The following is a 113,264-nucleotide window of genomic DNA, read 5'->3' as shown; positions in this document are numbered from 1 at the left end:
GCCGCCTCGAGGACCACCATCGAGCGCACCTGCGAGGCCGTCAGTCCGAGCGCCCGGAGCAGCCCCAGCTCTCGCCGGCGCTGCAGCACGCTCAGCGACAGCGTGTTCACCATGCCGACCGCCGCGAGCACGACCGAGAAGCCGAGCAGCACGCTCATCACCGCGGTGCTGGCCGAGATGAACTGCTCGAGCGCCGCGATCACCTCCGGATTCGTCTCGCCCGAGGCCCGCACGACCGTGCCGAAGGTCTCGGCGGCGACGGCGAACATCGTGACCAGCGTCACTCCGATCACGAGTCCGATGACGGCGCGAGCACTGCGTGCCGGGTTCCGGATCGCGTTGGCCGAGGCGAGACGCGCGACCGGCCCTCGGCCGAACGCCCTCCCCACGAGCGAGGTCAGCGGAGGCAGCAGCACCGGCGCCCCGAGGATCACTCCCGAGAACGAGACCATGCCGCCCACCAGGCCGATCAGGACACCCGCGGGCGAGACGAGGCCCACCACGACTCCGCCCGCGAGGAGCACGAACCCGACGACGACGAGCACGATCGCGACGGCGTTGCGCCCGCGTCGACCGCGCAGCTCGTCGTAGCGCGGCTCGGCGGAGGAGCCCGCGGCCTGGGCCGGAGCGACCTCGAGGACGCGCCGGGAGCCCGACCAGGAGGCGATGACCGTGGAGGCGATGACGGCGAGCACGGGGAGGATCAGTCCCGGCGAGGCGAGAGGGACGTCGAAGCGATCGAGCGCGCCGGTCTGGAACGCGATCTCGGCGCCGCCGGCGACCAGCACGACCGCGACGACCGTGCCGATCAGGGCCCCGAGGGCGCCCTGGCGGAATCCGCCGCGCACGATCTCGCCGCGGAGGGAGCGACCTGAGGCGCCCAGCAGGCGCAGCAGCGCGATCTCCCGCGTGCGGCCCGCGATGACGGTCGAGACCGCGTTGGCCGTGACGATGCCTCCGACGAACACCGCGATGCCGAAGAAGACGGCGCCCACGACGGCGAGCAGGAGGCCGATCGGGCCGATGTCCTCGAGGCCGGCGGCCGCGAAGGCGGCGGTGAGGTCGGTGATGAGCTGCACGAGGATCCCGCCGAACGCCGCCGAGAGCGCTGCGACGGTGACGACCGCGCCTCCGCCCTGCCGCGAACCCGTTCTGACGCCGCTCACGCCGCGCGCTCCATCTCGAGCATGGCGCGCGAGACCTCCTCGGCGCTCATCCCCCGGCGGTCGTCGACGACGACCCCGTCGCGGAGGAACACGATCCGGTCGGCGTAGGCCGCCGCGATCGGGTCGTGGGTCACCATCGCGATCGACTGGCCGTACTCGCGCGTCGAGGCGCGCAGCAGGGTCAGCACCTCCCTGCCGGTGCGGGAGTCGAGGTTGCCGGTGGGCTCGTCGGCGAAGATCAGCTGCGGTCTCGTGGCGAGCGCCCGGGCGATGGCGACACGCTGCTGCTGACCGCCCGACAGCTCGTAGGGCCGGTGGGTGAGCCGGTCGCGGAGCCCGAGCGAGACGATGAGGCGTCCGATCCACTCCTCCTCCTCGGCCGTGACGGAGCGTCCGTCGAGCTCGAACGGGAGGCGGATGTTGCCGCGCACGTCGAGGGTCGGGACGAGGTTGAACGCCTGGAAGACGAAGCCGACGCTGCGGCGGCGGAGCAGGGTGAGCTCGGCGTCGCCCATCCCGGTGATCTCGACGTCGCCGAGGAACACGCGGCCCTCGGAGGCGGAGTCGAGCCCCGCGAGCACGTGCATGAGGGTCGACTTGCCCGAGCCGCTCGGCCCCATGACGGCGGTGAACTCGCCGCGCTCGATCGAGAGGGTGACGCCGTCGAGGGCGACGACGGGAGGCGTGGAGCCGTAGAGCTTGCGCACGTTCTCGACGCGCGCCACAACGGTGGAGGTCTGGTTCTGCATGCCTCCGACGCTACGGAGGCGGGTCCGTCGCGGTCGTCGCCCGGTGGGCCCGCACCGTCATCCGCGTGGGCTCCGGTCGGTCATCCCTCCGGGGGACGGGGGCGGGTCAGCGGGGGCGGTCGGATGGCCCGGTCAGCGGGCGCGGAGGCCGGCGCGGCGGAGGGCGAGGGCGGCCAGGGCGGAGGTGGCGGCGGGGTCGCCCGCGCGCCAGGACGGGACGGCGTCCGGGTGCGCGGCGAGGATGTCGCGCGGCGACGCCTCCGTGAGTGCGCGCAGCGCCAGCAGCTCGGAGCCGGTCGACGTCGCACCGAGCGCCCGCAGCTCGGCCGTGCGCCGCGCGAAGCGCAGGCGCGGCCGCAGCCAGAGCACGGCGAGCAGGAGGAGCGGCAGCCCTCCCACGGCGAGCCCCGCGACGATCGCGAGCGTCGTCGCGAGCTGCTGCTGGTCGCGTCCGGCTGCGGCGAGGACGGCGCCGGCGCCGCTCGCCTCGTCGAACGGCGCCCTGACGGCATCGCCGAGCAGCGGGATCCCGCCGAGCGTCGACCCGGCGTCGCTCATCGTGGTGCCGAAGCCGCTCCCGGCGCTCTCGAGCCGGCGGCCGATCTCGGCGAGCCCGGCGATGAGCGTGCCGACCGCGATTCCGGCCGCCACGGCGATCACCGCGACGGCGATCGCGAGCGCGTCGGCCGTGATCTGCCGCGCGCGCACGGCGGGGAGGTCGGCGTAGATCTGCATGCGCCGATTATCCGGCCACAGGTTGCGCTCGCGTTCATAACGTAGGACCAGTGCGCCGCAGTGATCCGCGATCCGCGAGAACTCGCCGCCACGGAGGTATCGGTCCTACGTTATGAACGGAGAGGGGCCGTCCGCCTGGCACAAGCTCCCTCCACAGGACGCAGGAAGGCCGCTGCCGTCCCGTTCCGGCACTCTCCAGCACCGCCGCATCGTCCATTCCGCGATCGTCGCCGGATGGATCTGTGTGCCGAGCTGGCCCGTCGCGGCGGGATCGCCTCCCGACGCGCGCTCGTCGATGCAGGCGCATCCCCTCGAGAGCTGACGGCGGCTGTTGCAGCGGGCGAGATCGTACGGGGGAAACGGGGATCGTATGCCTCACCTGGCCTGCCCCGCCCCGTGCTGACGGCTTTTCGTCTCGGCGGCAAGCTGGCCGCGACCGATGCCGCTCGTGCTCACGGGCTCTGGGTCCTTCGTTCGAGCGAGCTGCATGTGTGGGTACCGCCGAACACGCCGCGGCACGCGGCCCGGGCAGGAGTGCGCCTGCACTGGGATCCGGCGTGGCCGGACGACGAGCCGCTGCGGGTCTCGATCGGGCACGCCCTCCTGCAGCTCGGCCGCACTGTCGGCGTGGAGGACATGCTCGTCGCACTCGAGTCCGCGCTGGAGAAGCGGCTCCTCGACCGCGACGACGTGGATCTGATCCGTTCCGCCTGTCCAGCGAGACTGCATGCCGTGATCGACTTCGCCGCGATGACGCAGGCAGCGGGCTCGAGACACTCGCGCGCTGGCGCCTGCACCTCAGCGGCATCGATGCCCGGGCCCAGGTCTGGATCGCCGGGGTCGGCCGAGTCGACCTCCTGATCGGCTCGAGCCTGATCATCGAGCTCGACGGCCGCTCCACGCACGACTTCGAGAACGACCGTCGCCGGGACCTGTTCGCCGCCAAGAACGGCTGCGTCACCCTCCGGTTCTCAGCGACGCAGGTTCTGACCGCGTGGCCCGAGGTGGAGGCGGCGATCCGCACCGCGATCGAGCGCGGCCTGCACCGGCTCTGACGTCAGAGCAGGTCGTGCAGCACGACGACCTGCTCGCGCTCCGGGCCGACGCCGATCGCCGAGAAGCGGGCGCCGCTCATCGCCTCGAGGGCGCGGACGTAGTCCTGGGCGGTCTGCGGCAGGTCCGAGAACTCGCGGCAGCCCGAGATGTCCTCCTGCCAGCCGGGGAACTCCTCGTAGATCGGCTTCGCGTGGTGGAAGTCGCTCTGCGACACGGGCACCTCGTCGTGGCGGACTCCGTCGACGTCGTAGGCGACGCACACGGGGATCGTCTCGAGGCCCGAGAGCACGTCGAGCTTGGTGAGCACGAAGTCGGTGACGCCGTTGATGCGCGCCGAGTAGCGGGCGATCGGGGCGTCGTACCAGCCGCAGCGGCGCGGACGCCCGGTGGTGGTGCCGAACTCGAAGCCCTGCCTGCGGAGGTACTCGCCCCACTCGTCGAAGAGCTCGGTCGGGAACGGGCCGGCGCCGACGCGGGTCGTGTACGCCTTGATCACGGCGATGACGCGCTCGATCCGGTTGGGGGCGACTCCGGAGCCGGTGGCCGCGCCTCCGCTCGTCGCGTTCGAGGAGGTGACGAACGGGTAGGTGCCGTGGTCGACGTCGAGCATCGTGGCCTGGCCGGCCTCGAAGAGCACCGTCTTGCCGGCGTCGAGCGCCTGCGCGAGCACGAGGGAGGTGTCGGCGACCATCGGGCGGAGGCGCTCGGTGTACTGCAGCAGATCCTCGAGCACCTGCTCGACCAGGATCGCGCGACGGTTGTAGACCTTCACCAGCAGGTGGTTCTTCTGGTCGAGGGCGCCCTCGACCTTCTGGCGGAGGATGTTCTCGTCGAAGAGATCCTGGATGCGGATCCCGACGCGGTTGATCTTGTCGGCGTAGGCCGGTCCGATGCCGCGGCCGGTGGTGCCGATCTGGCGCTTGCCGAGGAAGCGCTCCGTCACCTTGTCGAGCGTGCGGTGGTAGCTCGTGATGACGTGGGCGTTCGCGCTGACGAGCAGCTTCGAGACGTCGACCCCACGGGCGCTGAGCGCCTCGAGCTCGTGGAAGAGCACCTCGATGTCGACGACCACGCCGTTCGCGATGACGGGCACGACTCCGGGGGTCAGGATGCCGGAGGGCAGCAGGTGCAGGGCGTACTTCTCGTCGCCCACCACGACCGTGTGCCCGGCGTTGTTGCCGCCGTTGAACTTCACGACGTAGTCGACGCGGCTGCCGAGGAGATCGGTCGCGCGTCCCTTGCCCTCGTCGCCCCACTGGGCGCCGATGATGACGATTGCTGGCATGGCGTGTCCTTCGCTGTGGGCGGAGTCGGGGTTCGCCGAGCCTCGGCGGGCCGGCCGGGCATCGGATGCCGCATCCGCGCGGCCAGCCGATCGATTCTAGCGGAGAGCCTCCGGGAGGGCGGGGGCGGATCCATCGTCGAGCAATGCTCTCGAACCCGAAACGACTCGTTCACACGGAGCGCCTAGGTTCGAGAGCGTTCACACTCCACCCATCACGCGAACAGGAAAATGATGCGCTCACTCCGCGCCGCAAGCCTCCTCGCCGTTCTCGCTGTGGGGGCCGCCACCGTCGCCCCCGGCGCGACCGCGGCCACCCTCGACGACGGCGTCGAGCTGACTCTGGTGTCGACGACCGACGTCCACGGTCACGTCTACAACTGGGACTACTTCGCGAACGCCCCGTACGAGGGCGAGGACACCCTCGGACTCACGCGCGTCGCGACCGAGGTCGACCGCCTCCGCGCCGAGAAGGGCGACGACTCCGTCCTCGTGTTCGACAACGGCGACGCCATCCAGGGCACGCCGCTCACCTACTACTACGGTCTCGGCGACGGAGCCGCGGGCGTCCTCGCCGACGAGACGACGCATCCGATGGCCACCGCCTTCAACACCATCGGCTACGACGCCCAGGTCGTCGGCAACCACGAGTACAACTACGGGCTCGACATGCTCAGCGCCTACGAGGGCGACCTGGACGCCCCGCTGCTCGGCGCGAACGTCGTCGACGAGGCGACCGGCGAGCCGTTCCACGACCCCTACACCCTGATCGAGCGCGAGATCGACGGCGAGACCGTCACGGTCGGCGTCCTCGGACTCGTCACCCCCGGTGTCCGCGTCTGGGACAAGCAGTACGTCGACGGCGTGCTCCGCTTCGACGACATGGTCGAGACCGCGAAGAAGTGGGTCCCGATCGTCGAGGAGCAGGCCGATGTGGTCGTCGTGCTCGCGCACACCGGTCAGGGCACGGTCGCCGACGCCGACTACGACCCGGCGGATCTCAACGAGGACGTGGTCAACAACATCGCGACGCAGGTGCCCGGCATCGACGTGGTCGTCGCGGGCCACAGCCACCAGGACGTGCCGCAGACGCTCTACACGAACGTCGCCGGCGAGCAGGTGCTCGTGACGCAGCCCTACTACTGGGCGCAGGGGCTCACCGAGGTGACCCTGAACCTGGTGCCGGATGCGACCGGTGACCTGCAGGTCGACTGGTCGGAGGGTGCGGCTCCGGTCGCGAAGCCTGTGTACGCGCGCGACATCCCCGAGGAGTCGACCGCCGTGCTCGACGCGCTCGCCGAGCAGCACGCCACGACGATCGACTACGTCAACACCCCCGTCGCGGAGTCGGTGGAGGAGCTCTCGGCCGAGACCTCGCGCTACGAGGACACCCCGATCATCGACTTCATCAACTCCGTCCAGGCCGAGACCGTCGACACCGCGCTCGAGGGCACGGAGTGGGCCGATGTCCCGGTCATCTCGCAGGCGTCGCCGTTCTCGCGCACCGCGGTGTTCCCGAAGGGGCAGGTCACCATCCGCGACATCGCCGGTCTCTACATCTACGAGAACACCCTGCGTGGAGTCGAGATGACCGGTGCCGAGGTGCGCGAGTACCTCGAGTTCTCGGCGCGCTACTTCACCCAGGTCGCTCCGGGCGCACCGTTCGACCCGGCGACGGGGACGAACGCGGTCACGCCCGACCGCCCGACCGGGATCCCCGACTACAACTACGACGCGCTCTCGGGCGTGGACTACCTGATCGACATCTCGCAGCCGGCCGGCTCGCGGATCCGCGACCTCGCGCACACCGACGGCACGCCGGTCGCCGATGACGACGTCTTCGTGATGGCGGTCAACAACTACCGCCAGAGCGGCGGAGGCGCCTACCCGGCCGTGGCCCAGGCGCCGATCGTCTACGACGAGCGGCAGGAGATCCGCCAGCTGCTCATCGACTGGGCGAGCGAGCGCGGCGTCATCGACCAGGCCGACTTCTTCGAAGCCAACTGGTCGCTGACGTCGGTCGCGGCGGAGGTGCCGGCCGAGCCGGTGACGCCCGTCACGCCGGTGACGCCCGTCACGCCGACGGGCCAGCCGACGGCCACCGCCGTCCCCGTCGCCGGAGGCTCGCACTCGGGCCCGCTCGCGAACACCGGAGTCGAGTCCGGCGCGTTCCTCGGCGGGGCGCTGCTGCTGCTCCTGTCGGGTGCCGCGCTGCTGATCGTGCGCCGCCGCCACACCGCGTAGCGGAGGCACCGCCGGAGCACCTTCGGCTCGTCAGAACACGTTCGGCTCGCAGGATCCTCGGGATTCCGCGAGCCGAACGTGGTTTCACGAGCCGGAGGCGCGTCACGAGCGGCGCGCGGCCCGCTCCGTGCCGGTCCGCGTGGGGAGGGGACCGTAGCCGTCGCGCACGACGACGACGACGGCCGCGGCGACCGCCCAGACGATCAGGGCGGCGACGACGATGAGGAAGACCATGGCGAACTCCTTGGGACCCGGGCGCTGTCTGCGCCGAGTACGACGATCCGCGTAAGACCCCCTGAGCCGCATCGGGCGATCGCCCTATCGCGCGCGATCCGCGTGGTTCCGCGGATCCACGGCCCTGATCGGCCCGCAGCGCCGCCCGCGGACCGGCGAGCCGGCAGGAGGCGCCGGAAGACTCATGCCCGGCCGCCGCCGCCGCTCCGGAGATAGGGCGACCACCCGATGCCCCCGACCCTGCTGCCGCGCGAGCCTCTCCTCATCGCATCGACGAGAGGACCGACATGATGCTCAGCGAGTACTCCTTCCCCGCCCTCCTGGAGGACAGGGAGCGCCGCCTCGACCGTGCCGCCGAGGTCGAGCGCCTGCGCCGCGAGCGCGAGCCGCGGCGCACCGCGCCCAGGTTCCTGGCACGGCTCCGCTCCCTCCGCCGCCCCGCCCACGCGCGCGCCTGAAGCGCCGCGGGCCGATCCGGTCGCCGACCCGCGGGAAACCGACACCACCCCCGCCGCACGACTCCCGGTGACGGAGGTCGGTGGCACCATGATGCCCATGCCCCTCCTGCTCGCGCCGACCGCCCTCGTGGGGCGCGACGACGACCTGGCGGCGCTGCAGCATGCCTACGAGCGGGTGCTCGTCGACGGCACCCGCACGGTCGTGGTCGGCGGCGAGGCCGGGATCGGCAAGAGCCGGCTCGTCGCCGAGTTCGTGCAGCGGCTGCCGCCCGACGCGCTCCTGCTGCGCGGCCAGTGCGTCGATCTCGATCGCGACGCGCCTCCGTACGCCCCGATCACGGCGCCGCTGCGCGAGCTGGCGCGCGTCCTCGGCTCCGACGAGCTCGCCGCGCTGGCGGGTCCGTCGGCCGAGGGGCTGCGCATCCTCCTTCCCGAGCTGCCGGCGAGCGGTGAGCCCGCCGCCGCCGCTCCTCCCGTGCTCGAGGCGGTCACGGTCGCGCTCGAGGCCGCGTCGAGACTCCGGCCGATCGTGCTGGTCGTCGAGGACCTGCACTGGGTCGACCCGGCGACGATCGGCGTCCTCCGCTTCCTGGTGCGCGTCGCGACCGCCGGGCGGATCCTCGTGGTGCTCACCTTCCGGAGCGATCAGCTGCGCCGGGGCGATCCGCTGCGCGCCTGGCTCCCCGAGCTCGAGCGGAGCGACCGGGTGCAGCGGCGCGAGCTCGCGCGCCTCGATCGCCGCGGGGTCGAGGCGATGGTCGCCTCGGTCCGTGGCGCAGCTGTCGCCGCGCGCGACCTCGCCCTCGTGGTCGAGCGCACGGAGGGGGTGCCGTTCTTCGTCGAGGAGTTCGCGCGTGCCGAGGCCGCGTCGGTTCCCGAGTGCTATCCGGAGTCGCTGCACGACGTCCTCCTCGCCCGCTACGACCGGCTCAGCGAGCCGACGCAGAGGATCCTCCGCACGCTGTCGGCCGGCGGAACGTGCGTCGAGCACGACCTGATCACCGTGGTGCACGGCGACGCCGAGAGCGTCGAGACCGCCGCGCGCGAGGCCATCGCCGGCGGGGTGCTCGTCGTCGAGGGCAGCAGCTACACCTTCCGGCACGCCCTCGTCCGGGACGCGATCCACGACGAGCTCCTGCCGGGCGAGCGGGTCCGCGCGCACACCTGCTACGCCGAGGCGCTCGAGTCGCGGGGGCCGTCCGCCGCCTCCGAGATCTCGTACCACTGGATGGCCGCCCACGACTCCGAGCGGGCGTTCACCGCGTCTCTGACCGCCATGGCCCACGCCCGCGCGTCCTTCGCCCACGCCCTCGCCGCGCGCATGGGCGAGCGGGCCCTCGAGCTGTGGGAGCAGGTGCCCGCCGAGGTCCGCGGTCGCGACCGGGCCGACCTCCTGGGCTCGACCGCCCACCACTTCCGCGACGCGGGCGAGAGCGAGCGGGCGATCGCGCTCGTCGACGAGGCGCTCGCCACCGAGGGTCTCGACGCGCCGCGCCGGGCGACGCTCCTGCGCGACAAGGCGTCCTACCTCGCCAACCTCGGGCAGGTCGGCTCCGTCGTACTGCTGCGCGAGGCGCTCGCGCTCCTCGAGGGCGAGGAGCCGAGCGTGCTGCGCGCGCGGCTCCTCGGCGAGCTCGCCGCTCGGCTGATGCTCGAGGCCGACCTCGACGAGGCCGTCGCCGTCGCCGAGGCGGCGGCCGCCGAGGCCGAGTCGGTCGGGTCGCAGGGCCGGCGGAGTGTCGCCGTGAACATCCGCGGCATGGCGCTGGTCGAGCTGGGCCGGGTCGACGAGGGGCTCGCGGGGCTCGAACTCGCCGGGGTGCTGGCGGGCGGCGACGACTCGGCGCGGCTGCGCTACTGGCTCAACCTCTCCGACGCGCTCTCGCTCCTCGGCCGGTTCCGCGAGGCCGTGGCCGCGGCCGAGGAGGGCGCCGAGCACGCCCGTCGGCACGGGGTCGCGCGCACTCTCGGCGCGATGCTGATGGCCAACACGGCCGACGCCCTCGCCTCGGTCGGGGAGTGGCGCCGCGCCGAGGAGCTGCTCGACCGGGCGCTCGAGCTCGACGCTCCGCTGGGCTTCGCCGCGCACCTGCAGCGCCGGAAGCTGTGGACGATGCTCTGGCGCGGCGACCCGCGGGAGGCGGCCGCCCTGCTGGCGCGATGGCGGCAGCCCCTCAGCAGGCAGCTGCGCACCGAGCGGCACTCGCTCGTCGGTCTCGCGAAGGTCGCCGGCGCGATCGCGCTCGAGAACGGCGATGTCGGAGGCGCGTGGGCCGAGGTCCGAGACGCGATCGGTCCAGAGCATCGTCCGCTCCCCTCCGCCGATCTGCTCCTGCTCGTCGTCGTGGCGCGCATCGTCGCGGCGGCCCGGCGCGAGGGCGTCCCGCTCGTCGATCGTGGGGGCCGACCGGTCGAGGCGGAGGCGCGCCTGCGCGCCATCCTCGCCACGGCGTCCGACTGGCCGACGGCACCCGCGTTCGTCGCGGTGATCGAGGCCGAGCTCGGCGGCGCCTCCGGAGCAGGCGATGATCCCGCCCTCTGGGCGGCGGCCGCCACGGCGAACGAGGCGCCCACCGCGCTCGTGCACCTGCTCCCCTACTCGCGGCTCCGCCTCGCCGAGGCGCTGGCCGCGGCGGGCCGGCGCGAGGAGGCGGAGCGGGAGGCGCGCGCGGCGTGCGCCGTCGCCGAGCGAGCCGGACTCGGGCTGATCGTCGACGCCGTCGACCGCTTCGAGCGCCGCCTCGGGCACGGAGACCCCGCTCCCGGCGGCGAGCTGCTGACCGAGCGCGAGCGCCAGGTCCTCGCGCTGGTCGAGCAGGGTCTCGGCAACCGCGCCATCGCCGAGGAGCTCTTCATCAGCATCAAGACCGCGAGCGTGCACGTCTCGCACATCCTGCGCAAGCTCGGAGCGACGACGCGCACCGAGGCCGCCTACCTCGCGCGGAGGACCACGGCGGGCTGAGGAGCGTGCTCAGCCGCGAGTCCGGCGCGCCCGCCAGACCGAGAGCGCGCCGGTCGACCAGAGCGCCCAGACCACGAGCAGCGGCTGGAAGACGAGCCGGATCGCGCGCGCCGCATCCGTCTCGAGGCCGAAGGCCGAGGTGCGCGTCACGAGCTGCGACACGTTGCCCGGGAACACCGCCACGAAGAAAGCGGCGACCACGACTCCGACGATCACGCGCCACCGCACCGGCACCACGACGAGTGAGAGCCCGAGCGCGATCTCGACCACCCCCGACGCGACGACCACCAGATCGGGATCGAACGGGAGCCACGGCGGCACCTGCGCCTGGAAGGACTGCCGAGCGAAGGTCAGGTGCCCGACGCCCGCCATGACGAGCACGAGACCCAGCAGGACCCGGGCGATCGTGCGCGGGACGGAGCGGCGCCCGCCGGTGGGAGGCGTGGGTGCGGTCATGCCTCCAGTCTGCGCTCCGACCGCACCGCCGCCCGGCCGCGCGCGTCCTGGCGACGCCGCCCCGTATCCTCGATACCGCCGTACCGTCCGCAGACCGTGAAACGAGATCCATGAGCACCCTGCCCCGCCTGATGGCCTTCGACCTCGACGACACCCTCGCCGCCTCGAAGTCCCCGATCGACCCCGAGATGGCCGACCTCTTCGTGCGGCTGCTCAAGGCCACCGAGGTCTGCATCATCTCCGGCGGGCAGATCGCGCAGTTCCGGATGCAGGTCCTCGACCGCCTCGAGGGCGCCGACCCCGCGGTGCTCGCCCAGCTGCACCTGATGCCCACCTGCGGCACGCAGTACTACCGCTTCGACGACGGCGACTGGAAGCAGATCTACGCCGAGAACCTCACCGACGACGAGAAGCAGCGCGCGCTCGCCGCCGTCGAGGAGAAGGCGAAGGAGCTCGGCTACTGGGAGTCCGAGACCTGGGGCCCGATCCTCGAGGACCGCGACTCGCAGATCACCTTCTCGGCGCTCGGCCAGGCCGCGCCGGTCGCGATCAAGCAGCAGTGGGACCCGACGGGCGAGAAGAAGAACACCCTCCGCGAGGCCGTCCAGGCCGTGCTGCCCGACCTCGAGGTGCGCTCCGGCGGCTCCACCTCGGTCGACATCACCCGTAAGGGCATCGACAAGGCCTACGGGATGAACAAGCTCACCGAGCTGACCGGCATCCCGCTCGACGAGATGATCTTCGTCGGCGACCGCCTCGACCCCGACGGCAACGACTACCCGGTGAAGGCCATGGGCGTCGAGTGCTTCGCGGTCGAGGGCTGGCACGACACCGCCGCGTACCTCCGCTCCTTCGGTATCTGAGCGTCGAGACGGCCCGCTCCGGCAGGCCGTCTCGACGGTTCCGCCGTCGCGCGCGTGACCTCGGGCGGGCACCGGCCTACCATCGGACGCATCCACCCGCGGATGCCCACGCGACGTCCGCTCCACCTCGAGCCCGACGGAGAAGCGACATCGGCACGATGGACGACATGATGAAGGCGATGCCGATGACCGGCGGCGCCACGATGGACATGACGGCGATGCAGGCCTGCATCGACGCGTGCTCCGCCTGCATGCAGGCCTGCACGATGTGCTCCGACGCGATGTCCGGCAGGGAGGGCATGGGCCGCTGCGCCTCGATGTGCGCGAGCTGCGCCGACATGTGCACGACCATGATGCGCATGCTGATGCGCCCGATGGGCATGGACCCGATGACGATGCGCCCGATGCTCGAGGCCTGCATCGCGATGTGCCGCGCCTGCATGGAGGAGTGCGCGGGTCACGCCGAGATGAGCGAGACCTGCCGCCTCAGCGCGATGGCCTGCGAGGACTGCATGAAGGCGTGCGAGGCGATGCTCGCCTCGATGGCCACGGCGTGATCGAGTTCGGCGTCAGCGCGCGACGCTGATCACCCGGTCTCCTGCCGCGAGCACGCCGTAGCGCTCGTGCAGCGAGACCGGCGCGCCCACGGCGAGCGCCGACTCCGCGTGGTGCCAGACACGCACCGTCGCGCCCGACTCCCAGGTCACGAGGCCGATCCAGCCGCCCTCATCGACGGAGGCGACCAGCGCATCCACCCAGCCGGTCGGGGTCGCGCGCGCCAGCCGCAGCTGCAGCGCGCCGAGTCCGTGGCCGGCGCGGTCGTGCACGCACATGCCGCCGCGCTCGCAGGCGGTCTCGACCGTGATCTGCAGGCGGGTGCGGGTGGACATCGCGGGACCTCTCGTCGGGGGTGTTCGTCCGAGCCACGCTAGGCGGGCGCCTCCGACGACGCACTCGTGCCCGTCACACGCCGCAACACGCCTCAGCGGTCGTCGTTCAGCGAGCCGCTCGCCGTGCCGTCGAGGGTCAGGCGGAGGCGCTTGGACAGCTTCGAGACGATGATCGCGTGCGACTCGGTCACCAGCTCGAGCAGCAGCCCCTCGTCGACCCGCCCACCGGAGTCGACGGTCACCCAGTGCCGCTTGTTCAGGTGGTACCCGGGCTCGATCCCGTCGACTCCCGCGACCAGGTGCACGACGTTCTCGGGCAGGGCCTTCACGCTCACGACCGGGCGGCCGAACCGCTCCGACTCGAGCGCGAACACCTTGCCGCCGACCTTCCACACCAGGGTCTCGGGGCCGAAGGGACGGCTCGCCTCGGCACCGGGCAGCTCGTTCAGGAGGGTCGCGAGGGAGTCCATCGCCCCATTCTGCTCGCCACGGCCGTCTCCGGAGCGATCGGTAGACTCGTCCGGTCGTCCGAGCAGCCAGTGGAGGGTCCTCCGCTTTCGGCCGGCCAGGAATCGGACCCGACGATGTCAGACCCCCAGGCTCCCCCGCGCTCGGCTCTGCGGCGGGCGACCGGCCGCTATGCGCAGGCCTTCGCGATCCCCGGCTCGCTCGCCTTCTCCTCCTCCGGCTGGATCGGCCGGTTCCCCAAGGGCAGCCTCGCGATCGGCGTCCTGGTCATGGTGTCGAGCGTCTCGGGCAGCTACGCGCTGGGCGGCGCCGTCTCGGGGACGCTGACCCTCTCGCTCGCGGCGGCCGGCCCGCTCTGGTCGCGGGTCATGGACCGCTGGGGCCAGCGCCGCGCGCTCGCCCTGTCGCTCCCGCTGCTGGTCGCCGCCTCCCTCGGCCTCGTCGCCGCCGTGCTGCTCGGTGCGCCGGTCTGGAGCTGGTTCGCGCTCGCCGTCGTCGCCGGGGTCTCGGTGATCGACATCGGGTCCGCCGTCCGGTCGCGCTGGAGCGCCGCCACCTCCGACCCCGCCCTGCGGCACACCGCCTACTCGGTCGAGTCGGTCGCGGACGAGGCCGCCTTCGTCGTCGCCCCTCCGGTCGTGACCCTGCTGGCCACGCTGGTGCATCCGGCCGCGGGCGTCGTCGTGGGCCTGGGCATCGGGGTCGTCGGAAGCGTCGCACTGCTCCTGCAGGTCGGCACACAGCCGCCGCTCGCGCCCGCGGTCACCGACCGCTCGCCGGCGCGGGTGCGCCTCCCGCTCGGACTCGTCGGCATCGTCGCGGTCTTCGCCGCCATCGGCGGGGTGTTCGGCTCGTTCAACGTCGCCGCGATCGCGACGGCCGAGGCGACGGGCGCCGAGGCCGCGTCGGGGCTGCTCCTGTCGGCCTACAGCATCGGCAGCGTGCTCACCGGCGTCGTCGTCGGCGCCGCCCGCCTGCCCGGCACCCCGCGCTCGCGCTTCGTCGTCGCGGGCCTCGTCTTCGGGGTCGTGGTGCCCGTCCTCCTGCTGGCCGGTTCACTGCCCGTGCTCGCCGTCCTCGCCTTCATCGCGGGCCTCGCGACGTCGCCCCTCCTGATCACCGGTTCGAGCCTCGTCGAGACCATCTCGCCGCGCCGCCGCCTGACGGAGGCGCTCGCCTGGCCGCCCACGGGCCTCGCCCTGGGCGTCACCGCCGGCTCCGCCCTCAGCGGCCTCGCCGTCGAGTCGGCCGGCCCCCAGTCCGGCTTCACCGTCACCGCCTCCGCCGCCGCCCTCGGCGCCCTCCTGGCCCTCGCGACCGCCCTCCTTCTGCGCGCCCGCCCCGGTCGCGCCGTTCAGGGCCCGCTCCGGGACGGACCGGCCCCTCGCTGAATCCCGGATCGCTGCCACCCCGCCGCTGCCCGGAGCTGCCCTGAGCCGACTCGCCCCTCCGGGCATCACTCACCCCGCGAGCGTGCCGTCGACGAGCTCCTCGAACTCGCGGGAGTTCCCCGGTCCGTACCGGTACACCGAGACCGAGGCTTCGGTGGTGTCTCCCTGATCCGAGAAGGTGATCGGGCCCGAGAGGCCGTCGTAGTCGATGTCGGTGCCCGCCTCGAGGAGCGCGGCGCAGTCGGCGAACGACGTGCAGACCGTCCCCTCGCGCGAGACCGACTGCAGCTCGTCGCGGATGTCGGCGCTCTCGACCGAGCCCGCTTGCAGGGCGGCGAGAGCGAGGACGATCGTCGCGTCGTAGGACTCGTTCGCGTAGTTGAAGACGGTCAGCGGATCTCCTCCCTGCTGCGCCACCAGGTCCTGCAGCCGCGACTCGACATCGGCATCGGCCTGGCCGCCGGGGTTGGTGAACTGCGCCCCCGCGATGTCGACATTCGTGTCGGCCTCGGTGATGACGCCGTAGTTGCCGTCGGGTCCGTAGAGCTTGTCGAAGTCGAAGCCCTTGGCGGCCAGCTGCTCGGCGATGACCGAGATCTCATCGAACGAGGCGACGACCAGGGCGTCGGGGTCAGTCGCGAGGACCGTGCCGAGCGCCGAGTTGAAGTCGGCGGATCCGGGCTCGAACACGACATCGGCGCCGACGACGGCGCCTCCCGTCTCGAGAGTCGCGATGACGTTGTCGCGGATTCCGCTGCCGTAGGCATCGTTCATCGACAGGACCGAGACGTTCGTCTTCCCGTCGGCGAGGATCTTGTTGCCCAGGATCTGCCCCTGCAGGACGTCCGACGGAGCCGTCCTCCAGAGGAGTCCGTCGTCGTCGTAGTCGGTGAAGTCGGGCGACGTGCTCGCAGGAGAGATCTCGACGACGCCTGCCGCGACGATCTGGTCGATCACCGTCTTCATGACTCCCGAGGAGACCGGCCCGACGATGGCCGCCACCCCGTCGTCGAGCAACGATGTGACGGACTGCGTCGCGATGTCGGTGGTGGTGTCACCCGAGTCCTTGTGCTCGACATCGACGGTCACCCCCGCATCGGCGGCCTCGATGTCGGCGATCGCGAGATCGACCCCCGCCAGCGACGGGGCGCCGATGTAGGCGATCGAGCCGGTCTGCGGGAGCACTGTGCCCAGGCGCAGGTTCAGCCCCTCAGACTCGGCCGGCTCGGCGGCGCTCGTGGTGCTGCACCCGGCGAGCGCCGCAGTGAGGAGGATCGCGGCGCCGAGCGCGGCGGGCCGGGTCCGTCGAGCGGTGGGGGGAAGCGGGTTCATGGTGTCCTCCGGAGAAGGGATGGGGGTCAGAGGGAGGGACGATCGGACACGATCGGCGCGTGGGAGCCGAAGACCGCGAAATGGTAGAGGAGGTAGGCAGCCAGAGTCGTGGTGGCCCCGGCCAGGTCGACGAGCGGGTTCACCTCGGTGAGAGCGAGACCGTCGCAGTGCGGGGCGAGCAGCCGGACGACCTCGAGAGCGTCGGTCGAAGTCAGACCGCCGGGCTCGTGTGCTCCGGACCCGGGGGCGAAGGCGGGATCGATCGAGTCGATGTCGAAGGAGAGGAAGAGGTGGTCCGTGTCTCCCACCCGCTCCAGGATCGCCTCGGCCGCAGCGGCCGGACCGAGAGCCTGGAACTCGCGCGAGCTGATGTGGCGGAGGCCGTGCTCTCGCTTGAAGCCTCCCGAACTGGGGAAGTTGAAGTGGCGCGACCCGACCTGGATGCAGGTCGCGGGTGCGACGCGGTCGAGCTCGAGCGAGCGGCGCATGCCGCTCGACTGACTGAGACTGCCCTGATGGGGGTTCCGATCCAGCAGGTCGAGGTGCGCGTCGAAGTGCACCACCCCGACCGATCCCTCCGTCGCATCGTGGAGGCCGCGCACGACGGGGAAGAAGAGGGAGTCGTCTCCTCCGAGGACGATCGGGACCCTCCCCGCACGCACCGACTCCGACACTGCGGCCGAGCAGGCGTCGATCGTCGTCTCGAGATCGAAAGGGGTCACCTCGACATCGCCGCGGTCGATGATCAGGTCGTCGCCGATGTGATGCAGCGCGTCGGTCTCGAGCGAGTAGACGACGCCGTCCTGGACGCGCTGGGTGATCCACCCGAGCGACTCCCGGATCCGGGCCGGTGCGTATCGGGAGCCGGGACGTCCGAGCGTCGAGCCGCCGTCGAACGGGACGCCCCACAGGTCGAATCGGCGCGGGGACTCGGCGGGCGTGGTCATGGGTCTCCTCCCGTCAACCGAGGAGCGGTCCTCGTGCTGTGAGGAGAGTCTGGAGGCGGCAGTCGCCGCGCGCACTGGACATCCGGTCGACTCCGAACACCTCGTCCGGCCCTGGCGTCCCGTCGGCCTCAGGAGTCGAGGCCGATGGAGTCCTCGATGAGCAGCGCCAACCACAGTTCCATCCGGGCGTAGGCGGCGTCGGGGTCGCGACCGGTGGCCTCGGCCACGCGATCCATGCGTGCCCGCAGCGTGTGGCGGTGCACGCCGAGCTCCTGCGCGGCCTCACCCCAGCGGCCGTTCGCGGCGAGGAACACCTCGAGCGTGCGCCGCAGGTCGTGCTCGCGCCCGCCGCCGCGGGTGAGCGGTCCGAGCGTCTTCGACACGAAGCCCCGCAGTGCCGAGGGCGCCGTGGACCGGAGCAGCATCTGCAGGGCGGCGAACTCAGCGAACTCCGTCACGGCCCTGCCGTCCGCGCGCCCGAGGAGGGCGGCGTGCCTCGCCGCCCGGTGATTGCGCAGCAGGTCGCCCAGCTGCAGCGCGTCGCCGATCCCGAGCGCGGTACCGGCGCTGGTGGCCGCCATCCCCCGCAGTGCCGTGAGAATGTCGGCGTCCTCAGTGAAGGCGACCACGATCGCGGGTCCTTCCGCGTACCGGGTGAGTGCGGCCGCCGCGGTCGCCTCCGAGCTCGCCAGGAGCAGGATCACCTCCTCCAACCGCGCGTCGGCATCCTCCTCCGCGACGAGGATCACGCAGACCCGCACTGCAGCGTCGGCGAGACCCCACGCGGCGAACTGCGCGAGCGCATCACTCGAGAGCTCGTCCGACGCCAGAACGCGCTCGAGCACGCGAGCACGCTGCCGGTAGAGCCGATCGGCCAGGCGACCCGCCCTCTCGAGCTCGAGCGTCAGGAGGCTGATCGCCGCGGTGAGGACGCTGCGCTCGTACGCCCCCAGAGCGCGATCCAGCCCGGCCAGGAGGAAGCCCCGCAGCGTGCCTCCGAGTGCGAGCGGCTGCACGACGGTCGAGGTGCCCGGCGTGAGGATCGAGGCCGCCGAGGGGCCGCCGTGCTCGCGCGCTCGCGCCAGGTCGGCGAGCAGCTCGGGCACTCGCTCCGCGGCCTGAGGGGGCCACGCGTGCACGACCTCCCCAGCGACCGTCGTCTGCGCCACCCAGCCGCCGAGGTGGCGGGAGAGCTCCTTCACGAAGTCGCTGCCCGCTCCCAGCGCTGCGCGGGTCAGGTCCTGCTGGGCGGCGAGGGCTCGGCCGATCGCCTCGTAGCGGTCGGCGGAGACGACCGAGGACACCGCCTCCGAGATGGCCATGTAGGGGGTGTCGACGGGAACGCGCAGGAGAGGGATCCCCGTCCGGTCCGCCTCGGCGACCATCTCGCCCGGAACATCGTCGAAACCGAATCCGACCCCGAAGCCGATACCGGCGAGCCCGGCGTCGGACAGCCGGCGGACGTAGTCGCGCAGGTCGACGCCGGGCTCGAGGCGCAGGCCCGTGACCAGGAGGAGTTCCCCGCCCTGCAGCCATGGAGTCGGATCGACGACCTCGGAGACATGCACCCAGCGGATCTCCCGGCCCACCCCGCCGCGGCCCGCGACGAGGTCGAGCGCGAGGTCGGGAAGAGCGCAGATGTCGGCGATCGTGACGGGCATTCTTCTCCTCGCGTCGCGCTGAGCCTAGGACGCTCGAGGCGTCCCCCCTGGGTACCGCTCGCGCTGAAGCGCGGCCCCCCGGGTACTGCTCGCGCTGAAAGCGCGGCCCCCTGGCCACTGCTCGCGCTGAAAGCGCGGCCCCCTGAGGGCTCGTGCCGCAGGCACGGCCACCCCTGCAACCGTGTGCGGATCAGCGCTCAGTTGCGGTGATCGCAAGGCGGAGGAGGAAGTCGTAGCGGAGCTACGGCGCCCGACGACAACGCCGCGAGCGCCGTGACTGAGCGCTAATCCGCCCCGAGGATGACGATGGCGGCGGTGGGGGGAAGTGCATCCTCGTGGTACCGCTCGATCTCGGGGATGGCGGCCGGGTCGGCCTGCTGGAGGAAGCCGGTGAGGCGGTCGACCTCGTCGGTCTCGCCGATGGATTCGGCGGCGCGGCGGAGGGCGTAGAGCGCGAGGAGGAAGCCGCGGTTGGGTCCGTGACGCCAGGGGATCGGGCCTTGGCCGCGCCAGCCAGCGGTGCGGAGCAGGTCGAGGCCGCGGTGGTAGCCGACGCGCGCGTAGGCGTAGGACGGCAGCGCGGCGTCGATGCCCCAGACACTGTCGGCCAGGAGGGCCCACGCGAGCGGGGAGCGCGGGTGCGCCGCTGCGAGCGCGGCGAACTCGACGGCTCCGGGGTTCGCGTGCTTGGCGAGCGCCGCGGTCACCGCGGGCTCGTCGGGGAGGAGGGTCGGTTCGGGGCCCAGCAGGTTCTCGCCACTCATGCCCCCAGGCTAGCCCGCTCCCCCTGTGCCGGTCCGGGGAGCCGGTTGCGATCCGCGTTCCGGGCGCCGTGTCCGGCCCGGGTTCTCCGCTCCGCCGATGTGCGTCTTCTGTCCGCTGCTCCCGCTGCGGCTTCTCCGGGTGTCGTGCCGCAGCGGGAGGAGACGGTGGCCTACTGGGCCGATCCGCACTTCGAACAGCGGGCTTTGCCGCCGTTGTCGCGCTCGATGGCTTCTCCACAGCAATTCGACTTGGCCATTGTGATCCTCCTGTGATGTTCCGGGACGAGAGAGACCCTCCTGGTCTCACTCCGGGGCTGTCGGCCACCCTGCGGGCGGTCGCGCAGCGGGGTCGCGATCGGGCTCGAGCCCGCGCGTTCTCAGTGCGGCTTCACCAGTGGGTTGGGCTGGTGGGGGCCGGGGGTCGAGGGTGGTTTCGGTGGCGGCTGCTGCTGCTTCCCCACGATGGCGTCTCCCTTCTGTTCGTCCGGATCGGCGGAGAGATGCGTCAGGAGCAGTTGCCCCATTGACAGTTGTGCCGGCTCACGGGCATCCGATTGACGACCGCCTCATTGCACCAGGCGCATCGGGGCTTGCCTGCCGAAGTGCACGCACACGCCATGATCTTCTCCTCACGAGGATGCTCTCCGACGTCCGTATCGGAGATTGATACATCACGTCTATTAGGCCACTCCCTTGAACAAGTCGCCTACCCCCCGAAGTGGAGTGGCGCGGGACGCTGGGAACGGCGCTCTGACCTCATCGACATCGGTTCCAGGGTCCACTCCTCGGCGCAGCGGGGGCCAGGGTCCGACCAGGATTCGGAGTAGCGGTGATCCAGGCTTCGAGGACATCATGTCCATGTAACGAAGGACCGACTGCAGGTGTCGACTGCGGACGAGGCGCGCATCCGGCGCATCGAGATGAGAGGTGCACCATGGGCTTGTTCCGCCGCAGAGAGGCGCGCAGCGCGAGCGCCCCGTCGGCGATGCCGCCGCAGGACGTCCGCGAGACAGTCGCACTGAGCGACCCCGGACTCTCGGAGGACGACCCGAGACAGCTCCTGTACGCCCTCGCGGAATCGATGGGACTGTCGGTCGCCCTGTGGGCGGACGTCCCCGTCGAGACTCTCCTCGCCACGGCGTCGCGCGTCGCACCCGAGCTGACCCGATCGACACACCGGAGGCTGGGTTTCCAGCAGCTCGACTCCGATGAGGCGGTGTTCTGGGTCGCCGTGGAGGGCCTGGGCGGTTCGGCGGTCATCGTCTTCTGCGGGCCGGAGACGAACAGCTCGAACGTCACCGCATCCGTTCTGACTCCGTTCGAATCGGCCGGCCCTCCGTATCGGAGGGAGTTGATCGTCAGGGGCAGCACGGACCCGGCGCTCCGGGACCTCATCGAATCGGCCGATGTGATCCCGGTCTGGACCGAGCCTGCCTTCCACGCCGTCGGCACCGCGGAGGCGGGTCTTCCGACACTGACCGCCCCGTTGCGCCGGTCGCTGTCCTCGTGGGAGCGACTGCAGCCGGAACTGTACAAGCGCTCCTTCACGGACCAGGAGGGCGACTCGGTGGACGTCTTCGCCGGCCTGTGGAACGAGGTCCCTCTCCTCTTCACCACCGTCGGCGAGAGCGCGGACGGGATGCTCGAGCCGTTCGACTGGGTGAGCGTCGGTGCCGGTCACGACCTCCTCTGGCTGGACCCGGCAGTGACGGCGACCACCCGCCTGGCGCCGTCGAGCACTCCGGACGACGTACTCGACGCCGGGCAGCGCTTCGTCGACTCCCTCACCCACGCCTACCGCGACCGAGTCACCGGCCTCCAGGACGATCGGGATGCCGCGTCGACGGACAGCTCGCTCTGGGACGTCCTCGAGACGCGGCCGAGCGCCGATGCCGCCCCGTCGCGGTCGGTGGACCGAGCCGATGCCGGCCGCTTCCACCACACCGAGCGGATCCGCGAGAACCTGCCCGACGGCGGCTCCGTCTTCGACGTCCTCGACCGGCTCGCGCATCAGCTGCGCGAGCAGCGCGGCAACGGATTCGAGCACTCGTGGCGCTCCGCATCAGACGCGCCGATGCTCCCGAGCACGACGACGGCGTCCTCGGCGGTACTCCACGAGGAGTCCGGCCGCTTCCTCGCGATCGGTCACCCCACGCACGAGAACTGGGGATCGCCGCCCGCCCACGATCTCGGCGCCATCGACGGTCGGAACGCCTTCTCCTTCGCCGAGGCCGGACACCCCGGCGGACTGTTCCACCCCGTGCCGCGCCTCTACGCGGGGTCGTTCCGGACGGGCGCGATGACGGTCGTCGACGCGACCATCGACGCCGGCTCCGTCGACTACCACGCTGCCAGCGAGACGGCAGCGGTCCTCGCCTTCCTGGGCTCCAGCACCGGCGCGGTGTACCTGTACGACAGGACGGGCTCACGCCGCCTGCTCACCGTGGTGCACGAGTACTCGGGCGCCGATCCTCTCCGCTTCAGCGGTGACGGGCGCTGGCTGCTGGTCACGAGCACCCGCCAGACGCGACTCATCGAGGTCGCGACGGGACGACTGCTGACGGTGGACGTCGGGAACGCCGGCTGGTGGCCCGGCACGACGTCGACCCTGCTCACCGTGGAGCACACGGACGGCCTCGCCGTGCCGCGCCTGTACGACGTGAACACCGGAGAGCACGTCCGCGACTTCCCAGCGCTGACTCCGGACACGATCGTGAACCCCGAATTCCCGTTCTTCTGGCACCCCGCCGCCTCCCCGGACGGCTCCGAGATGCTCACGCTCAGTCCGGCGGGCGTCGACTCCGCGCATCAGCACGCGCACGGCAGCGGCGATCGCCTGTTCGTGACAGAGCTGGCCACCGGAGTGACGCGGCTGGTCCACGGAGTGTTCGCCGACGACGACCGCCTGCTCGAGCGCGACGTCCGAGAGGCGCGCTGGTCGGAGCAACCGTGGTCGGCCCTGGAGCCGACGGCCGAGGTGTCCTCGAGGATGCAGGAGCCGGTGACCGAGCACGAGTACCTCGCTCCCGGACGGTGGGGTGCCGAGAACGAGCAGTTCGTCGTCGCGCTGCTGAACCAGGCGATCGCCGTCACACAGTCGGGGGGCGACCCATCGCCGCTGGTGCCCGACATCCTGGCCTCTCTCCGGGCCGCGGGGGAGGACGACACCGTCTGGGCGAATCAGGCCGAATGGCTGACCGGACTCAGCGCCGCGACCGCAGCCGCGATCGTCGCCGGGTCGATCCGCGGCCGGGCGGCACTGGCGTGGCGACGGATCGGGAGCGCTGTCGGCTTCTGCGTCGACCGTCGACCTGACCGCATCGACTCCGTATCGGCGGTGTGGACCGGGTGATCCGCGAGTTCGACGATCACCCTGCGGGAGCTCGGCGCACACGGCCGTGAGTGCGCCGCCACTGCGCACGACGCGCGTCGGGTGGTCCGCGGATAGCATCGGGGGATGGCGACTAACCGCAATGATGTCGAGTGCTGGCTGACCGACATGGACGGCGTGCTGGTGCACGAGAACAAGGCGCTCCCCGGGGCGCCCGAGCTGATCCAGGAGTGGACGGACGCCGGAGTCCCGTTCCTGGTGCTCACCAACAACTCCATCTTCACTCCGCGCGATCTCGCGGCGCGGCTGCGGGCCTCGGGCCTGCACGTGCCCGAGGAGCGCATCTGGACGAGTGCGCTCGCGACGGCCGACTTCTGCGCGTCGCAGATCCCCGGAGGCAGCGCCTTCGTCATCGGCGAGGCCGGTATCACGACGGCCCTCCACGAGGCGGGCTTCATCATGACCGAGACGGCGCCCGACTACGTCGTCGTCGGCGAGACCCGCAACTACAGCTTCGAGGCGATCACGAAGGCGATCCGCCTGATCATCGACGGCGCCCGGTTCATCGTCACCAACCCGGATGCGACCGGCCCGAGTGCCGAGGGCGTGATGCCCGCGACCGGCGCGATCGCGGCGCTGATCACCAAGGCGACCGGCAAGGATCCGTACGTCGTCGGCAAGCCGAACCCGATGATGTTCCGCTCGGCGATGAACAAGATCGGCGCGCACAGTGAGAACACCGGCATGATCGGCGACCGGATGGACACCGACATCATCGCGGGCATCGAGGCCGGGCTGCACACGGTCCTCGTGATGACCGGCATCAGCGACAACGCCGAGATGGAGCGCTACCCGTTCCGCCCCGACGAGGTGCTGAGCGGCGTGCACGAGCTCCTGTCCGCGGAGCCGCTCGAGTCCGAGTTCCCGCCCGACGCCGTCGTCTGAACCGGCCCTGTCTCCGTCGCCCGCACCCGCAGCGCGGACGGCGGTCCGGAGGACGCTGTGTGCGCCCGATACGCCCCTGCGGGGCAACTCGACCAGCGGGCGGGCGGGTCCGCTGTTCGCTCGACGTGGAGGCTGGTGAGGCTGCGGGCTCAGAAGCGGACGTGCTGCAGGATCCAGGCGTGCATGGTGACGGCGGCGGCGGCCGAGGCGTTGATCGAGCGGGTCGAGCCGAACTGCGAGATCTCGAGGATCGCGGCGGACGCGGCGAGCGCCTCCGGAGACAGCCCCGGCCCCTCCTGCCCGAACAGCAGCACGCAGCGCTCCGGCAGGGCGTAGGTCTCGAGGGGCGCGCACCCGGGGACGTTGTCGATCGCGATCACCGGGACCGCCGCCGCCGCCGCCCACTGCGCGAGATCGGCGACCGTCTCGTGGTGCTGCACGTGCTGGTACCGGTCGGTGACCATCGCTCCGCGCTTGTTCCAGCGGCGGCGGCCGACGATGTGCACGCTCTCGGCCCCGAACGCGTTCGCGCTGCGGACGATCGAGCCGATGTTCATGTCGTGCTGCCAGTTCTCGATGGCCACGTGGAACGGGTGCCGCGTGCGGTCGAGCTCGGCGACGATGGCGTCCATCCGCCAGTAGCGGAAGCGGTCGACGACGTTGCGGGAGTCGCCGTTCGCGAGCAGCTCGGGGTCGAGCCGGTCGTCGTCGGGCGGCTCGCCCCGCCAGGGTCCTACTCCGTGGGTGGTGGCCTCGACCGAGGCGGTGGGGCCGGGAGCGTCGGTCGTCGCGTTGTCCTCGTCCACGATCGGCAACCCTACAAGCCGCGTCAGGCGGAGGGGGTCCCGTCGAGGGTGCCGATCAGCTCGCCGCCGCCTGCACGGTCGACGAAGCAGTAGTAGCTGCGCTCACCCGCGTCCCACTGCTCCTGCGTGACCGGGAACGCGCCCGACACCTGGACGTCGCCGTAGGCCTCGGCACCCGTCACGTCGACGACTCCCTCGGCCTGGCAGATCGAGGCGACCGCGACGGCGAGCGCCTCCTGACCGGGGAACGTCGCATCGGTCAGCCGGCCGGTGTCGACCATCTCGGCGGTGTGCGCGGTGGCGCAGTCGACGACGGTGAACTCCTCGGCCCAGACCGAGTCGAAGGGCTGCAGGCACTCGCCGCCGAGGAGGGTGCTCCAGGCCCAGACGCCCGCCGGGAGCGGGCCCACGGTCGGGATCTCGGCGGTCGGAGCGACGGACGGGGCGGCCGATGCGGAGGCGGGATCGGTCGCGGCGGGCGCGGGGGCCGCGGCACCGTCGGTGCGCGCTCCGGCCGAGCCGATCGCGATGCCGAGCGCGACGAGGGCGGCGAGCACGATGACGACGCCCAGAGCGATCAGACCGATCAGCAGCCGGCGACGGCTCTCCGGGCGCTCGAGGAGCCGCCGCGAGGCGCTCGTCGCGGTGGCGACACGTGCGGGGCGAGGCTCTCTCGGTGCGCGCGGCTCCTTCGCAGCGCGCGGCTCTCTCGGGGTCCGCGGCTCCTTCGGGGCCTTCGGCTCCTTCGGGGCGAGCGGCTCGCGCGGGGTGCGCGCCTTCTCGGTGCGCGGCTGCCGGGATCGCGGCTCCTGCGCCCCGGTCGGCGTCGCATTGACGTGCGCCGCCGCGGCCGCTGTGCGGAAGGGTGTGGCGGCGCCCGTCGGAGCGTCGTCGCCCACCGGCTCCGCGCGATCGGGCTCACCCGAGTCGGTGGCGGTCTCGTCGGCGGTCGGCTCGAGATTCCAGGCGTAGACGCCGGCGGTCTCGCGCCACAGCTCCTCGTCGCCCCCGTCGTCGTCGGGCTCCTCGCGCGGAGCGACGACCTCCTCCCAGACCGGAGGCGCGTCCCAGCCGCCCCGGGGATCGGGCCAGTGGTACACGGTGTCGGAGGCTACGGCCTCCACCTCGGCCGGATCGCGCGGCGCAGGCGGCGTGGCTCCCTCGGGGCGGTCGTCGCGGCGGTGCGCCTCGGCGCGGAGCCTCGGGGGCGCCGTCGGCAGATCGACCGGCGGTTCGGCGGTCGGCAGCGGAGCGGGCGTCGTGGCCGGAGAGGCGTCGACAGGAGGGGTGGCTGCAGGAGCCTGCGGCGTACGGCGCGACTCGTCGGGAGCGGACGGCGGTGCTGCGGGCGCCGGCTCGTCAGGAGCGACGGCAGGGGTCTCCTCGGCGCGCGGGGTCGGCGACTGCACGGTCGGCTCCGGTGCGGATGGTGCCGCCGAAACCGGCTCGGGAGCGGACGACTCCGGTGCGGACTGCTCGGCGGGAGCCGCGGCGCCGGCCGGGCCCGCCTGCGACTCGGTGGCGTCCTCGGCCGAAGTCGACGCCGGCTCCTGCGACTCGGTCGCCTGCGCCACCGACTCGCCCTCAGCGGCGCTCGACGGCGCCTCCTCCGCAGCAGTGTCCGCGTCCGGTCCGGTCTGCGCGGAATCGACGCGCAACGGCTCGGCCGGCCAGACGGCGGAGGCGACGGGCCTGGATCCGGACGGGGCGGGCGGCTCGTCGTCGGTCGCGGCGTCGCGCTCGCCGGACTCGACGTCGCTGCGCACGGGTGCGTCGGTCTCCGGTGCCGCGTCGACGGCAGTCGGCTCCTCGCCGGCAGGCGCGACAGGCTGGGCCGGACGCCTCCGCGGGGCGTCGAAGATGCTCTTGAGCCGGCCGTCGCTGAGCTGCTGCAGGAGCCAGTCGCTCCCGGCGCCCGGGCGCGCCGGGTCCTGCGGGCGATCCGCTCCCCCGGGCTCGTCGCCGTCGCGACCGCGCTCGTCGACCATCAGCTCAGGCCGAGGTCGGCCAGCCCGATCGCGGCGAAGTAGGGGTACCCGGCGGCCTCGATGATCTCTCGGGCCCCGGTGGCGCGGTCGACGACGACCGCGACTCCGGCGATCTCAGCACCGACCTTCACCAGCGCCTCGATGGCGGCGAGCGGCGAGCCGCCGGTGGTGGAGGTGTCCTCGACGACGACGACGCGCTTGCCCGCGAGGTCGGGGCCCTCGACCTGGCGACCGCGGCCGTGGTCCTTCGGCTGCTTGCGCACGACGAACGCGTCGTAGGAGAGGCCGCGTGCGACGCCCTGGTGCAGGATCGCGGAGGCGATCGGATCGGCTCCCATGGTGAGACCGCCGACGGCGTCGACCCGCTCGATCGGCGCGATGAGGTCGAGCATGACCTGGCCGATCAGCGGTGCGACCCGGTGGTCGAGGCTCACGCGTCGCAGGTCGACGTAGTAGCTCGCCTTCTTGCCGCTCGTCAGGGTGAAGTCCCCGTGGAAGACGGCGTCGGAGCCGATGTACTCGATGAGCTTCTGGCGTGCGTCGTTCACGCCCCTACTCTAGGGCGCGTTCCCTCCGCCGCCCGGGAGCGCAGCCGTTGCGGCCTCTGCGCCGCCCGGAAGGCCCGCTGGTGCGGCCGCACTGCCCGCCTCCTCGCCTCCGCCGCGGAACTGCGTCATGTAGAGGTCGTAGTAGGCGCCTCGGCGTTCGAGGAGGGCCTCGTGTGCACCCTGCTCGACGATGCGGCCCGACTCCATCACGAGGATCGTGTCGGCATCGCGGATCGTCGAGAGACGGTGCGCGATGACGAACGACGTCCGGTCGGTGCGCAGCGCGTTCATCGCGTGCTGCACGAGCAGCTCGGTGCGGGTGTCGACCGAGGAGGTCGCCTCGTCGAGGATCAGCAGCGAGGGGTTGGCGAGGAACGCGCGCGCGATCGTGATGAGCTGGCGCTCTCCGGCCGAGACGCTGCCGCCCTCGGCGTCGAGCACCGTGTCGTAGCCCTCGGGCAGCTGCTGCACGAAGCGGTCGACCATCGTGGCGCGCGCGGCGTCGGCGATCTCGTCGTCGGTCGCATCGAGGCGGCCGTAGCGGATGTTCTCGCGGATCGTGCCCTGGAAGAGCCAGGCGTCCTGCAGCACCATGCCCACGCGGGAGCGCAGATCGCCGCGGGCGAGCTCGGTGATGTCGACGCCGTCGAGGAGGATGCGTCCGCCGGTGAGCTCGTAGAAGCGCATCACCAGATTCACCAGCGTGGTCTTGCCGGCGCCGGTCGGGCCGACGATCGCCACGGTCTGGCCGGGCTGCGCCGAGAACGAGAGGCCCTCGATGAGGGGCTGCTCGGGGTCGTACGAGAACGAGACGTCCTGGAACTCGACGTGGCCGTCGGTGCGCTCGGGGAGCGACGCGGTGGCGGTCTCGGGGTCCTGCTCGTCGGCGTCGAGCAGCTCGAAGGTGCGCTCGGCCGAGGCCACGCCCGACTGCAGCATGTTGGCCATGCTCGCGAGCTGGGTGACGGGCTGCGTGAACTCGCGCGAGTACTGGATGAAGGCGGTCGCGTCGCCGAGGGTCAGCTGACCGGAGGCGACCCGCAGCCCGCCGACGACGGCGATCAGCACGTAGGACAGGTAGGAGACGAAGGTCATCGCGGGCATGATCATGCCCGAGACGAACTGGGCGCCGAAGGAGGCGCTGTAGAGGCTGTCGTTGCGGCGGTCGAACTCCTCGAGCATCTCGCGGTCGCGCCCGAAGGCGCGGACGATCTCGAGACCCGAGAACGTCTCCTCGATGTGGCCGTTGAGCGCCCCGGTGTTCTTCCACTGCGCCGCGAAGAGCTTCTGCGAGCGGGCGCCGATGACGCCGGCGATGATCCCCGACAGCGGGATGGAGATCAGTGCGATCAGCGCGAGCTGCCACGAGACGATGAACATCATCGCCGCGATGCCGATGATCGTCAGCACCGACTGCACGAGCTGCGAGAACGCCTGCTGGAGCGCGGTCTGGATGTTGTCGACGTCGTTGGTGACGCGCGACATCACGTCGCCGCGCTGACGGGTGTCGAAGTAGCGCAGCGGGAGCCGGTTCAGCTTGGCCTCGATGTCCTGGCGCAGGCCGTAGACGACGCGCATGACCAGCCCGTTGAGGAGGAAGCCCTGCGCCCACATCAGCACCGACGCGACGACGTACATCAGCAGCACGATGATGATGAGGCGCCCCAGCACGACGAAGTCGACGCCCTGCCCGGGGACGATGTCCGTCTTGGAGAGCATGTCCGCGAACGTGCCGTTGCCCGACGCCCGCTGCTGCTCGATGATCTGCTCGAGCGGGACCCCGGCGGGGAGCTGCGCGCCGATCACGCCGTTGAAGATGGTGTCCATCGCCTGCCCGAGGATCTTCGGGGCGATCACGGTGAGCACCACGGAGGCGGACACCAGGGCGACCACCAGGATCATCCGGGCGCGCTCGGGGCCGAGCAGGCTGAACAGCCGCTTGGCGGACGGCCAGAAGTGCTGCGCCTTGCGGGCGGGCGGGCCGTCGCCGAACATCCCGCCGTCGCCCTCGCCGGGCTCGAACTCGGGGTCGACCGGAGCCTGCTCGGCGGGCTTCTCGTCGACGGTGTCGCGTACGCGTGCCATCTCAGGCCACCCCTTCCACGCTCAGCTGGGATTCGACGATCTCGCGGTAGGTCGCGTTCGACTCGAGGAGCTCGTCGTGCGTGCCGCGGCCGACGATGCGGCCCGCGTCGAGCACGACGATGCTGTCGGCGTGCCGGATGGTCGACACCCGCTGGGCGACGATGATCACGGTCGCGTCGGTGGTGGCGTCGGCGAGGGACTCGCGCAGGCGCGCATCCGTCGCCACGTCGAGCGCCGAGAACGAGTCGTCGAAGAGGAAGACCCTGGGCCGGGCGACGAGTGCCCGCGCGATGCAGAGACGCTGCCGCTGCCCGCCCGAGACGTTGGTGCCGCCCTGCGACACCGGCTCGTCGAGTCCGCGCTCCTTGGCCCTGACGAAGTCCTCGCCCTGCGCGATGCGCAGCGCCTCCCACAGCTCGGCGTCGGTCGCGTCCGGGCGGCCGAAGCGGAGGTTGGAGGCGATGGTGCCCGAGAAGAGGTAGGGCCGCTGCGGCACGAGCCCGATCACCCGGGCGAGCTGCGCTCGGTCGAGGGAGGAGACGGGGACGCCGTCGATGGTGACCGCGCCCTGCTGCGGGTCGAACAGGCGGGGCACGAGGCCGAGGAGGGTGGTCTTGCCGGCTCCCGTCGAGCCGACGATGGCGGTCGTGCGGCCGGGCTCGGCGACCAGGTCGACGCTCGAGAGCACGGGCCGCTCGGCACCCGGGTAGCCGAAGGTCACTCCCGAGAACTCGACGCGGCCGGTGGTCGGCGCGCTCACGCCTCCGGCCGGGGTCGTCAGGCTGGTGCGGGCGTCGAGCACCTCCTTGATCCGCTCGGCGCAGACGACCGCGCGCGGGATCATCATCACCATGAAGACGCCCATCATCACCGCGGTGAGGATCTGCAGGAGGTACTGCAGGAACGCGGTCAGCGAGCCGATCTGCATCTGACCCGCGTCGACGCGCTGCCCGCCGAACCAGAGCACGGCCGCGGTGGCGAGGTGCAGGATCATCATGATCGCCGGGAACATCAGCACGAAGATGTTGCCGACCTTGATCGAGACCTCGGTGATGGCGGCGTTCGAGCGGCGGTACCGCTCGGACTCGAACGGCTCGCGGACGAACGCCCGCACGACGCGGATTCCCGTGATCTGCTCGCGCAGCACGCTGTTGATGCCGTCGATGCGGTCCTGCATGAGGCGGAACAGCGGCAGGAGCAGGAAGACCAGGACCCCGACGACGACGAAGAGCAGCGGGACCGAGACCCAGACCAGCCACGAGAGGCCCGCATCCTCGCGCAGCGCGAAGATGATGCCTCCGACGCACATGATCGGCGCGGACACCATGAAGTTGAGGGTCATCAGCACGAGCATCTGCACCTGCTGCACGTCGTTCGTGCCGCGGGTGATGAGGGTGGCCGTGCCGAAGCCGCCCACCTCGAGCCCGCTCAGCGAGTCGACGCGGCGGTAGACGTCGCGGCGCAGGTCGCGGCCGACGGCCATCGCGGTGCGGGCGCCGAAGTAGACGCCTCCGATCGCCGTGACGACCTGGACCAGGCAGACGCCGAGCATGGTGACGCCCGTCGCCCAGATGAAGTCGGTGTCGCCCCGGCCGATGCCCTGGTCGATGATCTCGGCGTTGAGGCTCGGCAGGTAGAGCGCGGCGAGCGTCGAGACGAGCTGGAGCACGACGACCGCGACCACCCAGCGGGTGTAGGGCTTCGCGTACGACGCCGCGAGACGGAGCAGGATCATGGGGTCCTCCGGACGGGAGCGGAGCAAGGGGAGAGGCAGTGGAGGTGTGGGCAGCCGGAGGCCGGCTCGCACGGGACGATCGGACCGGGGTATGGATCGAGCACGGTTTGGACCGAGCACGGTGCGGATCGAGCGGCGCGGGATGGCGGGCCGTTCGGGGACGGCGCAAGACAACCATCGACCACCGACACGGGAAGTGCAATCCGCCGTTCGGCTGATCGTGGCCTCGGCGAACCTGTCGGTGGCGGCTCCTACACTCGCAGGATGCGCATCGCCACCTGGAACGTGAACTCCATCCGCGCCCGGACGGGGCGCGTCGTCGACTGGCTGGTGCGCGAGGACATCGACGTCCTCGCGATGCAGGAGCTCAAGTGCAAGCCCGAGCAGTTCCCGCACGAGGCCTTCGCCGCCGCCGGCTACCACGTCGAGATGGTCGGCCTCAGCCAGTGGAACGGCGTGGGCATCGCCTCCCGCCTGCCGATGGAGGACGTCGCGATCGGGTTCCCCGGCATGCCCGGCTTCGCCAAGGAGCCGCTGGAGGACGGGACGTTCCCGCTCGAGGCGCGGGCGATCGGCGCGACCGTCGACGGCGTCCGCATCTGGAGCCTCTACGTCCCGAACGGCCGCGCGGTCGGCGACCCGCACTGGTTCTACAAGCTCGAGTGGTTCGCCGCGCTCGAGGCGAGCACCCGCGAGTGGCTCGCCGCCGAGCCCGACCTGCCGCTGGCGCTCGTGGGCGACTGGAACGTCGCTCCGCTCGACAGCGACGTCGGCGACCCGACGCTCGGCCCCGGATCCACGCACGTCTCGCCCGAGGAGCGCGCGGCCTTCGCCGCCTTCGAGGGCGCCGGCCTGCACGACGTGGTGCGCCCGCTGGTGCCGGGCGGCTACACCTACTGGGACTACAAGCAGCTGCGCTTCCCGCGCAACGAGGGCCTGCGGATCGACTTCGTGCTCGGCTCGCGCGCGTTCGGCGACCTCGTGACCGGCGCCTCGATCCACCGCGAGGAGCGCAAGGGCGACGCCCCGAGCGACCACGTCCCCGTCGTCGTCGATCTCGACCTCGAGACGACGCTCGACGACGACCGGCCGATGATCTTCTGAGCATGGCGTCGTCGAAGAAGAAGCGGGCGAACGCCTCCGCGACCCCGCGCCCGGCGAGCCGGCCGGTCGTGTCGCGCGAGCACGACGAGCTCCGCACCGAGGCGTACCGCTCGGTCCGCGAGACGTTCGAGGCCGGGCGACCCCACCGCCGCCGCTGGGATCTCGTGCTCTCGATCCTCGGCTGCCTCGCGCTCGGTCTGCTCTGCGTGGTGCTCGGCTACCTCGCGGCGGTCCTCGCCGTGTTCCCGGCGCAGTGCGAGGGGCAGAACATCGCCTGCGACTTCGACCGGATCGACTGGGGCGTCTCGATCGCGCTGATCGGCCCGCCGGTCCTGACGCTGATCGCCGTGGGGGTGACGGTCGTCCGCTACCTCGTCGGCCGCCGCGTGTTCTGGATCCCGATCGTCGCGTTCGCGCTCTGCGTCGGCACGGCTTTCCTGGCGTCCTGGCTCGTCACCAGCTCGATCCCCGGCTCCGCGCTGGTCTGACGCGTCGCGCGGGGATCAGCGGGGTCAGCAGCTCGGGTCGTCGATCAGGGTCTGGTCGGTCTTGTTGATCATCGGAGTGACGCGGAGCGCCTGCTCTCCGAAGCCCGTCGACTCGCCCGCGGCGAAGTTCACCGTGACGGTGTCGGACTGCCCGGGAGCGAGCTGCACGGCGACCTTGGCCACGGGACGCCCCAGGTCGTCGGTGTTCGCGACCGGGAAGCCGATCCCGGCCGACCAGGAGCTGTCGACGACGGTCGTCCCGGGAGGCCCGTAGACGTACACGTTCGTGACGAAGTCGCCCAGCGGGATGCGTCCGCGGCCGCCGTTGGCAGCGACGTACGGCGGCAGGGTCGCCGCCACCTTCTCGGAGATGGTGTTGGTCAGCGTGACCTGCGTCGAGAAGGTCGCTCCGGAGGCGGCGCAGCGGTTCGCGCTCGACTGCGTCACCGCGGTGTCGAGGTAGTAGTCCATCTTCGAGCCGATCGACGCGTCCTGGAAGAACACCCCGGTCGTCGTCGTGTCGGAGTTGTCGGCGGGGAGGACGCCCGCGATCGGGGTCGGCGCCAGCAGGGCCTGCTCCTCGGGGTCCGTGCTGTAGGCGAGGATCCGGCTCTCGCCGACGGCCTTCACGACGGCGGGGAGCATCCTCGTGGGCTCCATGTCGCCACCGAGGATCTTGCCGAGGATCGTCGCGCTCGCCTCCGAGAAGAAGGCGTCGGTCTCAGCACCGACGGTCTCCGGCGAGTACCGGAAGTAGACCTTGTTCAGCAGGGTCGACACCGCGTTGTCGCTGGTCAGCTCGGTGCCGTCGGTCAGGGTGACCGGGCCGGTCGCGGCGAGGAGGTACGACAGGGCGACCGGGTCGATCGCCATCACTCCATCGATCTTCTGCTCGGGGAACTTCTGCGCCCAGAACTGCGTCGCGATCGAGGACGCCGTCGGGAAGTCGGGTCGGCTGGTCGAGACGTTGAAGGTCGTCGCGAGGTTGCCGCCGAAGGTGTCGAGCGCGCTCTGGTCGACCGTGACCGACTGCAGGTCGCGGAAGTCCTGGCTCGAGAGCTGCTCGCCGATCGAGATCGCGCCCCCGTCGATGTTCAGCTGCATGACCGAGGAGGCGCCGCCTCCGAGGGCCTGCGACTCGGCGAGGTTCTGGAAGAGCACGAGGTAGCTGCGCGGCCCGCCGGCGCCGAGGGCGTCGGGGAGGATCGTCGTGAGCGGCTCGACCTGGTCCATCGCCTTCGTGGCGGTCGCGAGCTGCGGGGTGAACGCGTCGAGCGCGTCGGCGACCTGCGGCACGAGGGCACCGCGGTCGATGCCGTCGATCCGGGCCTCCGCCTCGTCGACGACGCCCTTGGCGACGGTGATCTTCTCGGAGAGATCGGTGATCGCCGCGAGGTCGACCCGGCCGTCGACCGGCTTGAGCACGTCGAGCGAGGTCGAGGAGAGCGGAGTGACGATCTTGCCGGACACGTCGTCGGCGATCTCGGTCGCCGCCCGCACGGCCGAGAGGTTCGGCCCGAGCACGGGCACGATCTCCATGACCCGCCACACCGGGTCGTCGGTCTGGTCGCGCGCCTCGCCGGTGAGGGTCGCGATCTGGCCCGCTGTCGACTCGGCGCCCGCGGTGTCGAAGCCGGTCAGCTGGTCGGCGACCTGAGAGACGAGCGGGATCGCGGAGGTGAGCTTGGCGCGCACCGTCATCGCCTTGTCGTAGGTCTGGATCGCGAGGAACACCGCGACGATCGCGCCGATCACGAGGACCAGCAGGATCGTCAGCGTGATCCAGAGGCCTCGGCGTCGGCGGCGGGGGGCTCCGGAGGCGCGGCGAGAGGAGGTCGTCGTGGTGCTCATTCGAGAGAGCCTAAGCGACCCGGGCCGCGGTGGCGCGGCGCGGGCGCCGCCGCCGTCACCCCAGGAGGAGCGACACCGCGATCAGCACCGGCACGGCCGCGACGGTGGTCACCAGGGCCGTGTCGCGCGCGACGGCGATGCCCCGGTCGTACCGGGAGGCGAAGTTGAAGATGTTCTGCGCGGTCGGCAGAGCCGCCGTCACGGTGACCGCGAAGAGGTGCTCGGCGTCGAGCTGGAAGGCGAATCGGCCCAGCAGGTAGGCGGCCGCCGGCATGACCAGCGCCTTCAGCGTCGAGGCGACCACGACCTCGATCCTGGCCGGACCCGCCTCGAGCGGGCGCTGACCGCGCAGCGACATCCCGAACGCCATCAGCACCAGCGGGATGGACGCGTTGCCGATGATCGAGAACGGCTCGAGCACCGGAGCCGGCAGCTGCACCCCGGTCACCGCGACCAGCAGGCCCAGCGCGGAGGCGATGATCATCGGGTTCCGGAGCGGCTGGGTCAGGATCGAGCGCACCGACGTCCTCCCGCTGGTCGAGATGTCGAGCACGGTGAGGACCGTCGGGGCCAGCACGAGCAGCTGCAGGAGCAGGGTCGGCGCGACCCACTGCGGATCGCCGAGCACGTAGATCGCGACCGGGAGGCCGATGTTGTTGGCGTTGACGTAGGACGCGGAGGCGGTGCCGATCACCGTCTCCGGGACCGGCCTGCGGAAGAACAGCCTCGAGGCGAGCACGTAGAGCGCGGCGACGAGGGCGACCGAGCACAGCGAGACGAGGAGGAAGGAGGAGAAGAGCACCGACACGTCGGCCTTCGCGAGAACCGTGAAGAGCAGGGCCGGTGTGGTGACGAAGAAGGCGATGCGCGAGAGCACGGCGCGCCCCTCCGGAGGCACGAGGCCGAACCGCGCGATCAGGTAGCCGACCGCGATGACCACCCCGATGATCGCGAAACCGGTGAGCACTCCCTCCACGGCGTCCTCCCGATGTCCGATGCGGCCTCGACCAGCCTAGGAGCCGTTGCTCCCGCCCTCGAGCGGGCCTACCGTGGCCGCATGCCGCATCTCGATGTCCCGGGCGCCGTCCTCCACTGGGAGTCGGACGGCCACGCCTCCGCGCCCGCGCTGCTGCTCGTGCACGCGGGCATCGCCGATCTGCGGATGTGGGATCCTCTCGTCGCCGCCCTCTCCCAGGACCACCTCGTCATCCGCTACGACTCGCGGGGCTTCGGCGGGACGACGACCGAGAGCGTGGAGTTCGACGAGCGGGCCGACGCCCTCTCGGTGCTCGATCACCTGGGCGTCGAGCGCGCCACCGTGATCGGCTGCTCGCGCGGCGGCTCCCTGGTGCTCGACCTGACGATCGCGCACCCCGATCGCGTCGCGGGCCTCGTCGCGATCACGCCGGGCGTCGACGGCTTCCCCTACCCCGATCTCACGGAGGAGGAGGACCGCCGCTTCGACGAGATCGACCAGGTGCTGAAGACGGGCGACCACGACCGCGTGGCACGGATGGAGGCGGAGCTCTGGGCCTTCGGACCCGACCGGACCGCCGAGACTCTGGATCCCGCGTTCGTCGAGACGGTGCGCGAGCTCGCCGCGGGCAGCACGGGGCACGAGCACGAGAAGCCGACGCGGATCGCCCTCGATCCACCGGCCTACGACCGCGTCGTCGACATCGCGGTGCCGACCCTCGTGATGGTCGGAGCGCACGACCTGTCGGAGTCGTTCCCCGTCTACGAGTACCTCGCCACGGCGATCCCGGGGGCGGACGGCACGATCTTCCGCACGGCGGCGCACCTGCCGAGCGTCGAGCTCCCGGAGGCGTTCCTCCGTGTGCTGCGGCCGTGGCTGGCCGAGCACGGGCTCTGAGCCCGGGCCCTACGCCACGTCGGCCAGGTCGAACGCCCAGTCGGCGCAGAGCTGCAGGGGCTCGCCCTTCTCGACCACGTCGACGCGATCGAAGCCGACCTCGACGCAGAGTGCGCTGTCGGCCGCGTCGTCCGTGGGGACGAACGCGTGCACGAAGCGCGGCACGGGGAACTCCGCCGCCTCGGCGAGCAGCAGCCGCACGGAGCGGGCGGCGATGCCCCGCTCCCTCGCCTCGGGGGCGAGAGTCCAGGTGGTCTCGTAGGCCAGCACGCCACGGGAGTGGCCGTACCAGTAGCCGATGGAGCCGACGCAGAGTCCGTCGAGCACGATCGCGTAGAAGAACTCGGTCCCCTCGGCCCAACCGCGCAGGTAGCGGTCGTGCCGGAGGTCGTCTCCTGCGTCGAGACCCGGCTCCGCTGACGTGCCGCGGAGCGCGGACGCGTCCACCTGCGGCCAGGGCAGGAGGCGGAGGGTCTCGGGCTGCTGATCGATGCTGACTGTTCTGTGGTCGCTTCCGGGTTCGGGTCCCGTCACGCGCTCCGATCCTCTCTCTCAGGATGGCTCGTCGCCCGAGCCGCTCCGCCAGGTGTTCGGAGAGACCGGTCGATCGGATGGCTGCACTCGGGATGCAGCCGCGATGTCGCCCCATCCTCGTCCTGCAGTCGCGGGCCGACGAGGGCTGTCCTCGAATCTAGCCCCGGAAGGGGGGTGCGGAACTGCGAAACCCCTGGCCGCGCGATGTCGTGCGCGTTCTCGCCCGCCCGCGCGGCATCGCTCCGGTCGAACGCAAGAAAGACGCGCGCCGACGGCCATACGCTCGGAGTCGGGCCGCATCCGGTCCGTTCAACTGGGCAATACGAGCGTGAGGAGGATCACCATGTCGCAATTCGTGCAGAGCACCGTCGTCGGAGAACCCGAGGTCGTGGAGGACTCCTCCGCCTGGCTCGCCCTCACGACGGCGGCCACCGCGCTCCAGTCGCTGCAGGCGCAGGACGGCTCGCTGGCCGATCCCGAGCGGCTCCCGGAGGCGCGCGCCGAGATCGAGCGCCTCGTCGCGGCCGTCGAGGCGCTCGCTCCCGCCTTCCCCCACGACTCCGCCTACCTCGCCGCCCTCGTCGTCGACCTCGAGCGCTGGAGCCGCGACGGCCTCGGCGTCCCCGACTTCCTCGACTCGCTGCAGGCCTTCCAGCCCCAGCTCGACCGGGTCGACGGTCGACGGCACCTCGTCGTCTTCCCGATGTACACGCAGAACGGCAGCCGCGACCGGCACGTCGAGGCCGTCCTCGTCGAGGTCGTCTGGCCGCGGTTCGTCGCCGAGCTCGAGGCCGGTGACTACTCGAACGCGATGTTCGTGCCGGTGCGCTTCGTCGACTTCACCGCGGGCTACGACACCGACAGCGCCGTGCTCTTCCCCGAGACGGTCGCGATGCGCGCGATCCCCTCGTTCACCTGGGGCGCGATCTTCGCCGACCGCGAGGCCGCGAGGTTCCGCCGCGTCGTCACGGCGGCCGCGGGCATCACGCGGCTCGAGCTGCCGGAGGACGCCCAGCGCCTCCTCGCCGACCAGCGCCTCGCCGAGGAGTCGTTCGTGATGTGGGACCTGATCCACGACCGCACCCACATGCGCGGCGACCTGCCGTTCGATCCGTTCATGATCAAGCAGCGGATGCCGTTCTTCCTCTACTCGCTCGAGGAGCTGCGCTGCGACCTGACGGCGTTCCGCGAGGCCGTGGCGATCGAGCGGAGGCTCGCGCTGGTCGAGGGGCGGACCGATGAGGAGGAGGCGCTCGCCGAGCGCTCGCGCTTCGTGCAGTACGCGATCCTGTTCGACCGCCTCTTCCGGTTCCCGATGACCGGCTCGCGGGTCCGCAACTACGACGGTCTCGGCGGGCAGCTGCTCTTCGCGTGGCTGCACCAGCACCGGGTGCTGCACTGGACCGACACCCGGCTCGCCTTCGAGTGGGACGGGGTGGCCGACGTGGTCGTGGCCCTCTCGGACGCGATCGACGAGCTGTACTGGCGCTCGATCGACCGCCCGAAGACGGCGCACTGGCTGGCGGCCCACGCGCTGATCGCCTCGGTCCTGACCCCGCACCCCGCCTCGGCGTGGGCGCGCGGTCTGCCCGAGGAGGTGCTGCTCGGTCCGCCGCGCGGGCTGACCGACGCGGTGCTCGACGACGAGTTCCCCCTCTCGATGTTCTACGAGGCGCTCGGCAGGAAGATGACCGATGTGATCGCGTCGACGGCAGGGATCACGGGCCGCGGCTGAGGCGGGCGGCGACCGGTTTCGAACCGCGTCCCGCCGGCCTGCTGGTCGAGCAGGCCGGCTGGGGCGGACGCGGAGCGCGGACGGTCCGGGCGCCACTCGCTCGCCGAAGGGCGTCGGATAGCGTGGACGGCATGTCCCGTGAAGCCGTCGTCGACCCGTTCGCCGCAGGCTGGGCGCGGAGACCGCCGGTGCGCGCGAACCACGTGCGCGACACGATAGGCGCGGTCGTCCTGCTCGTGGCGACCCTCGCCTCCGTCGCCCTGTACACCTCGGCCGGCTTCCCGGACGCCGCCCACCCCCTGGTCAGCGGGGTGTGGGCCGTCGCCATGACGCTGCCGCTCGCACTGCGGAGGCGGTTCCCGGCGACGGTCGCGATCCTCCTGGCGGTCGTCTACACGCTGGGCCTCGTGCTGCAGGTGCCGGAGTCGCTGTTCAACCAGATCTGCCTGTTCCTCGCGATCTACACCGTGGGCGCCTGGGGGCGCGATCGCCGCGTGGCGCTCGCCGTGCGGATCCTCATCGCCGTGGCGATGCTCGGCTGGCTCGTCACCTCGCTCGTCACCGGCGACTGGATGGGGCGCGCGGTCCCGTCCACCGACTCGACGGGCGTGCTCTCGCCCTACGTCGCCGAGTCGGCGCTGGTGCTGCTGGTCAACCTGCTCTACTTCGGCAGCGCCTCCGTGTTCGGCGAGGCGTCGTGGCAGTCGGCGCGCCGTCTCGAGGCGCTGGAGGCGCGCACCGCCGAGCTCGACGACGAGCGCGAGCGCTCCTCGCGGCAGGCGGTCACCTCGGAGCGGCTGCGGATCGCCCGCGAGCTGCACGACGTCGTCGCCCACCACGTCAGTGTGATGGGCGTGCAGGCCGGCGCGGCCCGCCGCGTGCTGGCGCGCGACCCCGAGAAGGCGGCCCGCGCCCTCAGCGCGATCGAGAACGACGCGCGCTCGGCCATCGAGGAGCTGCACCGCATCCTCGTCGCCCTGCGCGGCGAGGAGGTCACCGCCCACTCGCCGACCGACTCCGCCTCGACGAGGGGAGTCGCGCAGCTCGGGGAGCTCGTCGCCGCCTCGACCGGATCGGGACTGCCGACCGTGTTCAGGGAGACGGGCGAGGCCCGGGAGATCCCCGCGACGGTGGCTCTCAGCCTCTACCGCATCGCGCAGGAGTCGCTGACGAACGTGCGCAAGCACGCGGGGTCGGGAGCGCACGCCGAGGTCCGCCTCCGCTACCTCGCCGACGCGGTCGAGCTCGAGATCGCCGATGACGGAGGCACGGGACCGCATCCGACCGCCCCCGCCTCGTGCGGACTCGGGCAGACCGGGATGCGCGAGCGGGCCGCGGCCGTGGGCGGCTGGGTCGAGACCGGCCCGCACCCCGGCGGCTACCTCGTCCACGCGCACGTTCCGCTGACCCCCGTCCGCGGCAGCGGCGAGCACGACGGGACCGAGGCGGTAGCGTCGTCCGGGGTGTCGAGGGGACGCCCGGATCGAGCGAGCGGGGGCCGCGCATGACCGACGACATCCGTGTCCTGCTCGTGGACGACCAGGAGCTCGTCCGCGCCGGCTTCCGGATCATCCTCGAGTCGGAGCCGGGCATCGTCATCGTCGGCGAGGCGCGCACCGGCCGCGAGGCGGTCGAGCGGGCCGCGGAGCTGTGCCCCGACGTCATCTGCATGGACGTCCAGATGCCGGGGATGGACGGGCTCGCCGCGACCCGCGAGATCGTGCAGGATCCGCGACTGTGCTCGAGCGTGCTGATCCTGACCACCTTCGATCGCGACGACTACCTCTTCGACGCGCTCTCGGCCGGAGCGAGCGGGTTCCTGCTCAAGAACGCGTCGCCGGAGGATCTGGTCGAGGCCGTCCAGGTCGTCGCACGCGGCGACGCGATGCTGGCGCCCGACGTGACGCGCCGCGTCCTCGAGCGCTTCGCCACCGATCCGGCGCGGCAGATCCCCGATCACCCTGGCATCTCCGAGCTCACCGACCGCGAGCGCGAAGTGCTGGCGCATCTGGCGCGCGGCTGGTCGAACGCCGAGATCGCCTCGCAGCTGTACGTCGGCGAGGCGACCGTGAAGACGCACGTGTCGAAGATCCTGATGAAGCTGCGGGTCCGCGACCGCATCCAGGCGGTCGTCTTCGCCTACGAGCACGGGATCGCGGTGCCGGGGCGCTCGTAGGGCCCCCATGGACCGATCCTGCAGCGTGCGCGGATCCTGCAGCAGGAGAACGGCCGAGGCTCAGCGCCGGGGCGCCTGGGCGCGCGGCGGGACGCGGCGGACGAACTCCATCCGGATCTCGGGGACGATCTTCCGGTCGAGCACGACGGTCATGTAGCGGCCGTCGACCCGGGCGCCGATGGCCACCACGTCGGGATCGGTGTCGACGCGGTAGCCGCGCAGCGCCTCCCCGTCGACGACGACCGGGACGCCACGCACGACGTCCTCGTCGCGCAGGGCGGCGGCCACCACGGGCATGCCGCCGCGGCGGGTGCGCACGCGGCCCGGGAAGGTGTTGCGGAGCACATCGCCCATGTGCGCCGCGAGACGCGACTCGAGCGGGCGGCTGCGCTCGGCGGGGATCGGCACGGAGGTGCGCACCGCCTCCCACAGCACCGGGTACCGCATCCGGGTCACCTGGTCGACCATCCATGGCGGGAGGCTGTCGTTCTCGGCGCGCTCGATCGCGCGCTTCTGCTCGGGCGTCAGCGGCACCTGGTTGACGGGGTCGGCGCGATTGCGCGGATTCTTGAAGAACGAGTACGACAGGGAGATCTCGACGAACCGCCCCAGCGCCATGGTCTGAGCCGCCGCGAACTCCTCGAGTCGCGGCTGCGGGGCGAACGCGAGGACGGGGTCGCCGAAGCGAGCCGCGATCTCGTCCACCCCGGGAGGAGCGGGCACGTCGCGTACGGCCCCCGAAGTGTCCATGCGCATAGGACAAGAGTGGCCTGCCGCCCAGCCGATACCAACTTCTTGACGGGATCCGGCTTTCGAGTCGTGCGACGTTCACGCAGTGGAAACACGACAGCGACCGTGCGGCACGCGCCAGGAGAGCGCTCGGCGACGGGCTGCGAAGATGGGGGGATGAGCACTCTGCACGATCCGGACCTCCGCGGTTTCGCCTCCGACAACTACTCCGGCGTGCACGAGGAGGTGCTCGCCGCGATCGCGGCCGCGAACGGCGCGCACCAGATCGCCTACGGCGAGGACGTCTACACCGAGCGCCTGCAGGAGGCGTTCCGCCGCGAGTTCGGCGAGCAGGCGCAGGCGTTCCCCGTCTTCAACGGCACCGGCGCCAACGTGATCGGGCTGCAGTCGATGCTGCCCCGCTGGGGCGCCGTGGTGGCGGCCTCGACCGCTCACATCAACTCCGACGAGGGAGGCGCCCCCGAGAAGGTCGGCGGGATCAAGATCCTCACCGTCGACACGACCGACGGGAAGCTCACTCCGGCGCTCGTCGACGAGCAGGCCTGGGGCTTCGGTGACGAGCACCGCGCGCAGCCGCTCGTCGTGTCGATCACGCAGTCGACCGAGCTGGGCACCGTCTACTCGCCCGAGGAGGTGCGGGCACTCGCCGACCATGCGCACGCCCACGGCATGCGGCTGCACATGGACGGCGCGCGCATCGCGAACGCGGCTGCGGCGCTCGGCGGCTCCCTCCGCGCGTTCACGACCGACGCCGGCGTCGACGTGCTCTCGTTCGGCGGGACGAAGAACGGCATGCTCCTCGGCGAGGCGATCGTGGTGCTCGACCCCGACGCCTCCAGCGGGCTGACGTTCGTCCGCAAGACCAACATGCAGCTCTCGTCCAAGATGCGCTTCATCTCAGCGCAGTTCCTCGCGATGCTCGGCGATGGCGCAGGCGAGCCGCTGTGGCTGCGCTCGGCGCGGCACGCGAACGCGATGGCGGCGCGCCTCCGCTCCCAGCTCGACGAGGCCGTGGCGGCCGGGCGGATCCGCGGGCTGACCTTCACGCAGCCGACCCACGCCAACGCGGTGTTCGCGACGCTGCCCGCGGGCGTGGCCGACCGCCTCCGCGAGGGCTACCGCTTCTACGACTGGAACCCGGCGACCGGCGAAGTGCGCTGGGTCTGCTCGTTCGACACCACCGAGGACGACATCGACGCATTCACGGCGGCGATCGAGCGCGAGCTGGCCGCATGAGGGCGCGAACCACCGCCGCCGCAGGCCTGGCCGTGCTGATCGCGCTCGCGGGCTGCACGGCGGCGGAACCGGTCGCGACCGGCACCGCGACGGCGACCTCCACCCCGACGCCGACCGCGTCGCCGTCCGAGCTCGACTGCGACGACCTCCTGCCCGTCGGCCGGGCCTCGGCGGCACTCGGGGTGCCCTCCCGCGCACTGGAGGGGACCCGCGACGTCGCCGTCCGGGGCTCGGCCGAGCTGATCCGCGAGGCCGCGCAGGAGAACGGCGGCCTGCTGACGTGCTCCTGGTACGAGGAGGACGGCGTGGCGTCGATCACCGCCTCGGCCGCCGAGGACGCGGCGGAGGCCTTCGCCGCGGCAGCCCATGCGGGGACCCGTCTCGCGGTCGACACGGAGGCCTTCAGCTCCTGCTCCGCCGACCTCTGCGACGTCGACCTGCTCGCCGGGTCGACCTGGATCACGATCGAACTGACGAACCCGCCGGCCGACGCCGATCTGACGACCCTCGCCTCCGAGACGGCCGCGGCGAGCGTCGGGGCGGCGCTGGACGAGCCGATCACCGCCCCGGCTCCGGTCTGCGACTCGCTGCTGAGCACCGAGCAGCTGACGACGACCGCGGGTCTCGTCCAGGCGACACCCGGCTCGGGCACCGAGGGTGCGGCGCCGGCGACCGCGTCGGCCGCGGCGGCCGCCCGCGCGGGGTACGCCTCGTGCACGTGGACGGACCCGACGAGCAGCGCCTACTCGGGGCTCAGCGTCGACGTGCTGCCGAACGGCGAGGAGGGCTGGCGGAACCTGTCCCTGACCTCGGGACTCGCGATCCCGCTGGCGCCGCTCGACGGGCTCGGCGACCGGGCGCTCTCGGGCTGCGGTGGAGGCTCGTGCGAGATCGACGTGCTCGCCGACTCCGTCTGGTGGCGCGTGCAGGTCACGGGCGACGCCGCCCGGGCCGACGCGGTGGCGCGGGCGCTGATCGCGGGCTGACCCGCAGGGGTCAGGCCGCGATCAGCGCCAGTACTCGTACCACGACGTCTCGCGGCAGCCGAGGGACGCGTAGAGGCGACGGGCTCCGGCGTTGCCCTCGAGCACCTGCAGCCAGAACCGGTCGCCGCGCGCGTGCGCGAGCAGGGCGCGGATGATCGCGGAGGCGTACCCGCGGCGACGCGCATCGGGGCGGGTCGCGAGCGCGAAGAGTCCGCTCCACTGCTCGCCGTCCGGGGCTCCGACGTGGGCGAGCCGCCCGCAGGCCGCGACGCCGTGCTCGTCGCGCAGCAGGGCGTACGAGGAGTCGCAGCCCTCGAGGATCCGCCGCGCGACCTCCCGCTCGGGGTCGCCTCCGCGGCCGTCGACCGACCACCAGAGCGCGAGCCAGTCGTCGTCGGGGGCGGCGGACGTCTCGACCGGTGCCTCGGGGAGCGCGGCGAGCGCCTCCGTCACCGAGCCGGTGAGGACGAGGGTGCGGTCGTGGGGCTCGTAGCCGCGTGCGGCGAGCAGACCGGGCAGGTCGGCGGGATCGCTCGCGGGGCCGATCTGGAAGAGCGGGGGGATCCCGCGATCGGCCGCGAACGCCTCCGCGATGCCGACGGCCTCGGAGACGTCGGGGACGAAGCCGGAGGTGAGCACCGAGTTGGCGCGCTTGGTGACTCCGGAGGCGGCGCGCAGCTGCCAGCCGCTGAGGTCGCGGCGTTCGAGCGGCGGCCAGGCGGCGGAGGCGAGGTGGTCGAGGAGGCGCGCGGTCATCCGACCACGCTAGACCGCGGGCACGTTCGGCTCGTGGAAACGCGTTCGGCTCGCCGGATCCGGCGGATCGGACGAGCCGAACCGGATCCTGCGAGCCGCACGTGCCTCGAGGCGGGGCCTACAGGTTGATCATGTGCCCCTTGAGGCCGTGGAAGCCCTCCTGGAGCGCCTCCGACAGCGTCGGGTGGGTGTGCACGTTGCGCGCCAGCTCGGTGGCCGTGAGGTCCCACTTCTGCGCGAGCGTGAGCTCGGGGAGCAGCTCGGAGACGTCCGGTCCGATCATGTGGCCGCCGAGGAGCTCGCCGTACTGCTTGCTCGCGATGAGCTTCACGAATCCGGTGGGCTCGCCGAGGCCGTGCGCCTTGCCGTTGGCCATGAACGGGAAGGTCGAGACGGTGATCTCGTGGCCCTCGTCGATCGCCTGCTTCTCGGTGAGGCCGAAGGAGGCGATCTGCGGCTGGCAGAAGGTCGCGCGCGGCATCATGCGGTAGTCGCCCAGCGTCTGCGTCTCGGCACCGGCGAGGGTCTCGGCGGCGACGACACCCTGCGCCTCAGCGACGTGCGCGAGCTGGAGCTTCGCGGTGACGTCGCCGATGGCGTAGATGCCGGGGACGTTGGTGCGCATGTGGTCGTCGATCGCGATCGCGCCGCGCTCGGTGAGCTCGACGCCGGTCTTCTCGAGACCGAAGCCCTCGACGCGCGGGACCCAGCCGATCGACATCAGGACCTTGTCGACCTCGAGGGTCGACTGCGTGCCGTCCTTCGCGGTGTACGTGACGGTGACGTAGCCGTCCTTGTCGACGACCGACTCGACCTTGGTCGAGGTGAGGATCTCGACGCCGAGCTTCTTGTACTGCTTCTGGATCTCCTTGGAGACGTCCGGGTCCTCGTTGGGGAGGGCGCGGTCCATGAACTCGATGATCGTCACGTCGACGCCGTAGTTCTTCAGGACGTAGGCGAACTCCATGCCGATCGCTCCGGCTCCGACGATCGCCATCGTGTCGGGCAGCTCGCGCGTCATGATCTGCGTCTCGTAGGTGACGACGTTCTCGCTCAGCTCGACGCCGGGGAGGAGGCGGACGCTCGCGCCGGTCGCGATGATCGCGTCGTCGAAGGTCAGCGACTCCGAGCCGCCCTTGGTGAGCTGGACGTCGATGCCCTTGGGGCCGGTGAAGGCCCCGGTGCCGTCGAACTCGGTGATCTTGTTCTTCTTCATCAGGAAGTGGACGCCCTTGGTGCGGCCGTCGGCGACGCTGCGGCTGCGGTCGAACGCCACCCCGAAGTCGAAGGAGACATCACCCGAGATGCCGAACTGCTTGGCCTGCGAGTGGAAGATGTGGGCGAGCTCGGCGTTGCGCAGCAGCGCCTTCGACGGGATGCAGCCGACGTTGAGGCAGACACCGCCCCAGTACTGCTTCTCGACGATGGCGACCGACTTGCCGAGCTGCGCTGCGCGGATCGCGGCCACGTAGCCGCCGGGGCCCGCCCCCAGGACGACGAGGTCGAAGTGCTGGGCCATGGATGATCCTCCATCAGATTCGTGATCGTGGGAGCGCGGGGAACCACGCCGTCTACCACCGTACCGTTCCGGGGCTCCGCGACCCCCCGGTCCTCCGAGGGCGAACGGGGCGCCCGGGAATGCCGCCGACGGCCCGTGGGTTGACCTGATCGGGCAACGAGGCCCCGACCTTTCTCCGCCACCCAGGAAAGAAGCTCCTCATGACCCTCACCGCCCCGCGCACCGCCTCGACCAGTGCTCCGATCCTCGAGGTCCTCGCCGAGCGCTGGAGCCCCCGCTCGTACGACTCCTCGGCCGAGATCCCGGCCGAGACGCTGACCTCTCTGCTCGAGGCCGCCCGCTGGTCGCCCTCGGCCAGCAACACCCAGCCGTGGCGCTTCATCGTCGCCCGCCGCGGCACCCCCGAGTTCGACAGGATCGTCGAGAACCTGATGGGCTTCAACGCCGCCTGGGCCGGCTCCGCGGCCGCGCTGATCGTGGCGCTCACCGAGACCGTCGACGCCGAGGGCAAGGCGCGCCCGTGGGCCGTCTACGACCTCGGCCAGGCGGTCGCGCACCTCAGCGTCCAGGCGCACCACGAGGGCCTGCACGTGCACCAGATGGCCGGCTTCGAGAAGGACGGCATCCGTGCGGCGTTCGGCGTCGACGAGCGCTTCGACCCGGTGACCGTCGCGGCCGTCGGCGTGCTCGCCGCGCCCGAGGCGCTCGAGAACGACACGCTGCGCGAGCGCGAGGTCGCCCCGCGCACGCGCCTCGCACTCGACGAGATCGTGCTCGTCCAGGCGTGATCACCGCCTCCCCCGACCGGCCCGGTCCGCGCGTCCACGCGGGCCGGGCCGTTCTGTTACTCCGCGTGTCATCACGGAATCGAATGAGTCGGGGCGCGTCCGTACGATCGTGACGGTCCGCCCGCTCGCCCGCCGACCCGGAGCCCCATGACCGACACGCCCTCCCGCACGAGCCTGGCCTTCGACGCCGAGCTCGGCCAGTCGGCGTTCCCGGTGCGCTTCGACGGGGTGGGCCGCACCTTCGCCCCCGGCGCTCCCGTGCTGGCCGACGTCACCCTCGACGTGGCAGCGGGCGAGGTCATCGCGATCCTGGGGCCGAGCGGATGCGGCAAGTCGACGCTGCTCCGGATCGCCGCGGGCCTGGACACCGCGTCCGCCGGATCCGTGCTGATCGACGACCGACCGGTGTCCGGGATCGACCCGCGCTGCGCGGTGGCGTTCCAGGAACCGCGACTGCTGCCCTGGCGCACGATCGAGGCGAACGTGGCGCTGGGGCTTCCCCGCGGCACACCGCGTGCGGCCGCGCGCGCCGCCGTCGACGAGCTGCTCTCGCTGGTCGGGTTGACGGCGCACGCCCGCTCCCGGCCCCGGGAGGTCTCGGGAGGCATGGCCCAGCGCGCCTCGCTCGCCCGCGCCCTCGCGCGCAATCCCGGCGTGCTGCTGCTCGACGAGCCGTTCGGCGCGCTCGATGCGCTGACGCGCCTCCGGATGCAGGATCTGCTGCTCGACGTGCACGCTGCGGCGCCCGCGACGATCCTGCTGGTGACCCACGACGTCGACGAGGCGCTGCAGCTGGCCGACCGCATCGTGCTGCTCGGCCGCGACGAGCCCGGAGGGGTGTCGAGGATCGCGCGGATCACGACCGTCCCCGGCGCGCGCCCCCGCGATCGCGGATCGGCCGAGCTCGCCGAGCGGCGCGCCGACCTGCTGGCCGGCCTCGGCATCGAGCGGCACTGACTCCTCCCCAGGCGGCGATCCACGGAGTCGTCCACCGATCCGGTGCCGCTCCCGCCCGCTCCTCCTCCCGCTCCCCCACACTCGTCCCCATCAGCTCCCGTACCGAAGTCGAGGCACTCATGTCGTTCACCGCTACTCCGCTCACGCGCCGCACGGCGCTCGCCGGCCTGCTCACCGCGGCGGCCGTGCCGCTCCTCGCCGGCTGCGTGCAGGGCGAGGGCTCGGGCGGAGCGGCCGCGGCCCCGGCCGCCTCCGGCGCGCTCACCCAGGGCGGCACGCTGACGCTCGACTTCGCGACCTACAACCCGCTGAGCCTCGTCATCAAGGAGAAGGGCTGGCTCGAGGCGGCGCTGGCCGAGCAGGACGTCACCGTCACCTGGGTGCAGTCCGCCGGCTCGAACAAGGCCAACGAGGCCCTGCGCGCCGGAGCCATCGACGTCGGCTCGACCGCCGGCTCCGCGGCGCTGCTCGCTCGCTCGAACGGCTCGCTCATCAAGACGATCGACATCTTCTCGCAGCCGGAGTGGGCGGCCCTCGTCGTCCCCGCGGGCTCCGGCATCACCGGTGTCGAGCAGCTCGCCGGCAAGCAGATCGCCGCGACCAAGGGCACCGACCCCTACTTCTTCCTCGTGCAGGCGCTCGAGGCGGCGGGGCTCGGGATCGACGACGTCACCGTGCAGAACCTCCAGCACGCCGACGGCTGGGCCGCGCTGCAGAACGGCTCGGTCGACGCGTGGGCCGGGCTCGACCCGATCATGGCCGGCGCCGAGGCGGCGGGCGCGACGCTGCTCTACCGCAACGTCGACTTCAACTCCTACGGACTGCTCAACGCCACCGAGAGCTTCCTCGCCGAGAAGCCCGATCTCGCGCAGACCGTCGTGAACGCCTACGAGCACGCCCGTGCGTGGGCGCTCGAGAACCAGGAGGAGACCGCGTCGATCCTCGCGTCCGTGGCGGGCATCGATCCGGCCGTCGCCTCGACCGTCATCACCCAGCGCAGCAACCTCGACGTCGACAACGTGCCCGGATCGGCGCAGACCGACGTGCTCGCGGTGATCGGCCCGATCTTCGTCGAGAACGGCGACGTCGCCGCGCAGAGCCAGGTCGACGACGCGCTCGACTCGCTGCTCGACGACACGTACGCGAAGGCGGCCGACCCCGACGCCATCGGCGCCTGAGGCCCGCTGCTCCCGATCCCGAGTTCCAGTCAGAGGAGACCACCATGGCGATCCGAGACGACCAGTCCGTGACCGACGCCGATCTCGTGCGCCGGGGCGGCGGGCTGGTGCAGGCACCGGGAGCGGTCGGGGCGGCGGTCGTCGGTCCGAGCGTCGAGGCGTCGCAGAAGCGGCTCCGCGACGACGAGACCACCCGGGCGCGACCGCTGTCGTCGCGACGCTGGTTCGTGCTGATCGGCGGGGCGATCCTCCCGGTCGCGCTGCTCGCCGTCTGGCAGTTCGCGACGACCACGGGGCTCGTCTCGCTGTCGGTCTTCCCGTCTCCAGCGATGGTCTGGACGGCCGGGGTCGACCTCGCGCAGCGCGGTGACCTCGGCCAGGACGTCGCGATCTCGACCCAGCGGGTGCTGATCGGCTTCGGCATCGGCTCCGTGCTCGGGCTCGTCGTCGGCGCCCTGTTCGGGCTGTCGCGGGTGTGGGAGGTCGTGCTCGGCCCGACACTCGGTGCGATCCGCGCGGTTCCGTCGCTGGCCTGGGTGCCGCTGCTGCTGCTCTGGCTGGGCATCGGCGAGGAGTCGAAGATCACCCTGATCACGATCGGCGCGTTCTTCCCCGTCTTCACGACCGTCGCGACGGCGCTCGGACACGTCGACCGGCAGCTCGTCGAGGCCGGGCGCGCGTTCGGGCTCTCGGGGGTGCGGCTGTTCACCACGGTCCAGCTGCCGGCGGTGGTACCGGCGGTGATCGCGGGGCTGCGGCTGGCGCTCGCGCAGTCGTGGCTGTTCCTCGTCGCCTCCGAGCTGATCGCCTCGTCGATGGGCCTCGGCTTCCGCCTCATCGACAGCCAGAACAACGGGCGCATCGACCGGGTGTTCCTCGCGATCATCCTGCTCGCCGTGCTCGGCAAGCTCACCGACGCGGTGGTCGGTGTCTTCCAGCGCTACGCCGTGAAGAAGTGGGCGTGAGCATGACCGCCTCCCGACTCCTCGAAGGATCAGCACCGTGCCCGATGTGACAGCGACCGACGCGACGGCGACCGAGACGATCGAGAACCTGCTCGACGAGACGCGCCGGTTCCCCGCGCCCAGGGACTTCGCCGCGTCGGCCAACGTCGGCGCCGAGGCGTACGCGCGGGCGGCCGCCGACCCGGTCTCGTTCTGGGAGGAGGCGGCACGCCGGCTCGACTGGGCGGAGCCGTGGCACACCGCGCACCGGTGGGAGCCCGCGGTGCCCCAAGAGGACGGCGCCCTCTCGGTCCCGCGCGCGACCTGGTTCGAGGGCGGTCGCCTCAACCTCGCCGTCAACTGCGTCGACCGGCACGTCGACGCAGGGCGGGGCGACAAGGTCGCGCTGCACTTCGAGGGCGAGCGCGGCGACCGGCGCTCGATCTCGTACGCCGAGCTGCAGCGCGACGTGGCCCGGGCGGCGCACGCGCTGACCGCGCTCGGCATCGAGAAGGGCGACCGCGTGGTCGTCTACCTGCCCGTGATCCCCGAGACCGTCGTCATCACGCTCGCGATCGCCCGCATCGGCGCGATCCACTCGCTGGTCTTCGGCGGCTTCTCCGCGGAGGCGGTGCGGTTCCGCGTCGAGGACACCGGAGCGAAGCTGCTGGTCACCACCGACGGGCAGTTCCGCCGAGGCAAGGCAGTGCCGGTGAAGGAGAACGCCGATCACGCCGTCTCGGGCGAGAACTCGATCGAGCACGTGCTGGTGGTCCGCCGGACCGGCGACGAGACCCCCGGCATCCCGTGGACCGCTGGCCGCGACGTGTGGTGGCACGACGTCGTCGACACGCAGAGCGACGTGCACGAGGCCGAGGCGTTCGACGCCGAGACGCCGCTGTTCATCATCTACACGTCGGGCACCACGGGGAAGCCGAAGGGCCTCGTCCACACCAGCGGCGGCTACCTGACACAGGCCTCGTGGACCCACTGGGCCGTCTTCGACGCGAAGCCCGACGACGTGCACTGGTGCACGGCCGACCTCGCCTGGGTCACCGCGCACACCTACGAGATCTACGGTCCGCTCTCGAACGGCCTCACCCAGGTGATCTACGAGGGCACGCCCAGCACCCCGCACACCGCACGGCACTTCGAGATCATCGAGCGCTACGGAGTGACGGTCTACTACACGGCGCCGACCCTGATCCGCACGCTGATGACGTGGTTCCCCGACGGCGTCCCCTCCGAGTACGACCTCTCGAGCCTGCGCCTGCTCGGCACGGTCGGCGAGTCGATCAACCCTGAGGCGTGGGTGTGGTTCCACGAGAACATCGGCGCCGGGCGCTGCCCGATCGTCGACACCTGGTGGCAGTCCGAGACGGGCGCGGCGGTGATGTGCCCCCTGCCGGGCGTCTCGACGCTCAAGCCCGGCTCGTCGCTCCGGGCTCTCCCCGGCCTCAGCACCCTCGTGGTCGACGACGAGGGCCGCCGGGTGCCGAACGGCTCCGGAGGCTACCTGGTCGTCGACGGCACGGGCCCCGCTCTCGCCCGCACTGTCTGGGGCGACGCGGAGCGGTACCGCGACTCCTACTGGGCCCGCTTCGCCGAGCAGGGCTACTTCTTCTCGGGCGACGGCGCCAAGTACGACGACGACGGAGACATCTGGGTGCTCGGACGCGTGGACGACGTGATCAACGTCTCGGGACACCGCCTGTCGACGATCGAGATCGAGTCGGCGCTCGTCGCGCACCCGTCCGTCGGCGAGGCGGGAGTCGTCGGAGTCGCCGACGCGGTGACCGGGCAGGCCATCGCGGCGTTCGTCATCCCCTCCGACGAGGCGATCGACCGCGGGCGCGACGATCCCGCCTACTGGAACGACCTCGCCGACGCGCTGTCGGCCGGGCTCCGCGAGCACGTCGCGACGGCGATCGGGCCGATCGCGAAGCCCCGCGACGTCGTCCTCGTGCCCGACCTGCCCAAGACCCGCTCGGGCAAGATCATGCGGCGCCTGCTCGGCGACATCCGCGACGGCCGCCCCCTGGGCGATGTGACGAGCCTCCAGGACGACACCGTGCCGGAGCGGATCGCCCGGATCGTCGCGGGCCGCAGCTGACGCCTCGCGCGTTCGCCGAGACACCGCGATCGCCGGCGAGACGGCCCGCTCACCGAGGTGTCTCGGCCGCGGAGGCGGCGTCTCGGACCACCGCCACCCCGACGGGCGCGACGGTGCCTGCAGGTACGCCGCACGGCGCTCCCGCGCGGAGGCATCGGGAGTACCGTGGGAGGATGCGCGACGTCCAGCAGCGAATCATCTCCGAGCTCCACGTCTCCCCCACCGTCGATCCGGCCGCCGAGGTCGAACGACGCAGCGGCTTCCTCGCCGACTACCTCCGCCACACCGGGGCCGAGGGCCTCGTCCTCGGCATCAGCGGCGGGCAGGACTCGAGCCTCGCCGGCCGGCTCTGCCAGCTCGCGGTCGAGCAGGTCCGCGCGGCCGGAGGCGACGCCTCCTTCATCGCGGTGCGCCTGCCCTACCGCGTCCAGGCCGACGAGGCCGACGCACAGCTCGCGCTGACGTTCATCCGTCCCGACCGGCAGGTGACCTTCGACATCCACCAGGGCGTCGACGGGATGGCGGCGGCTTTCTCGGATGCGGTCGGCGAGCCGATCTCGGACTTCGTCAAGGGCAACGTCAAGGCGCGCGCCCGCATGGTCGCTCAGTACGCGATCGCCGGGCAGGAGGGGATGCTCGTCGTCGGCACCGATCACGCGGCCGAGGCGGTGACCGGATTCTTCACGAAGTTCGGCGACGGTGGCGCCGATGTGCTGCCGCTGACCGGGCTGACCAAGCGCCAGGGCCGCTCGCTGCTCGAGCACCTCGACGCTCCGGCCCGCCTCTACGAGAAGGCGCCGACGGCCGACCTGCTCGACGACAACCCCGGCCAGACCGACGAATCGAACCTCGGGCTCGTCTACGCCGACCTCGACACCTACCTCGAGGGCGGTGACGTCGCTCCGGAGGTCGCCGACGCGATCGAGGCGCGCTACGCCGCGACCGAGCACAAGCGCCAGGTCCCGCTGTCGATGTTCGACGGCTGGTGGCGCTGACCGCTCGCGCTCGGCTGCACAACGTCAGCTGAGGGCGGGTCTCACGGCTGATCGTGGCTGAGACCTCGTCTCAGCCGACGTTGCGCTCGGCGACGTGCAGGTCGGGCACCGTCCTGGTCAGCCGCCCTGTCAGGCGGTCGCGACGCGGTCGAGCCAGGCGCCGCTGACGCGGGCGCTGTCGGCGGGCGGCATGCTCGCGCGGTCGACCTCGACGATGATCCAGCCGCCGAAGTCCGCGGGCAGCGCGGCGAGCACGCCGTCGAGGTCGATGCCACCGAGCCCCGGCTCGAGGAACAGGCCGCTGTCGGTGGCCCGGTCGTAGGGCGTCGGGACCGCGCGGCTCGCCTCCGCGATGCCGAGGTGCAGATCCTTCACGTGCAGATCGATCAGGCGGTCGGAGTAGCGCTCGATCATCGCGACCGGGTCGATCCCCGCCCAGACCAGGTGGCCGATGTCGAAGGAGGCGCCCAGCAGCGCCGGGTCGATCGCGGCGAGCACGCGGTCGATCTCGTGCTCGGTCTCGACCCAGGTGCCGACGTGGTTGTGCAGTCCGGCCTGGACTCCCTCCGCGCGCAGCACCTCCGCCGCCTCGGCGAGGATCTCGATGACGCGGTCGAGCCGGCCCTCGTCGAACCCCGCTCCGACCGCGACCGACTGCTGGGTGCGGACGACGCCCGGCTCGAAACTGACCTCGGGCGCGAGGAAGACCGTGTCGAGTCCGACGTAGTTGGTCTCCTCGGCCTTGCGGCGGATGCCGTCGAACCAGTGCACCCACTCGGCGCTGCCGCGCTCGAGGGTGCGGCCCGTGTCCTCGGGCAGGGCGACGGAGGCGTAGCCCGGGGCGAGCTCGAGCCCCGACTCCTCGATCATGCGCGCGTAGTCCTGGAGGGTCTGCGTGGCGAGGACCTCGAGCATCGTGGCGCCGAAGCCGGCGTCGCGGATCTCGCGCAGCACCTCCGGGTACTCGGCGCGGAAGGCGGGGTCGGCGAAGCGCCACAGCGACTCGCTGGTCGGGTCGGCGGGATCGGCCTTCACGTTGATCCACTGGATGGCGTTGAGCGCGAACTGCGAGCGACGGAGCATGCGGGGCTGCTTTCTCGAGGGGGTGGGGTCGGCGGGATGCGGAGATCCCGCAGGAACGGGTCGGGTGGGTCAGTCGGAGGCGGCGCGGGCGTTGTAGACGAGGACGCTGCCGGCGTCGACGTGGGCGCGGTAGGCGCGGAACACGGCCAGCGCCTCGTCGCGCAGGACGCCGTCGACGACCTCGATGCCGCGCGCCTCGAACGCGGCGGCCCAGTCGTCGCGCATCGGGCCCTCGTCGAAGGTTGAGATCTCCTCGAGCTCGGGGCCGGAGCCGGCGACGACGAGGCGGCGGACTCCCGACCACAGCGTGGCTCCGTAGCACTGGACGCACGGGCGCCAGTTGACGACGAGCTCGTGCGCGGGGAGACCCTCGCCGCCGAGGTCCCAGCCGCCGATCGCGGTCTGGGCGAGACCGAGCGCGGTGACCTCCGCGTGCCCCGACGAGACTCCGCTCGCGAGGACCACGTTGACGCCGACCGACACCAGGCGGCCGGAGTCGCGCTCGACGACGATCGCGGCGAACGGGCCGCCGTTGCCCTCGCGGAAGTTGCGGTCGGCGAGAGCGTGCACGAGCGCCATGCGGTCCTCGCGCTCGGGGAGGAACTCGGGGACGTCGCGGACGGCGTCCTCGATCCACGCGGGCAGGGCGATCTCGTAGCGGGTGGCGAGCTGGTCGATGTTCACGGGTGGCCTCCTGGGCGGGTGGGGTTCGGGTTCGATCTGCAGGAGATCGCGGGCGGAAGGGCGGTTCTGCCGCCTGACAGGCATCGTGCGGGGCGGATCACCTGCAGACCGCGCCGGCTCCTGCAGATCGTACGAGAGCCTGCGGACCGCGCCGGCTCCTGCAGATCGCACGCGTGCCGGTCACACGCGCGCGCCCTCGAGCTCGGCGAGCACAGCCCTGGTCGCGCGCACGGCGGTGATCGTGCCGGTCAGGGTCGCATTGCAGACCACCGGAGTCGGGATGACGCCGGTGCCCGCGAGGTAGAGCCCCTCGACGCCCCACACCCTGCCGGAGGGGTCGCAGACGCTGGTGCCGTCGTCCACAGCGCCCGAGCGCACCGTCCCCGTCAGGTGCAGGGACGAGCCCGGCGCGAGCACGACGCACTCGGTCGCCGGGTCGAAGGTGCCGAAGCGCTCGGCCACTGTGCGGATCCGCTCGCGGGCGTCCTCGATCAGGGCGAGGTCGCGGTCGGTGTAGTCGAACTCCACGCGGAGGCGCGGCATGCCCGTCACATCGGTCTCCTCCTCCGAGAACACCAGCCTGTTCTCGGGCCGGGACTCGACCGGCGTGTAGAAGGACAGGCCCACGGAGTAGGCGAACGGAGTGCGCTGCTCGTCGAGGAACACCGTGTTCATGATCTGGCCGTGGAACGGCTGCGCCTCTCCGTTCTGCGGCAGCCAGAGGGAGTCGGTGGCGAACTCGCCCTCGCGCAGCATCGGCAGCCCCGCGGCGTCGAGGCCGAAGCGCTCGAGGTCCATGACCACTCGCGCGGTCACGAACGCGTGCTCGTTGAGGAAGCGGCCGAGCGCCTCCGGTCGGATGCCCGACGCGAAGAGCAGCTGCGGAGTGCGGACGACGTCGGCGCAGACGAGGGTCACCCGCGCGTCGATGTCGTACTCGCGGCCGGTCGCGATCTCGCGCACCCGCGCGCCGACCGCCCGCCCGTCGTCGAGGCGGACCGCCACCGCGAGCGCGCCGGCCCGGAGCTCGAACGCGTCGTCGCCTCCGCTCGAGATCGGCGGGAACACGCGGTTGGGGCCGGTGCGCGCGAGCGGGCCCGTCGGGTTGCCGGCGACCGCCATCGGCATCGGCCGCGGATGACGGCCGGGAGCACTCACCGGCCCGAAGACGTCCTCGAGCACGTCGAGGACCACCCTGCCGGGGTCTGTCGGCCCGAGCGGGGACTCGTGCACGTCGAGCAGCTGCTCGGCGCGGGCGAGGTCGGCGGCCCACTGCTCAGGGTCGCCGTCGTCGAACACCTCGTCGCCGGCGGGCCGAGGAGTGGCGGCCGTCCAGTGCACGCCCATGCCGCCGACGTTCCACGCCACCGCGCTCGCGGGCATGGCGCGGGCGTCGCCTCCCATCGCCGACAGGTTGTACATGCCGGGCTCGACCGAGCGGAGCTCGTCGGTGATGTCCGGAGTGACGTCGGCGCCGGTGTACAGACCCTGCACTCCAGTGGCCACCCGCTGGTTGTAGCGGCTCCAGATCTCGGGCTCCTCGCTGTCGTGCAGGTGCAGCCCGGGGACGGAGCCCGCCGCGGGCCCGCCGTCGATCATGAGGATCGAGACGGTCGGGTCGGCGTCACGCAGCCCTCTGGCCACGGCGGCACCCATGATGCCGCTGCCGATGATGAGGACGTCGGTGATGTCGGGCATGGTTCTCCTCAAGAGGGCCGGGATCGGACGGCGGCGCGGGGCCGGGTGGGCTGCGCGGCGAGAGTGGGGCCGAAGAAGGCGACGTCCATGCGGTCGAGCACGAACTTCACCGCGCCGATCAGCGGCGCATCGGTGCCGAGCACGGTCGAGCGGACGTCGACGTCGAGTGTTCCGAGGGCGCGCATGGCCACGGTGACGCGGGGCAGGAGGAGGTCCTCCGCCTCCTCGAGGCCGCCGCCGAGCACGATGAGGTCGGGCGAGACCGTCCACGACAGCGTCGACAGCAGCGCGGCGAGATGGTCGACGAAGGCGTCGAGCTCGCGCAGCATCTCGGGGTCGCCCGCGCGGGCGGCATCGGCCGAGCGGTGCGCGAGCTCGCGCTCCGCCTCCTGCGGAGAGGTGAGGAAGCCGAAGGGAGTGTTCTCCATCCCGGCGGTGGCGAGCGCGCCGGCCTCGATCAGCTCGCCCGCGGCGCCGCGGAAGCCGCGGTGCACCGCGCCGTTGATCACCAGGCCGACGCCGGTGCGGTTGCCGAGGATGCACCAGGCGGAGGTGGCCGAGTCGGCCGCGACACCGCGCCACCGCTCGGCGAGTGCGGCGAGGTTCGCATCGTTGTCGGCGAAGAACGGGACTCCGAGGCGGTCCGCGAGAGCGTCCGCGAGAGCGAAGCCGTTCCACCGCCGCGAGTTGACCAGCCGCGTGACGACGCCGCGCTCGTCGATCGCGCCACCGGCCGCGACCGCTCCCGCGTGGATCCGCTCACGGGGCAGCCCGGATGCGGCGACGGCCTCCTCCACTGCGTGCACCACGTCCTCGACGGAGGCCTCGGGCGAGGAGTACTCGCGGAGCGGCCGGAGCGACCGCCCGAGGATGCGGCCGCGGATGTCGCAGACCACGGCGGAGGCGAAGTCCGTGTCGATCCGCACGGCCGCGACGAGCGCGCGGTCGGCGCGGAACCGGAAGGTGCGCGGCGGGCGCCCGACATCGGCCTTCGCCGGATCGGCGGCGGTCTCGTCGACCCAGCCCTCGTCGCAGAGTCGCGCCAGGATCAGCTCGACCGTCCGCCGCGAGAGGGCGACCTCGCGCACGAGCACCGCCATCGTCACCGGCTCGTCGTGCTCGGCCAGCGCGCGCAGCACCACGCTGGAGTTCAGCCGGCGGAGCGTGCTGGGCGCGACTCCGGCCCTCATCGGCGCGCCTCGGCGACGAGCGGCAGCACGTCGTCGTAGCGGCCGGCGACGACCGAGGGCTCGACGTCGTAGACCCGGGCCGGGTCGCCGGCCTCGCCGCGGGCGGCGGGCCAGGCGGGGTCGTCTCCGCGGACGAACGCGACGAGCTCGCGGTGCATCGTGGTGGCGAGCGCCGCGGGAGGCTCCTCGCCGAGGACCCGCGTCGTCGCCTCCGCATCGAGATGGTCGAAGAAGAACGGCAGATCGAGGCAGTGGCCGGCACCGCCGATCGCGGGCGAGGTCCAGTCGAAGGCGTAGAGCCAGGTCGGTGCGGGGCCGTCGGCGCGGTTGCGCGCCACCTGCAGCACGGCGCGGCGGAACAGCAGATCGGTCGCCCGGGGCGGCGCGTCGGCGGCGCGATCGATCCGCGGGGTGTCGAACTCGTCGGCGGTCGCGCCGATCAGGAGGGGCTTGTCGCGCCCGGAGAGGGCGGTGGCGGTGGCCACGGGCTCGGGCAGCAGGCCGTCGCCCGTCACCGGGGCGAAGACGATCGCCGCGCCCGGCATCATCGTGCGGGCGGCGGTCTCGGAGAGCTCGTCGGGATCGAGGGAGGCGAACCCCGCGCGGTCGGGCTGGACGCCGAGGCCGTGGGCGAACGTCGCGACCTGCGCGGACGCCTCCTCGACGGGGACGCTGCGATCGGTGGGCGAGATCGCCACCGCGCGGGCGAAGAGCGGCTGCGCCTCGGAGCAGCCGAGCAGCGTGAGCACGGCCCCGCCGCCCGCCGACTGGCCGGCGATCGTGACGCGGGAGGGATCCCCTCCGAACGCCGCGATGTTCGCCTGCACCCAGCGCAGCGCCGCGAGCCAGTCGCGGACGCCGCGGTTGGCGTCCCCCTCGATCACCGCGAAGCCGTCGACGCCGAGGCGATAGGAGACCGTGACGACGATCACGCCGTCGCGCGCGAAAGCCGAGCCCTCGTGCCAGTCGCTGGAGGCCGCTCCGGTGACGTAGCCGCCACCGTGCACATAGACCAGAACCGGGAGCGCGGCGGCGTCGACCGGCGCGACGACGTTCAGATTCAGCGTGTCGTCGCCCGCGATCGAGTGCTCGGGGATCGTCGTGAACTCGAACGGGCGACCGCGCTGAGGTGTGGCCCCGTAGGCCGACGCATCGAACGGCTCGAAGAAGTCGGCCCGCTGCTCCGGAGCACGGAACCGCCGCTCACCGGTCGGCGCCTCGGCGAACGGCACGCCGAGGAAACGGGCCACCCCACCGTCGACTCGACCGACCACTGCGCCGCAGGGCGCCTGCACCGAGATGTCCATGCCCACTGACCCTCCGGGTCCCCTCACTTGAGGCCCGTCGCGACGATACCCTGCACGAAGTAGCGCTGCAGGAGCAGGAAGAGCACCAGCACCGGCAGCATCACCACCACCGCGCCGGCGAGCACGAGACCGTAGTCGGTGACGTTCTGCGAGGCCTGACTCGTCGCCGCGAGACCGACCGGGAGCGTGTAGGTCGACGCGTTCTGCGCCACGAGGAGCGGCCAGATGAAGTTGTTCCACGCCGCGAGGAACGACATGATCGTGACCGTCGCGAGCGCGGGCCCGGCCAGCGGCAGGAACACCTGCGCGAAGATCCGCATCTCGCTCGCCCCGTCGATCCGGGCGGCCTCGAGCAGCTCCTCCGGAATGCTCTCGGCGAACTGCCGCACGATGAAGATCGAGATCGGCAGCACGAGTGAGGGCAGCGCGATGCCCGCGAGCGTGTTCACCAGCCCGAGGCGCACCGTGACCACGAACTGCGGCACGAAGACGGCCGAGAACGGCATCATCAGCGCGATCAGCACCGCGATCGTCGCCGCGCGCTTGCCCGCGAAGTCGAGCTTGGCGAGCGCGTACCCGGCGGCCGCCGCGGCGACCAGGTTGCCCGCCACCACGACCCCCGCGACGACGAGGCTGTTGCCGAGGTAGCCGGTGAAGCCGGCCTGCGAGAACAGGCGCCCGAAGTTCTCGAGCGTCGCCTCGGTCGGGAGCCACGCCCCCGGATTCGCACTGATGTCGGCCGTCGTGCGCAGCGAGCCCGAGAAGACCCAGACGAACGGCAGGAGGGTGATCACGGCGAGCACCGTCAGCACCGGGTACAGCACGGCCCGGCGGAGGCGCTCGGACGAGGCTCGGGTGCGCGACGGGTGCTCGGCTTCGACGCGCGGCGGGGCCGGCGGGGCGGGAGCGAGCGGAGGGGCGGTGACGGTCATGAGCGGGACCTCAGCAGACGGAACTGCAGCACGCTGACGAGCGCGACGATGAGCAGGAGGAGGAAGGACGCGGCGGAGGAGACTCCGATGTTGCCGAAGCCGAACTGGTGGTAGGTGTACAGCGCCATCGACTCCGTGGAGCCGAGCGGGCCGCCGCCGGTGAGCAGGTAGGGCTCGTCGAAGACCTGGAGGAAGAACACCGAGAGCAGCACCGAGACGAGCAGCGTCGTGGGCATCAGCAGCGGCACGGTGATCGAGATCAGCCGGCGCCACGGCCCCGCCCCGTCGAGCGAGGCCGCCTCGTGCACGTCCTCGGGGACCGACTGCAGGCCCGCCAGGAAGAGCAGCATCGCCGTACCGAAGTTGCGCCAGATCCCGAGCAGGATCACGACCGGCATCGCGAGGTTCTCGTCGCCGAGCCAGTTGGGCCCGGCGAACCCGATCGCCCCGAGGAACTCGTTGATGGTGCCGTTCTGGTTGAACGCGTACTGCCAGATCAGCGCCACCGAGACGATGTTGGTGACGACCGGGGCGTAGAACAGCGCCCGGAAGACGCCGCGCAGCCTCCGGATGCCCGTGTTGAGCGCCAGGGCGAGCACGAAGCCGACCGCCATCGTGAGCGGCACCCCGATGACGACGAAGTAGAGCGTGTTCGCCACCGCGCGGAGGAACGCGGCGTCGCCGAGCAGGACCGCGTAGTTCGCGAGGCCGGTGAAGTCGACTCCGAACGGCTGCTGCAGGTCGGCCCCGCGGATGTCGGTGAGGCTCATCGCGAGGGAGGCGATCACCGGGATCGCCGTGAACACTCCGAAGATCACCACGAACGGCGCGAGGAAGAGCCAGGCGATGCCGGTGTGCCTGCTGTGGCGCTGCCGCGGGGCGGGCCTGCCGGGGAGCGCGGTCACGGCCACGCGATCACTCCGTGCCGATGGAGGCGGCCTGCTGCTGGGCGGCGGCCATCGCGTCGGCGACCGACTCCTTGCCGCGGGCGACCTTCTCCATCTCCTGGCCGAGGACCGTGGAGACCTGGGTCCAGGTGGTCACGGCGGGCAGGGGCTCGACGTCCTGGAGCTGGGTGAAGAAGGCGCTCAGCAGGGGCTGGTCGGCGATCGAGGGGTCGCTCCAGGCGTCGACGACGGCGGGCATGCTGCCGGCGGCGGTGTACTGCGCGATCTGGGTGTCCTCCTGGGCCATCTCGCGCACGACCTTCCAGGCCGACGTCGCGTTGTCGGAGGAGGCGGTCACGCCCCAGCTGCCGCCCGCGAGCTGGCCGGCTCCGCTCTCGGGGCCGGCGGGGAGCACGGCGGTCGCGATGTGGGAGGCGGTCCAGCCCTCCTCGGCGGCGGTCTCGTCGAGCGTCGCGACGACCCACGGGCCGCTGATCATCGAGCCGGTCTGCCCCGAGACGAGGTAGGGCTGAGCGTCGAGGAACTGCGGGGTGTCGGGCGAGGAGACGCCGGAGGAGAAGAAGGAGGCGTTGAACTCGGCCGCCTCGATCATCTCGGGGCTGTCGAGCTGCCACTCGGATCCGTCGTCGCTGAGCAGATCGGCGCCGGCCTGGTGCGCGAAGGTCGCGAGGGTCTGGCCGTTGTAGGTGTCCCAGCCGACGTCGGCGCCGTAGCCGGACTCGGCGCCGCCGGCCTCGAGGCCCTCGAAGAACGGGATCGTCTCGTCCCAGGTGGCCGGGGCCGTGACTCCGCCGGCCTCGGCGAAGTCGGAGCGGTAGATCAGCACACGCGTGTAGGCGTACCAGGGCACGGAGTAGGTGGTGCCGTCGTACTCGCCGGCGTCCCAGGAGCCCTCGAAGAAGCTGTCGGAGTCGACCAGGTCGTCGGGGACGGGCGCGAAGGCGTCGGACGCGAGGAACTGGGTCTGCGCCTCGGTGTAGAGGAACGCGATGTCGGGCGCGGTGCCGGCGGCGACGGCGGTCTGGAGCTTGGTGTTGTACTCGTCGGAGGGGACCAGCGTCACCTCGAGGTCGAGGTCGGGGTTCTCGGCCTCGTAGTCGGCGAGGACGGTGTCGAGCTGCTTGGCATCGCCGTCGGGGGCCCAGAGGGTCACGGTGCCGGTGGCGGCCGAGTCGTCGACGGTGAGATCGGCGGAGGCGGCGCCGGAGTCGGTGCCGCGACCGCAGCCGGCGAGGGCGAGGGCCGTGACGGCGAGGACTCCGCCGGTGAGGAGGAGGCGGGAGCGGGGCGGGGCGGTGCGCGTCATGGTGGCTCCAGGGAGTTGTGATACTTCGTAGCGGAAGTGAGCGGAGGAGTCGCACGCGCTCCGCCCGGTCGACGGAGTTATGCGATGTTGTAGCGGAAGTGCCTCGAGAAGAACCCGGACTCAGCCGGGTCGTGTCCGACGGTAGTGAGCGCCTGTTTCCGCCGCATTTCCTCCGGCGCACGTTCTGATGACGTCCGTTCGGCGGGCGTCTCGCGGGGGAACCCCGAATCGCCGGAGCCGCCCGTCGGGGACGACTGTCTCGACGGTCCGGGGTTCCCTCGGTATCACGTCAGGGGCGCACCAGCGTCTTGATGGCGCGGCGCTCGTCCATGGCGGCGTACGCCTCCGCGATCTCCTCCAGCGGCAGCTCGAGGTCGAAGACGAGGCCGGGCTCGATCGCGCCGCTGAGCACGTCGGGGAGGAGCTCGGCCATGTAGCCGCGAACGGGTGCGACACCGCCGTTGACGCCGACGTTCGAGCCGAACATCTGGCGCACGGGCAGCTCGGGCCCGCCGTTGGGGACGCCGACATAGCCGACCATGCCGCCCGGGCGGGTGGAGTCGAGGGCCTGCTGCATCGACTCCTTGGTGCCGACGCACTCGAGGACGCAGTCGGCGCCGATGCCGCCCGTGAGCTCGCGGACCGCGGCCACTCCCTCGTCGCCCCGGGTGTCGACGATGTGCGTCGCTCCGAAGCGCGTGGCGAGAGCCTGGCGGGAGGAGTGCCGCGACATCGCGATGATCGTGGTCGCCCCGAGGCGCTTCGCCGCCAGAACGGCGCAGAGGCCGACCGCCCCGTCGCCGACGACCGCGACGGTCGAGCCGGCAGCGACTCCGGCGGAGACGGCGGCGTGGTGTCCGGTGCCCATCACGTCGGCGAGCGTGAGCAGGCTCGGGATGAGGGCCGGGTCGGGGTCGGTCCCGACGCGGAACAGCGTGCCGTCGGCGAGGGGGACGCGCACCTTCTCGCCCTGAGCGCCGTCGGCGAAGCCCTGCTCGCCGACCTCGGCGCCCCACCAGCCGCCGGTCAGGCAGGACGTCGAGACGCCGTTGGCGCAGTTGGCGCAGGTGCCGTCGCAGACGTAGAAGGGCGCGATGACGAAGTCGCCGACGGCGATGTCGTGCACGTCGTCGCCGATCGACTCGACGACCCCGACGAACTCGTGGCCGATGCGGTGCGCCTCCTTCGTCGGGGTCACGCCGCGGTAGGGCCACAGGTCGGAGCCGCAGACGCACGCCGCGGTGACACGGACGATCGCGTCGCGGCCGGTCGAGAGGACCGGGTCGGGGACCTCCTCGAGTCGGATGTCGCGCTCGCCGTGGATGAGTGTTGCTCGCATGGGGGCTCCTGGTCGGGAGGGGATCGGGGGACGCCTCCACGGTACGCCGGGGGTCGGCGGCGGCGAGGGGCTCTGTCAGGGGCTTGCGGTGGCGGAGCGGGCCCGAGAGCCGGCGGCTCGGTCACGGTGGCGCCTCCTCCCAGCCGTCGCTGCCGACGACGACGTGCGCGAGGAACCGCAGGCCGCACGCCTCCGCCCCCTCGATCAGGACGCGCGTGGCCGCGCGGTCGGACGGCAGCACCCGCGCCGACCCGGGGTGCGAATGCGCGAGCGCGACGGTCGCGGCGCCACGGGCCAGGACCTCGGCGAGGACCCCCGCGACGGGCAGCTCCGCGTGCGTGGGCGGCCCGTCGGCGAGGGCGAGCACGTCGCGCACCGCACCCGCGTCGGTGAGGGCGACGGCGAGCACCGTCTCGACGGGGCGGGCGGCGAGCAGCGGCGTCACCAGGGCCGCGAGGGAGGCGGCGTCGAGGACGCGGGCGGCGCGGCCGGCTCGGTTCATCCTCCGCCGCAGCTCGAAGGACGCGACGATGCGGCACGCGGCGACCTCGCCGATGCCGCGGTGACGGGTGAGATCGGCGACGCCCGCCCGCGAGACGGCGTCGATGCCTCCGAACCGTGCGAGCAGCCGCTGGGCGACGACGGTCGCGTTGGCCCCGCGGACGCCCGTGCCGATGAGGATCGCGAGGGTCTCCGCATCTGTCAGCGACTCGGCACCGAGGGCGCGCAGCCGCTCGCGCGGGCGCTGCTCGGGCGAGAGATCGGCCATGCGGAGGCCCGCGGGCGGCTCGGGGAGGGGAAGCATGAGCGCGACGCTACTCACCCGCTGCGCCCGCCGACCGGCCGATCCCCACACCTGTGGACGGATCGCCCCCTCGCCCACCCTGTGGAGGAGCCCCGCCGCGTCGAATCCTCAGAAGTTGTCGTACTCGGCGCTCGAGTACGACAACTTCTGAAGTCTCGAGGCCCCTCCGGTGGGAGGGGGCGCGCCTACGCTGATGCGGTGAGGCCGGCCGACACGGTCAGCGCGTCGCCGTCGTCGGCGACCTCGACCAGCACCACGTCGCCGTCGCGGATCGAGCCGTCGAGCAGCGCCGTCGCCAGCTTGTCGTCGATCTCGTGCTGCATCAGCCGGCGCAGCGGCCTCGCCCCGAACTGCGGGTCGTAGCCGCGCTCGGCCAGCCAGCCCCGCGCCGCGGGCGTCACCGCGAGCTCGAGCCGCCGCTCCCCCAGCCGGCGCGAGAGCCGGTCGACGTAGAGCGACACGATCTCGCCGAGCTCGGTCCGGTCGAGCGCCTGGAAGATCACGATGTCGTCGAGGCGGTTCACGAACTCGGGCTTGAAGGCCTGGCGCACCATCTGCTGCACGGCCTCCTCCTTCTGCGACCGCGACAGCGTCGGGTCGATCAGGAACTGCGAGCCGAGGTTCGAGGTGAGGATGAGGATCGTGTTGCGGAAGTCGACCGTCCGCCCCTGACCATCGGTCAGCCGGCCGTCGTCGAGCACCTGCAGCAGGATGTCGAACACCTCGGGGTGCGCCTTCTCGACCTCGTCGAGCAGCACGACCGAGTAGGGGCGGCGTCTCACCGCCTCGGTCAGCTGGCCGCCCTGCTCGTAGCCGATGTAGCCGGGAGGGGCGCCGACGAGCCGCGAGACGGCGAACTTCTCGCCGTACTCGGACATGTCGATGCGCACCATCGCCTTCTCGTCGTCGAAGAGGTGGTCGGCGAGCGCCTTCGCCAGCTCGGTCTTGCCGACACCGGTCGGCCCGAGGAAGAGGAAGGAGCCGGTGGGCCGGTCGGGGTCGGAGATGCCCGCGCGGGTGCGGCGGACCGCGTCCGACACCGCGGACACCGCCTCGTTCTGCCCGATCAGGCGGCGGTGCAGCTCGGTCTCGAGGTGCAGCAGCTTCTCGGTCTCGCCCTGCAGGAGCCGCCCGACGGGGATGCCCGTCCACGCGGCGATGACGGCGGCGATGTCGTCGGCCGTCACCTGCTCGTTGACCATGCGGCCCTCGGCGGGCTCCTCCTCCTTCTCGGCAGCGGCGAGGTCGCGCTCGATCACCGGGATGTCGCCGTAGAGCAGGCGGGAGGCGCGCTCGAGCTTGCCCTCGCGCTGGGCGCGCTCGGCCTCGATCCGCAGTGCGTCGAGCTTGTTCTTGAGGTCGCCCACGCGGTTGAGGGAGGCGCGCTCGCGCTCCCAGCGCTGCTGCAGCTCGGCGAGCTGGGCACCGCGGCGGGCGAGATCCTCGCGCAGCTTCTCGAGCCGCGCCTTCGAGGCCTCGTCCTTCTCCTTCTTCAGCGCGAGCTCCTCGAGCGTCAGCCGGTCGACGGAGCGGCGCAGCTCGTCGATCTCGACCGGCGCGGAGTCGATCTCCATCCGCAGGCGCGACGCGGCCTCGTCGATGAGGTCGATGGCCTTGTCGGGCAGCTGACGGGCGGTGATGTAGCGGTTCGACAGCGAGGCGGCGGCGACCAGCGCGGCATCCGCGATGGCGACCTTGTGGTGCGCCTCGTAGCGCTCCTTCAGCCCCCGCAGGATCGCGATCGTGTCCTCGACGGTCGGCTCGCCGACGAACACCTGCTGGAACCGGCGCTCGAGGGCCGCGTCCTTCTCGATGTACTGGCGGTACTCGTCGAGGGTGGTCGCCCCGATCATCCGCAGCTCGCCGCGAGCCAGCATGGGCTTGAGCATGTTCGCGGCCGCGACCGAGCCGTCGCCGCCGCCCGCGCCCATCAGGGTGTGCAGCTCGTCGATGAAGGTGATGATGCGGCCGTCGGAGTCGTTGATCTCCTTGAGGACGGCCTTCAAGCGCTCCTCGAACTCGCCGCGGTACTTCGCTCCGGCGATCAGCGCCGAGAGGTCGAGGCTGACGAGCCGTTTGCCCTTGAGGCTGTCGGCGACGTCACCCGCGACGATCCGCTGCGCGAGCCCCTCGACCACGGCCGTCTTGCCGACGCCGGGCTCGCCGATCAGGACGGGGTTGTTCTTGGTGCGGCGCGTGAGCACCTGGCTGACGCGCCTGATCTCGGCGTCCCGGCCGATGACCGGGTCGAGCTTGCCGCTCGCCGCGATCGCGGTGAGGTCGACGCCGTACTGCTCGAGTGCGGACTGCTCGTCCTGCTGACCGGCCTGCATGATGCCCTCCCGTGAGCTCGAAAGTTGATGTCGCTTGACTCAACTTTAGCTCCGCTGCGACCGTTCCGGGCGGCGTGCCGCAGATCAGGCCGTGAGCAGCTCGTCGCCGCGGAGGGTGCGCAGCGCATCGCGCAGGATCGCCCGCAACCGCGGCTCGCCGATCCCGGTCAGCGCGGCGATCTCGGGCTGGGAGTAGCGGCCCGCCGAGGCGAGGAGGAGGAGCTCGCGGTCGGGGCAGCTCAGGGCGAGGAGGCCGTCGCCGAGCGGGCGGCGGCTGGTCTCCGCGCTCGAACCGAGCGTCTCGCAGAGCACCTCGAGCAGCCAGAGCACGGGTTCGGAGGCACGGGCGCCCTCAGCGGCACGTCGCCAGACCGCGGTGAAGGCCTCGGTGCAGAGGCGGTCGCGCACGGTGCGCTCCGAGTGCACCGTCTCGACGGAGGAGGTGAACAGCACGCTGAAGCGGTCGTAGAGCTCGCCGAACGCGGCCCGATCGCCCGCAGCGACGAGGCGGAGGAGGTGCGCCGCAGACTCGGCCAGCCCCGAGGGGCTGCCCTCCGGACGCGCCTGCGCGTCATCGGTCCCTGCATTCACCCGGACAGAGTGTCACCGCAGAAACGACAGCGGCACCACTTGTTTCAGGACGCCGCCAGGAGTAGGTGCCCTGATCAGGGGTCACCCGCTCGGGGGGTGCTCAGAGGCGGGGCCAGCGCGCCCGCGCGAAGCAGAACGCTCCGTACGCGATCAGGCCGACGGCCACTCCGCTCAGCAGCGCGACTCCGAAGGGCAGCTCGACCAGCGTCTTCAGCGCCTCGTCGAGCCCGCCCGCCTGCGAGGGGTCGTGCGTCACCGCCGCGATGATGATGAGCACGCCGAGGACGGCGAGGACGACTCCCTTGGCCGCGTAGCCGACGATGCCGAGCCAGGTGACGACCGTGCCGGCCGTGCCCGCGGGCGTCGCGATGTTCTTCTGGAACTTCTTGCTCACTCCGCGGTACACGAACACCCCGCCCACGACGAGGACGGCGAGGCCCGCGATCACGAGGAGCACGACTCCGCCCGGAGCCTGGAGGACCTGCGCGCTCGCGCTCTCGGAGGACTGCGACGAGCTGGAGCTGCCGCCGAGGGCGAAGCGGAGCGTCGTCACACCCAGCGCCGCGTAGACGATCGCCTTGGCCGCCTCCTTGGCGCGCTTGCCCCAGGTCTCGGCGGTGCTCTCGCCGGGCGAGACGAGGAAGACCTCGAGCGCACCCCACAGCGCGAGCCCGAGCAGGCCCACGGCGCAGACCCACAGCACGAACACGCCGCCCGGCTGCGCGGCGAGCGCGGCGAGCGCGCCCGTCTGGTCGGCCTCGCCTCCACCGCCTCCCGCGATGCCGAGCGCGATACCGCCGATGAGGAGGTGCACGAGTCCGTTCGCGGCGAAGCCGAAGCGGGCGAGCGTCCGCACCGCCGTCGAATCCTGCGCCTCGTTCGCCGTGCGCTTGGCCTGTGTTCCCGACTGAGTGTTCACAGCTGGACGGTAGCTGTTTCCACACCTCCGCACAGCCCCTTGCACCGGCGCATCGGGCCTGGCGAGCGGGTCCGGGGCACTCCGGGCGTCGGTCGGCGAGTGGTTGTCCACACCTCTCCACAGGGTTATCCACACCTGTGGAGGGCTGGGGAGAGGTCGATGCAGGGGCCGGGGACGGCTCAGACGTCGACCGCGCGGACCAGCCCGTCCTGCACGCTGCCGAGCCAGTCGTAGACGCTGCGGATGGCCTCGCCGTTCTCGCCCTCGGGCTCGACGTCGTCGGTGTCGACGATGCCGAGGCGCACGGCCAGGGCGAGCCGCATATCGGTCAGGGCGCGGAGCCAGGACAGCGCCTGCGGAGGCTCGAGTCGCACGGAGACCTCGCCGAGGCCGGCGAAGATCCGCCCGTGCCGGGACGCGTCGTCGGCGTCGAGCGCCGCGGTGACCGCCCGGGCGTCGTCCATCTTGCGACCGGCCAGGTCGGCGCCGGTGAAGCGCCGGAACTCGGCCGCGGCCTCGACGTCGTCGCGGTAGGCGTCGGGCAGGAGGCGGGCGAGCGCGGGGTCGGAGCGCGCCTCCTCCGATGTGGCGCCGCGATCGAGCAGCTCGAGCATCTCGCCGGCGAGGTGTCGGAGGATCCCCGCCTCCTCGCGGTCGAAGCGGGCGACGGCGGCACCGGAGGAGTCGCGGCGGAAGGCGCGCATCAGCGGTCGCCGATCGCCGGTCGGCCGATCGCCGGTCGGAGGCTCGCGCGTCGGCCGGTCGCGCGTCGGCCGGTCACGCGTCGGCCTTCTGCAGGGTCGCCCACAGACCGTAGCCGTGCATCGCCTCCACGTGCCGCTCCATCTCCTCGCGGTTGCCGGTCGCGACGACGGCGCGACCCTCCGTGTGCACCTGCAGCATGAGGCGCTCGGCCTCGGCGCGGCCGAAGCCGAAGTAGCTGCGGAAGACGTACGACACGTACGACATCAGGTTGACCGGGTCGTCCCAGACCAGCACGATCCACGGCACGTCGGCGGCGGAGCGGGTCGACAGCCGCTCATCCGGGCGCTCGATCGTGTCAGGCATCCCCTCCAGCCTAGGTCTGCCCGCCACTCCCCGCGCGGGCGAGCTCCCTCCGCGAGACTCCAAGAGTTGTCGTAGTGGGCACTCGAGTACGACAACTCTTGGAGAGTCGCGGGAGCCGCTCCCCACGTGGCCACTCCGCAGAAGAGGGTGGAGGGGGGTTCGGGCGCGAGCCGCGTCAGGCCGACAGGCGCGGCAGCACCTCGCGGGCGAAGAAGTCGACGTGGTCGAGGTCGCGCAGGTCCATGAACTGCAGGTACACGCGCTCGGCGCCGGCCTCGCGGAGCGACTCGAGGCGGTCGACCGACTCGTCGACTCCGCCCGCGATGCCGTGCTCGCGCAGCTCGGCCGGCTCGCGACCGATGGCGGCGGCGCGGCGCGCGAACTCCGCCTCGGTGCCTCCGCCGACCGCGATCAGCGCCACCGAGTGCACGAGCGACGAGGGCTCGCGCCCGATCTCGCGGCAGGCGGCGTCGACCCGAGCGAAGGCGCCGGGGATCGCGTCGAACTCGGGGAACGGCAGGTTGAACTCACTGGCGAAGCGGGCCGCGAGGGCCGGGGTGCGCTTCGGGCCGCCTCCGCCCACGATCACCGGCAGCGGGAGGCGCGCCGGCTTGGGCAGCGCCGGCGAGTCGGTGAGCGTGTAGTGCTCGCCCGCGAACGAGTAGCGCTCGCCGACCGGAGTCGACCAGAGGCCGGTGACGATCTCGAGCTGCTCCTCGAGCAGGTCGAAGCGGCGCGAGGGGAACGGAATGCCGTACGCGGCGTGCTCCTCCTCGAACCAGCCGGTGCCGAGGCCGAGTTCGACGCGTCCACCGGACATCGCGTCGACCTGCGCGACCTGGATGGCGAGGATGCCCGGCGGGCGGTAGGTGACGGAGGAGACCAGGGTGCCGAGCGCGATCCGCTCGGTCTCGCGCGCGAGGCCCGCGAGGCTCGTCCAGGCGTCGGTCGGGCCGTAGCCGGCGTCGCCGTCGCCCATCCGGAGGTAGTGGTCGGAGCGGAAGAAGCCGTCGTAGCCGAGCGACTCGGTCGCCTGCGCGATGGCGAGGAGGTCGTCGTAGCTCGCGCCCTGCTGGGGTTCGGTGAAGACTCTGAACTGCATCGCTCCAGCCTGCCGCACCACAGCTCCCCGTGCGGCCTGGGCGGCTGCGTGTGCGATCTGCAGGCGATCCGGCGGAGGAGGTCGATCCTGCGAGAGGCGGCTCGCGATTCCGCTCCGATCGCCTGCAGACCGCACCCGCACCTGCAGACCGCACCCGCCTCAGACCAGCGCGCGCGCCGTGCCCGCCAGGATCGACCGGCGCTTCTCCTCCTCGCCGCGCGAGATCGACTCCGCGGCCGCGATCACCGCCTCGGCCTCGGCCGCCTTCACCACGACCACTCCGTCGGCGTCGCCCACGATCAGATCGCCCGGGGCCACCACCACGCCCGAGATCGCGACCGGCTCCTGCAGCCTCCCGGGCCCGTGCTTGTAGGGCCCGGCGGGGCTGACGGCCCGCGCGAACACCGGCATGCCCACCTCGCCGAGTGTGTCCGCATCGCGCACCGCCCCGTCGATCACGAACCCGGCCACGCCGAGCCTCGAGGCGCGCAGCCCGATCAGGTCGCCGATCAGCGCCCGGGTGAGGTCGCCGCCTCCGTTGACGACGATCACATCGCCGGGCGAGGCCGCGTCGAGCGCGCTGTGGATGAGGAGGTTGTCGCCCGGCCGCGTCCAGACCGTGAAAGCGCGGCCGGCGACGCGGGCGCCGGTCCAGACGGCACGCAGCCCGGAGGCGATCCCGAAGCGCTCCTGCGCGTCGCCGATGTTGGCGGTCGGAACGAGTCGGGCGCGGTCGATGAGCTCATCGGCGATGAGGGGTGCTCGTGTCATGAGAGGGGTCCTTTGCAGAGTCGAGCTATTCGGCGATGAGTTCTTCGATGATCGGCTTGGACGCGGTCTCGCGCTCCTTCCAGAGCGCGGCCACCTCCTCCGCCGACTCCCAGGTCGGGACGGTGCCCGCGGCCTCGAGCTTCTCGGCGACGGTCGGGTCCTCCGACGACGCCTCTAGCGCGGCCTCGAGTGCCGCCATGATCGGCTCCGGCGTGCCGGCCGCGGCCGAGATCGCGAAGTTGTTGGTCATGGGCTCGAGGTCGTAGCCGGCGTCCTCGATCGTCGGCACGTCGGGCAGGAACGGGCTCTGCTCATCGTTGATGACGGTCAGGATGTCGATCTCGCCCGACTTGTACTGCCCGATGAAGCTCGAGACGCCGCCGAGCGCGAAGTCGACCTCGCCCGAGACGAGGGCGGCGATCTTGTCGGCCCCGCTGTTGTAGTGGACGATGTTGAAGTCGAGCCCGAGCTCCTTCTCGATCGTGCGCAGGTTGACGTGGTCGTCGCCCGCCCGCGAGTCGGTGCCCACCGTGATCTCGCCCGGCGTCGCCTCGACGGCGTCGAACAGCTCCTCGAGCGAGCCGTAGGGGCTCGAGGTGTTGACGCCGATCACGACGTCGTTGAGCGCGAACGATCCGATCGGCGCGAAGCTCTCGCGGTCGAAGCCGGCCTGCTTGCTCGGGTCGAGGTAGCGGCCGAAGATCGACGGGATGTTGGTGAAGCCGATGGTCGTGCCGTCGGTGGCCGACGAGGCGAGGTAGTTCAGGCCGATGACCTGGCTCCCGCCCTCCTTGTTGACGACCTTGATGTTGGCGCCGAGCTCCTCGGACATCACGGGTGCCATGATGCGGGCCAGGATGTCGTTGCCCGCGCCGGCGGCGGAGGGGACGATCCACTCGATCGTGGTGCCGGCCTTCGGGAAGTCGGCGTCGGCGGCGGGAGCCGCGGCCGTGGAGGAGGTGCAGCCGGCCAGCAGGGCGGATCCGGCCGCGAGGGCGATCAGGGCCGCGGCGCGGCGGCGGGGCGGGTGGGTCATGAGACAGACTCCTTCGTCTTGTCGGTGGTCGAGGGGGTGTTCCGGGAGGCGCGCCGCGCGAGGGCGGCGGAGAGCGCGGGACGGACGGCTCCGAAGAGGACGGCGATCGCGATGACCGCCACGAGGGCGATGCTCAGCGGGCCGCTGACGAAGACGGAGTAGTCGCCGCGCGACAGGGCGAGCGAGCGCTGGAAGTTCTCCTCCAGCAGCGGGCCGAGGATGATCGCGAGCACCAGAGGGGTCAGCGGCACGGCGAACAGGGAGAAGAGGTAGCCGACGAGCCCGGCGCCGAGCATCACGAGGATGTCGAACGTGGAGCCGTTGATGCTGTAGGTCCCGAGGAACATGAACGCGATGATCACGGCCATCAGGTAGTGGAACGGGATCTTCAGCACCGCGACCCAGACCCGGGCGAGCGGGACGTTGAGGATCAGCAGGATGACGTTGCCGACCAGGAAGCTGGCGATGATCGCCCAGGCCACCTCGGGGTTGTCGCGGAAGAGCAGCGGGCCCGGGATGAGGCCGTTGATCGTGAACGCGCCGGCCATGATCGCGACCGTCGCGCTGGTCGGGATGCCCAGGGTGAACAGCGGGATCATCGACGAGACGGCGAGGGCGTTGTTGGCCGCCTCCGGACCGGCGACCCCCTCGACGGCGCCCCGCCCGAACTCGCCCGGGTGCTTGGACACCTTCTTCTCGAGGGCGTAGGAGGCGAGCGAGGTCGCGGCGCCGGGCGACCCTGGCAGCAGGCCCATCGCGAAGCCGATCACCGAGCCGCGGAGGTAGGGGAAGAACGAGCGGCGCAGGTCGGTGCGGGTCGGCAGCAGGCGGCCGACCTTCATCGGCTTCCGCGATCCGGAGGCGCCGCCGCGGGCCTGGGCGAGGATCTCGCTCATCCCGAACACGCCCATGACGACCGCCACGAGCCCCAGGCCGTCGAACAACTCGGGCATCGCGAAGGTGAAGCGCTGGACACCCTGGCCCTGGTCGATGCCGACGCTCGCGATGGCGAGGCCGACCCCGACGCTCAGGAGCGCCTTGACCGGGTCCTTGCCGGCGAAGCTGGCGACCAGCGCCATGCCCAGCACCGAGACGAGGAACAGCTCGGGGGCGCCGAACTCGAGCGCCAGGCGGCTGAAGGGTGCGACGAGGACGAAGCCGACGACTCCGACCAGGCCTCCGACGAAGGAGGCGATCGCCGCCGTGACCAGCGCTGGGCCGCCCCTGCCCTGCTTGGCCATCTGGTAGCCGTCGAGGGTCGTCGCGATCGACGACGCCTCTCCCGGGATGCGCAGCAGGACCGCGGTGGTGGTGCCTCCGTAGGCCGCGCCGTAGAGGATGGCCGCGAGCATGATGATCGCGGTCGTCGCGTCGAGCCCGAAGGTGACGGGGATGAGCAGCGACACGGCTGCGGCCGGGCCGAAGCCGGGGAGGACGCCCACGAGCATCCCGATGACGCAGCCGATCAGCGCGAACAGCAGGTGATCGGGCGTGAGGACGGTGAGCAGGCCGCCGAAGAGCTCTCCGAAGCCCATGATCACAGCCCCAGCACGGCGAGCGGCACGAGCGTCGAGTGCGGCAGCGCGGTGTTGAGCCACACCTCGAAGACGAGGCGGGAGGCGGCCGTCGTCGCGATCGCGACGACCACGGCGATCCAGACCTTCCGGCTGCCGACGAGCACCATCACCGTCGAGAGCAGGGCGACCATGGTGACGGAGTAGCCGAGCACCGGGAGCAGGAGGGCCGCGATCGCGACCGAGCCGACAACGACGGCGACGCGGAGCCAGCCCGCGCGGTCGGGGAAGTGCGTGTCGTCGATCTCGTCGTCCTCGCCCTGGAGGAAGACGCCGAGCGTCGAGTCGGACACCTCGTCGACGGGCAGGGTCGAGCGGGTGCGGTGGGCCCGGAGCAGCCGGAGCGACCACAGCAGGCCCGAGACGCCGACGAAGAGGCCGGCGACGAGCGGCATCACGCCGGCCCCGACTCCGGTGGGGGCGCTGAGGCCGTAGCCGGCGCCCGCCGCGACGAGGGCCGCACCGCCGAGCGTGCTGGCTCCGGCGAGCGCCCACTCGGTGAGCGTGCGGGGCTCGATCCGGTGGTTCGCGGTTCTGGGTTCGATCGTGGACATCCTCGTCCTCCGCCTCTCTGCGGTTTCCTCGAGTCGCGGCCGCCGCTCCGCTAACGGGCGACTTGCGACATTGCACAGAATTGCATGCACCTGCGAGACTGTCAACACAGGGCCGGGTAAGGTCCTCATCGACTCGAAGGGGAGTGCCGATGAGCTTCAAATCGGTGGTCGCGAGCAACACGCGGCCCATCAGTCCGTCCGAGCGGCGTGTCATGAGCGTGCTGCTGTCGGTCGACAACGCATCCGAGATCACCGCGTCCGAGATCGCGCTGCGCTCGCAGACGCACGAGTCCACGGTGGTGCGCCTAGCACAGAAGCTGGGCTACCGCGGCTACCCCGATCTGCGTGCCGATCTGCAGCGCGACGAGGGCTCGCGGATCGAGTCGGTGCCCGTCATGCGCGCCTCGACCGGGCACGACCTGCTCGCGTTCGCCGCCGACGAGGCCGCCTCGCTCGAGCGGCTCGCCCGCTACATCCCGCAGGAGTCGCTCGACGCGGCCGCCCGCGCGGTGCACGCGGCTCGCACTGTGTACCTCTACTCCAGCGCCGACGAGCGGGCGGCGCTCGACCTGCTCGCGGGGCGCCTGCGCCGGCTCGGCCTGGTCGTGGTGACGCTCGGCTACGGCGGAAAGGACCTCGCCGAGCACTTCGTCAGCTTCGACGCGTCGAGCGTCCTCATCGCCCTGGCGCTCCGGGAGGCGCCGACCTCGCTCCCGACGCTCGTCAGCGAGGCCCAGCGCCGCGGAGGCGCGGCGATCCTCGTCACCGACACCCCGGGCTACCACTTCCGGCCCGCGCCCGACCACCTGCTCGCCTCGCCCCGCGGCTTCGACTCCGAGTACAACACCCTCGTCGTGCCGATCGTGATCGCCTACGCCCTGCAGCTCGCGGTGTTCCACCTCGACCCGGCGTGCTACGGGGCGGTGCGCAGCGACATCGACGACTTGACGCGCCTAGTCGGCGGCGCCGACGAGATCCCGATGCGCCCGTCGTCCCGGTGAGGTGAGCGCCGGAGGATGGCGCCTCGCCCTGAGTGCGCAGGCGGCGCTCGCGCAGGCGGGCTGGGTCGGGGTGCGCCTGATGATCGGCTACCGCGCCGTCGAGCTCGGCGCCGACGCGCTGACGCTGGGGCTCGTCGCCGCCTCCTCCGCCGTGCCCGCCCTGCTCGGCGCCCTGCCGACGGGGCGCCTCTCGGACCGCATCGGCGGCTCGCGCGTCTCGGTGATCGGCATCGGACTCTTCGTCGTCGGTATCGCGGGCCTCGCCCTGCCGATCGGGATGCCGGGCCTCCTGCTGGCCGCGGCCGTGATCGGCCTGGGCAATCTGTTCGTGATGATCGGCCAGCAGACCTTCGTCGCGCACCGGGCCCGCGGAGGATCCAGCGACAGCGGATTCGCGACGCTCACCACGGCCGCCTCGCTCGGGCAGCTGCTCGGCCCGCCCCTGGTGACGCTCGTCGCGACCGTGGGTGCCGCCTCCGGTGCCGCCCCGAACGCCCTGCTGGGCGCCGCGGCGAGCGCCGGTCTCGTGCTGGCCGGGCTCACCGGTTCGCGGAGGCTCCACCTCGTCGACCGGGCGGCGCCCCGCCCGCAGGTCGACGGCTCGGAGGCGCTCGGGATGGCCGGACTCGCGCGGATCCCCGGCCTCCCCCGCTCGCTCGCGGTGAGCGCCGCGGTGCTCGTCACCGTCGATCTGCTCTACGCCTACATCCCGCTGTGGGCGACGGAGCAGGACGTGCCGGCAGTGGTCGTGGGACTCCTGCTCGCGATCCGGGCACTGGTCTCGGTGCTGAGCCGCCTCGGGCTCGCTCGCCTCGTCGCCCGGGTGGGCCGCAAGGCGCTGCTGATCGCGGCGATCACGGCCGGAGTCGCGTCGCTCGTCGCACTCCCGCTCGTCGGTGCGGCGGGGGCGGTGCTCGTGATGGTCGGGCTCGGGCTGGCGCTGGGCATCCCGCAGCCGCTGACGATGGCGTGGGTCGTGCGCATCACTCCGGAGGCGGTGCACGGCGCGGCGCTGGGGCTGCGGATGACCGCGAACCGGCTCGCGCAGATCGCGCTGCCGGTCACGATCGGTGCGGTGACCGGCTCCGCGGGCTCCGCCGGTGTCTTCTGGGCGAACGCGGCGGTGCTGGCCTCGGCCGTCGCGGTGACGGCCGGTGCCGACCTGCGCGACGACCCGGAGGCGTGAGCGGAGCGGGAGTCACCCGAAGCGCCGCACCGGACGCCCACCTCGGTCGGTGCACCGCGTCACGCCCGTCGACGCGTAGCGTCACTGCGGGGCCGAGCTCGATGCCCCGCCGATCCCGTGCCGCAGGAGGCCACCGCATGTCCCGTCCGCTCCGCTTCAACGCGTTCGTGATGAACACGCCCTCGCACACCCACCACGGTCAGTGGCGGCGGGCGGAGGCACGGCACGAGTCGTTCGAGGACCTCTCGTTCTGGGTCGAGGTCGCGCAGACCCTCGAGCGCGGCGTGTTCGACGCGATCTTCTTCGCCGACGTCGTCGGCACGTACGGAGCGGTCGGCTCCTCGCTCGAGGTCAACGCGCGCGAGGGGCTGCAGCTGCCCACCAACGACCCCTCCGTGCTGCTCGCGGCCCTGATCGGCGCGACCGAGCACCTCGGCCTCGCGATGACCAGCTCGATCCTGCAGGCGCACCCGTTCGAGTTCGCCCGGCGGATGTCGACGCTCGACCACCTGTCGAAGGGCCGCGTCGCCTGGAACATCGTCACCAGCTACCAGGAGAACGCCGCCCGCAACTTCGGACTCGACCGGCTGACCGAGCACGACGCTCGGTACGCGCAGGCCGAGGAGTACCTCGACGTCGTCTACAAGCTCTGGGAGGGCTCGTGGGACGACGACGCCTCGATCCGCGACAAGTCCGGCGCCTTCTCGAACCCCGAGGCCGTGCACCGGATCGACCACGTCGGCGAGCACTACCGCGTCGAGGGGCCGCACCTCTCGGCTCCCTCGCCGCAGCGGACACCGTACCTGTTCCAGGCCGGCTCGTCACCGGCCGGCCGCGCCTTCGCCGCGCGGCACGCCGAGGCGCAGTTCGTCGGCGGATCCACGACCGAGCAGACCCGCGAGCTGATCGCCTCGACACGCGCGCTCACCGTCGCCGCGGGCCGCAACGCGGACGACGTGCTCTTCTTCGCTCCGCTCTCGGTGATCGTCGGCAGCACCGAGCGCGAGGCCCGCGAGCGCGAGGCCGAGATCGACGCGCACACGAGCATCGACGCCCACCTGCTGCACGCCGGGATGAGCGTCGACCAGGCCGACGGACGGCCGTTCCCGCCCGAGACGAGGCTCCGCGACATCACCACGAACGGCAACCGCAGCACTCTCGAGTCGATGATCCGGCTGCTGCCCGATCGCGATGCGACCGTCGCCGATCTCGGGCGCCTCGCCGTCCGGAGGCACCCCCGCGTCGTCGGCACGCCCGAGCAGATCGCCGATGGGCTGGCCGAGCTGCGCGACGCGGGGGTCGACGGGATCAACCTGGCGCACTGGACGCTGCCCGACACCTACGTGGACTTCGTCGACCACGTGATGCCGGTGCTCCGAGAGCGCGGGCTGGCGCGCTCGCACTACGAGCCCGGCGGCCTGCGCGAGCGCCTGACGGGGTCGGCGCGGGTGGACCCGCGGCACCCGGCCGCGCGCTACCGCGGGGCCTTCCGCGCCTGAGCCCGGCCTGCTCGCGGTGCCCGACTCCTCGGAAGGCGCGCCCGACTGCCGCACCTTCCGAGTTCTCGCGGCTACTGCGTGTTGGTGAAGACGGCGTCCTGGTAGTCGAAGCTCGGGCTGAGCTGCATCACGATGCTCGCGGGATCGGCCAGCGAGTACGCCTCCTTCCAGGTGACCGAGCCACCGGGCAGGATCACCGTCGACGGGCTCGTGCTGATGTCGCCGGCCACGCCGTCGGTGTCGAAGATGCGCGACGCCTCGACTCCGCCGGAGGAGACGTCGGCGTAGGTGAACGGATCGAGATTCTGACCGGAGCCGTTCTGGATGGTGAGGGTGAAGACCACGTTGACCGCCTGGTCGGCGCCGGCCGCGTACTCGGTGGGAGTGAACTCCTCCGGCGCCGAGACCGTGAGGGTCACGCCGTCGGTGTAGGCGAAGGTGTCGCCGAAGCCGACGGTCAGGTCGTCGGCAGCGGCAGGAGGCGCGTCGTCGGCGGGCGTCTCGTCGTCGAACGGCAGCGGCTCCGCGCTCACCGACGAGGTCGGCTCGGGGAAGTCGGACGCGTCGAAGTCGTCCAGCGCCGTGGCGAGCTGCACGACGGCGACGATCGTGACGACGATCGCGATCAGGAAGCCGAGCACGCTCAGCGCGAGCCCCGCGATCGAGAAGCCGCGCGGCGCCTTGCGGCGCACCAGCGCGATGATGCCGACGACAACTCCGGCGATCGCGACCGGGAAGGCCAGACCGAAGACGAACGGCAGGACGGCGAGCACGACGGCGACGACGCCCAGCACCAGCGCGGTGATCGCGAGGCCGCTGCGCGTCGGTGCCGGCGGCGATCCGTACGGCGGGAGCGGCGCGTCGTTCGGCTCGGGAGCGGGCTGGACGGGTGGGACGGGGGGCGGCGGCATCGTCATGCCAGCAGTATGCCAGGGCTGGGAAAGGCCTGAGAGGGTCGCGTGCGGGGCTGATCAGAGCCCGGCCGCGCCCGCATCGACGGGCGCGGCCGCGGGTCAGCTCGGCGACGGAACGGCGGGCATCTCCTCGGGATCGTCGTCGGCGGGAACCGAGCCCGGAGCCCCGGTCTCGTCGATCTCGGCCGGGTCCTCCGGGGGCACCGGCAGGGAGTCGCCGTCGGGACGGGTCGTGTCGGTGACGTCCTCAGGGGCGTCGAATCCGAAGCTGCTCATGATCGCCTCTCCGCAGCGCACCGGGGAGGCGTCGCCGCTGTCGGCAGCCTAGGTCGCGCCTCCGACCCGGTCACGCCCTTGACGCGGCCGCCCCCGACCGGGGCCCGGCGCCCCTCCGCCGCTCGCGAGGGAACCAGTTCTCCGCGGGACACCGCCGAGTGCGCGGTGTCTCGACGAGAACCGGTTCCCTCGGGCGGGGCGTCAGTGCACGTACTCCAGCAGGTCGACGCCCAGCGTCCGCATCCCCTCGAGCACGGCGAGGCGGTAGTGCAGGTTCGTGTCGTCGAACTGCGTGATGACGGCATAGGCGACACCGGCCCGAGGGCCGCGCAGCACGCCGGTCTCGGCGCGGACTCCGACATCGGTGCCGGTCGAGTTGACGAGCAGGACGCCGTGGTCGGGCTGACGGTGCGACTGCGGCTCGAGGCCGAAGGCCGACGCGACCATCGACAGGTCGCTGTTGAGCGAGAGCCAGCCGATCACCCGCGAGCTGACTGCCGCGTCGACCACCTCCCCGTTGGCGAGGGTCGCGAGCAGCCAGGTGAGCTCGCGCGCCGAGCCGATCGAGAGCTGCGGAGCGTCGTCGGGGCCGCGCTCGTCGCGCACCAGATCGAGCAGCGCGGTCCGCGAGAGGCCGAGCGACTCGGCGCGCTCGCGCACGGCGTCGAGACCGACGCGGCGGAGGAGGACGTTGGTCGCGAGGTTGTCGTTCGTGGCTCCCACGAACGCGGCGAGGTCGGCCACCGGCATCGAGGGGATCTGGAGGTGCTGCCAGAGTCCGGCGTCCGCGACCGCGTCGATCGCGGTCCGATCGACGAGGCGCAGGTTCTCCTGGGGGTCGTTCGCGAGCCGTGCGGCGACCTCGATCAGCAGCAGCACCGTGCCGACGCCCGCCGTGGGCATCGAGACGGAGTCGTCGACGGCGAACAGGGTGCGGCCGGTCGCCAGGTCGACCGCGCGGGCCGAGACCACGACTCCGTCGATCGCGAGGCGGCCGAGCGCGTCGAAGCCGCTCTGGAAGTTGTCGTGCTCGTCCGCGCCCTTGTGGCGCCCCCGGCGGGCGCGTCGGTTCTCGCGGCGAGTGTCGTGGGTGGGGATCACCACGGGTACGGCCCCTCTACGGGTCGATGAAGCGGATCGTGCGGAGGGTCGGACGATGGTCCGTCGACGCGTCGGGGCGGCGCGCGTTGAACGGACGAGCCCCTCGGCATCGGTCGGCTCTCGATGCCCGGGGGTCCTCGTCCGCGGTGCGGGACGGCAGTCGCCGGTGACTACCAGATGACGACGCGCTCGCTCGGGGAGAGCCAGAGGGAGTCGCCTTCGGTGACGTCAAAAGTAGCGTAGAAGTCATCGATGTTGCGGACGATCTGGTTGCAGCGGAACTCGGCCGGAGCGTGCGGATCGATGGCGAGGAGGCGGATCGTCTCCTCGTCGCGGGACTTCTGCTGCCAGGCCTGCGCCCACGACAGGAAGAAGCGCTGAGCGCCGGTCAGACCGTCGATCACGGGCGGCTCCTGGCCCTCGAGCGAGAGCAGGTAGGCCTTCCACGCGATGCTCAGCCCGCCGAGGTCGCCGATGTTCTCGCCGATCGTCAGCGCTCCGTTGACGTGGTGGCCGGGGGTCGTGGCGGGGGCGAGCGCGTCGTACTGCGCGATGAGCGCGCCGGTGCGCTCCTCGAAGGCGGCGCGGTCCTCGGCCGTCCACCAGTCGGTCAGGCGGCCGTCGCCGTCGAAGCGCGAGCCCTGGTCGTCGAAGCCGTGTCCGATCTCGTGGCCGATGACGGCTCCGATCGCCCCGTAGTTGGCGGCGGAGTCGCGGCCCTCGTCGAAGAACGGGAACTGCAGGATCGCCGCGGGGAACACGATCTCGTTGAAGCCCGGGTTGTAGTACGCGTTGATCGTCTGCGGGGTCATGAACCACTCGTCGCGGTCGAGCGGGCGGCCGATCTTGCCGAGCTCGCGGTCGAACTCGAACGCGGCGACGCGGCGGGCGTTGCCGACGAGGTCGGCCGGGTCGATCGAGAGGGCGGAGTAGTCGCGCCAGCGGACGGGGTAGCCGATCTTGGGCGTGAACTTCGCGAGCTTCTCGAGCGCGCGCTCGCGGGTCTCGGCGCCCATCCAGTCGAGGTCGACGATCGAGCGGCGGTAGGCCTCGATGAGGTGCGCGACGAGGCCGTCCATCGCCGTCTTGGCGCTCTCGGGGAAGTGGCGCGCGACGTAGATCCGGCCCACCGCCTCGCCGAGGGAGCCCTCGACGAGCGAGACGCCGCGCTTCCAGCGCTCGCGCTTCTGCGGGGTGCCGGTGAGGGTGCGGCCGTAGAAGTCGAAGTTCGCGTCGACGAAGTCGCCCGAGAGGTAGGCGGCCGCGCCGCGGATGACCTGCCAGCTCAGCCAGTCGCGCCAGGCCGGGAGGCGGTCGTCGGTCAGGAGCCCGGCGAGACCCTGGAGGAAGCTCGGCTGGCGGACGACGACCTCGGCGAGCGCCCCCTGCGGAGCCCCCATCGCGGTCAGCCACACGCCGAGGTCGACGCCGGCCGCGAGTTCTTCGACCTCTGCCCAGGAGCGGAGGTTGTAGGTGGCCTGACTGTCGCGGCTGCGCACCTTGTCCCAGTGCACCGACGCGATGTCGGTCTCGAGCTCGACGATCCGCTTCGCGCGGCCCTCGGCGGCGTCGATGCCGGCGAGTTCGAGCATGCGCGCGACGAACGGCAGGTAGGCCTCGCGCACCGAGGCGAACTCGTCCTCGCGGTAGTAGCTCTCGTCCGGCAGGCCGAGGCCGCCCTGGTTCACGAAGACGAGATAGCGCTCGGGGCTGCCCGGGTCGTTGTCGACGAACAGGCCGAACAGCCCGGGGACTCCCGAGCGCTCGAGCTGCCCGACGGTGGCGAGCAGGCCGGCGATCGAGTCGACGCGCTGCACGGCCGCGAGGTCGTCGGCGATCGGAGTCGCGCCCAGCTCTTCAGCGCGGGCCTCGTCCATGAAGGAGGCGTAGAGGTCGCCGAACATGCGCTCCTCGGTGCCCTGGTGGGCGGTCTGCGCCTCGACGATGATGTCGCGGACGGCCTTCTCGGCCTCCTCCTGGAGCACGTGGAAGGACCCGTAGCGCGCCTTGTCGCTCGGGATCTCGGTGCGGTCGATCCAGAGGCCGTTGACGTGCCGGTACAGGTCGTCCTGCGGGCGCGTCGCCGGGTCGAGTTCGGAGAGTTCGATACCGGAGCGAGGCGTCGTCGAGGTCATGCGGACAGCCTACGTCGGGCCTCCGACACCGAGTCGGCCGGCGGCACGTCCGGGGACCTCCGGCTCGCAGAACCGCGTTCGGCTCGCAGGAACGGGGGGATTCCGCGAGCCGAACGGGTTTCTGCGAGCCGGAGGTCGACCCGGAGGTGACCCGGGGCCGCGCCGGAGGGCGGCCAGGGGGCGTCAGCGCGCGGCGAGCTCCTGCTCGACGTAGGCGCGGATCGGCGTCGTCGGGTGGCCGATCAGGCGGGCGAGCGAGCCGTCGGTCTCACCGAGCAGGCCGTCGGCGATGTTCGCGTCGAGGCCGACGACGAAGCCGACGCCGCCCTCGGGAACGCCCGCCTCGGTCAGGATGCGCGCGTGCTCGACCGGGTCGACGTGCGTGATCGACGCCTCGCGCCCCGCGATCTCGGCGACCAGGGCCGCCAGCTCGTCGAAGCTCCACGCGACGTCGCCCGAGAGCTCGTGCACCGAGCCGACCAGCGACGCGTCGGCGAGAGCGACCGCCGCCGCCTCCGCGTAGTCGCTGCGCGCGGCGCTCGAGACGCGGCCCGCGCCGGCGCTCGAGAGGGTGGTACCCGTCGAGGCGAGCTCGGCGATCGTCGAGGCGTAGTTCTCGTTGTACCAGCCGTTGCGGAGGATCACGGCGGGGACTCCCGACGCCGCGATCGCCTCCTCCGTCGCCTTGTGCTCGGGAGCGAGGATCAGCGGGCTGGTCGTCGCCTTCGGTGCGCTCGTGTAGACGAGGCGCGCGCCGGCGCGGGCGACGGCCTCGATGGCGGCGGTGTGCTGTGCGACGCGCTTGCCCACCTCCGAGCCCGAGACCAGGAGGACCGCCTCGGCGCCGGAGAAGGCGGCGTCGAGGGAGGCGGGATCGCCGAAGTCGGCGACGGAGGTGCGGACGCCCAGGTCGGCGGCGAGCGCCTCGAGCTTGGCGGCGTCACGGCCGGTCGCGAGGATGTCGGAGGCGGCGGTGCCGCGGGCGAGCAGGTGCTCGACGGCGAGGCGGCCGAGGTGTCCGGTGGCTCCGGTGACGACGAGGGTCATGGGGTGGTCCTTCCGTTCAGGGCGGCTTCAGGGCCGCACGGAGGAGAGAACCGGGGGCGCCGTGCAGAACTTCCCGGAATGCAGTACCCACTATTTCGTTAGTACATCCATGACCATCGCAGAGAGCCCGCTGCTCGCGGGCGACGTCTACTCCGCCGACTGCCCGAGCCGCGAGATCTTCGGGCACGTCACGAGCAAGTGGGGCGTGCTGGTGCTCGCCGCCCTGGCCGAGCGCGGCCTGCGCTGGGGGGAGCTGCGCCGGCGCATCGGCGGCATCAGCGAGAAGATGCTGGCGCAGACCCTCCGCACCCTGGAGCAGGACGGCTTCGTGCATCGGGAGGCGCACGCCACCATCCCGCCGCGGGTCGACTACCGCCTCACGCCGCTCGGAGCCGAGCTCGCCGAGCGCCTGCTGCCCGTCGTCGAGTGGATCGCGGGCAACATCGGACGCGTCTCGGAGGCGCGGCACCAGGTGAGGTGAGCCTTCCCTTGTTGTGAGAACGTTCACGCGGCATTCAGCAAGCGTCCTCCCCTCGGCGGCATCGACGTCCCCTCGCCCTGGTTGCCTCGATCGCATCACCGCCTGCGACCGAAGGACCCCCATGTCAGACACCGCCCGCCGACCGCTCCTCCTCCCGATGGCAGGGCACGTGCGCGGCAAGCGCAGCCCGGTCACCTGCGCCCTGAAGTGCGCGAACGCGTGCTCGAGCGCGACCTGCAACACCTCGCACAACAGCTACTTCCGCGACATCGTCTCGTCGCAGATCTCGCGTCGCAGCGCGCTCGGGCTCGGCCTGGCCGGTGCGGTCACCGTGGCCGTCGCCTCGGCCGGAGGCGCGCCCACCGCGGAGGCGGCCGTGACAGGCACCGCGTCTCCGCTCGCCTTCACCCCCATCGCGCCCGTGCAGTACGAGATCGACGAGTTCACGGTGCCCGAGGGCTTCGCCTGGCAGCCGATCATCCGCTGGGGCGACCCGCTGTTCGCCGACTCCCCCGCGTTCGACATCCAGAACCAGACGGAGGCGGCACAGGCCGCGCAGTTCGGCTACAACAACGACTACACCGACATCGTCGAGATCCCGGGCTCGAAGCGCCTGCGCGCGCTGCTCGTCGTGAACCACGAGTACACGAACGAGAACATCATGTTCCCGGCCGCGCAGCTCGAGTCGGAGCCCGAGCGCGTGCGCGCCGTGGCCCGCGCCGCTCACGGTCTCACTGTCGTCGAGCTGGTCCGCACCGCCGTCGACCGCCCCTGGGCGTACGTGCGCGGCGGCGAGCACAACCGCCGCTACCTGATCGACACCCCCTACGAGGTGACCGGCGCGGCGGCCGGCTCCGCTCTGCTGACGACGGTCGCCGACCCCGAGGGCCGCACCGTGCTCGGCACGCTCGGCAACTGCTCAGGAGGTACCACCCCGTGGGGCACCATCCTGTCGGGCGAGGAGAACTTCAACGGCTACTTCCGCGCCACCGGCACGAGCGACTCCGAGAAGCGCTACGGCCTCACCGACGCCGAGACGGCCCGTCTGTGGGAGCTCGACGACCCCCGCTTCGACGCGCGCACCCCGGGCTACGAGAACGAGCCCAACCGCTTCGGCTGGATCGTCGAGTTCGACCCCTTCGAGCCGGAGTCGACGCCGAGGAAGCACACTGCGCTCGGCCGTCTCAAGCACGAGGGCGCGAACGTCATCATCGCTCCCGACGGCCGCGTCGTGGCCTACCAGGGCGACGACGAGCGCTTCGACTACCTCTACAAGTTCGTCTCGAAGAAGCGCTACATCGAGGGTGACCGCGCCCACAACAAGACGCTGCTCGAGGAGGGCGACCTGTGGGTCGCGAAGTTCACCGGAGACTCGCCCGTCGCCGAGATCACGGGGACCGGCGCCGTCCCCTCCGACGGCGGCTTCGACGGGATCGGCGAGTGGCTGCCGCTCGTCGTGGGCGGCGCCTCCGCCATCGCCGGGATGAGCATCGAGGAGGTGCTCGTGCACACCCGCCAGGCCGCCGACATCGCCGGCGCGACCAAGATGGACCGCTGCGAGGACGTGCAGCCGAGCCTGATCAGCGGGCGGATCTACGTGGCGTGCACCAACAACTCGAACCGCGGCACCGAGGGCAGGGAGGGGCCGACCGAGGTCAACCCGCGCACCGAGAACCGCGACGGCCACATCGTCGAGATCATCGAGGACGGCGGCGACCAGACCGGCCGCACCTTCACCTGGAACCTGCTGATGCTCTGCGGCGACCAGGCGCAGGGCGACACGGTCTACTTCTCGGGCTTCCCGGCCGAGAAGGTCTCGCCGATCTCGTGCCCCGACAACCTGGCCTTCGACTCCGTCGGCGACCTCTGGATCTCGACCGACGGCGCCCCCAGCGGCATCGGCTACAACGACGGACTGTTCAAGGTGACGCTCGAGGGCGACTCCCGCGGCAACGTCGAGCAGTTCCTCTCGGTCCCGCGCGACGCCGAGACCTGCGGGCCGATCGTGCACGACCTCGACCAGCACGTGTTCGTCGCCGTGCAGCACCCGGGCGAGGAGGGAACCTTCGAGGCGCCCACCTCGTACTTCCCGGACTTCGCGGCTGCGGGTGCACTGAGCGCCGGAGCCGTCGCCGCGCCGCGACCGACGATCGTGCAGATCCTGCCCTCCTCGCAGGTGGTCGGGCCCACCCCGACGCCGACGGCGGGTCCGACCACGGCGCCGACTCCGACCGCGGCGCCGACTGCGACTCCCACCGCCGGGCCGACCGCCGCTCCGTCGCCGACCACGACGCCGACGGGTGCTCCCACGGTCGCTCCCACCGCGACTCCGACGGGCACGGCCGTGCCGCTGCCCACGGGCGGCACGGGAGGCGGACTCGCGTCGACCGGCGTCGAGAGCGCCGGCCTGATCGCCGGGGCGACCGCGCTGCTCGCCGCAGGAGCCGCGGCCGTCGGGATCGCCGCGCGCCGCCGCTCCGCCGGCACCGAGGACGCGCCGGAGGCGTGACGCGACGGAGGCGGCGGGACGATCTCCCGCCGCCCCGCCGTGCGCTAGGTTGGGCCCGATGTCGACCCTCCGGAGCCGCGAGTCCGCGGCCATCGTCGCCGTGCAGCGCGCACCGCTGACGCGCCCCCTCCTCCCCGTCGCCCGCGGGCTCAGCCTGATCGGCGAGCACGCCGCGGGCTGGCTGATCCTCGGCGTCATCGGCGCGTTCGTCGATCCGTCGCGGTTCTGGGCCTGGGCCCTCTGCTGCGTCGCGATCGTGTTCGCGCACGGCCTGTCGATCGTGCTGAAGCGCGTCGTGCGCCGCCCGCGTCCGCTGGGCGAGGGCGTGGAGGTGCGCGGCTCGGCGCCGAGCAAGCTCAGCTTCCCGAGCTCGCACGCCTCGTCGACCACCGCCGCCGCGATCGTGTTCGCCGTGATGCTGCCCGCCCTCTGGCCGCTCGCGGTGCTCGTCGTCGCCGCGATGCTCCTGTCGCGGATGGCGCTCGGGATGCACTTCCCGACCGACCTGCTCGCCGGTGTGGTGCTCGGCACGCTGTCGGCGCTGGCCGTGCTGCCGTTCCTGCCGCTGGTGTCGTTCTAGCGGGTCCTGCAGCCCCGGGCCTCTCGCAGGCGGCGCTCACCAGACTGGATCGCATGAGCATCCTCGTCGTCACCGCCCACCCCGACCCGGAGTCGCTCACCCACCACGCCGCCCGCCGCCTCGGCGAGCAGACCGGTGCGACGCTCGCCCACCTCGCTCAGGAGGGCTTCGATCCGCGCTTCACGCTGGACGACCGGCGGCTCTACCTCGGCGAGGGCGAGGCCTCCGACGACGTCGCGGCCGAGCAGCGGCGGATCGACGCGCACGAGCACCTCGTCCTGGTGTTCCCCGTCTACTGGTGGTCGATGCCCGCGCTGCTGAAGGGATGGATCGACCGGGTCTTCGTCGCGGGCTGGGCATTCGGCATCGACGAGGAGGGCGGAGTCGTCCCGCGACTCGACCGCCTCACCGTCCACCTGATCCCGGTGTCGGGCACCTCGGAGCGGTCGTTCGCGCGGCACGGGTACACGGAGTCGTTCCGCACCCAGATCGAGCGCGGCGTGATCGGCTACTGCGGCGCCCGGCACGGCGTGACGGCGTTCGTCCACGACTCCGAGTCGGAGGATCGCGCGGCGACAGCGCGCGCCGTCGACTCCGCGGTCGCGACGGTCGCCGCCGCCCTGGCCTGAGCCGGCGCGATCTGCAGGAGCCGGCGCGGCCAGCGGGAGATGCGCGTGCGGTCTGCAGGAGTCAGTGCGGTCTGCAGGAGTCAGTGCGATCTGCAGGAGATGCGGCCCATGCGTCAGGATTCCCGCGCTGGGAAGCGTCTTCCTGCCCCGAGCTCCTGCAGATCGCGCGAACTCCTGCAGATCGCACGAGCTCCCGCAGACCGCACGAACTCCCGCAGACCGCGCGCCCGCCGCCCGGCCCGCACCCCTCAGAGCAGCCGCCGCGCCGACGCCCACGCCGTCAGCTCGTACCGCGACGACAACTGCAGCTTCCGCAGCACCGCCGACACGTGCGACTCCACCGTCTTGACCGAGATGTACAGCTCGGCGGCCGCCTCCTTGTAGGCGTAGCCGCGCGCGATCAGCCGCATCACCTCGCGCTCGCGGGCCGACAGCCGGTCGAGCTCGTCCGACGACTCCGCCTGCTCGCCTGAGAGCGCACCGAAGGCGTCGAGCACGAACCCGGCGAGCCGCGGAGAGAACACCGCGTCACCGCCGGCGACCGCCAGCACGGCGCGACTCACCTCGGCTCCCGAGCTCGCCTTGGTGATGTAGCCGCGAGCACCGGCGCGGATCACGCCCACGACGTCCTCGGCCGCGTCCGAGACGCTCAGCGCCAGGAACCGGACCGACTCGAGGAGCCCGGCGCTCCTGCGCAGGACCTCGGCACCGCCTCCGCCCGCGCCGCCCGGCAGGTGCACATCGAGCAGCACCACGTCGGGGCTCGTGGCCGCCACCAGCGCCACCGCCGCGTCGACGTCGGCCGCCTCACCCAGGACCTCGAGCTCGGGCGCCAGATCGGCGCGCAGGCCGGAGCGGAAGATCGAGTGGTCGTCGACCAGCACCACCCGCGTCATCGCTCGACCTCCGCCGGGAGCCGCAGATGCACCTCGGTGCCCGTGCCGCCGGCTCCCGGCGTCACGGTCGCGATGCCGCCCGCGCGCGCCATACGCCCGACGATCGACTCGCGGATGCCCAGCCGGTCGCCCGGGAGCGCGCCCAGGTCGACACCCGGCCCGCGGTCGCGGACGAAGACGTCGACTCCGGCGGCGGTGCACTCGAGGTAGACCGAGACCTCGCCGCCCGCGTGCCGCGCGGCGTTGAGCATCGCCTCCCGGGTCGCGGCGAGCACCGAGGCGGCACCCGGCACGGAGGCGCCCACCGCCACCACCTCGAGCTGCACCGGGTAGTCGAGCTCGATGGCCGCGGCGATCGCGCGGATCTCGGCCGCGAGATCGTTGGCGACCGGCACGTCGCGCTCGAACAGCCAGTCGCGCAGCTCCCGCTCCTGCGCGCGCGCAATGCGGGCCACCTCGCTCGAGGCTCCCGCGCGGTTCTGGATCAGCGCGAGCGTCTGCAGCACCGAGTCGTGCAGGTGCGCGGCGATCTCGGCGCGCTGCTCCTCGCGCACGCGGGCCGCGCGCTCGCCCATCAGCTCTGTCCACAGCGTCACGATCCGCGGGGCGGCGAGCACCCCGGCGGCCACCAGCAGCACGCCCACAGCGAGCACGGCGTTGACGGCGCTCGGTCGGGCGGCGAGCACCGCGACTCCGGCGACGACGAGCACCGCACAGGAGGCGAGTCGCACCGCGGAGGAGGAGCGCGCGGACCGCGACGGGTCGACGCGGTCCGGGCCGAGACTCCAGCCGACGGCGCCCCCGGCCAGCGCGGCGACCGCGGCGAGCGCCCGGGTGACCTCGGTGTCGTCGCCCGCGCCGAGCGCGACGGCCACGGCGACCGCCGCGACTCCGGCGGCGACGGCGAGGAGCCCTGCGACGGGGACCGAGCGCCGCACGCCCGCGTCGTCGGAGTCGGCGAGCGGTACGAGCGCCCACAGCCACAGGTAGAGGAGCGCGCCGCCCCCGCCGAGCAGAGCGGCGACGACGAACAGGAACCGCACCGACCGCGTGCTCCGGCCCAGGTGCTCGGCCAGCCCGGCGCTGACGCCGCCGAGGACCGCCCGGCGCGGTCGACGCAGCGGCGGACGGACCGCGACGCGGGTCAGGGTGGGGATGCTCACCCCTGCATCCAAACAGACGGGCGCGTCGGCCGGGGTCGGCGTCAGGGTCCGGTCAGGGGTTCCCCCGATGGCCCGGCACCGGCGGCCCACGGGACACTCGAGCCATGACAGCAGCGAGCACGACCCCGCCGACCGGCGGACCGGACGATCCGGGAGACACGACCACCGCGACCACCCAGACCACCGAACCCGCCGACGGCGCGACCCCGCCGAAGGAGAACCGCTTCTTCCTCTGGCTGCGCGGCCTCGATCTCCCGCGCCGGCCCGGCTGGATCGGCGGCGTCTGCTCCGGGATCGCCGAGCGGCTCGGCATCGACCCGCTGATCGTCCGCGGCGTCTTCGTCGTCGTGGCCGTCCTGGGCGGCCCCGCCTTCCTCTTCTACGCGGCGGCGTGGCTGCTGCTGCCCGACGAGAACGACTCGCTGCCGGTCGAGCGCCTCGTCCGCGGCGACGTCGACCGCGTCCACGCCGGGATCGGCGTGCTCGTCCTGGCCTCGATGCTCCCCGTCGCACAGGGCTTCTGGTCGATCGGCGGCGCCTACACGGGTGCCACCGCCTGGGGCGCCTCCGCGGGCCGAGCACTGTGGACCGCCGTCGTCATCGCGGCGGTGATCGGCCTCGTCGTCTGGATCGTGCGCCGCTCCGGTCGCGCATCGGCGCCCGCCGTTGTTCCGGAGGTGGTGCCGGCGACGACCGACGGGCGCCCCGAGAGCATCCCTTACCCCGAGCGGCCGACCGATGCCAGGCCGGAGGCGCCGGAGGAGCTCGCCGCGTGGCGCGAGCGCCAGGAGCAGTGGAAGGCCGAGCGCGAGGCGTTCCGTGCGCAGGAGGCGGCGACCGCCCGCGAGACCGCGCGGCAGCGAGCGGAGGAGGCGCGCCTCCGAGCCGCTGCGGTCACCGCCGCGCGCCTCGAGCGGCAGCGTCTGCGCCGAGCCGCCAACCCGCGTCTGCGCTCCAGTGCGACGCTGCTGGCCCTCGGCGCGGCGGCACTGCTCGGCTCGCTCGTCTCCCTCTCGGCGACCGGATCGACCGCGACCGTCGTCGGATTCGCCACCGCCACGCTCGTGCTCGCCCTCGCGATCGTTCTCGCCGGGCTCCTCCGCCGACGCGCGATCCTCCTCGTGGCGATCTCGCTGGTGACGGTGCTGACGGCGGCGACGGCCGCACTGCTGCCGCCCGACCGCACGGTGCTGGGCACGGTCGGCTCCTTCAGCCTCTCGAACTCGGCCCCCGGCGACTACGCGGTCCTCGCGGGCGACGTGCAGGTCACGGTCTCGCCCGACTTCGACGTCGCGGGCGGGGTCCTCGACCTCTGGCAGGGCGCGGGCTCGGTTCAGATCGCGGCCATGGAGGGGACGGCGGTCCGCCTCGAGTCGTCGTCGGCCGATCCGAGCATCTGGATCACCCGGGTCTCGGGCGAGGACTACCTCTCGGAGGAGCCGGAGGATCTGCGCTTCGTCGACGGGCGCTGGCGGTGGACCCAGACCTTCGGCGACCCCGACGCGGTGCCCTTCGTCGTGCGCCTCGAGCAGGGCGGCGGATCGATCAGCGTCTTCGACGAGACGGGCGCGAGCCGGGAGCCCGCCGCCGGCAGCACCACCGACACGACCACCACCGAGCCGTCAGGGGCAGCACGATGAGCACCGAATCCACCGCAGCGACGACCACCACCGCCCAGCGCCCCCGCATCCGCGCCGGCGCGATCGTCTGGGGGCTCGTCGTCGCCGCCCTCTCCGTCTTCCTGCTGCTGGTCGCCTCCGACACCGCTCTGCGCGCCGACGTGGTCGACCGGGCGCTCGCTCTCGGCCAGGGCGGTGCGACCGCCCTGACGATCGCCGTCCTCGGCGGCATCGCCCTGCTCGTCGGCCTGGTGCGGGTGCTCGACCGGAGGTAGCGGCGCACAACGTCAGCTGAGAGACCTCGTCATCGACCATCGTGCGCGACGAGGCCTCTCAGCTGACGTTGTGCGCGGCAACCCCCTGCCCGCCCGGAGCACCGGCGCGCAGACTCATCGGTGTCCCCGCGCGCCCTCCCTCCTGTGCGCTCGGAGGCCCGAGGAGACGAGCCCATGCCGCACAGCCACCCGCACGCCCCGCAGCGCTGATGGAGCTCGGCATCACGGCGATCCTCGCCGTCTCGGTCCTCGTCGCCGTCGCCGTCTTCGCCAAGCGCCTGGGAGTCGCCGCCCCCATCGTCCTGGTGCTGGCCGGAGTCGGGCTCTCGTTCCTCCCCGGTGTGCCCGAGGTGGTCGTGCCGCACGAGTGGGTGCTCGACGGGGTGCTGCCTCCGCTGCTGTACGCGGCGGCGATCAGCGTCCCGTTCATCGACTTCCGCCGCAATCTGGCCACGATCACCGGGCTCTCGGTCGTCCTCGTCGTCCTCTCGGCCGCGGGTGTCGGCGCTCTGCTCTTCGCCCTGCTGCCCGCACTCGGCCTCCCGCTCGCGATCGCCGTCGGCGCGATCATCAGCCCCCCGGATGCGGTGGCCGCCACCTCGGTCGGCCGCCGGCTCGGCCTCCCGCCGCGCCTGCTCACCCTGCTCGAGGGCGAGGGGCTGATCAACGACGCGACAGCCCTGGTCCTGCTCCGTTCGGCTCTCGCCGCGGCCGCCGGCACCCTGGCCACCCCGTGGGCGGCCGTCGGCGACTTCCTCTACGCCGTGGTCGTGGCGGTGGTCGTCGGCCTCGTCGCGAGCGTCGTCACCGTCTTCGTGCGCTCGCGCCTCGAAGATCCGGTGCTGAACACCGTGATCTCGTTCATCGTGCCGTTCGTCGCGTTCATCCCGGCCGAGGGGCTCGGCGCCTCCGGTGTGCTCGCGGTCGTCGTCGCCGGCCTGCACACCGGCCACGCCTCCTCGCGCGCGTTCACCGCGCAGTCGAGGGTGAACGACCGCATCAACTGGCGCACGGTGCAGTTCCTCCTCGAGAACGGCGTGTTCCTGCTGATCGGGCTCGAGATCCGCAGCCTGATCCAGGACGCCGACAGTGCCGCGCTCACCGTGCCGGCCGCCGTCGGCATCGGGCTGATCGCGACCCTCGGGCTGATCGTCGTCCGCTTCGCGTGGGTCGGCCCGGTGCTGCTCGGCGAGCGCTGGCAGACGCAGCGGGCCGAGCGCCGGGCGCGCCGGCAGAAGGAGCTGCTCGACTCGACCGGAGGCGTGCGGCTGCCCCGCGAGAAGCGGCGCAAGGCCCGCGAGCGCTTCGAGCTGCGCAAGAACGACTACAGGCACTTCAGCCGCAACGACATCGGCTGGCGCGGCGGAGTCGTGCTCGGCTGGTCGGGAATGCGCGGAGTGGTGACGCTCGCCGCCGCCCAGTCGCTCCCCGAGGACACCCCCTACCGCCCGCAGCTCGTGCTGATTGCCTTCACCGTGGCCGTCACGACCCTGCTCGTGCAGGGCAGCACGCTGCCGCTGCTCATCCGGGCGACGGGGATCCGCGGAGTCGACGTGCCGGAGGATCAGCGCGCTCTCGCCGGGCTCCTCGACGAGATCACCGAGAAGGGGCTCTCGATCCTGGAGTCGCCCGGCGACGTGGTCGAGGGGGTCGCCGAGGTCGACCCCGACGTCCTCGAGCGGGTCCGGCAGACCTCGTTCCTGCGGTCGGAGGCGGCATGGGAGCGGTCCCGCGGCGCGCGACGCGACGTGGCCGACACTCCGCACCGCCTCTACCGCGCGCTGCGGCTCGCCGTGGTCACGGCCGAGCGGGAGGCGCTTCTCGACGCGCGCTCGCGCCGGGCGTATCCGCAGCGCATCCTCGCCCAGGCGCAGTCGATGCTCGACCTCGAGGAGACGCGGCTGCGGCTCCGGCGCGGCACCACGACCTGACGGGCAGGCACGACCTGCGCGATCGCAGGAACGGACCCGGGAGACCGGAGCGGAGTCGACCCGAACGACTCCGCCCCGATGGCAGTCACTGTAGGCGCGTCGAACCCGCGGGGTGGGGGCGTTGACTTCCGGACCCGGTGTCCCGTCAGAGCGCGGCCGGCGGCACCGGCGGCTCGTCGGGAACGCCGGCGACGGCCGACCGCGGGAACATCAGCGTCGGCATCCGCTGCCGCAGCTCCAGCAGCTCACGGGCGTCGTCGAGCACCCGGGCGGCGAGCCCGCAGTGCACGGCTCCCGGCACGGTGAAGGCCGCGATCAGCGCGCGCAGCACCGGGCGCGACGGATCCTCGCGGAGGGGCGGCATGACGGCTCGGCTCGTTCGGCGGGTCCGCGGCGGGCGCGGACGGGAGAAGGAGGTTCGGGCGAGCCCCCCGCGGCGTTCCAGGTCTGACGACGCTACCGAGAGGGGGATCGGCTCAGCCACCCGGTTGACAGCGGCCGACAGCACCGGGATCGGGCCGGAGGCGACGCTCCGGAGGCGGGCGGGCCTCAGACGGTGGGCGTCCGCGTCACGATCGCGATGACGAACAGCGCCGCCCACAGCGCCCCGCAGATCAGCAGCCGCATGTTGCCCAGGACGATGTCCTCCGGAGCCGAAGCGCGGCCCCTCTCGATGTCGAGCGCGTAGAGGAACAGCGCGGCGCCGAACGGCACCACGGACGCCATCGACCACAGCGAGTTCTCGCCGTTGAGGAACAGGGCCCAGAGCGCGTACGAGATCATCGTCAGCGACGCCGCGACCGACCAGATGAAGCGCAGGTATCCCGCCGTGTAGACCTTGAGGGTCGTCCGCGTGTGACTCTCCTCCTTGCCCTCGCTCTGCAGCTTCTCGGAGTAGCGCTTGCCCGCCACCATGAACAGCGAGCCCGACGACACGGCCAGCAGGAACCACTGCGTGAGCGGGATGTCGGCCACGGCGGCGCCCGAGATCGCGCGCAGCACGAATCCGCCCGCCACGATCAGGATGTCGATCACCGGCTCGTGCTTGAGCCAGATGCAGTACGAGATCTGCATGACCAGGTAGCCGGCGAGCGTCGCGGCGAACCAGGTGAACCCGGCGAGGAACGTGACCAGCGGAGGCACGATCATCAGCACGAACGCCGCCACCCACGCCACGCGCACGGGCAGGGCGCCCGACGCGATCGCACGGAAGCGCTTCTTGGGGTGGGCGCGGTCCGACTCGATGTCGAGCAGGTCGTTGAGCATGTAGCCGCCCGAGGAGGCGAGGCTGAACGCGATCGCGGCGACGACGGCGGCCACCAGGACCCCGGGTTCGAGGATCCGCGCCGAGGCGATCGGAGCGGCGAGGACCAGGACGTTCTTCAGCCACTGGCGGGGGCGCATGGCGGCGACGAGTGCACGAGCGGTACTCACGGCGTCTTCCTCTACTGGTGTCGGGGGCGGACGCTGAGTGCGAGCCGTTGGGGATTCTCCCGGGGAGCGGTGCTCAATCTACAATCTCCACTGGTCGCGACTCCCCTCGGGCGCGATCCCCCGGACGGACGACGATCAGCACCAGGAGACGGCGCATGCGGACCACCGTGCTGTACATCGCCTTCGCCGCACTGGCCACCGCGGTGAATCTGGGCACCCAGATGCTCGTCGAGCTCGTGATGACGGGTGAGTGGGCGACGATCGTCGCCGTCCTCGCGGGCACCCTTACGGGGGTGATCGCCAAGTACGTCCTCGACAAGCGCTACATCTTCAAGCACGAGACGATGAATGCGGCGCACGGAGTGAGGACGTTCTTCCTCTACGGCGTGATGAGCGGCGTGACCACCCTGATCTTCTGGGGCTTCGAGTTCGGCTTCGACTACCTCTTCGGCACCGATCTCGCCCGCTACACCGGAGCCGTCATCGGCCTGGCCATCGGCTACATCGCCAAGTACCACCTCGACAAGAACGTCACCTTCCAGGGCCCGCGTGAGGAGCCAGCATGACCGCCGCCGTCTCCTCCTGGGGCCTGCTCTCGCGCGACCAGCACCAGGTCGTCGCGATCACGAGCGCCGAGCAGGCGCAGGACGCTCTCGCGCGCGGCGACGGCGGCATCGCCTACGGTGTCGGCCGCAGCTACGGCGACGTCGCGCTCAACGGCGGCGGAGTGCTCTGGGACTTCAGCGGCTTCGACCGGCTGCTGGCCTTCGACGACGAGACCGGCGTGCTGCGGGCCGAGCCCGGCGTGCTGCTGAAGGACGTGCAGGCCGTCTTCTCGCTGCGCGGCTGGATGCTCCCCGTCACCCCCGGCACCAAGAACGTGACCCTGGCGGGCGCGATCGCGAACGACGTGCACGGCAAGAACCACGCCTCGGCCGGCACGATCGGGCGCCACGTCGTCTCGTTCACGCTGCTCCGGAGCGACGGCTCGTCGTCGCGCTGCAGCCCGACCGAGAACGTCGAGCTGTTCGGGGCGACCATCGGCGGGCTGGGGCTCACCGGCCTCATCGTCGAGGTCGAGCTGCGGCTCAAGCGCGTACCGGGCCCCTGGCTCGTGACCGAGGACAGGCCGTTCCAGAGCCTCGAGTCGTACCTCGACCTCGTGCACGAGTCGATGGACTCGTTCGAGCACACCGTGGCGTGGATCGATGTGACCACGGGAGGCGGCCGCCGCGGCGTCTACTCCCGCGGCGACACGACCGCGGCTCCCGAACTGCCGTCCTCCCGGGCGGGCTCGCTGCGGGTGCCGTTCCCGTTCCCGCTGTCGGTCGTGAACCGCGCGACACTGCCGCTGCTGAATCGCGCCTACTACCGCCTCAAGGCGACCGGTGCCGGCCGCTCGGTCCAGCACTACGAGCAGTTCTACTACCCGCTCGACGCGATCCAGGGCTGGAACACCATGTACGGCCCCCGCGGCTTCTACCAGTACCAGAGCACCGTGCCGTGGGAGGGGGCGCTCGACGTCACCCGCGAGATGCTCGCGCTGATCGCGGCGTCGGGCACCGGCTCGTTCCTCGGCGTGCTGAAGACCTTCGGGTCGCTCGAGTCGCCCGGGATGCTGAGCTTCCCCGCGCCGGGCGTCTGCTTCGCTCTCGACTTCCCGAACACGCCGGCCGCGCTGCCGCTGTTCGACCGGCTCGACGCCCTCGTGACGTCGGTGGGCGGGCGGCTCTACCCCGCCAAGGACGCGCGCATGCCGCGCGAGATGTTCGAGGCCGGCTATCCGCGCCTCGCCGAATTCATGGAACAGCGCGACCCGGGGATCTCCTCCGGATTCTCGCGCCGAGTGCTCGGGAGCTGACGTGACCACTGGAACCCCTTCGAAGATCGTCGTCGTCGGAGCGACCTCGGCCATCGCCGAGCACACGCTGCGCCTCTGGCTCGGCACCGGCGCCCGTTCGGCGCTGCTGGTCGGCCGCGACTCCGCCCGCCTCGAGAAGCTCGCGGCGGATCTGCGCGTGCGCTTCCCGACGGCGGCGCTGTCGGTGTCCGCTGTCGACCTGACCGACCCCGCCGACATCTCCTCCGTCGTGGAGTCGTCGCTCGAGGGCGGCGCCCCCGACACCGTGCTGATCGCGCACGGCGCGATGACGACCCAGGAGGAGGCGTCGGCCGACCTCGCCGTCGCCCGCGACGTGCTCGTGGTCACCGGCGTCTCGGTCGCCCTGTGGATGGAGGCGTACGCGAACGCGCTCACCTCCGGCACGATCGGCGTGATCGGCTCCGTCGCCGGCGACCGCGGCCGCAAGACCAACTACGTCTACGGCTCGGCGAAGGGCCTCGTGGAGCGCTTCGCGCAGGGCCTGCAGCACCGGCTCGCGGGCTCGCGCCTCTCGGTCGTGCTGATCAAGCCGGGCCCGACCGACACCCCGATGACCGCGTCGATGAAGCAGAGCGGAGCGTCGCTCGCCTCCGTCGAGTCGGTCGCGAAGGACGTCGCCGCCGCGATGTCCGCCGGCCGCGCCGTCGCCTACGCACCGGTGAAGTGGCGCGTCATCATGACCGTGATCAAGGCGCTGCCGGCGCCGATCTTCAACAGGCTCAACATCTAGACGCTTCGGGTCGCCGGCCCCGACCGGTCCGTCGACGTCCGGGCGTGGAGTCGAGCAGACGTCATCCGCCTGGTAGGAAAGTCGGGTGATCGGGGCACGGAGACGATGGACGGGAGCGTTGGGGGTCGCCGCCGCCGCGCTCCTCGCGTTGAGCGCCTGCACCGCGGGCCCGGCGGGCTCGACACGGACGACACCGGCAGCGGAGCCCGCCCCCACGGCGACGGCGGCCACCACGGCGACGCCTGATGCGGCTCCGGCGGCGGAGCAGCAGAGCGCGGAGGACGGCTTCCGCGAGTGGCTGGACGCCTCCCGCGCGCCGGATGCGGCCCTGGCGTGCGCCCGGCTCTCCCCGGAACTCGCGGCGCGCATGGTCGCCGAGATGAAGGCCACGGGGCCGGTCCAGGTGGCGAGCTGCGAGGACATGATCACCGCGACCGCCGAGCTCTACCGCGCGACCGGCCGGAGCGCCGAGGTCGACATCGACGTGCGCGAGGAGACCGCGACCGACGCCACGCTCTTCGTCACGTACGCCTCGGGTGACTGCGGCACCGTGGTGATGACCCGCTCCGGCACCACGTGGATCATCACCGAGCAGTCGCAGGAGTGCGCCGCCTGAGCCACCCCGCTGACCCGGTCGATCCGTCGCGAACGGCTCCCTCGACTCGGATCGCACGACCGTCCGTGACGGAGGGACCTGCGGCAGGTGCGGAAGGCCCTACGCCGGCGCCGCGATCGTCGAGTCCTCGTAGTCCTCCGTGAGCCCGTGAGGCGTCTTCTCCCACTTGTGCGGGCTGAAGACGATCTGCCAGGCCGCGCGCCACGCCGAGATCGAGTGCAGCACCCAGTAGACGGGGTTCAGCACCGCGAAGGCCGCGACCCGCCAGTTGTAGCGCTTCCATGCGGCGATCCCCGACACCACGATCATCAGCGCGTTCGAGAACAGCATGTTCGTCGTGCCCGCCACGATCAGCCACTCCGGGATGTCGAGCCCGAGGAACTGCACGCCGATGTAGGTGACGACCGTGAAGCCCAGCACGAGCGGGTACAGGAGGAACGCCACCGGCGTCCCCATGATCAGCGCGACGAGGCTCAGCGTCCCGAGGATCCCGTTGACGCGGAACCAGCGAACGGGGTGCCGCGTGTTCACGCCCGCGGTCATCATGTAGCCCTTGATCCAGCGGGTGCGCTGCTTGATCCACGCGGGGACCTCGGCGCACGCCTCCTCCCACGTGTTCGAGTCGACGACGCCGACGCGGTAGCCGTGCGCGGCCACGCGGAGGCCGAGGTCGGCGTCCTCCGTGACGTTGTACGGGTCCCAGGCGCCGAGCTCGCGCAGCACGCGGGTCTCGAAGTGGTTGGAGGTGCCGCCGAGCGGGATCGGCAGGTGCGACTGGTCGAGGCCGGGGAGCATCGCGCCGAACCAGTGGGCGTACTCGACCGCGAACATCCGGGTCAGCACGTTGTAGTCGGCGTTGAAGTAGCTCAGCGCGCCCTGCAGGCACACGAGCTGCTTCTGCTCGGGATCCACGTGGCGGCGCTCGAACTCGTCCTCGCGGAACAGCCGCACGCACTTGCGCAGCTGGTCGGGGTCGGGCCGGTCCTCGGCGTCGTAGATCACGACGAACTCGCCGCGGGCGAAGCTCAGGCCGTAGTTGCAGGCGCGCGGCTTGGTCTGCGGGCCTCCCGGCGGCACGATCACCATGCGCACGTACTCGGGCGGGTTCATCCGCCGCACCGCGCCGATCGTCTCGTCGTCGTCGGCCTCGAGCAGCACGAGCACCTCGAGCTTGGCCTTGGGGTAGTCGAGCGCGCCGAGGTTCACCAGCAGCTTGCTGATGATGTTGGCCTCCTTGTAGGCCGGGACGAGGATCGTGTAGATCGGCAGCTCGTCGTCGGTCATGCGCGGAGGCGATACCGCGAGACCGCGCCGGCCGCGCTCGATCGCGACCTCCTCCTCCCACGCCGTGACCGAGCTCTTGTTGAGCGGCGCACGCAGGCCGGCCAGGGCCTTGAAGGCGATGTTCATCAGGAACAGAAGGTTCGCGGCGGCGAGCACGATCACGAAGGTGATGCTCGGCGCGATCACGACACCCGCGACCACCACGGCCGCCAGCACGAGCGGAGTGACGACCTGCCAGCGCCGGAGCCCCGACTTCGCCGACTCGTCGCCGCTCTCGACCGCGAGCGCGTCGGCGGCGCCGAACAGCAGCGCGGAACGGCACGCGTTCTCGACCGCCATGAAGATGTCCCAGTCGGTGGTCGTCCGCACCGCGATCCGCGAGACGCCCATCAGCTCGCGGGCCCGCGCCAGCACCGCCTCGGTCGGCGGCACGGAGGTGGCGATCACGCCGGTGCCGTCCTCGAGCCTGCGCCACGGCACCCAGCCCTCGTCGACGAGGGTGATCGGGCCGATGCGGGCGAGCGTCTGCGCCTCCGGCGGCTCCTCGACGAGGTCGACCATCGGGGCGTCCCACTGCTCGGCGAGTGCCGCGTACATCTCGCGCCGGGTGACGGCTCCGTCGATGATCAGGTGCCGGCCGAGCAGGCCGCCCTCGCGGGCCTGGCGGCGCAGGGCCTCGTCGAGCTGCTCCTGGCTGATGAGTCCCCGGTCGAGGAGGATCTCGCCCACGCGGGCCGTCGTCGTCGCCATGCTCAGCCTCCGAGCCGCTCGTAGATCACGTAGATGCCCTGGGAGAAGACCGGCCGGTAGCGGGTGTCGAACGACGAGTCGCGGGTGATCGCGTCGTAGACCAGGTCGGCGACTCCGGTCTCGCTCAGCTCGGGGGCGTCGGCGGTGGTCACGAACACCCACTTCGCGTGAGTGTACGGAGCCGCGAGGGCCTCGTCGAAGAGCTCGCCGGCCGAGCGGTTGTAGTACTCGGCGAGCGGGATGCCGATCTCGGGCAGGAGCGCGTTGCCCGCGGCGCTCTCGTCGATCAGCACGCCCCCGCCGTCGTAGTGCTCGCCCAGGTAGCGGGCGGCGGCGGTCGCGCCGGACGCCTCCTTCAGGCCCACGTAGCCGGTCGCCTCGGCGATCACAGCGTTGCGGTCGAGGTCCTGCGCCCACCACACCGTCTGGGCGCCGAGCAGGAGCAGCACCAGGCCGAGCGCGCCCGCTCCGACCCGCGGGAGGCGCCGCAGCGCGTCGACGAGCACCGCCGCCAGCACCGCGAGGAACGGCAGCACCGACAGCGCGTAGCGGTTGTTCCACCAGTTCGTCGGCAGGGTCTGGTCGTTGTTCATGTGCGTCTGGCCGAGGTAGAGGCTCAGGAGCGAGAACGCGTACGAGACGATCATCAGCCAGATCACGAGGGCGTCGTCCGAGATCCCGCGGCGCCACGCGAGCACGAGAGCGCCGGCGATGCCGAGGGCGACCGTGACGAGGCCCGAGGTCTCGAGCACCGCCCAGTTGTACGACCAGAGCGTCAGACCCGCGTTGCCCTGGTAGGCCAGCAGTCCCGCGTCGGCGACGGCCTTCTGCAGGTTCGCGGCCGAGTACTGCCCGTTCATGAACTCGAGCGGGTTGGAGTAGACGGTGAAGTTGTAGACCAGCCACCAGACGATCGAGATCAGCGGCAGGATCCCGAAGGCGCAGGCCATCTTCACGGCGTAGAAGAGCGACTTCTTGCGGCGCCAGGCGACGATCAGCACGACGAGCGTGCCGCCGACCACGAGGACCCAGCCCTCGTACCGCGAGAGCGTCGCGGCCGCCGCGGGCAGGCCGCAGAAGACCATCATCTCGCCGGCCATCAGAGTGCGGCGGCTGGTGACCCAGTGCGAGAGCCCCGCGAAGCAGCCGACCATGGTGACGATGAGCACCGGCTCCGTCATCGCGGTCGAGAACGCGTAGAGCACCCCGGGGTTCGCCAGCACCAGCAGCACGGCGGTGATGCGGCCGGCGCGGAGGTGGCCCACCCGCGCCGAGATCCGGTAGACCCCGCAGGCGGTCCCGGCGAGGCAGATCATGCCGAGCAGGCCCGCGGCCCAGCCGGTGTGCCAGAGCCACAGCGACTGCACGAACGGGATCAGGATGAGGCTCGGGACCGGCAGCCACACCGTGCCGAGCTGCGTGAATCCGGGCGCCTTCGAGTCGAAGATGCGCCGCGAGATCGCGAGGTGGCTCTGCGTGTCGGCGTAGGCGAGGTTGATGCCGGAGGACGTCGTCACCAGGCACGCGGCGAAGCCGACCAGGAGCGAGACGACCAGGACGACGACCGTGCCCGGCACCTGTCGGCCGGTCACGGGCTGCCCGAGCCGGTCCCAGGCGCCCAGCCACCACGGGCGGGCCGCGGGCGGCGCGGCCGGCGGTGCGGCGATCGTGCTGGTCACGGCGTGCTCAGTCGGAGGAGTCGGGGCGCGCGGGGTCGGCGGCGTGCTGGCCGTGGGGGGCCGTCCCGGTCGTGGCATCCGGCTCCACGGCGGCGCGCTCCTGCGCGTCGACGTACGCCGCGACCTTGCGCGCCCGGCGGCGGCGGGCGAGCCAGCCGAGCAGGATCAGCAGGCCGATGACGACGACCGCGACGACGAACCAGATCCCGTACGCCGAGTAGTCGTCCTTGACCTCGTCCTGCGGCGTGATCTCGTTGCTGTCGATCTGCACCGGTTCCGACGCCTCCGAGCCGGTCACTGCCAGGTTGCCCGAGAGCGAGGTCCAGCCCTCCTCGGCGGCGTAGGCGCCGATCGACGCCTGCAGCGCGGAGGAGGCGGTCGCGTCGCCGTCGGGGCTCCAGCCGCCGAGCAGCACCAGGTCGCGACCCTCGGTGGTGAAGGCCTCGAGAGCCGCGTAGGGCGCCTCGGTGCCGACTCCGTAGCTCAGGCTCGACGCGTCGATGGCGGTGAACTCGGCGAGGCGCAGCGGAGTCTTGAGCGCCTCCGCGTCGGCCGAGCCGGCGCCGACCACCAGGCCCGAGCGGTCGGAGTCGACGAAGTCGTCGAGGCCGACGACCGACACCGCGAGCGGCGAGGAGTCGACCCGCTGCAGCGCCGCGACGAGGTCGCCCGCGCTGCGCAGAGCGTCGGCACCGGTCGCCGAGTCGCCGAACGCCACGGCGAGCTCGCCGCCGAAGGCCTGCGGGAAGCGGCCGAAGCCGGGCGCAGCGGACTCGCCGCGGACACCGGTGACGGTGGAGGAGGCTCCGTCGACGAAGAACTCGATCGGCACGGAGTCGGCCGAGCCGATGCAGAGGCCGTCGCCGTCGCGCACTGCCGAGAGGCGCACCGAGAGTCCGTTCGAGGAGCCGAGCTGGCCGGTCGGGACCGACAGCTCCATGTCGACGGCGGTGTCGGTGCCGAGCACGCTCGAGCCGATCAGGAAGTCGTTCCAGTAGACGTTGGCCGTGGCCGTGACGCCCTCGGGGATCGCGGAGTGCGTGCCGACCAGCTGGAGGTCGACCGCCGAGACCGGTCCGCCGAACGCGGACTGCGTGATGGTCGTGTAGCTGGCCGCGGCACCGGTGCTGCCGAGGGCGATCCGGTCGGCGCCGAAGTCGGCGAGGGTGTGCTCGAGCGAGCTCGACGGCACCACCTTCTGCGCGAGGCCGGTGGTCGTCGCGCTCGAGGCGAGACCGCGGTACTCGCTGCCGAGTGCGGCTCCGGCGGCGGCGAGGTCTCCGGAGGCGCCGCTGAGCGTGAGCGCGGGCACGCCGTTCTCGTCGCTGATCGACGTGACGACGTCGCCGTCGGCCGCGGCGAAGGTCACGAGGCGGCCCTGCGCGGGGTCGAGCTCGGGGCGGCCGTCGGTGTCGCTCGCCTCCGAGACGGTGATCACGGTTCCGGAGGAGTAGCGCGCGGCCAGCGAGGCGGCGGCCGAGAGCCCCGCGGCGCGCAGGGCGTCGTCGGCGCCGTCGGGCACCACGATCGAGACGGCCGTGACGGAGTCGCCGAAGAAGTCGCCGACGGTGGTGGGCGCCGCGGGCACGCCGTCGCCGACGATCCCGATGTCCGAGACCGTGAGCGAGCGCCCCTGCACCTCGCAGAGCGCGCCGGCCGAGCCGGTCGCTCCGGTCAGCTGGAAGCCGATCGCGAGGACGCCGTCGACGACGTCGCCCGGCTGGAGCGCGAGGTCGAGCCGGGTCGCGGTCGCCGCGTCGACGGTCTGCACGGTGCGGCCCGAGACGATGACGGCGAGCGAGCCGGTCAGCGGTTCGGCGGCCTGCAGGGAGGCGAGCACGCGGGTCGGAGTGACGCCGTCGGCGACCGGGAGGGTGAGGTACTGGAACGCCGCGCCCGCGGTGACGGTGAGGGTCGCGGCGCTGGCGGAGGCCTGCACGACCGATCCGGTCGCCGGGTCGACGAACTCGGCGGCGGAGGCGCTCGAGGCGGCCCCGAAGACCAGGACGGCGCAGAGAGCGGGTGCGGCGACCGCCGCGAGAGCACGCCGGTGCAGGGCTGGTGAAGGCATGAACGACGATCCGATCGGCATACGGGAGCGCGGACCGGCCGACGCTCGAGGATGGAGTCGAACGGTCGTTCCCGGGCCTCGGCGCGAGCCGTGGAATTCGGCTCCGACGCCCCGTTCTCGCGTCAGTCTAGGGAGTGCACGGCGACCGATCCGGTGGTCAGCAATCGGTGCTCCGCCCCCGTACGGGTGACGGGGCGACCGAAGACGTACCCTTGCACGTCGGTCACTCCGAGCTCGCGGAGGAGGTCGATCGTCTCGAGGTCCTCCGCACCCTCGACGATCACGCGCACCCCCGTCGCCACCGAGTACGACTGCAGGGCCCGCACGATCTCGCGCTTGCGGACCTCGGTCGCGAGATCGGTGATCAGCACCCGGTCGAGCTTCACGATGTCGAGTGGGAAGGTCGCCAGCGACGCCGCGGAGGAGCCCTGCGCGCCGTAGTCGTCGAGCGCGATCAGCACTCCCCTGTCGCGCAGCCGCTGGGCGTCCTGGCGGAGGGCGTCGGTCGCGCCGTCGAGAGTGCGCTCGTTGAGCTCGATGCACAGGCGCACGCCGGGGAACCGTGCCGGCACCTCGGCCAGGTGATCGCCGAGCCGGCCCGGCGCCAGCTGCTCGAGATCGACGTTGACCGTCATGCACTCGATGCCCACCCCGGTGCCGCGGAAGCTCTCGGCCGCCGACATCGCCTTGTCGACGACCTGCACGGTGAGATCGTCGAGCAGGTCGAGCTCGCGCACCTTCTCGATGAGGTCGACCGGGTCGATGCGGCCGACGATCGGATCCTCGAGGCGCACCAGCGCCTCGAACGCCCAGATGCGGTTGGTCGCGAGCTCGACGATGGGCTGGAAGGCGACGTCGAGGGTGCGGTCGCGGACGGCTCGGGACGCCGCCTCCCGCACCGGATCCGCGAGCACAGAGGTGACGTCGATCGCGCTCGAGCGCTCGCGCCCGGCCCGGCCCCTCCCGCGCTTGAGGGCGAGCATGCTGCGGTCGGCCTCGATGACGATGGTCGACGGATCCGACTCCTCGTGCGCCGAGAACGCGACTCCGACGCTCACGACCGGGGCGAGAGTGTCGCCCTCGACCGTCGCCGTGGCACTGACGGTCTCGACGAGCGCCTCGGCGCGCCTGCGCGCGTCGTCGGCCGAGCGCAGGCCGCGGAGGATCAGCACGAACTCGTCGCCGCCGACGCGCGCCGCGAAGCCGCCCTCGGCCGTGACCTCGGCCAGCCGCTGCCCCACCAGCCGGAGCATCTTGTCGCCGACGTGGTGACCGCGACCGTCGTTCAGATCCTTGAAGTCGTCGAGGTCGAGGAAGAGCACCGCGATGCCCTCGAACGGCCGGCGGTCGCGGTTGTAGGTCGCGAGCGCCGACTGGAACGCGCGCTGGTTCGGCAGACCTGTGAGCGGGTCGCGGTCGACGTAGCGGCGCAGCGACTCCACATCGTCGCGCGCGCCGAGCGTGTCGGTGCCCATGTGCGCCAGGGCGTCGAGGATCTGCTCGTCCTCGGTGCTGAACGGGGTGGGGCTGAGCCGCTTCGACGCGACGACGAAGCGGGTCCGGCCGCCGGGGAGCAGCATCACCGAGCCGATCTCGCTGCCCGAGGCGGGCTCGTCGCGCACCTCGATCCGGTCGGCCTCGATCGAGGTCCGCGCGTGCGCGATGATCGCGCCCTCGGCCTGCGAGACTCCGCCCCACGGCAGCTCGAGCGCCGCGTCGAGGACCCCGGCGAGGCGCCTGCGCACCCGGCGCACCTCGATCCGCTTCGCCACGCTGAAGACGACGGCGCCGACCACGAGCAGCAGCAGCGGGCTCTGCTCGATCGCCGGGTCGCCCGCCATCGCCGGCACGACGATGCTGTCGAGGAACCAGATGCCGGTGCCGAACGCCCAGAGCAGCAGGGCCATCAGCCCGACCCGCTTCGGCACGAGCGCGCTGAAGCCCCGCTCCCAGTCCAGGCCCCAGCGCCCCCGCTGGCGGAGCAGGTCGACGAGCAGGATGACCAGCAGCAGGACGACGGTCGCCGCCAGGAGGGCGAGAGGGGCGCCGAAGGGGCCGCGCAGCAGATCGAACACGGTCAGGTAGGCCAGGCCGGAGAACGCCCCCAGCCCCGTGATGTACGCCGCGATCGGGACGCTGCGGGTCTGCACGAGCTGGGCGAGGAGGGTCGCCGCCGTCCACACGCCGAGCAGGCGCAGCGGGTCCACCCCCGGCTGCAGGACGACCAGGAGCGACACGGTCAGCCCCATCACCGGCATGCCGGAGCGGCGGCCGAGCGGGATCCGCAGCGCGGCGGTGAGGCCCACGGCGAGGCCGAACGCGACCACGAACGCCCAGCTCAGCGGAGGCGTGATGATGAGCAGGCGCACCGAGTTGGCGATCAGCCCCAGCGCGAAGACGCCGAGCAGCACGCTGATCACGACGTCGAGGGCCCTGAGCCCGTGGGTGCGCTGCATGGGGGCATGCTAGACGGCGGCGCTGTCCCCGGCCGCGTCGAGATTCTGTGCAGCGCCATCGCCCCTGTTCTAGGGTCTGTACGCCTCGGGTCCGGATCCATAGTGAGCGCATGCCCCTTCTCTCCGTCGCTGCCGCCGAGCTCACCCGCCGCGGACTCTTCGCCGCCCCCCTCGGCGCCACTCTCGCGACCGCCGACCCCGACTCGCCCGTGCTGCACTCCGAGGTCGCCGCGCCCGGTGGAGTGGCGGGGCTGGACGCCTCCGGAGCGGTGCCCCTCGCGCAGCTCCCGGCCGCGGTGCTCACCGACTCCGGCGAGCGCCCCGTGGCCAAGGGCGAGCTCGTCTACAACGTGCACGACTACGGCGCGACCGGCGACGGCAGCACCGACGACCTCCCCGCCGTCGACGCCGCGATCGATGCGGCCCTCGCGACCTACGGAGGCGTCGTCTACTTCCCCCGCGGCATCTACCGCATCGCCGGGTCGATCGGACGCGCGAGCGGGCTGGCGAGCATCGCGTTCCGCGGGGCGGGCGAGCTGTCCACGCGCATCCGCTCGCTCACGGATGCGCCCGTGGTCACCGGCGCCTTCTCGGCCTGCCGCTTCGACAACCTGATCCTCGACGCGAACGACCTCGGCTCTCCGTGCATCTCGGCCCACCTCGACAAGACCGTGCTCGACTCGCTGCAGCTGTACGGCTGGACCGACTACGGGATGCGCCTGAACGACGGCACCTTCGGCGACCTGGGGCTGCTCAACCGCATCCAGCGCTGCAGCATCGACCAGTGCACCGGCACCGGCATCTGGACGGGCTACCGGATGATCGACTCCTGGATCGTCGAGAACAACATCGGCGCCTCCTACGCCGACCTCTCGATCGAGGGCGGGCCGGTCCGCATCCTGGGCAACCACCTCGACGGCTCGCCGCAGATCAACATCGAGCTGCGCGGCAACCGGCGGGTGACGATCGCGAACAACATCATGGAGGGGGCGCGGCGCCAGTCGCTCGTCTACACGATGCCGCCGTGGCTGACCGAGGATCTGGCGCAGATCCAGATCGTCGGCAACGCGATCAGCAACGGAGGCAAGGCCGCGGCGAACACCTACCCCGCGATCGCGATCACGGGCGTCTCGCCGACCGCCCGCACCGTGGGCTTCAACATCACCGGCAACATCTTCGCCTGCGAGGACGCGGGCGCCGGCTGGACGCACTGCGTCGAGGCCCTGAACGCGCGCGCCGTCTCGGTGCTGGGCAACCAGTGGGCGACCGGGCACATGAACACGAAGCCGGTGCGCGCGGTCGGCAGCACGGCGTACGAAGTGATCGGCAACCACGGCGACAACGCGGTGAAGACGACCTGACGCGTCCGCGGCTCGATGCGCCGAGCGGGAGGATGAGCCGGTGCGCCCCTTCGTGACACCCGCCATCGCCTCGCTCGAGCGGCACCAGGTCGCCTGGTACCTCGGCGCGATCGTCGTGGGACTGGCCGGCGGTCTGCTCCTGCCGGCGGCCGCGCGGCTCGACGTCGCCATCACTCCGGTGCTGGGGCTGCTGCTGTTCGCGACGTTCCTCGGCGTGCCGTTCGGCTCTGTACTCCGCTCCTTCGGCGACGGTCGGTTCCTCGGCGCGGTGCTGATCGTCAACTTCGTCGTGGTGCCGGCGGTCGCCTTCGGCCTCTCGCGGTTCGTCGCCGGCGATCCGGCCCTGGTCTTCGGCGTGCTGCTGGTGCTGCTGACCCCGTGCGTCGACTACGTGATCGTCTTCAGCGGTCTGGCGGGTGGTGCCTCCGCACGGCTGCTCGCGGCCGCTCCCCTGCTGATGCTCGTGCAGATCCTGCTGCTGCCGGTCCTCCTCCGCGTGATCCTCGGCGCGGAGGCGGTGGCCGCGGTCGACATCGGGCCGTTCGCCGAGGCGTTCCTGCTGCTCATCGTCGTGCCGCTCGTCGCCGCGGCGGCTCTCCAGGCGCTCGCGGCGCGCTCGGCGGCGGGGCGGCGGGTCGAGCGCGCGGTGCAGGCGGCGATGGTGCCGCTGATGGTCGCGACGCTGCTCACGGTGGTCGCGTCGCAGGCGGGCGCGGTGGGAGCCGCGCTGCCGCGACTCGGCGCAGTAGCGCTCGTCTTCGCCGCCTTCGTCGTCGTGATGACGGTGATCGGAGGCACGGCGGGCAGGGTCGCGCGCCTCGACACCCCGGGGCGGCGGGCCCTGCTGTTCAGCGGAGTGACCCGCAACTCCCTCGTGGTGCTCCCGCTCGCGCTGGCCCTGCCGCCGGCGCTGTCGCTCGTTCCTGTGGTCGTGGTGACGCAGACCCTCGTCGAGCTCGTCGCGATGGTGCTGCTGGTGCGCCTCGTCCCCCGCCTCGTCCCCTGACCGCCGGCGAGAAGCGGTTCCCTCGCGCGCTCAGCGGACGGCGCGACCGCCCGCCGCGACGAGCAGCAGCAGCCCGGCCACGGCCGTCGAGGCGGCGACCACCCCCTCCGTCCACGGCGTCGTGTCGTACGACTGGTAGCCCATGACCATCGGAGCGATCGCGAACGCCGCGAACAGGTAGCCCGGCAGCGTCGCTCCGAGCAGGAGCACGGCCGCCACCGCCGCCGCCCACGACACGGTCGCCCACAGCAGCGCCAGCGCGACGAGGGCGACGGCCGAGACGAGGCCCAGCACCAGCTGAATCCCTACGTTCTGCAGCGGCGACGGCGCATCGATCACGCCCGAGACGAGGGCGTGCAGGCCCAGAAGCCCGAACGATGCCGCGATGAGGATCACCAGCAGTCCGCCGACGCGGCCCGGCGGCGTGAGCGCTCGACCGGCGGCGAGGACTCCGAGCGCCAGCAGGATCGTGCCGATCCCGTGGAGCTGTGCCGCGGCTCCGACGTTCTCCCACGGATCGGCGGGGAACGCGTAGTCGAAGAGGTGGTCCTCGATCGTGCGGTCCTCCCGCGTCCAGCCGTCGGCCGCGACGACCCAGCGCTCGACGGCGGCGAGCGCCTGCAGCACGGCCGAGGCCAGCACGAGCACGGCCGCCCCGAGCACGGTCCTCCACCGCGAGAGGGGTCGGACGGAGGCGCTCGTCATGCCTCCAGGCTAGGCACGCGCCTCCCCGTCCGAGACGAACAGCGGGCGAACGACGCCCGCGGTGTGCGACGGTGTCCGCATGACCCGACTCGACGCCTCCGCGACCGCTCACGTCGACGCGATGGCGCACCCCCGACGCGAGCAGATCGAGGGGGCGCGGGAGGCGGTGCTCGCCGCCGACGACCGCCTCGTCGAGTCGGTCAAGTGGAACGCGCCGAGCTACGCGCTCGGCGAGCACCTGGTGACCCTGCGCCTGCGGCCGGGCGACCGCGTCGAGGTGATCCTGCACCGCGGAGTCGCGGCACGCGCCGACTCCGTCGCCCCGGTCCTCGAGGACCCGCGTCTCGACTGGCGCGCCCCCGACCGGGCCGTGCGCACCCTCGACCACGACGAGGATCCGCACCTGCTGACCCCGCTCGTGCGCCAGTGGCTGGCGGCGGTCGCTCCGCGCGGCGAGGGGACCCCCGAGCGTCGAGGCGACCCGGAGTAGAGGGCGCGGTCGACGGTCCGACGTCGCCCGACGACGGCGCCGGGCCCGCTAGCGTCGAGCGGTGAGCACCCGCACCCTCGACCGCAGCATCCTGCGGCTCGCCGTGCCCGCGCTCGGCTCGCTGATCGCCGAGCCGCTCTTCCTGCTCACCGACTCCGCCCTCGTCGGCCACCTCGGCGCGGTGCCGCTCGCGGGCCTCGCCCTCGGCGGCGCGGTGCTCCAGACGATCGTCGGCCTGATGGTGTTCCTCGCCTACAGCACGACGCCCCGCGTCGGCCGCGCGCTCGGCGAGGGCGACGAGCGCCGCGCGGTGGCTGCCGGGATCGACGGCGGCTGGCTCGCCCTCGCCCTCGGCGCCGCGATCGCCGTGGCCGGCGCGATCCTCAGCCCGGTGCTGATCGGCCTCTTCGGCGCGGAGCCGGCGGTGGCGGACGCCGGTGTCCGCTACCTCTCGGTCAGCATGGCGGGCATCCCCGCGATGCTGGGCGTCTTCGCCCTCACCGGACTCCTCCGCGGCTTCCAGGACACCCGCACTCCGCTGGTCATCGCGGCGGGCGGATTCGCGCTCAACGCGGCCCTCAACGCGGTGCTGATCTACCCCGTCGGCCTGGGGATAACCGGGTCGGCTCTGGGGACGGTGGTGGCCCAGTGGGCGATGTTCGCGGCCTACGCGGGAGTCGCCGTGCGGCTCGCCCGGCGGGTCCGCGCGCCGCTCCGACCCCACCTCGCGGGGCTCCGCTCCTCCGCCGGATCGGGTGGCTGGATGCTGCTGCGCACGGCGAGCCTGCGGGCGGCGATCCTGCTCGCGGTCGCCGTCGCATCGGCGCTCGGGGCGGAGGAGCTCGGTGCGTTCCAGGTCGCGATGACCGTCTTCTCGACGGTCGCCTTCGCGCTCGATGCGGTGGCGATCGCCGCGCAGGCCCTGCTCGGCCGACTCCTCGGTGCCGGTGCCCGAGCGGAGGCGCGCGCGGTCACGAAACGGTGTGTGACCTGGGGAATCGGCTCGGGAATCGCACTCGGAGCACTCGTAACCCTGTCGAGCGGTTACCTGCCGTACGTCTTCTCGAGCGATCCGGAGGTGCTCCGCCTGCTGCCCGCTGTCCTCGCGATCGTCGGCCTCACGGCACCGCTCGGAGGCTACGTGTTCGTTCTCGACGGCGTCCTGATCGGCGCGGGAGACGGCCGCTACCTCGCTCTGAGCGGCCTGGTGAACCTCGCGATCTTCACTCCTCTGGCCCTTCTCGCGCCCGCCGCGCCCGCGGAATGGCGCCTCCTGGCCCTCTGGATCGCCTTCGCGCTGGGCTACCTGGGCGCCCGCGCACTCACGCTCGGACTCCGCGTCCGCAGCGACGCCTGGCTCCGCTGACCCCTCGAACAGAGTTTCGAACAGGCTGTGGACAAGCCTGTGGACAACTCGACCGGCCTGGCAGCGCTCGACCGCCGGCAGCAGGCGTGCGATGTGCAGGAGCCCGCGGCGAGATCGGCTGTTTCTCCGCTTGTTCCTGCCGCGGGAGACGCGAACACCTGCAGACCGCACCGACCCCGGGCATCGAGGTGCGATCTGCAGGAGGACGTGCGGTCTGCAGGCCGGTGCGGCGGAATCCGGGATCGTTCCGCGTGATCCAGCCAGGCGGGGCGCCATCTCCTGCGAATCGCACGGAGGCGGCTCGGACCGAGCCAGGACGTGGCGCCCGGGGCCCCGGCCACCGCCTCCCGAGCGAGGCTCGCCCGCGAAGGGACGCACATCGAGTCGGACAGCCCCCCGCAGGACCCGACACGCGTCCGCTCGAGGGTCCACGCACCCGCACCGCACACGAACAGACGCCTATCGGGTCGCACGGCGTGCGCAGACCCCAGCACGCGTCCACTCGAGGGCCCTCCCGCAACCGGCACCGCACGCGAACGGACGCGCATGGGGGTCGGACGCCCCGCAAGACCCCGCGCGCGTCCACTCACGGCGCGCATTCTGCACGAACGGACCCGAACCGGGCGCAACGCGCGCGACGAAGCCCGGGAAGCGTCCGGTCGAGCCGTCAGCGAGGCGGCGCGCTCGTGCTCCCGCGGTGGAACACCGCGCTGAAGCAGACCTCGTCAGCTGGCTCGCCCGCGAGCATCGCCACCACCGCGCGTGCCGCGGCGCGACCCTTGTCGACGGCCGGCTGCACCATCGTCGTCAGGTCGTACTCGGCCGCGAGCCCGGGCACCTGGACTCCGTCGAAGCCGAGCACTGAGACGTCGGCCGGCACCCGGAGTCCGAGCTGCTCGGCGGCGAGGATGACGCCCGCCGCGAGCATGTCGCTCTGCGCGATCACCGCGGTGGGCGGCTCCGCGACATCGAGCAGCGCGCGCCCCGCTGCGACGCCCTCGTCGACCGTGCTCGCCGCGACGGCCACCGCCTCGACGTCGGCGAAGACGTCGAGCACGCCCGCCAGACGATCGACCGCCGTGATGCTCGAGCTCGAGCGCCAGTCCTCCGGGATCGGGCCGCGACGGCGGTCCTTCGCGAACGGGAGGGCGACGGAGGCGACGCGCTCGTGCCCCAGCTCCCGCACGTGCTCGGCGAGGGTGCGACTCGCCTCGCGGTTGTCGAGCGAGACCACCACCGCGCCGAGCTCCGAGAAGCCCTCGACCACGACGACCGGCACCCCGCGCCTCCGCAGGATCGCCAGCGAGTCGTCGACCGAGGGGCTGCAGCCGACCAGGATCATCGCGTCCACCGGCGCGGTCGCGAGCAGGCCCGCGCCGTCCTCGGTCTCGGTCAGCAGCAGGATGCCCGCGCCCGCCGCTCCGAGGACGTCGGCGATGCCGTCGAGCATCGCGATCTTGATCGGGTCGCGGAACGCGTGCAGCAGCCGCTCATCGACGACGACTCCCACGATGCCCGAGCTGCCCTTGCGGAGCGAGCGCGCCCGCGGATCCGGTCCTCCGTAGTCGAGCTCGGCCGCCGCCGCCAGCACCCGCTCCTTGGTGGCCGCCGACACCGGTCCGGCCCCGCTGAAGACGAGCGACGCGGTCGACGCCGAGACTCCGGCGTGGGCGGCGACGCTCGCGAGCGTCGGGCGTGCGACGCGGGGCTTCGGCGACCCCGCGGTCGACGACTCCACGGTGCTCGACTCCACGGTGCTCGACTCCACGGTGCTCCTCGACGGGTAGGCGACCCGCGGCTCCTTGACCGGCCGGGGGGTTCCGGATAGCTTAGACCGACCCGCTGTCGAATCGATTCGACAGCGGCCAACCCCGTTCCGCGGGGTCCGGACGAACCGGACCCGGCCCGCTCCA

The 113,264-nt window shown here is 72.1% G+C and carries 99 protein-coding genes and 1 pseudogene (1 of these 100 cut by a window edge); 42 read left to right on the top strand and 58 right to left on the bottom strand.

Features of this window, described 5'->3' with window-relative positions; genetic code table 11:
• From ASG06_RS06960 to ASG06_RS19910, 3 genes are all read right to left on the bottom strand, one after another.
• Positions 1 to 1,166, bottom strand: partial view of an ABC transporter permease gene (locus tag ASG06_RS06960; protein ID WP_056040163.1) — the 5' portion only. Its footprint begins 238 nt before the window's first position; the window shows 1,166 of its 1,404 coding nt (coding positions 1-1,166); it begins with the start codon at positions 1,164 to 1,166; its stop codon lies beyond the left edge, outside the window.
• Positions 1,163 to 1,915, bottom strand: coding sequence for an ABC transporter ATP-binding protein (locus ASG06_RS06955; protein WP_056040161.1), 753 nt, complete (start codon positions 1,913 to 1,915; stop codon positions 1,163 to 1,165). The genes ASG06_RS06960 and ASG06_RS06955 overlap by 4 nt, the downstream gene beginning before the upstream one ends.
• 132 nt (positions 1,916 to 2,047) lie before the next feature.
• Entirely contained in the window at positions 2,048 to 2,650 is a 603-nt protein-coding gene (locus tag ASG06_RS19910; RefSeq protein ID WP_056040159.1) for a hypothetical protein, read from the bottom strand.
• Positions 2,651 to 2,884: 234 nt separating this feature from the next.
• On the opposite strand from ASG06_RS19910, the gene ASG06_RS20475 reads away from it, so the two are divergent.
• Positions 2,885 to 3,511, top strand: coding sequence for a type IV toxin-antitoxin system AbiEi family antitoxin domain-containing protein (locus tag ASG06_RS20475; protein WP_231727633.1), 627 nt, complete (start codon positions 2,885 to 2,887; stop codon positions 3,509 to 3,511).
• Positions 3,442 to 3,705, top strand: a complete 264-nt coding sequence (locus tag ASG06_RS20685; protein WP_442965601.1) for an endonuclease domain-containing protein — start codon at positions 3,442 to 3,444, stop codon at positions 3,703 to 3,705. Before ASG06_RS20475 ends, ASG06_RS20685 begins: the two co-directional genes overlap by 70 nt.
• Positions 3,706 to 3,707: 2 nt before the next feature.
• Here ASG06_RS20685 and ASG06_RS06940 read toward each other — a convergent pair whose 3' ends face one another.
• Positions 3,708 to 4,991, bottom strand: a complete 1,284-nt coding sequence (locus ASG06_RS06940; protein WP_056040155.1) for an adenylosuccinate synthase — start codon at positions 4,989 to 4,991, stop codon at positions 3,708 to 3,710.
• A gap of 231 nt (positions 4,992 to 5,222) precedes the next feature.
• On the opposite strand from ASG06_RS06940, the gene ASG06_RS06935 reads away from it, so the two are divergent.
• Positions 5,223 to 7,232 (top strand): bifunctional metallophosphatase/5'-nucleotidase, encoded by a 2,010-nt coding sequence (locus ASG06_RS06935; protein WP_082499046.1) that lies wholly within the window; start codon positions 5,223 to 5,225, stop codon positions 7,230 to 7,232.
• A 102-nt stretch (positions 7,233 to 7,334) separates the two neighbouring features.
• Here the strand turns inward: ASG06_RS06935 and ASG06_RS20595 are convergent, their stop codons facing one another.
• Positions 7,335 to 7,466 carry a hypothetical protein gene (locus ASG06_RS20595; protein WP_268788310.1) on the bottom strand — a complete coding sequence of 44 codons (132 nt, stop codon included), beginning with the start codon at positions 7,464 to 7,466 and terminating at the stop codon, positions 7,335 to 7,337.
• Between the two features lie 287 nt (positions 7,467 to 7,753).
• On the opposite strand from ASG06_RS20595, the gene ASG06_RS19900 reads away from it, so the two are divergent.
• Both ASG06_RS19900 and ASG06_RS06930 read left to right on the top strand, forming a co-directional pair.
• Positions 7,754 to 7,924, top strand: a complete 171-nt coding sequence (locus ASG06_RS19900) for a hypothetical protein (protein ID WP_156465891.1) — start codon at positions 7,754 to 7,756, stop codon at positions 7,922 to 7,924.
• 97 nt (positions 7,925 to 8,021) lie between these two features.
• On the top strand, positions 8,022 to 10,886 hold the full coding sequence (locus ASG06_RS06930) for an ATP-binding protein (RefSeq protein WP_162239008.1): 2,865 nt from the start codon (positions 8,022 to 8,024) through the stop codon (positions 10,884 to 10,886).
• 9 nt (positions 10,887 to 10,895) lie between these two features.
• Here the strand turns inward: ASG06_RS06930 and ASG06_RS06925 are convergent, their stop codons facing one another.
• A complete protein-coding gene (locus ASG06_RS06925) occupies positions 10,896 to 11,342 on the bottom strand; it encodes a DoxX family protein (protein ID WP_056040150.1) in 447 nt (148 codons plus the stop codon).
• 110 nt (positions 11,343 to 11,452) lie between these two features.
• On the opposite strand from ASG06_RS06925, the gene ASG06_RS06920 reads away from it, so the two are divergent.
• The gene (locus ASG06_RS06920) at positions 11,453 to 12,205 is read left to right on the top strand and encodes an HAD-IIB family hydrolase (RefSeq protein WP_056040148.1); all 753 of its coding nucleotides are present in this window, start codon (positions 11,453 to 11,455) and stop codon (positions 12,203 to 12,205) included.
• Positions 12,206 to 12,372: 167 nt separating this feature from the next.
• Positions 12,373 to 12,762, top strand: coding sequence for a four-helix bundle copper-binding protein (locus tag ASG06_RS06915; protein ID WP_231727632.1), 390 nt, complete (start codon positions 12,373 to 12,375; stop codon positions 12,760 to 12,762).
• Positions 12,763 to 12,774: 12 nt separating this feature from the next.
• Here the strand turns inward: ASG06_RS06915 and ASG06_RS06910 are convergent, their stop codons facing one another.
• On the bottom strand, positions 12,775 to 13,095 hold the full coding sequence (locus tag ASG06_RS06910) for a hypothetical protein (RefSeq protein ID WP_056040145.1): 321 nt from the start codon (positions 13,093 to 13,095) through the stop codon (positions 12,775 to 12,777).
• Between the two features lie 92 nt (positions 13,096 to 13,187).
• Positions 13,188 to 13,565 carry an MmcQ/YjbR family DNA-binding protein gene (locus ASG06_RS06905; protein ID WP_056040143.1) on the bottom strand — a complete coding sequence of 126 codons (378 nt, stop codon included), beginning with the start codon at positions 13,563 to 13,565 and terminating at the stop codon, positions 13,188 to 13,190.
• Between the two features lie 114 nt (positions 13,566 to 13,679).
• Here ASG06_RS06905 and ASG06_RS06900 point away from each other — a divergent pair, with 114 nt between their 5' ends.
• Positions 13,680 to 14,954: an MFS transporter gene (locus ASG06_RS06900; RefSeq protein WP_056040141.1), complete on the top strand. Its 1,275-nt coding sequence runs from the start codon at positions 13,680 to 13,682 to the stop codon at positions 14,952 to 14,954.
• A gap of 69 nt (positions 14,955 to 15,023) precedes the next feature.
• Here ASG06_RS06900 and ASG06_RS06895 read toward each other — a convergent pair whose 3' ends face one another.
• The 4 genes from ASG06_RS06895 to ASG06_RS06880 form a co-directional block, all read right to left on the bottom strand.
• Positions 15,024 to 16,286 carry an ABC transporter substrate-binding protein gene (locus ASG06_RS06895; protein ID WP_056040139.1) on the bottom strand — a complete coding sequence of 421 codons (1,263 nt, stop codon included), beginning with the start codon at positions 16,284 to 16,286 and terminating at the stop codon, positions 15,024 to 15,026.
• A gap of 26 nt (positions 16,287 to 16,312) precedes the next feature.
• On the bottom strand, positions 16,313 to 17,233 hold the full coding sequence (locus ASG06_RS06890; RefSeq protein WP_056040137.1) for an arginase family protein: 921 nt from the start codon (positions 17,231 to 17,233) through the stop codon (positions 16,313 to 16,315).
• A gap of 128 nt (positions 17,234 to 17,361) precedes the next feature.
• The gene (locus tag ASG06_RS06885) at positions 17,362 to 18,894 is read right to left on the bottom strand and encodes a PucR family transcriptional regulator (protein WP_056040136.1); all 1,533 of its coding nucleotides are present in this window, start codon (positions 18,892 to 18,894) and stop codon (positions 17,362 to 17,364) included.
• Between the two features lie 284 nt (positions 18,895 to 19,178).
• Entirely contained in the window at positions 19,179 to 19,658 is a 480-nt protein-coding gene (locus ASG06_RS06880) for a DUF3151 domain-containing protein (protein WP_056040134.1), read from the bottom strand.
• A 934-nt stretch (positions 19,659 to 20,592) separates the two neighbouring features.
• On the opposite strand from ASG06_RS06880, the gene ASG06_RS06870 reads away from it, so the two are divergent.
• Together ASG06_RS06870 and ASG06_RS06865 are read left to right on the top strand one after the other, a co-directional pair.
• Positions 20,593 to 23,010: a hypothetical protein gene (locus ASG06_RS06870; protein WP_056040130.1), complete on the top strand. Its 2,418-nt coding sequence runs from the start codon at positions 20,593 to 20,595 to the stop codon at positions 23,008 to 23,010.
• A 105-nt stretch (positions 23,011 to 23,115) separates the two neighbouring features.
• Positions 23,116 to 23,934 carry an HAD-IIA family hydrolase gene (locus tag ASG06_RS06865; protein ID WP_056040128.1) on the top strand — a complete coding sequence of 273 codons (819 nt, stop codon included), beginning with the start codon at positions 23,116 to 23,118 and terminating at the stop codon, positions 23,932 to 23,934.
• 149 nt (positions 23,935 to 24,083) lie between these two features.
• Here the strand turns inward: ASG06_RS06865 and ASG06_RS06860 are convergent, their stop codons facing one another.
• The 5 genes from ASG06_RS06860 to ASG06_RS06840 are packed head-to-tail and all read right to left on the bottom strand — an operon-like array spanning position 24,084 to position 31,096.
• Positions 24,084 to 24,740: a TrmH family RNA methyltransferase gene (locus ASG06_RS06860; protein ID WP_056040575.1), complete on the bottom strand. Its 657-nt coding sequence runs from the start codon at positions 24,738 to 24,740 to the stop codon at positions 24,084 to 24,086.
• Positions 24,741 to 24,763: 23 nt separating this feature from the next.
• Positions 24,764 to 26,728: a septum formation family protein gene (locus ASG06_RS06855; RefSeq protein ID WP_056040126.1), complete on the bottom strand. Its 1,965-nt coding sequence runs from the start codon at positions 26,726 to 26,728 to the stop codon at positions 24,764 to 24,766.
• Positions 26,728 to 27,276, bottom strand: coding sequence for an orotate phosphoribosyltransferase (gene pyrE, locus ASG06_RS06850; protein WP_056040125.1), 549 nt, complete (start codon positions 27,274 to 27,276; stop codon positions 26,728 to 26,730). The genes ASG06_RS06855 and pyrE overlap by 1 nt, the downstream gene beginning before the upstream one ends.
• A 9-nt stretch (positions 27,277 to 27,285) precedes the next feature.
• On the bottom strand, positions 27,286 to 29,361 hold the full coding sequence (locus tag ASG06_RS06845) for an ABC transporter ATP-binding protein (RefSeq protein ID WP_056040123.1): 2,076 nt from the start codon (positions 29,359 to 29,361) through the stop codon (positions 27,286 to 27,288).
• Between the two features lies 1 nt (position 29,362).
• Complete coding sequence (locus ASG06_RS06840; RefSeq protein ID WP_056040121.1) at positions 29,363 to 31,096, bottom strand: ABC transporter ATP-binding protein; 1,734 nt, start codon at positions 31,094 to 31,096, stop codon at positions 29,363 to 29,365.
• Between the two features lie 264 nt (positions 31,097 to 31,360).
• On the opposite strand from ASG06_RS06840, the gene ASG06_RS06835 reads away from it, so the two are divergent.
• A complete protein-coding gene (locus ASG06_RS06835) occupies positions 31,361 to 32,200 on the top strand; it encodes an exodeoxyribonuclease III (RefSeq protein ID WP_056040119.1) in 840 nt (279 codons plus the stop codon).
• 2 nt (positions 32,201 to 32,202) lie between these two features.
• Positions 32,203 to 32,688, top strand: coding sequence for a DUF6264 family protein (locus tag ASG06_RS06830; protein ID WP_056040116.1), 486 nt, complete (start codon positions 32,203 to 32,205; stop codon positions 32,686 to 32,688).
• A gap of 24 nt (positions 32,689 to 32,712) precedes the next feature.
• On the opposite strand, the gene ASG06_RS06825 is transcribed toward ASG06_RS06830, so the two are convergent.
• Both ASG06_RS06825 and ASG06_RS06820 read right to left on the bottom strand, forming a co-directional pair.
• A complete protein-coding gene (locus ASG06_RS06825; RefSeq protein ID WP_056040114.1) occupies positions 32,713 to 34,539 on the bottom strand; it encodes a DUF4012 domain-containing protein in 1,827 nt (608 codons plus the stop codon).
• A 55-nt stretch (positions 34,540 to 34,594) separates the two neighbouring features.
• On the bottom strand, positions 34,595 to 35,515 hold the full coding sequence (locus ASG06_RS06820; protein WP_056040112.1) for an AEC family transporter: 921 nt from the start codon (positions 35,513 to 35,515) through the stop codon (positions 34,595 to 34,597).
• 81 nt (positions 35,516 to 35,596) lie between these two features.
• On the opposite strand from ASG06_RS06820, the gene ASG06_RS06815 reads away from it, so the two are divergent.
• Complete coding sequence (locus ASG06_RS06815; protein WP_056040109.1) at positions 35,597 to 36,412, top strand: alpha/beta fold hydrolase; 816 nt, start codon at positions 35,597 to 35,599, stop codon at positions 36,410 to 36,412.
• A 9-nt stretch (positions 36,413 to 36,421) separates the two neighbouring features.
• On the opposite strand, the gene ASG06_RS06810 is transcribed toward ASG06_RS06815, so the two are convergent.
• Entirely contained in the window at positions 36,422 to 36,946 is a 525-nt protein-coding gene (locus tag ASG06_RS06810) for a GNAT family N-acetyltransferase (RefSeq protein ID WP_056040107.1), read from the bottom strand.
• A gap of 343 nt (positions 36,947 to 37,289) precedes the next feature.
• Here ASG06_RS06810 and ASG06_RS06805 point away from each other — a divergent pair, with 343 nt between their 5' ends.
• From ASG06_RS06805 to ASG06_RS06795, 3 genes are all read left to right on the top strand, one after another.
• Positions 37,290 to 38,681: a DUF6421 family protein gene (locus ASG06_RS06805; protein WP_056040105.1), complete on the top strand. Its 1,392-nt coding sequence runs from the start codon at positions 37,290 to 37,292 to the stop codon at positions 38,679 to 38,681.
• A 131-nt stretch (positions 38,682 to 38,812) separates the two neighbouring features.
• Positions 38,813 to 40,189, top strand: a complete 1,377-nt coding sequence (locus ASG06_RS06800) for a sensor histidine kinase (protein ID WP_082498987.1) — start codon at positions 38,813 to 38,815, stop codon at positions 40,187 to 40,189.
• The gene (locus tag ASG06_RS06795; RefSeq protein WP_056040104.1) at positions 40,186 to 40,857 is read left to right on the top strand and encodes a response regulator; all 672 of its coding nucleotides are present in this window, start codon (positions 40,186 to 40,188) and stop codon (positions 40,855 to 40,857) included. The genes ASG06_RS06800 and ASG06_RS06795 overlap by 4 nt, the downstream gene beginning before the upstream one ends.
• Before the next feature lie 60 nt (positions 40,858 to 40,917).
• On the opposite strand, the gene ASG06_RS06790 is transcribed toward ASG06_RS06795, so the two are convergent.
• Positions 40,918 to 41,613: a hypothetical protein gene (locus ASG06_RS06790; protein WP_156465889.1), complete on the bottom strand. Its 696-nt coding sequence runs from the start codon at positions 41,611 to 41,613 to the stop codon at positions 40,918 to 40,920.
• A 150-nt stretch (positions 41,614 to 41,763) separates the two neighbouring features.
• Here ASG06_RS06790 and ASG06_RS06785 point away from each other — a divergent pair, with 150 nt between their 5' ends.
• Both ASG06_RS06785 and ASG06_RS06780 read left to right on the top strand, forming a co-directional pair.
• The gene (locus ASG06_RS06785; protein WP_056040100.1) at positions 41,764 to 42,843 is read left to right on the top strand and encodes a threonine aldolase family protein; all 1,080 of its coding nucleotides are present in this window, start codon (positions 41,764 to 41,766) and stop codon (positions 42,841 to 42,843) included.
• Positions 42,840 to 43,829: a hypothetical protein gene (locus ASG06_RS06780; RefSeq protein WP_056040099.1), complete on the top strand. Its 990-nt coding sequence runs from the start codon at positions 42,840 to 42,842 to the stop codon at positions 43,827 to 43,829. The genes ASG06_RS06785 and ASG06_RS06780 overlap by 4 nt, the downstream gene beginning before the upstream one ends.
• A gap of 21 nt (positions 43,830 to 43,850) precedes the next feature.
• Here ASG06_RS06780 and ASG06_RS06775 read toward each other — a convergent pair whose 3' ends face one another.
• Positions 43,851 to 44,585, bottom strand: a complete 735-nt coding sequence (locus ASG06_RS06775) for a GNAT family N-acetyltransferase (RefSeq protein WP_056040096.1) — start codon at positions 44,583 to 44,585, stop codon at positions 43,851 to 43,853.
• Positions 44,586 to 44,703: 118 nt separating this feature from the next.
• Entirely contained in the window at positions 44,704 to 46,104 is a 1,401-nt protein-coding gene (gene lpdA, locus ASG06_RS06770) for a dihydrolipoyl dehydrogenase (protein WP_056040095.1), read from the bottom strand.
• Between the two features lie 200 nt (positions 46,105 to 46,304).
• On the opposite strand from lpdA, the gene ASG06_RS06765 reads away from it, so the two are divergent.
• The 6 genes from ASG06_RS06765 (at position 46,305) to nadE (ending at position 53,079) form a co-directional block, all read left to right on the top strand.
• On the top strand, positions 46,305 to 46,892 hold the full coding sequence (locus ASG06_RS06765) for a nitroreductase family protein (protein ID WP_056040092.1): 588 nt from the start codon (positions 46,305 to 46,307) through the stop codon (positions 46,890 to 46,892).
• A 147-nt stretch (positions 46,893 to 47,039) separates the two neighbouring features.
• Positions 47,040 to 47,849, top strand: coding sequence for an ABC transporter ATP-binding protein (locus tag ASG06_RS06760; RefSeq protein ID WP_056040090.1), 810 nt, complete (start codon positions 47,040 to 47,042; stop codon positions 47,847 to 47,849).
• 119 nt (positions 47,850 to 47,968) lie between these two features.
• Positions 47,969 to 49,027 (top strand): aliphatic sulfonate ABC transporter substrate-binding protein, encoded by a 1,059-nt coding sequence (locus ASG06_RS06755; RefSeq protein WP_056040088.1) that lies wholly within the window; start codon positions 47,969 to 47,971, stop codon positions 49,025 to 49,027.
• Between the two features lie 44 nt (positions 49,028 to 49,071).
• Positions 49,072 to 49,992: an ABC transporter permease gene (locus tag ASG06_RS06750; protein WP_082498986.1), complete on the top strand. Its 921-nt coding sequence runs from the start codon at positions 49,072 to 49,074 to the stop codon at positions 49,990 to 49,992.
• Between the two features lie 46 nt (positions 49,993 to 50,038).
• Entirely contained in the window at positions 50,039 to 52,084 is a 2,046-nt protein-coding gene (gene acs, locus ASG06_RS06745; RefSeq protein ID WP_056040570.1) for an acetate--CoA ligase, read from the top strand.
• A 173-nt stretch (positions 52,085 to 52,257) separates the two neighbouring features.
• On the top strand, positions 52,258 to 53,079 hold the full coding sequence (nadE, locus tag ASG06_RS06740) for an ammonia-dependent NAD(+) synthetase (RefSeq protein ID WP_056040086.1): 822 nt from the start codon (positions 52,258 to 52,260) through the stop codon (positions 53,077 to 53,079).
• A 129-nt stretch (positions 53,080 to 53,208) separates the two neighbouring features.
• On the opposite strand, the gene ASG06_RS06735 is transcribed toward nadE, so the two are convergent.
• The 20 genes from ASG06_RS06735 to ASG06_RS06640 all read right to left on the bottom strand — a co-directional run bounded on the left by ASG06_RS06735 (position 53,209) and on the right by ASG06_RS06640 (position 74,279).
• On the bottom strand, positions 53,209 to 54,162 hold the full coding sequence (locus tag ASG06_RS06735) for a sugar phosphate isomerase/epimerase family protein (RefSeq protein ID WP_056040083.1): 954 nt from the start codon (positions 54,160 to 54,162) through the stop codon (positions 53,209 to 53,211).
• A gap of 69 nt (positions 54,163 to 54,231) precedes the next feature.
• The gene (locus tag ASG06_RS06730) at positions 54,232 to 54,846 is read right to left on the bottom strand and encodes a nucleoside deaminase (protein ID WP_056040082.1); all 615 of its coding nucleotides are present in this window, start codon (positions 54,844 to 54,846) and stop codon (positions 54,232 to 54,234) included.
• Positions 54,847 to 55,026: 180 nt separating this feature from the next.
• Complete coding sequence (locus ASG06_RS06725; protein WP_056040081.1) at positions 55,027 to 56,544, bottom strand: GMC oxidoreductase; 1,518 nt, start codon at positions 56,542 to 56,544, stop codon at positions 55,027 to 55,029.
• A gap of 8 nt (positions 56,545 to 56,552) precedes the next feature.
• The gene (locus tag ASG06_RS06720) at positions 56,553 to 57,734 is read right to left on the bottom strand and encodes an ROK family transcriptional regulator (RefSeq protein WP_056040079.1); all 1,182 of its coding nucleotides are present in this window, start codon (positions 57,732 to 57,734) and stop codon (positions 56,553 to 56,555) included.
• The gene (locus ASG06_RS06715; RefSeq protein WP_056040077.1) at positions 57,731 to 59,041 is read right to left on the bottom strand and encodes a carboxylesterase family protein; all 1,311 of its coding nucleotides are present in this window, start codon (positions 59,039 to 59,041) and stop codon (positions 57,731 to 57,733) included. Before ASG06_RS06715 ends, ASG06_RS06720 begins: the two co-directional genes overlap by 4 nt.
• 23 nt (positions 59,042 to 59,064) lie before the next feature.
• Positions 59,065 to 59,973 (bottom strand): carbohydrate ABC transporter permease, encoded by a 909-nt coding sequence (locus ASG06_RS06710; RefSeq protein WP_082498984.1) that lies wholly within the window; start codon positions 59,971 to 59,973, stop codon positions 59,065 to 59,067.
• Positions 59,970 to 60,884 (bottom strand): carbohydrate ABC transporter permease, encoded by a 915-nt coding sequence (locus ASG06_RS06705; protein WP_056040075.1) that lies wholly within the window; start codon positions 60,882 to 60,884, stop codon positions 59,970 to 59,972. The genes ASG06_RS06710 and ASG06_RS06705 overlap by 4 nt, the downstream gene beginning before the upstream one ends.
• 4 nt (positions 60,885 to 60,888) lie before the next feature.
• Positions 60,889 to 62,187 carry an extracellular solute-binding protein gene (locus tag ASG06_RS06700; RefSeq protein ID WP_056040073.1) on the bottom strand — a complete coding sequence of 433 codons (1,299 nt, stop codon included), beginning with the start codon at positions 62,185 to 62,187 and terminating at the stop codon, positions 60,889 to 60,891.
• Positions 62,188 to 62,476: 289 nt separating this feature from the next.
• On the bottom strand, positions 62,477 to 63,526 hold the full coding sequence (locus tag ASG06_RS06695) for a zinc-dependent alcohol dehydrogenase family protein (protein WP_056040070.1): 1,050 nt from the start codon (positions 63,524 to 63,526) through the stop codon (positions 62,477 to 62,479).
• Between the two features lie 121 nt (positions 63,527 to 63,647).
• Positions 63,648 to 64,331 (bottom strand): JAB domain-containing protein, encoded by a 684-nt coding sequence (locus ASG06_RS06690; RefSeq protein WP_082498983.1) that lies wholly within the window; start codon positions 64,329 to 64,331, stop codon positions 63,648 to 63,650.
• Between the two features lie 185 nt (positions 64,332 to 64,516).
• On the bottom strand, positions 64,517 to 66,664 hold the full coding sequence (locus tag ASG06_RS06685) for an ATP-dependent Clp protease ATP-binding subunit (RefSeq protein ID WP_082498982.1): 2,148 nt from the start codon (positions 66,662 to 66,664) through the stop codon (positions 64,517 to 64,519).
• A gap of 84 nt (positions 66,665 to 66,748) precedes the next feature.
• On the bottom strand, positions 66,749 to 67,255 hold the full coding sequence (locus ASG06_RS06680) for an RNA polymerase sigma factor (RefSeq protein ID WP_056040065.1): 507 nt from the start codon (positions 67,253 to 67,255) through the stop codon (positions 66,749 to 66,751).
• Positions 67,256 to 67,355: 100 nt separating this feature from the next.
• Positions 67,356 to 68,174, bottom strand: coding sequence for a DUF1206 domain-containing protein (locus ASG06_RS06675; protein ID WP_056040063.1), 819 nt, complete (start codon positions 68,172 to 68,174; stop codon positions 67,356 to 67,358).
• A gap of 179 nt (positions 68,175 to 68,353) precedes the next feature.
• Positions 68,354 to 68,878 carry a DUF2017 domain-containing protein gene (locus tag ASG06_RS06670; protein WP_056040059.1) on the bottom strand — a complete coding sequence of 175 codons (525 nt, stop codon included), beginning with the start codon at positions 68,876 to 68,878 and terminating at the stop codon, positions 68,354 to 68,356.
• A 73-nt stretch (positions 68,879 to 68,951) separates the two neighbouring features.
• Positions 68,952 to 69,242, bottom strand: coding sequence for an ATP-dependent Clp protease adapter ClpS (clpS, locus tag ASG06_RS06665; RefSeq protein WP_056040054.1), 291 nt, complete (start codon positions 69,240 to 69,242; stop codon positions 68,952 to 68,954).
• A gap of 175 nt (positions 69,243 to 69,417) precedes the next feature.
• Complete coding sequence (locus ASG06_RS06660; protein WP_056040052.1) at positions 69,418 to 70,344, bottom strand: LLM class F420-dependent oxidoreductase; 927 nt, start codon at positions 70,342 to 70,344, stop codon at positions 69,418 to 69,420.
• A gap of 159 nt (positions 70,345 to 70,503) precedes the next feature.
• On the bottom strand, positions 70,504 to 71,115 hold the full coding sequence (locus tag ASG06_RS06655) for a methyltransferase (protein WP_056040050.1): 612 nt from the start codon (positions 71,113 to 71,115) through the stop codon (positions 70,504 to 70,506).
• 25 nt (positions 71,116 to 71,140) lie between these two features.
• Positions 71,141 to 72,151 carry a tripartite tricarboxylate transporter substrate binding protein gene (locus tag ASG06_RS06650; protein ID WP_056040049.1) on the bottom strand — a complete coding sequence of 337 codons (1,011 nt, stop codon included), beginning with the start codon at positions 72,149 to 72,151 and terminating at the stop codon, positions 71,141 to 71,143.
• On the bottom strand, positions 72,148 to 73,686 hold the full coding sequence (locus ASG06_RS06645; RefSeq protein ID WP_056040048.1) for a tripartite tricarboxylate transporter permease: 1,539 nt from the start codon (positions 73,684 to 73,686) through the stop codon (positions 72,148 to 72,150). Before ASG06_RS06645 ends, ASG06_RS06650 begins: the two co-directional genes overlap by 4 nt.
• Before the next feature lie 2 nt (positions 73,687 to 73,688).
• The gene (locus ASG06_RS06640; RefSeq protein WP_056040047.1) at positions 73,689 to 74,279 is read right to left on the bottom strand and encodes a tripartite tricarboxylate transporter TctB family protein; all 591 of its coding nucleotides are present in this window, start codon (positions 74,277 to 74,279) and stop codon (positions 73,689 to 73,691) included.
• 149 nt (positions 74,280 to 74,428) lie between these two features.
• Between ASG06_RS06640 and ASG06_RS06635 the strand changes: the two genes are divergently transcribed.
• From ASG06_RS06635 to ASG06_RS06625, 3 genes are all read left to right on the top strand, one after another.
• Positions 74,429 to 75,280 (top strand): MurR/RpiR family transcriptional regulator, encoded by an 852-nt coding sequence (locus tag ASG06_RS06635; protein ID WP_056040046.1) that lies wholly within the window; start codon positions 74,429 to 74,431, stop codon positions 75,278 to 75,280.
• A 1-nt stretch (position 75,281) separates the two neighbouring features.
• On the top strand, positions 75,282 to 76,466 hold the full coding sequence (locus ASG06_RS06630) for an MFS transporter (protein WP_056040045.1): 1,185 nt from the start codon (positions 75,282 to 75,284) through the stop codon (positions 76,464 to 76,466).
• Positions 76,467 to 76,603: 137 nt separating this feature from the next.
• The gene (locus ASG06_RS06625; RefSeq protein WP_056040042.1) at positions 76,604 to 77,965 is read left to right on the top strand and encodes an NtaA/DmoA family FMN-dependent monooxygenase; all 1,362 of its coding nucleotides are present in this window, start codon (positions 76,604 to 76,606) and stop codon (positions 77,963 to 77,965) included.
• A gap of 71 nt (positions 77,966 to 78,036) precedes the next feature.
• Here the strand turns inward: ASG06_RS06625 and ASG06_RS06620 are convergent, their stop codons facing one another.
• The 5 genes from ASG06_RS06620 to ASG06_RS06600 all read right to left on the bottom strand — a co-directional run bounded on the left by ASG06_RS06620 (position 78,037) and on the right by ASG06_RS06600 (position 83,438).
• Positions 78,037 to 78,882 carry a DUF4190 domain-containing protein gene (locus tag ASG06_RS06620; RefSeq protein WP_056040041.1) on the bottom strand — a complete coding sequence of 282 codons (846 nt, stop codon included), beginning with the start codon at positions 78,880 to 78,882 and terminating at the stop codon, positions 78,037 to 78,039.
• Positions 78,883 to 78,978: 96 nt separating this feature from the next.
• Positions 78,979 to 79,155: a hypothetical protein gene (locus ASG06_RS06615; RefSeq protein WP_156465888.1), complete on the bottom strand. Its 177-nt coding sequence runs from the start codon at positions 79,153 to 79,155 to the stop codon at positions 78,979 to 78,981.
• Between the two features lie 201 nt (positions 79,156 to 79,356).
• On the bottom strand, positions 79,357 to 80,259 hold the full coding sequence (locus ASG06_RS06610) for a serine hydrolase (RefSeq protein ID WP_056040036.1): 903 nt from the start codon (positions 80,257 to 80,259) through the stop codon (positions 79,357 to 79,359).
• Positions 80,260 to 80,426: 167 nt separating this feature from the next.
• Positions 80,427 to 82,391 carry a M13 family metallopeptidase gene (locus tag ASG06_RS06605; RefSeq protein WP_056040034.1) on the bottom strand — a complete coding sequence of 655 codons (1,965 nt, stop codon included), beginning with the start codon at positions 82,389 to 82,391 and terminating at the stop codon, positions 80,427 to 80,429.
• Positions 82,392 to 82,574: 183 nt separating this feature from the next.
• Positions 82,575 to 83,438: an NAD(P)H-binding protein gene (locus tag ASG06_RS06600; protein WP_056040032.1), complete on the bottom strand. Its 864-nt coding sequence runs from the start codon at positions 83,436 to 83,438 to the stop codon at positions 82,575 to 82,577.
• 109 nt (positions 83,439 to 83,547) lie between these two features.
• On the opposite strand from ASG06_RS06600, the gene ASG06_RS06595 reads away from it, so the two are divergent.
• The 4 genes and pseudogenes from ASG06_RS06595 (at position 83,548) to ASG06_RS06580 (ending at position 87,637) form a co-directional block, all read left to right on the top strand.
• Positions 83,548 to 83,919, top strand: a complete 372-nt coding sequence (locus ASG06_RS06595) for a winged helix-turn-helix transcriptional regulator (RefSeq protein ID WP_056040029.1) — start codon at positions 83,548 to 83,550, stop codon at positions 83,917 to 83,919.
• Between the two features lie 121 nt (positions 83,920 to 84,040).
• A pseudogene (locus ASG06_RS06590) lies at positions 84,041 to 86,086 on the top strand (PhoX family protein); the annotation flags it as partial.
• A 400-nt stretch (positions 86,087 to 86,486) separates the two neighbouring features.
• Positions 86,487 to 87,008, top strand: a complete 522-nt coding sequence (locus ASG06_RS06585; RefSeq protein ID WP_056040028.1) for a phosphatase PAP2 family protein — start codon at positions 86,487 to 86,489, stop codon at positions 87,006 to 87,008.
• 53 nt (positions 87,009 to 87,061) lie between these two features.
• Positions 87,062 to 87,637 (top strand): NAD(P)H-dependent oxidoreductase, encoded by a 576-nt coding sequence (locus ASG06_RS06580; RefSeq protein ID WP_056040026.1) that lies wholly within the window; start codon positions 87,062 to 87,064, stop codon positions 87,635 to 87,637.
• A 248-nt stretch (positions 87,638 to 87,885) separates the two neighbouring features.
• Here ASG06_RS06580 and ASG06_RS06575 read toward each other — a convergent pair whose 3' ends face one another.
• Positions 87,886 to 88,533 (bottom strand): LuxR C-terminal-related transcriptional regulator, encoded by a 648-nt coding sequence (locus ASG06_RS06575; protein ID WP_056040024.1) that lies wholly within the window; start codon positions 88,531 to 88,533, stop codon positions 87,886 to 87,888.
• A complete protein-coding gene (locus ASG06_RS06570) occupies positions 88,530 to 89,696 on the bottom strand; it encodes a PspC domain-containing protein (RefSeq protein ID WP_056040022.1) in 1,167 nt (388 codons plus the stop codon). The genes ASG06_RS06575 and ASG06_RS06570 overlap by 4 nt, the downstream gene beginning before the upstream one ends.
• A 104-nt stretch (positions 89,697 to 89,800) precedes the next feature.
• Between ASG06_RS06570 and ASG06_RS06565 the strand changes: the two genes are divergently transcribed.
• The 3 genes from ASG06_RS06565 to ASG06_RS06555 all read left to right on the top strand — a co-directional run bounded on the left by ASG06_RS06565 (position 89,801) and on the right by ASG06_RS06555 (position 93,521).
• A complete protein-coding gene (locus ASG06_RS06565; RefSeq protein WP_056040018.1) occupies positions 89,801 to 91,336 on the top strand; it encodes a PspC domain-containing protein in 1,536 nt (511 codons plus the stop codon).
• Positions 91,333 to 91,590 (top strand): hypothetical protein, encoded by a 258-nt coding sequence (locus ASG06_RS06560; RefSeq protein WP_056040016.1) that lies wholly within the window; start codon positions 91,333 to 91,335, stop codon positions 91,588 to 91,590. The genes ASG06_RS06565 and ASG06_RS06560 overlap by 4 nt, the downstream gene beginning before the upstream one ends.
• Positions 91,591 to 91,799: 209 nt before the next feature.
• Positions 91,800 to 93,521, top strand: coding sequence for a cation:proton antiporter (locus tag ASG06_RS06555; protein ID WP_056040014.1), 1,722 nt, complete (start codon positions 91,800 to 91,802; stop codon positions 93,519 to 93,521).
• A gap of 145 nt (positions 93,522 to 93,666) precedes the next feature.
• Here the strand turns inward: ASG06_RS06555 and ASG06_RS06550 are convergent, their stop codons facing one another.
• Positions 93,667 to 93,885 (bottom strand): hypothetical protein, encoded by a 219-nt coding sequence (locus tag ASG06_RS06550; protein ID WP_056040012.1) that lies wholly within the window; start codon positions 93,883 to 93,885, stop codon positions 93,667 to 93,669.
• A gap of 185 nt (positions 93,886 to 94,070) precedes the next feature.
• A complete protein-coding gene (locus ASG06_RS06545) occupies positions 94,071 to 94,955 on the bottom strand; it encodes a decaprenyl-phosphate phosphoribosyltransferase (RefSeq protein ID WP_056040010.1) in 885 nt (294 codons plus the stop codon).
• Between the two features lie 155 nt (positions 94,956 to 95,110).
• Here ASG06_RS06545 and ASG06_RS06540 point away from each other — a divergent pair, with 155 nt between their 5' ends.
• From ASG06_RS06540 to ASG06_RS06525, 4 genes are all read left to right on the top strand, one after another.
• A complete protein-coding gene (locus ASG06_RS06540) occupies positions 95,111 to 95,521 on the top strand; it encodes a GtrA family protein (RefSeq protein WP_056040008.1) in 411 nt (136 codons plus the stop codon).
• Entirely contained in the window at positions 95,518 to 96,816 is a 1,299-nt protein-coding gene (locus ASG06_RS06535; RefSeq protein ID WP_056040007.1) for an FAD-binding oxidoreductase, read from the top strand. Before ASG06_RS06540 ends, ASG06_RS06535 begins: the two co-directional genes overlap by 4 nt.
• A gap of 1 nt (position 96,817) precedes the next feature.
• Positions 96,818 to 97,567: an SDR family NAD(P)-dependent oxidoreductase gene (locus ASG06_RS06530; RefSeq protein ID WP_056040005.1), complete on the top strand. Its 750-nt coding sequence runs from the start codon at positions 96,818 to 96,820 to the stop codon at positions 97,565 to 97,567.
• An 85-nt stretch (positions 97,568 to 97,652) separates the two neighbouring features.
• Positions 97,653 to 98,183 carry a hypothetical protein gene (locus tag ASG06_RS06525; protein ID WP_056040003.1) on the top strand — a complete coding sequence of 177 codons (531 nt, stop codon included), beginning with the start codon at positions 97,653 to 97,655 and terminating at the stop codon, positions 98,181 to 98,183.
• A gap of 99 nt (positions 98,184 to 98,282) precedes the next feature.
• Here the strand turns inward: ASG06_RS06525 and ASG06_RS06520 are convergent, their stop codons facing one another.
• The 4 genes from ASG06_RS06520 to ASG06_RS06505 form a co-directional block, all read right to left on the bottom strand.
• Positions 98,283 to 100,217 (bottom strand): glycosyltransferase, encoded by a 1,935-nt coding sequence (locus ASG06_RS06520; RefSeq protein WP_056040000.1) that lies wholly within the window; start codon positions 100,215 to 100,217, stop codon positions 98,283 to 98,285.
• A 2-nt stretch (positions 100,218 to 100,219) separates the two neighbouring features.
• Entirely contained in the window at positions 100,220 to 101,896 is a 1,677-nt protein-coding gene (locus ASG06_RS06515) for a hypothetical protein (RefSeq protein ID WP_056040567.1), read from the bottom strand.
• A 7-nt stretch (positions 101,897 to 101,903) separates the two neighbouring features.
• Positions 101,904 to 103,967 carry a hypothetical protein gene (locus ASG06_RS06510; protein ID WP_156465887.1) on the bottom strand — a complete coding sequence of 688 codons (2,064 nt, stop codon included), beginning with the start codon at positions 103,965 to 103,967 and terminating at the stop codon, positions 101,904 to 101,906.
• Positions 103,968 to 104,089: 122 nt separating this feature from the next.
• A complete protein-coding gene (locus tag ASG06_RS06505; RefSeq protein ID WP_056039996.1) occupies positions 104,090 to 106,423 on the bottom strand; it encodes a bifunctional diguanylate cyclase/phosphodiesterase in 2,334 nt (777 codons plus the stop codon).
• A 110-nt stretch (positions 106,424 to 106,533) separates the two neighbouring features.
• Between ASG06_RS06505 and ASG06_RS06500 the strand changes: the two genes are divergently transcribed.
• Both ASG06_RS06500 and ASG06_RS06495 read left to right on the top strand, forming a co-directional pair.
• Complete coding sequence (locus ASG06_RS06500) at positions 106,534 to 107,784, top strand: glycosyl hydrolase family 28-related protein (protein ID WP_056039995.1); 1,251 nt, start codon at positions 106,534 to 106,536, stop codon at positions 107,782 to 107,784.
• Between the two features lie 40 nt (positions 107,785 to 107,824).
• Positions 107,825 to 108,790: an arsenic resistance protein gene (locus ASG06_RS06495; RefSeq protein ID WP_056039993.1), complete on the top strand. Its 966-nt coding sequence runs from the start codon at positions 107,825 to 107,827 to the stop codon at positions 108,788 to 108,790.
• A 30-nt stretch (positions 108,791 to 108,820) separates the two neighbouring features.
• On the opposite strand, the gene ASG06_RS06490 is transcribed toward ASG06_RS06495, so the two are convergent.
• Positions 108,821 to 109,495: a hypothetical protein gene (locus ASG06_RS06490; RefSeq protein ID WP_056039990.1), complete on the bottom strand. Its 675-nt coding sequence runs from the start codon at positions 109,493 to 109,495 to the stop codon at positions 108,821 to 108,823.
• 79 nt (positions 109,496 to 109,574) lie between these two features.
• On the opposite strand from ASG06_RS06490, the gene ASG06_RS06485 reads away from it, so the two are divergent.
• A complete protein-coding gene (locus ASG06_RS06485) occupies positions 109,575 to 109,985 on the top strand; it encodes a DUF1801 domain-containing protein (protein WP_156465886.1) in 411 nt (136 codons plus the stop codon).
• Between the two features lie 61 nt (positions 109,986 to 110,046).
• On the top strand, positions 110,047 to 111,351 hold the full coding sequence (locus ASG06_RS06480; RefSeq protein ID WP_056039986.1) for an MATE family efflux transporter: 1,305 nt from the start codon (positions 110,047 to 110,049) through the stop codon (positions 111,349 to 111,351).
• 667 nt (positions 111,352 to 112,018) lie between these two features.
• Here the strand turns inward: ASG06_RS06480 and ASG06_RS06475 are convergent.
• Positions 112,019 to 113,119 (bottom strand): LacI family DNA-binding transcriptional regulator, encoded by a 1,101-nt coding sequence (locus ASG06_RS06475; RefSeq protein ID WP_231727631.1) that lies wholly within the window; start codon positions 113,117 to 113,119, stop codon positions 112,019 to 112,021.
• Positions 113,120 to 113,264 lie beyond the last annotated feature (145 nt).

Source organism: Rathayibacter sp. Leaf185, assembly GCF_001423885.1.
Classification (GTDB): domain Bacteria; phylum Actinomycetota; class Actinomycetes; order Actinomycetales; family Microbacteriaceae; genus Rathayibacter.
Note: the sequence above shows the minus strand (reverse complement) of the source record. Positions and strands in the feature narration are given on the sequence as shown.

Excerpts from the sequence above, each read along its gene's own strand:
- ASG06_RS06910 (WP_056040145.1), bottom strand. The coding sequence starts at position 13,095 with ATGTCCACCCGCACCCGCCTGCAGATCACGGTCGAGACCGCCTGCGAG.
- ASG06_RS06695 (WP_056040070.1), bottom strand. The coding sequence starts at position 63,526 with ATGCGAGCAACACTCATCCACGGCGAGCGCGACATCCGACTCGAGGAG.
- ASG06_RS06830 (WP_056040116.1), top strand. The coding sequence starts at position 32,203 with ATGGCGTCGTCGAAGAAGAAGCGGGCGAACGCCTCCGCGACCCCGCGC.
- ASG06_RS06915 (WP_231727632.1), top strand. The coding sequence starts at position 12,373 with ATGATGAAGGCGATGCCGATGACCGGCGGCGCCACGATGGACATGACG.
- clpS (WP_056040054.1), bottom strand. The coding sequence starts at position 69,242 with ATGCCTGACACGATCGAGCGCCCGGATGAGCGGCTGTCGACCCGCTCC.
- ASG06_RS06550 (WP_056040012.1), bottom strand. The coding sequence starts at position 93,885 with ATGCCGCCCCTCCGCGAGGATCCGTCGCGCCCGGTGCTGCGCGCGCTG.
- ASG06_RS06540 (WP_056040008.1), top strand. The coding sequence starts at position 95,111 with ATGCGGACCACCGTGCTGTACATCGCCTTCGCCGCACTGGCCACCGCG.
- ASG06_RS06855 (WP_056040126.1), bottom strand. The coding sequence starts at position 26,728 with ATGGTCGACGAGCGCGGTCGCGACGGCGACGAGCCCGGGGGAGCGGAT.
- ASG06_RS20475 (WP_231727633.1), top strand. The coding sequence starts at position 2,885 with ATGGATCTGTGTGCCGAGCTGGCCCGTCGCGGCGGGATCGCCTCCCGA.
- ASG06_RS06755 (WP_056040088.1), top strand. The coding sequence starts at position 47,969 with ATGTCGTTCACCGCTACTCCGCTCACGCGCCGCACGGCGCTCGCCGGC.
- ASG06_RS06765 (WP_056040092.1), top strand. The coding sequence starts at position 46,305 with ATGACCCTCACCGCCCCGCGCACCGCCTCGACCAGTGCTCCGATCCTC.
- lpdA (WP_056040095.1), bottom strand. The coding sequence starts at position 46,104 with ATGGCCCAGCACTTCGACCTCGTCGTCCTGGGGGCGGGCCCCGGCGGC.
- ASG06_RS06940 (WP_056040155.1), bottom strand. The coding sequence starts at position 4,991 with ATGCCAGCAATCGTCATCATCGGCGCCCAGTGGGGCGACGAGGGCAAG.
- ASG06_RS06510 (WP_156465887.1), bottom strand. The coding sequence starts at position 103,967 with ATGCCTTCACCAGCCCTGCACCGGCGTGCTCTCGCGGCGGTCGCCGCA.
- ASG06_RS06865 (WP_056040128.1), top strand. The coding sequence starts at position 23,116 with ATGGCGACTAACCGCAATGATGTCGAGTGCTGGCTGACCGACATGGAC.
- ASG06_RS06895 (WP_056040139.1), bottom strand. The coding sequence starts at position 16,286 with ATGAACCCGCTTCCCCCCACCGCTCGACGGACCCGGCCCGCCGCGCTC.
- ASG06_RS06660 (WP_056040052.1), bottom strand. The coding sequence starts at position 70,344 with ATGCAGTTCAGAGTCTTCACCGAACCCCAGCAGGGCGCGAGCTACGAC.
- ASG06_RS06650 (WP_056040049.1), bottom strand. The coding sequence starts at position 72,151 with ATGACCCACCCGCCCCGCCGCCGCGCCGCGGCCCTGATCGCCCTCGCG.
- ASG06_RS06880 (WP_056040134.1), bottom strand. The coding sequence starts at position 19,658 with ATGAGTGGCGAGAACCTGCTGGGCCCCGAACCGACCCTCCTCCCCGAC.
- ASG06_RS06520 (WP_056040000.1), bottom strand. The coding sequence starts at position 100,217 with ATGGCGACGACGACGGCCCGCGTGGGCGAGATCCTCCTCGACCGGGGA.
- ASG06_RS06900 (WP_056040141.1), top strand. The coding sequence starts at position 13,680 with ATGTCAGACCCCCAGGCTCCCCCGCGCTCGGCTCTGCGGCGGGCGACC.
- ASG06_RS20595 (WP_268788310.1), bottom strand. The coding sequence starts at position 7,466 with ATGGTCTTCCTCATCGTCGTCGCCGCCCTGATCGTCTGGGCGGTCGCC.
- ASG06_RS06710 (WP_082498984.1), bottom strand. The coding sequence starts at position 59,973 with ATGACCGTCACCGCCCCTCCGCTCGCTCCCGCCCCGCCGGCCCCGCCG.
- ASG06_RS06750 (WP_082498986.1), top strand. The coding sequence starts at position 49,072 with ATGGCGATCCGAGACGACCAGTCCGTGACCGACGCCGATCTCGTGCGC.
- ASG06_RS06685 (WP_082498982.1), bottom strand. The coding sequence starts at position 66,664 with ATGCAGGCCGGTCAGCAGGACGAGCAGTCCGCACTCGAGCAGTACGGC.
- ASG06_RS06725 (WP_056040081.1), bottom strand. The coding sequence starts at position 56,544 with ATGCCCGACATCACCGACGTCCTCATCATCGGCAGCGGCATCATGGGT.
- ASG06_RS06580 (WP_056040026.1), top strand. The coding sequence starts at position 87,062 with ATGAGCATCCTCGTCGTCACCGCCCACCCCGACCCGGAGTCGCTCACC.
- ASG06_RS06870 (WP_056040130.1), top strand. The coding sequence starts at position 20,593 with ATGGGCTTGTTCCGCCGCAGAGAGGCGCGCAGCGCGAGCGCCCCGTCG.
- ASG06_RS06715 (WP_056040077.1), bottom strand. The coding sequence starts at position 59,041 with ATGGACATCTCGGTGCAGGCGCCCTGCGGCGCAGTGGTCGGTCGAGTC.
- ASG06_RS06575 (WP_056040024.1), bottom strand. The coding sequence starts at position 88,533 with ATGACGCGGGTGGTGCTGGTCGACGACCACTCGATCTTCCGCTCCGGC.
- ASG06_RS19900 (WP_156465891.1), top strand. The coding sequence starts at position 7,754 with ATGATGCTCAGCGAGTACTCCTTCCCCGCCCTCCTGGAGGACAGGGAG.
- ASG06_RS06825 (WP_056040114.1), bottom strand. The coding sequence starts at position 34,539 with ATGAGCACCACGACGACCTCCTCTCGCCGCGCCTCCGGAGCCCCCCGC.
- ASG06_RS06780 (WP_056040099.1), top strand. The coding sequence starts at position 42,840 with ATGAGGGCGCGAACCACCGCCGCCGCAGGCCTGGCCGTGCTGATCGCG.
- ASG06_RS19910 (WP_056040159.1), bottom strand. The coding sequence starts at position 2,650 with ATGCAGATCTACGCCGACCTCCCCGCCGTGCGCGCGCGGCAGATCACG.
- ASG06_RS06700 (WP_056040073.1), bottom strand. The coding sequence starts at position 62,187 with ATGACGCGCACCGCCCCGCCCCGCTCCCGCCTCCTCCTCACCGGCGGA.
- ASG06_RS06625 (WP_056040042.1), top strand. The coding sequence starts at position 76,604 with ATGTCCCGTCCGCTCCGCTTCAACGCGTTCGTGATGAACACGCCCTCG.
- ASG06_RS06535 (WP_056040007.1), top strand. The coding sequence starts at position 95,518 with ATGACCGCCGCCGTCTCCTCCTGGGGCCTGCTCTCGCGCGACCAGCAC.
- ASG06_RS06785 (WP_056040100.1), top strand. The coding sequence starts at position 41,764 with ATGAGCACTCTGCACGATCCGGACCTCCGCGGTTTCGCCTCCGACAAC.
- ASG06_RS06935 (WP_082499046.1), top strand. The coding sequence starts at position 5,223 with ATGCGCTCACTCCGCGCCGCAAGCCTCCTCGCCGTTCTCGCTGTGGGG.
- ASG06_RS06505 (WP_056039996.1), bottom strand. The coding sequence starts at position 106,423 with ATGCAGCGCACCCACGGGCTCAGGGCCCTCGACGTCGTGATCAGCGTG.
- ASG06_RS06585 (WP_056040028.1), top strand. The coding sequence starts at position 86,487 with ATGTCGACCCTCCGGAGCCGCGAGTCCGCGGCCATCGTCGCCGTGCAG.
- ASG06_RS06485 (WP_156465886.1), top strand. The coding sequence starts at position 109,575 with ATGACCCGACTCGACGCCTCCGCGACCGCTCACGTCGACGCGATGGCG.
- ASG06_RS06775 (WP_056040096.1), bottom strand. The coding sequence starts at position 44,585 with ATGACCGCGCGCCTCCTCGACCACCTCGCCTCCGCCGCCTGGCCGCCG.
- ASG06_RS06735 (WP_056040083.1), bottom strand. The coding sequence starts at position 54,162 with ATGCTCCGTCGCTCGCAGTTCGCGCTCAACGCCATCCAGTGGATCAAC.
- ASG06_RS06955 (WP_056040161.1), bottom strand. The coding sequence starts at position 1,915 with ATGCAGAACCAGACCTCCACCGTTGTGGCGCGCGTCGAGAACGTGCGC.
- ASG06_RS06560 (WP_056040016.1), top strand. The coding sequence starts at position 91,333 with ATGAGCACCGAATCCACCGCAGCGACGACCACCACCGCCCAGCGCCCC.
- ASG06_RS06600 (WP_056040032.1), bottom strand. The coding sequence starts at position 83,438 with ATGACCCTCGTCGTCACCGGAGCCACCGGACACCTCGGCCGCCTCGCC.
- ASG06_RS06800 (WP_082498987.1), top strand. The coding sequence starts at position 38,813 with ATGTCCCGTGAAGCCGTCGTCGACCCGTTCGCCGCAGGCTGGGCGCGG.
- ASG06_RS06805 (WP_056040105.1), top strand. The coding sequence starts at position 37,290 with ATGTCGCAATTCGTGCAGAGCACCGTCGTCGGAGAACCCGAGGTCGTG.
- ASG06_RS06890 (WP_056040137.1), bottom strand. The coding sequence starts at position 17,233 with ATGACCACGCCCGCCGAGTCCCCGCGCCGATTCGACCTGTGGGGCGTC.
- ASG06_RS06720 (WP_056040079.1), bottom strand. The coding sequence starts at position 57,734 with ATGAGGGCCGGAGTCGCGCCCAGCACGCTCCGCCGGCTGAACTCCAGC.
- ASG06_RS06605 (WP_056040034.1), bottom strand. The coding sequence starts at position 82,391 with ATGACCTCGACGACGCCTCGCTCCGGTATCGAACTCTCCGAACTCGAC.
- ASG06_RS06640 (WP_056040047.1), bottom strand. The coding sequence starts at position 74,279 with ATGTCCACGATCGAACCCAGAACCGCGAACCACCGGATCGAGCCCCGC.
- ASG06_RS06790 (WP_156465889.1), bottom strand. The coding sequence starts at position 41,613 with ATGCGCATGGACACTTCGGGGGCCGTACGCGACGTGCCCGCTCCTCCC.
- ASG06_RS06565 (WP_056040018.1), top strand. The coding sequence starts at position 89,801 with ATGACAGCAGCGAGCACGACCCCGCCGACCGGCGGACCGGACGATCCG.
- ASG06_RS06500 (WP_056039995.1), top strand. The coding sequence starts at position 106,534 with ATGCCCCTTCTCTCCGTCGCTGCCGCCGAGCTCACCCGCCGCGGACTC.
- nadE (WP_056040086.1), top strand. The coding sequence starts at position 52,258 with ATGCGCGACGTCCAGCAGCGAATCATCTCCGAGCTCCACGTCTCCCCC.
- ASG06_RS06620 (WP_056040041.1), bottom strand. The coding sequence starts at position 78,882 with ATGACGATGCCGCCGCCCCCCGTCCCACCCGTCCAGCCCGCTCCCGAG.
- ASG06_RS06795 (WP_056040104.1), top strand. The coding sequence starts at position 40,186 with ATGACCGACGACATCCGTGTCCTGCTCGTGGACGACCAGGAGCTCGTC.
- ASG06_RS06920 (WP_056040148.1), top strand. The coding sequence starts at position 11,453 with ATGAGCACCCTGCCCCGCCTGATGGCCTTCGACCTCGACGACACCCTC.
- ASG06_RS06835 (WP_056040119.1), top strand. The coding sequence starts at position 31,361 with ATGCGCATCGCCACCTGGAACGTGAACTCCATCCGCGCCCGGACGGGG.
- ASG06_RS06845 (WP_056040123.1), bottom strand. The coding sequence starts at position 29,361 with ATGGCACGCGTACGCGACACCGTCGACGAGAAGCCCGCCGAGCAGGCT.
- ASG06_RS06925 (WP_056040150.1), bottom strand. The coding sequence starts at position 11,342 with ATGACCGCACCCACGCCTCCCACCGGCGGGCGCCGCTCCGTCCCGCGC.
- ASG06_RS06655 (WP_056040050.1), bottom strand. The coding sequence starts at position 71,115 with ATGACACGAGCACCCCTCATCGCCGATGAGCTCATCGACCGCGCCCGA.
- ASG06_RS06490 (WP_056039990.1), bottom strand. The coding sequence starts at position 109,495 with ATGACGAGCGCCTCCGTCCGACCCCTCTCGCGGTGGAGGACCGTGCTC.
- ASG06_RS06635 (WP_056040046.1), top strand. The coding sequence starts at position 74,429 with ATGAGCTTCAAATCGGTGGTCGCGAGCAACACGCGGCCCATCAGTCCG.
- ASG06_RS06930 (WP_162239008.1), top strand. The coding sequence starts at position 8,022 with ATGCCCCTCCTGCTCGCGCCGACCGCCCTCGTGGGGCGCGACGACGAC.
- ASG06_RS06815 (WP_056040109.1), top strand. The coding sequence starts at position 35,597 with ATGCCGCATCTCGATGTCCCGGGCGCCGTCCTCCACTGGGAGTCGGAC.
- ASG06_RS06615 (WP_156465888.1), bottom strand. The coding sequence starts at position 79,155 with ATGAGCAGCTTCGGATTCGACGCCCCTGAGGACGTCACCGACACGACC.
- ASG06_RS06595 (WP_056040029.1), top strand. The coding sequence starts at position 83,548 with ATGACCATCGCAGAGAGCCCGCTGCTCGCGGGCGACGTCTACTCCGCC.
- ASG06_RS06840 (WP_056040121.1), bottom strand. The coding sequence starts at position 31,096 with ATGATCCTGCTCCGTCTCGCGGCGTCGTACGCGAAGCCCTACACCCGC.
- ASG06_RS06645 (WP_056040048.1), bottom strand. The coding sequence starts at position 73,686 with ATGGGCTTCGGAGAGCTCTTCGGCGGCCTGCTCACCGTCCTCACGCCC.
- ASG06_RS06690 (WP_082498983.1), bottom strand. The coding sequence starts at position 64,331 with ATGCTTCCCCTCCCCGAGCCGCCCGCGGGCCTCCGCATGGCCGATCTC.
- ASG06_RS06670 (WP_056040059.1), bottom strand. The coding sequence starts at position 68,878 with ATGCGCGCCTTCCGCCGCGACTCCTCCGGTGCCGCCGTCGCCCGCTTC.
- ASG06_RS06905 (WP_056040143.1), bottom strand. The coding sequence starts at position 13,565 with ATGGACTCCCTCGCGACCCTCCTGAACGAGCTGCCCGGTGCCGAGGCG.
- ASG06_RS06885 (WP_056040136.1), bottom strand. The coding sequence starts at position 18,894 with ATGCCCGTCACGATCGCCGACATCTGCGCTCTTCCCGACCTCGCGCTC.
- ASG06_RS06555 (WP_056040014.1), top strand. The coding sequence starts at position 91,800 with ATGGAGCTCGGCATCACGGCGATCCTCGCCGTCTCGGTCCTCGTCGCC.
- ASG06_RS06760 (WP_056040090.1), top strand. The coding sequence starts at position 47,040 with ATGACCGACACGCCCTCCCGCACGAGCCTGGCCTTCGACGCCGAGCTC.